This is a genomic window from Nocardioides sp. JCM 18999 (assembly GCF_055391175.1).
In genome coordinates this window covers 57,672-171,578 of the sequence record NZ_AP043887.1, presented here as the reverse complement: position 1 = coordinate 171,578, position 113,907 = coordinate 57,672, and the positions used below count along the sequence as shown (strand labels likewise).

The 113,907-nt window shown below is 70.4% G+C and carries 104 protein-coding genes and 1 tRNA gene (2 of these 105 running past the window's edge); 49 read left to right on the top strand and 56 right to left on the bottom strand.

What is annotated here, in order from left to right; all coding sequences use genetic code 11:
* Together ACZ5J1_RS00805 and ACZ5J1_RS00800 are read left to right on the top strand one after the other, a co-directional pair.
* A protein-coding gene (locus ACZ5J1_RS00805) for a M15 family metallopeptidase (protein ID WP_464561685.1) crosses the window boundary here: on the top strand, positions 1–607 show its 3' portion. Its footprint begins 194 nt before the window's first position; 607 of the gene's 801 nt are visible here — the last part of the coding sequence; the start codon falls outside the window, past its left edge; its stop codon occupies positions 605–607.
* A gap of 51 nt (positions 608–658) precedes the next feature.
* On the top strand, positions 659–2,143 hold the full coding sequence (locus ACZ5J1_RS00800; protein ID WP_464561683.1) for a glycoside hydrolase domain-containing protein: 1,485 nt from the start codon (positions 659–661) through the stop codon (positions 2,141–2,143).
* A 25-nt stretch (positions 2,144–2,168) separates the two neighbouring features.
* On the opposite strand, the gene purQ is transcribed toward ACZ5J1_RS00800, so the two are convergent.
* Positions 2,169–2,837 (bottom strand): phosphoribosylformylglycinamidine synthase subunit PurQ, encoded by a 669-nt coding sequence (gene purQ / locus ACZ5J1_RS00795; protein WP_464561681.1) that lies wholly within the window; start codon positions 2,835–2,837, stop codon positions 2,169–2,171.
* 10 nt (positions 2,838–2,847) lie between these two features.
* Positions 2,848–3,090, bottom strand: a complete 243-nt coding sequence (gene purS / locus ACZ5J1_RS00790) for a phosphoribosylformylglycinamidine synthase subunit PurS (protein WP_464561679.1) — start codon at positions 3,088–3,090, stop codon at positions 2,848–2,850.
* A gap of 76 nt (positions 3,091–3,166) precedes the next feature.
* Between purS and ACZ5J1_RS00785 the strand changes: the two genes are divergently transcribed.
* The gene (locus ACZ5J1_RS00785) at positions 3,167–3,682 is read left to right on the top strand and encodes a YflT domain-containing protein (protein WP_464561677.1); all 516 of its coding nucleotides are present in this window, start codon (positions 3,167–3,169) and stop codon (positions 3,680–3,682) included.
* A 131-nt stretch (positions 3,683–3,813) separates the two neighbouring features.
* Here the strand turns inward: ACZ5J1_RS00785 and ACZ5J1_RS00780 are convergent, their stop codons facing one another.
* From ACZ5J1_RS00780 to ACZ5J1_RS00765, 4 genes are all read right to left on the bottom strand, one after another.
* Positions 3,814–5,376 carry a long-chain-fatty-acid--CoA ligase gene (locus ACZ5J1_RS00780; RefSeq protein WP_464561675.1) on the bottom strand — a complete coding sequence of 521 codons (1,563 nt, stop codon included), beginning with the start codon at positions 5,374–5,376 and terminating at the stop codon, positions 3,814–3,816.
* A 102-nt stretch (positions 5,377–5,478) separates the two neighbouring features.
* Positions 5,479–6,396 (bottom strand): phosphoribosylaminoimidazolesuccinocarboxamide synthase, encoded by a 918-nt coding sequence (locus tag ACZ5J1_RS00775; RefSeq protein WP_464561673.1) that lies wholly within the window; start codon positions 6,394–6,396, stop codon positions 5,479–5,481.
* Positions 6,397–6,406: 10 nt separating this feature from the next.
* Positions 6,407–7,444: a Gfo/Idh/MocA family protein gene (locus tag ACZ5J1_RS00770; RefSeq protein WP_464561671.1), complete on the bottom strand. Its 1,038-nt coding sequence runs from the start codon at positions 7,442–7,444 to the stop codon at positions 6,407–6,409.
* The gene (locus ACZ5J1_RS00765) at positions 7,437–8,807 is read right to left on the bottom strand and encodes a glycoside hydrolase family 1 protein (RefSeq protein ID WP_464561669.1); all 1,371 of its coding nucleotides are present in this window, start codon (positions 8,805–8,807) and stop codon (positions 7,437–7,439) included. Before ACZ5J1_RS00765 ends, ACZ5J1_RS00770 begins: the two co-directional genes overlap by 8 nt.
* A 41-nt stretch (positions 8,808–8,848) precedes the next feature.
* Here ACZ5J1_RS00765 and ACZ5J1_RS00760 point away from each other — a divergent pair, with 41 nt between their 5' ends.
* Positions 8,849–10,093 carry an MFS transporter gene (locus ACZ5J1_RS00760; protein WP_464561667.1) on the top strand — a complete coding sequence of 415 codons (1,245 nt, stop codon included), beginning with the start codon at positions 8,849–8,851 and terminating at the stop codon, positions 10,091–10,093.
* Between the two features lie 83 nt (positions 10,094–10,176).
* Positions 10,177–10,494 (top strand): antibiotic biosynthesis monooxygenase family protein, encoded by a 318-nt coding sequence (locus tag ACZ5J1_RS00755; protein ID WP_464561666.1) that lies wholly within the window; start codon positions 10,177–10,179, stop codon positions 10,492–10,494.
* Positions 10,495–10,511: 17 nt separating this feature from the next.
* On the opposite strand, the gene ACZ5J1_RS00750 is transcribed toward ACZ5J1_RS00755, so the two are convergent.
* The 4 genes from ACZ5J1_RS00750 to purD all read right to left on the bottom strand — a co-directional run bounded on the left by ACZ5J1_RS00750 (position 10,512) and on the right by purD (position 14,126).
* Positions 10,512–10,934 carry an NUDIX hydrolase gene (locus ACZ5J1_RS00750; RefSeq protein ID WP_464561664.1) on the bottom strand — a complete coding sequence of 141 codons (423 nt, stop codon included), beginning with the start codon at positions 10,932–10,934 and terminating at the stop codon, positions 10,512–10,514.
* A gap of 13 nt (positions 10,935–10,947) precedes the next feature.
* Entirely contained in the window at positions 10,948–12,369 is a 1,422-nt protein-coding gene (gene purB / locus ACZ5J1_RS00745) for an adenylosuccinate lyase (RefSeq protein ID WP_464561662.1), read from the bottom strand.
* A gap of 87 nt (positions 12,370–12,456) precedes the next feature.
* Entirely contained in the window at positions 12,457–12,765 is a 309-nt protein-coding gene (locus ACZ5J1_RS00740; protein WP_464561660.1) for a hypothetical protein, read from the bottom strand.
* A gap of 68 nt (positions 12,766–12,833) precedes the next feature.
* Positions 12,834–14,126 (bottom strand): phosphoribosylamine--glycine ligase, encoded by a 1,293-nt coding sequence (gene purD / locus ACZ5J1_RS00735; protein ID WP_464561658.1) that lies wholly within the window; start codon positions 14,124–14,126, stop codon positions 12,834–12,836.
* Between the two features lie 90 nt (positions 14,127–14,216).
* Between purD and ACZ5J1_RS00730 the strand changes: the two genes are divergently transcribed.
* From ACZ5J1_RS00730 to ACZ5J1_RS00720, 3 genes are read left to right on the top strand one after another with little or no spacing between them, the layout of a single operon-like run.
* Positions 14,217–15,086 (top strand): ABC transporter substrate-binding protein, encoded by an 870-nt coding sequence (locus ACZ5J1_RS00730; RefSeq protein WP_464561656.1) that lies wholly within the window; start codon positions 14,217–14,219, stop codon positions 15,084–15,086.
* A gap of 20 nt (positions 15,087–15,106) precedes the next feature.
* The gene (locus tag ACZ5J1_RS00725; protein WP_464561654.1) at positions 15,107–15,958 is read left to right on the top strand and encodes an amino acid ABC transporter permease; all 852 of its coding nucleotides are present in this window, start codon (positions 15,107–15,109) and stop codon (positions 15,956–15,958) included.
* Positions 15,943–16,686: an amino acid ABC transporter ATP-binding protein gene (locus ACZ5J1_RS00720; protein ID WP_464561652.1), complete on the top strand. Its 744-nt coding sequence runs from the start codon at positions 15,943–15,945 to the stop codon at positions 16,684–16,686. Before ACZ5J1_RS00725 ends, ACZ5J1_RS00720 begins: the two co-directional genes overlap by 16 nt.
* Positions 16,687–16,717: 31 nt before the next feature.
* Here the strand turns inward: ACZ5J1_RS00720 and ACZ5J1_RS00715 are convergent, their stop codons facing one another.
* Positions 16,718–17,572, bottom strand: coding sequence for an alpha/beta fold hydrolase (locus ACZ5J1_RS00715; RefSeq protein ID WP_464561650.1), 855 nt, complete (start codon positions 17,570–17,572; stop codon positions 16,718–16,720).
* A 72-nt stretch (positions 17,573–17,644) separates the two neighbouring features.
* Between ACZ5J1_RS00715 and ACZ5J1_RS00710 the strand changes: the two genes are divergently transcribed.
* Positions 17,645–18,220 (top strand): TetR/AcrR family transcriptional regulator, encoded by a 576-nt coding sequence (locus tag ACZ5J1_RS00710; RefSeq protein ID WP_464561649.1) that lies wholly within the window; start codon positions 17,645–17,647, stop codon positions 18,218–18,220.
* Positions 18,221–18,285: 65 nt separating this feature from the next.
* On the opposite strand, the gene ACZ5J1_RS00705 is transcribed toward ACZ5J1_RS00710, so the two are convergent.
* Both ACZ5J1_RS00705 and ACZ5J1_RS00700 read right to left on the bottom strand, forming a co-directional pair.
* Positions 18,286–19,593, bottom strand: a complete 1,308-nt coding sequence (locus ACZ5J1_RS00705) for an adenylosuccinate synthase (protein WP_464561647.1) — start codon at positions 19,591–19,593, stop codon at positions 18,286–18,288.
* 13 nt (positions 19,594–19,606) lie between these two features.
* Entirely contained in the window at positions 19,607–20,611 is a 1,005-nt protein-coding gene (locus tag ACZ5J1_RS00700; RefSeq protein WP_464561645.1) for a helix-turn-helix transcriptional regulator, read from the bottom strand.
* A gap of 102 nt (positions 20,612–20,713) precedes the next feature.
* Between ACZ5J1_RS00700 and lysS the strand changes: the two genes are divergently transcribed.
* Positions 20,714–22,420 carry a lysine--tRNA ligase gene (lysS, locus tag ACZ5J1_RS00695; protein ID WP_464561644.1) on the top strand — a complete coding sequence of 569 codons (1,707 nt, stop codon included), beginning with the start codon at positions 20,714–20,716 and terminating at the stop codon, positions 22,418–22,420.
* A gap of 54 nt (positions 22,421–22,474) precedes the next feature.
* On the opposite strand, the gene ACZ5J1_RS00690 is transcribed toward lysS, so the two are convergent.
* Together ACZ5J1_RS00690 and ACZ5J1_RS00685 are read right to left on the bottom strand one after the other, a co-directional pair.
* Entirely contained in the window at positions 22,475–23,563 is a 1,089-nt protein-coding gene (locus ACZ5J1_RS00690; protein ID WP_464561642.1) for a hypothetical protein, read from the bottom strand.
* Positions 23,564–23,567: 4 nt separating this feature from the next.
* On the bottom strand, positions 23,568–24,734 hold the full coding sequence (locus ACZ5J1_RS00685) for a pyridoxal phosphate-dependent aminotransferase (protein ID WP_464561640.1): 1,167 nt from the start codon (positions 24,732–24,734) through the stop codon (positions 23,568–23,570).
* Between the two features lie 18 nt (positions 24,735–24,752).
* Between ACZ5J1_RS00685 and pyrE the strand changes: the two genes are divergently transcribed.
* Positions 24,753–25,280, top strand: a complete 528-nt coding sequence (gene pyrE, locus ACZ5J1_RS00680) for an orotate phosphoribosyltransferase (protein ID WP_464561638.1) — start codon at positions 24,753–24,755, stop codon at positions 25,278–25,280.
* A gap of 79 nt (positions 25,281–25,359) precedes the next feature.
* On the opposite strand, the gene fbaA is transcribed toward pyrE, so the two are convergent.
* Entirely contained in the window at positions 25,360–26,382 is a 1,023-nt protein-coding gene (gene fbaA, locus ACZ5J1_RS00675; protein WP_464561636.1) for a class II fructose-bisphosphate aldolase, read from the bottom strand.
* A 254-nt stretch (positions 26,383–26,636) separates the two neighbouring features.
* On the opposite strand from fbaA, the gene ACZ5J1_RS00670 reads away from it, so the two are divergent.
* The gene (locus ACZ5J1_RS00670) at positions 26,637–27,377 is read left to right on the top strand and encodes a septum formation family protein (protein WP_464561634.1); all 741 of its coding nucleotides are present in this window, start codon (positions 26,637–26,639) and stop codon (positions 27,375–27,377) included.
* 29 nt (positions 27,378–27,406) lie between these two features.
* On the opposite strand, the gene ACZ5J1_RS00665 is transcribed toward ACZ5J1_RS00670, so the two are convergent.
* A complete protein-coding gene (locus tag ACZ5J1_RS00665; RefSeq protein ID WP_464561632.1) occupies positions 27,407–28,090 on the bottom strand; it encodes a TrmH family RNA methyltransferase in 684 nt (227 codons plus the stop codon).
* 53 nt (positions 28,091–28,143) lie between these two features.
* Between ACZ5J1_RS00665 and ACZ5J1_RS00660 the strand changes: the two genes are divergently transcribed.
* Positions 28,144–28,881, top strand: coding sequence for a DedA family protein (locus tag ACZ5J1_RS00660; RefSeq protein WP_464561630.1), 738 nt, complete (start codon positions 28,144–28,146; stop codon positions 28,879–28,881).
* Between the two features lie 10 nt (positions 28,882–28,891).
* Here the strand turns inward: ACZ5J1_RS00660 and ACZ5J1_RS00655 are convergent, their stop codons facing one another.
* On the bottom strand, positions 28,892–29,521 hold the full coding sequence (locus tag ACZ5J1_RS00655; RefSeq protein WP_464561628.1) for a DedA family protein: 630 nt from the start codon (positions 29,519–29,521) through the stop codon (positions 28,892–28,894).
* 22 nt (positions 29,522–29,543) lie between these two features.
* Positions 29,544–31,022, bottom strand: coding sequence for a DHA2 family efflux MFS transporter permease subunit (locus ACZ5J1_RS00650; protein WP_464561626.1), 1,479 nt, complete (start codon positions 31,020–31,022; stop codon positions 29,544–29,546).
* 36 nt (positions 31,023–31,058) lie between these two features.
* On the opposite strand from ACZ5J1_RS00650, the gene ACZ5J1_RS00645 reads away from it, so the two are divergent.
* Complete coding sequence (locus tag ACZ5J1_RS00645) at positions 31,059–31,484, top strand: DUF3151 domain-containing protein (protein ID WP_464561624.1); 426 nt, start codon at positions 31,059–31,061, stop codon at positions 31,482–31,484.
* 18 nt (positions 31,485–31,502) lie between these two features.
* Here ACZ5J1_RS00645 and ACZ5J1_RS00640 read toward each other — a convergent pair whose 3' ends face one another.
* Both ACZ5J1_RS00640 and clpB read right to left on the bottom strand, forming a co-directional pair.
* Positions 31,503–32,216, bottom strand: a complete 714-nt coding sequence (locus ACZ5J1_RS00640; protein ID WP_464561622.1) for a hypothetical protein — start codon at positions 32,214–32,216, stop codon at positions 31,503–31,505.
* Positions 32,217–32,303: 87 nt separating this feature from the next.
* Entirely contained in the window at positions 32,304–34,895 is a 2,592-nt protein-coding gene (gene clpB, locus ACZ5J1_RS00635) for an ATP-dependent chaperone ClpB (RefSeq protein WP_464561620.1), read from the bottom strand.
* 121 nt (positions 34,896–35,016) lie between these two features.
* Between clpB and ACZ5J1_RS00630 the strand changes: the two genes are divergently transcribed.
* Both ACZ5J1_RS00630 and ACZ5J1_RS00625 read left to right on the top strand, forming a co-directional pair.
* Positions 35,017–35,883 carry a hypothetical protein gene (locus tag ACZ5J1_RS00630; protein ID WP_464561618.1) on the top strand — a complete coding sequence of 289 codons (867 nt, stop codon included), beginning with the start codon at positions 35,017–35,019 and terminating at the stop codon, positions 35,881–35,883.
* Positions 35,880–36,149 carry a hypothetical protein gene (locus ACZ5J1_RS00625; protein ID WP_464561616.1) on the top strand — a complete coding sequence of 90 codons (270 nt, stop codon included), beginning with the start codon at positions 35,880–35,882 and terminating at the stop codon, positions 36,147–36,149. Before ACZ5J1_RS00630 ends, ACZ5J1_RS00625 begins: the two co-directional genes overlap by 4 nt.
* A gap of 6 nt (positions 36,150–36,155) precedes the next feature.
* Here the strand turns inward: ACZ5J1_RS00625 and ACZ5J1_RS00620 are convergent, their stop codons facing one another.
* The 8 genes from ACZ5J1_RS00620 to ACZ5J1_RS00585 form a co-directional block, all read right to left on the bottom strand.
* On the bottom strand, positions 36,156–37,043 hold the full coding sequence (locus tag ACZ5J1_RS00620; protein WP_464561614.1) for an Abi-alpha family protein: 888 nt from the start codon (positions 37,041–37,043) through the stop codon (positions 36,156–36,158).
* A gap of 31 nt (positions 37,044–37,074) precedes the next feature.
* The gene (locus tag ACZ5J1_RS00615) at positions 37,075–38,397 is read right to left on the bottom strand and encodes a DUF445 domain-containing protein (protein WP_464561612.1); all 1,323 of its coding nucleotides are present in this window, start codon (positions 38,395–38,397) and stop codon (positions 37,075–37,077) included.
* 60 nt (positions 38,398–38,457) lie between these two features.
* Positions 38,458–38,916: a heat shock protein transcriptional repressor HspR gene (locus tag ACZ5J1_RS00610; RefSeq protein ID WP_464561610.1), complete on the bottom strand. Its 459-nt coding sequence runs from the start codon at positions 38,914–38,916 to the stop codon at positions 38,458–38,460.
* Positions 38,913–40,109: a DnaJ C-terminal domain-containing protein gene (locus ACZ5J1_RS00605; protein ID WP_464561608.1), complete on the bottom strand. Its 1,197-nt coding sequence runs from the start codon at positions 40,107–40,109 to the stop codon at positions 38,913–38,915. The genes ACZ5J1_RS00610 and ACZ5J1_RS00605 overlap by 4 nt, the downstream gene beginning before the upstream one ends.
* 71 nt (positions 40,110–40,180) lie before the next feature.
* Positions 40,181–40,738 (bottom strand): nucleotide exchange factor GrpE, encoded by a 558-nt coding sequence (gene grpE / locus ACZ5J1_RS00600; protein WP_464561607.1) that lies wholly within the window; start codon positions 40,736–40,738, stop codon positions 40,181–40,183.
* Entirely contained in the window at positions 40,735–42,597 is a 1,863-nt protein-coding gene (dnaK, locus tag ACZ5J1_RS00595) for a molecular chaperone DnaK (RefSeq protein ID WP_464561605.1), read from the bottom strand. The genes grpE and dnaK overlap by 4 nt, the downstream gene beginning before the upstream one ends.
* A gap of 99 nt (positions 42,598–42,696) precedes the next feature.
* Positions 42,697–43,197: an NUDIX hydrolase gene (locus ACZ5J1_RS00590; protein ID WP_464561603.1), complete on the bottom strand. Its 501-nt coding sequence runs from the start codon at positions 43,195–43,197 to the stop codon at positions 42,697–42,699.
* An 18-nt stretch (positions 43,198–43,215) separates the two neighbouring features.
* Complete coding sequence (locus ACZ5J1_RS00585; protein ID WP_464561601.1) at positions 43,216–43,788, bottom strand: hypothetical protein; 573 nt, start codon at positions 43,786–43,788, stop codon at positions 43,216–43,218.
* Positions 43,789–43,889: 101 nt separating this feature from the next.
* On the opposite strand from ACZ5J1_RS00585, the gene ACZ5J1_RS00580 reads away from it, so the two are divergent.
* Together ACZ5J1_RS00580 and ACZ5J1_RS00575 are read left to right on the top strand one after the other, a co-directional pair.
* Positions 43,890–44,498, top strand: coding sequence for a nitroreductase family protein (locus ACZ5J1_RS00580; RefSeq protein ID WP_464561599.1), 609 nt, complete (start codon positions 43,890–43,892; stop codon positions 44,496–44,498).
* Between the two features lie 24 nt (positions 44,499–44,522).
* Positions 44,523–45,047 (top strand): DnaJ family domain-containing protein, encoded by a 525-nt coding sequence (locus ACZ5J1_RS00575; protein ID WP_464561597.1) that lies wholly within the window; start codon positions 44,523–44,525, stop codon positions 45,045–45,047.
* On the opposite strand, the gene ACZ5J1_RS00570 is transcribed toward ACZ5J1_RS00575, so the two are convergent.
* Complete coding sequence (locus tag ACZ5J1_RS00570; protein ID WP_464561595.1) at positions 45,048–47,939, bottom strand: helix-turn-helix transcriptional regulator; 2,892 nt, start codon at positions 47,937–47,939, stop codon at positions 45,048–45,050.
* Between the two features lie 61 nt (positions 47,940–48,000).
* Positions 48,001–48,147, bottom strand: coding sequence for a hypothetical protein (locus ACZ5J1_RS00565; protein WP_464561593.1), 147 nt, complete (start codon positions 48,145–48,147; stop codon positions 48,001–48,003).
* 212 nt (positions 48,148–48,359) lie between these two features.
* Between ACZ5J1_RS00565 and ACZ5J1_RS00560 the strand changes: the two genes are divergently transcribed.
* The 5 genes from ACZ5J1_RS00560 (at position 48,360) to ACZ5J1_RS00540 (ending at position 57,403) form a co-directional block, all read left to right on the top strand.
* Positions 48,360–49,442, top strand: coding sequence for an HpcH/HpaI aldolase/citrate lyase family protein (locus ACZ5J1_RS00560; protein WP_464561592.1), 1,083 nt, complete (start codon positions 48,360–48,362; stop codon positions 49,440–49,442).
* A 14-nt stretch (positions 49,443–49,456) separates the two neighbouring features.
* Positions 49,457–50,326 (top strand): HpcH/HpaI aldolase/citrate lyase family protein, encoded by an 870-nt coding sequence (locus ACZ5J1_RS00555; protein ID WP_464561590.1) that lies wholly within the window; start codon positions 49,457–49,459, stop codon positions 50,324–50,326.
* An 87-nt stretch (positions 50,327–50,413) separates the two neighbouring features.
* Positions 50,414–52,735, top strand: coding sequence for a hypothetical protein (locus ACZ5J1_RS00550; RefSeq protein ID WP_464561588.1), 2,322 nt, complete (start codon positions 50,414–50,416; stop codon positions 52,733–52,735).
* Between the two features lie 80 nt (positions 52,736–52,815).
* On the top strand, positions 52,816–54,012 hold the full coding sequence (locus ACZ5J1_RS00545) for an MFS transporter (RefSeq protein ID WP_464561587.1): 1,197 nt from the start codon (positions 52,816–52,818) through the stop codon (positions 54,010–54,012).
* Between the two features lie 34 nt (positions 54,013–54,046).
* Positions 54,047–57,403: a (Fe-S)-binding protein gene (locus ACZ5J1_RS00540; protein ID WP_464561585.1), complete on the top strand. Its 3,357-nt coding sequence runs from the start codon at positions 54,047–54,049 to the stop codon at positions 57,401–57,403.
* A 97-nt stretch (positions 57,404–57,500) separates the two neighbouring features.
* Here ACZ5J1_RS00540 and ACZ5J1_RS00535 read toward each other — a convergent pair whose 3' ends face one another.
* From ACZ5J1_RS00535 to ACZ5J1_RS00510, 6 genes are all read right to left on the bottom strand, one after another.
* Entirely contained in the window at positions 57,501–58,907 is a 1,407-nt protein-coding gene (locus ACZ5J1_RS00535; RefSeq protein WP_464561583.1) for a sugar porter family MFS transporter, read from the bottom strand.
* A gap of 69 nt (positions 58,908–58,976) precedes the next feature.
* Positions 58,977–59,867: a siderophore-interacting protein gene (locus ACZ5J1_RS00530; RefSeq protein WP_464564825.1), complete on the bottom strand. Its 891-nt coding sequence runs from the start codon at positions 59,865–59,867 to the stop codon at positions 58,977–58,979.
* Entirely contained in the window at positions 59,867–60,703 is an 837-nt protein-coding gene (locus ACZ5J1_RS00525) for an ABC transporter ATP-binding protein (RefSeq protein WP_464561581.1), read from the bottom strand. Before ACZ5J1_RS00525 ends, ACZ5J1_RS00530 begins: the two co-directional genes overlap by 1 nt.
* Positions 60,700–61,767 carry a FecCD family ABC transporter permease gene (locus tag ACZ5J1_RS00520; protein WP_464561579.1) on the bottom strand — a complete coding sequence of 356 codons (1,068 nt, stop codon included), beginning with the start codon at positions 61,765–61,767 and terminating at the stop codon, positions 60,700–60,702. The genes ACZ5J1_RS00525 and ACZ5J1_RS00520 overlap by 4 nt, the downstream gene beginning before the upstream one ends.
* Complete coding sequence (locus ACZ5J1_RS00515) at positions 61,764–62,822, bottom strand: FecCD family ABC transporter permease (protein WP_464561578.1); 1,059 nt, start codon at positions 62,820–62,822, stop codon at positions 61,764–61,766. The genes ACZ5J1_RS00520 and ACZ5J1_RS00515 overlap by 4 nt, the downstream gene beginning before the upstream one ends.
* Entirely contained in the window at positions 62,819–63,862 is a 1,044-nt protein-coding gene (locus ACZ5J1_RS00510) for an ABC transporter substrate-binding protein (protein WP_464561577.1), read from the bottom strand. Before ACZ5J1_RS00510 ends, ACZ5J1_RS00515 begins: the two co-directional genes overlap by 4 nt.
* Before the next feature lie 123 nt (positions 63,863–63,985).
* Between ACZ5J1_RS00510 and ACZ5J1_RS00505 the strand changes: the two genes are divergently transcribed.
* The 4 genes from ACZ5J1_RS00505 to ACZ5J1_RS00490 are packed head-to-tail and all read left to right on the top strand — an operon-like array spanning position 63,986 to position 66,429.
* A complete protein-coding gene (locus ACZ5J1_RS00505; protein WP_464561576.1) occupies positions 63,986–64,522 on the top strand; it encodes a toxin-antitoxin system HicB family antitoxin in 537 nt (178 codons plus the stop codon).
* 38 nt (positions 64,523–64,560) lie between these two features.
* Positions 64,561–65,385, top strand: coding sequence for a DUF4097 family beta strand repeat-containing protein (locus ACZ5J1_RS00500; RefSeq protein WP_464561574.1), 825 nt, complete (start codon positions 64,561–64,563; stop codon positions 65,383–65,385).
* Positions 65,382–65,516 carry a hypothetical protein gene (locus tag ACZ5J1_RS00495; protein ID WP_464561572.1) on the top strand — a complete coding sequence of 45 codons (135 nt, stop codon included), beginning with the start codon at positions 65,382–65,384 and terminating at the stop codon, positions 65,514–65,516. Before ACZ5J1_RS00500 ends, ACZ5J1_RS00495 begins: the two co-directional genes overlap by 4 nt.
* A gap of 4 nt (positions 65,517–65,520) precedes the next feature.
* A complete protein-coding gene (locus tag ACZ5J1_RS00490; protein ID WP_464561570.1) occupies positions 65,521–66,429 on the top strand; it encodes a phosphatase PAP2 family protein in 909 nt (302 codons plus the stop codon).
* Here the strand turns inward: ACZ5J1_RS00490 and dcd are convergent.
* Positions 66,391–66,966: a dCTP deaminase gene (gene dcd / locus ACZ5J1_RS00485; RefSeq protein ID WP_464561569.1), complete on the bottom strand. Its 576-nt coding sequence runs from the start codon at positions 66,964–66,966 to the stop codon at positions 66,391–66,393. The genes ACZ5J1_RS00490 and dcd overlap by 39 nt on opposite strands.
* Positions 66,967–67,042: 76 nt before the next feature.
* Here dcd and ACZ5J1_RS00480 point away from each other — a divergent pair, with 76 nt between their 5' ends.
* Positions 67,043–67,834 (top strand): SGNH/GDSL hydrolase family protein, encoded by a 792-nt coding sequence (locus ACZ5J1_RS00480; RefSeq protein ID WP_464561567.1) that lies wholly within the window; start codon positions 67,043–67,045, stop codon positions 67,832–67,834.
* A gap of 45 nt (positions 67,835–67,879) precedes the next feature.
* Positions 67,880–67,955, top strand: a tRNA-Gly gene (locus ACZ5J1_RS00475).
* A 13-nt stretch (positions 67,956–67,968) separates the two neighbouring features.
* Here the strand turns inward: ACZ5J1_RS00475 and ACZ5J1_RS00470 are convergent.
* From ACZ5J1_RS00470 to ACZ5J1_RS00450, 5 genes are read right to left on the bottom strand one after another with little or no spacing between them, the layout of a single operon-like run.
* A complete protein-coding gene (locus ACZ5J1_RS00470; RefSeq protein WP_464561565.1) occupies positions 67,969–68,160 on the bottom strand; it encodes a ferredoxin in 192 nt (63 codons plus the stop codon).
* Positions 68,157–69,443, bottom strand: coding sequence for an NADH-ubiquinone oxidoreductase-F iron-sulfur binding region domain-containing protein (locus ACZ5J1_RS00465; protein ID WP_464561564.1), 1,287 nt, complete (start codon positions 69,441–69,443; stop codon positions 68,157–68,159). The genes ACZ5J1_RS00470 and ACZ5J1_RS00465 overlap by 4 nt, the downstream gene beginning before the upstream one ends.
* A complete protein-coding gene (locus ACZ5J1_RS00460) occupies positions 69,440–70,024 on the bottom strand; it encodes a ferric reductase-like transmembrane domain-containing protein (protein ID WP_464561562.1) in 585 nt (194 codons plus the stop codon). The genes ACZ5J1_RS00465 and ACZ5J1_RS00460 overlap by 4 nt, the downstream gene beginning before the upstream one ends.
* Positions 70,024–70,950: an FAD:protein FMN transferase gene (locus ACZ5J1_RS00455; protein WP_464561561.1), complete on the bottom strand. Its 927-nt coding sequence runs from the start codon at positions 70,948–70,950 to the stop codon at positions 70,024–70,026. Before ACZ5J1_RS00455 ends, ACZ5J1_RS00460 begins: the two co-directional genes overlap by 1 nt.
* Entirely contained in the window at positions 70,947–71,426 is a 480-nt protein-coding gene (locus ACZ5J1_RS00450; RefSeq protein ID WP_464561559.1) for a hypothetical protein, read from the bottom strand. Before ACZ5J1_RS00450 ends, ACZ5J1_RS00455 begins: the two co-directional genes overlap by 4 nt.
* A 110-nt stretch (positions 71,427–71,536) precedes the next feature.
* On the opposite strand from ACZ5J1_RS00450, the gene ACZ5J1_RS00445 reads away from it, so the two are divergent.
* The 3 genes from ACZ5J1_RS00445 to ACZ5J1_RS00435 all read left to right on the top strand — a co-directional run bounded on the left by ACZ5J1_RS00445 (position 71,537) and on the right by ACZ5J1_RS00435 (position 74,208).
* On the top strand, positions 71,537–72,721 hold the full coding sequence (locus tag ACZ5J1_RS00445; protein WP_464561557.1) for a sensor histidine kinase: 1,185 nt from the start codon (positions 71,537–71,539) through the stop codon (positions 72,719–72,721).
* A complete protein-coding gene (locus ACZ5J1_RS00440; RefSeq protein WP_464561555.1) occupies positions 72,718–73,374 on the top strand; it encodes a transcriptional regulator in 657 nt (218 codons plus the stop codon). The genes ACZ5J1_RS00445 and ACZ5J1_RS00440 overlap by 4 nt, the downstream gene beginning before the upstream one ends.
* Before the next feature lie 114 nt (positions 73,375–73,488).
* Complete coding sequence (locus ACZ5J1_RS00435) at positions 73,489–74,208, top strand: cutinase family protein (RefSeq protein ID WP_464561553.1); 720 nt, start codon at positions 73,489–73,491, stop codon at positions 74,206–74,208.
* A 3-nt stretch (positions 74,209–74,211) separates the two neighbouring features.
* Here the strand turns inward: ACZ5J1_RS00435 and ACZ5J1_RS00430 are convergent, their stop codons facing one another.
* Complete coding sequence (locus tag ACZ5J1_RS00430) at positions 74,212–75,669, bottom strand: MFS transporter (RefSeq protein WP_464561551.1); 1,458 nt, start codon at positions 75,667–75,669, stop codon at positions 74,212–74,214.
* Positions 75,670–75,770: 101 nt separating this feature from the next.
* Between ACZ5J1_RS00430 and ACZ5J1_RS00425 the strand changes: the two genes are divergently transcribed.
* The 5 genes from ACZ5J1_RS00425 (at position 75,771) to ACZ5J1_RS00405 (ending at position 85,819) form a co-directional block, all read left to right on the top strand.
* Positions 75,771–76,466: a TetR/AcrR family transcriptional regulator gene (locus tag ACZ5J1_RS00425; protein WP_464561549.1), complete on the top strand. Its 696-nt coding sequence runs from the start codon at positions 75,771–75,773 to the stop codon at positions 76,464–76,466.
* 10 nt (positions 76,467–76,476) lie between these two features.
* Complete coding sequence (locus ACZ5J1_RS00420; protein WP_464561547.1) at positions 76,477–76,908, top strand: hypothetical protein; 432 nt, start codon at positions 76,477–76,479, stop codon at positions 76,906–76,908.
* 26 nt (positions 76,909–76,934) lie between these two features.
* Entirely contained in the window at positions 76,935–77,567 is a 633-nt protein-coding gene (locus ACZ5J1_RS00415) for a DUF2461 domain-containing protein (RefSeq protein ID WP_464561545.1), read from the top strand.
* Between the two features lie 102 nt (positions 77,568–77,669).
* Positions 77,670–85,136, top strand: coding sequence for a DUF5979 domain-containing protein (locus tag ACZ5J1_RS00410; RefSeq protein ID WP_464564832.1), 7,467 nt, complete (start codon positions 77,670–77,672; stop codon positions 85,134–85,136).
* Positions 85,133–85,819: a class E sortase gene (locus ACZ5J1_RS00405; RefSeq protein WP_464561543.1), complete on the top strand. Its 687-nt coding sequence runs from the start codon at positions 85,133–85,135 to the stop codon at positions 85,817–85,819. Before ACZ5J1_RS00410 ends, ACZ5J1_RS00405 begins: the two co-directional genes overlap by 4 nt.
* Here ACZ5J1_RS00405 and ACZ5J1_RS00400 read toward each other — a convergent pair.
* Both ACZ5J1_RS00400 and ACZ5J1_RS00395 read right to left on the bottom strand, forming a co-directional pair.
* Complete coding sequence (locus tag ACZ5J1_RS00400) at positions 85,806–89,204, bottom strand: Ig-like domain repeat protein (RefSeq protein WP_464561541.1); 3,399 nt, start codon at positions 89,202–89,204, stop codon at positions 85,806–85,808. The two genes, ACZ5J1_RS00405 and ACZ5J1_RS00400, sit on opposite strands and share 14 nt — an antisense overlap.
* Before the next feature lie 42 nt (positions 89,205–89,246).
* A complete protein-coding gene (locus ACZ5J1_RS00395; RefSeq protein WP_464561539.1) occupies positions 89,247–89,708 on the bottom strand; it encodes a nuclear transport factor 2 family protein in 462 nt (153 codons plus the stop codon).
* 58 nt (positions 89,709–89,766) lie between these two features.
* On the opposite strand from ACZ5J1_RS00395, the gene ACZ5J1_RS00390 reads away from it, so the two are divergent.
* The 3 genes from ACZ5J1_RS00390 to ACZ5J1_RS00380 all read left to right on the top strand — a co-directional run bounded on the left by ACZ5J1_RS00390 (position 89,767) and on the right by ACZ5J1_RS00380 (position 93,828).
* Positions 89,767–90,696 carry an oxidoreductase gene (locus ACZ5J1_RS00390; RefSeq protein ID WP_464561537.1) on the top strand — a complete coding sequence of 310 codons (930 nt, stop codon included), beginning with the start codon at positions 89,767–89,769 and terminating at the stop codon, positions 90,694–90,696.
* Positions 90,697–90,808: 112 nt separating this feature from the next.
* Entirely contained in the window at positions 90,809–92,677 is a 1,869-nt protein-coding gene (locus ACZ5J1_RS00385; protein WP_464561535.1) for an acyl-CoA dehydrogenase, read from the top strand.
* Positions 92,678–92,754: 77 nt separating this feature from the next.
* The gene (locus tag ACZ5J1_RS00380) at positions 92,755–93,828 is read left to right on the top strand and encodes a family 43 glycosylhydrolase (RefSeq protein ID WP_464561533.1); all 1,074 of its coding nucleotides are present in this window, start codon (positions 92,755–92,757) and stop codon (positions 93,826–93,828) included.
* On the opposite strand, the gene ACZ5J1_RS00375 is transcribed toward ACZ5J1_RS00380, so the two are convergent.
* Positions 93,815–94,456 (bottom strand): hypothetical protein, encoded by a 642-nt coding sequence (locus ACZ5J1_RS00375; protein ID WP_464561531.1) that lies wholly within the window; start codon positions 94,454–94,456, stop codon positions 93,815–93,817. The genes ACZ5J1_RS00380 and ACZ5J1_RS00375 overlap by 14 nt on opposite strands.
* Positions 94,457–94,529: 73 nt before the next feature.
* Positions 94,530–95,342 (bottom strand): hypothetical protein, encoded by an 813-nt coding sequence (locus ACZ5J1_RS00370; RefSeq protein WP_464561530.1) that lies wholly within the window; start codon positions 95,340–95,342, stop codon positions 94,530–94,532.
* A 95-nt stretch (positions 95,343–95,437) separates the two neighbouring features.
* Between ACZ5J1_RS00370 and ACZ5J1_RS00365 the strand changes: the two genes are divergently transcribed.
* Entirely contained in the window at positions 95,438–95,902 is a 465-nt protein-coding gene (locus tag ACZ5J1_RS00365; RefSeq protein ID WP_464561528.1) for a GNAT family N-acetyltransferase, read from the top strand.
* Between the two features lie 47 nt (positions 95,903–95,949).
* On the opposite strand, the gene ACZ5J1_RS00360 is transcribed toward ACZ5J1_RS00365, so the two are convergent.
* From ACZ5J1_RS00360 to ACZ5J1_RS00335, 6 genes are all read right to left on the bottom strand, one after another.
* Complete coding sequence (locus ACZ5J1_RS00360) at positions 95,950–96,417, bottom strand: GNAT family N-acetyltransferase (RefSeq protein ID WP_464561526.1); 468 nt, start codon at positions 96,415–96,417, stop codon at positions 95,950–95,952.
* A 110-nt stretch (positions 96,418–96,527) separates the two neighbouring features.
* Complete coding sequence (locus ACZ5J1_RS00355) at positions 96,528–97,847, bottom strand: HNH endonuclease (protein ID WP_464561524.1); 1,320 nt, start codon at positions 97,845–97,847, stop codon at positions 96,528–96,530.
* Positions 97,848–97,897: 50 nt separating this feature from the next.
* Entirely contained in the window at positions 97,898–98,710 is an 813-nt protein-coding gene (locus ACZ5J1_RS00350; protein WP_464561522.1) for a crotonase/enoyl-CoA hydratase family protein, read from the bottom strand.
* 22 nt (positions 98,711–98,732) lie between these two features.
* Positions 98,733–101,351, bottom strand: a complete 2,619-nt coding sequence (locus ACZ5J1_RS00345) for a M12 family metallo-peptidase (RefSeq protein WP_464561520.1) — start codon at positions 101,349–101,351, stop codon at positions 98,733–98,735.
* 52 nt (positions 101,352–101,403) lie between these two features.
* Positions 101,404–102,651, bottom strand: a complete 1,248-nt coding sequence (locus ACZ5J1_RS00340) for a fatty acid desaturase family protein (protein WP_464561518.1) — start codon at positions 102,649–102,651, stop codon at positions 101,404–101,406.
* A gap of 23 nt (positions 102,652–102,674) precedes the next feature.
* Entirely contained in the window at positions 102,675–103,775 is a 1,101-nt protein-coding gene (locus tag ACZ5J1_RS00335) for a ferredoxin reductase (protein ID WP_464561517.1), read from the bottom strand.
* 84 nt (positions 103,776–103,859) lie between these two features.
* Between ACZ5J1_RS00335 and ACZ5J1_RS00330 the strand changes: the two genes are divergently transcribed.
* Genes ACZ5J1_RS00330 through ACZ5J1_RS00320 form a run of 3 tightly spaced genes read left to right on the top strand, consistent with a single transcriptional unit; the run spans position 103,860 to position 107,955 of the window.
* Positions 103,860–105,038, top strand: coding sequence for a PucR family transcriptional regulator (locus ACZ5J1_RS00330; RefSeq protein WP_464561515.1), 1,179 nt, complete (start codon positions 103,860–103,862; stop codon positions 105,036–105,038).
* A gap of 7 nt (positions 105,039–105,045) precedes the next feature.
* Entirely contained in the window at positions 105,046–106,488 is a 1,443-nt protein-coding gene (locus ACZ5J1_RS00325; protein WP_464561513.1) for a M1 family metallopeptidase, read from the top strand.
* Positions 106,489–106,497: 9 nt separating this feature from the next.
* Positions 106,498–107,955: a carboxyl transferase domain-containing protein gene (locus ACZ5J1_RS00320; RefSeq protein WP_464561511.1), complete on the top strand. Its 1,458-nt coding sequence runs from the start codon at positions 106,498–106,500 to the stop codon at positions 107,953–107,955.
* A 6-nt stretch (positions 107,956–107,961) separates the two neighbouring features.
* Here the strand turns inward: ACZ5J1_RS00320 and ACZ5J1_RS00315 are convergent, their stop codons facing one another.
* Positions 107,962–108,951 (bottom strand): hypothetical protein, encoded by a 990-nt coding sequence (locus ACZ5J1_RS00315; protein WP_464561509.1) that lies wholly within the window; start codon positions 108,949–108,951, stop codon positions 107,962–107,964.
* A gap of 70 nt (positions 108,952–109,021) precedes the next feature.
* Between ACZ5J1_RS00315 and ACZ5J1_RS00310 the strand changes: the two genes are divergently transcribed.
* Positions 109,022–109,408: a phage holin family protein gene (locus ACZ5J1_RS00310; RefSeq protein WP_464561507.1), complete on the top strand. Its 387-nt coding sequence runs from the start codon at positions 109,022–109,024 to the stop codon at positions 109,406–109,408.
* 38 nt (positions 109,409–109,446) lie between these two features.
* Entirely contained in the window at positions 109,447–109,692 is a 246-nt protein-coding gene (locus tag ACZ5J1_RS00305; protein ID WP_464561506.1) for a hypothetical protein, read from the top strand.
* Positions 109,693–109,710: 18 nt separating this feature from the next.
* On the opposite strand, the gene ACZ5J1_RS00300 is transcribed toward ACZ5J1_RS00305, so the two are convergent.
* On the bottom strand, positions 109,711–110,532 hold the full coding sequence (locus ACZ5J1_RS00300) for an SGNH/GDSL hydrolase family protein (protein ID WP_464561504.1): 822 nt from the start codon (positions 110,530–110,532) through the stop codon (positions 109,711–109,713).
* A gap of 93 nt (positions 110,533–110,625) precedes the next feature.
* Between ACZ5J1_RS00300 and ACZ5J1_RS00295 the strand changes: the two genes are divergently transcribed.
* The 3 genes in view from ACZ5J1_RS00295 to ACZ5J1_RS00285 are tightly spaced (each overlapping or abutting the next) and all read left to right on the top strand, a layout consistent with a single transcriptional unit that may run on beyond the window.
* Positions 110,626–112,179 (top strand): glycosyltransferase family 2 protein, encoded by a 1,554-nt coding sequence (locus tag ACZ5J1_RS00295; RefSeq protein ID WP_464561502.1) that lies wholly within the window; start codon positions 110,626–110,628, stop codon positions 112,177–112,179.
* Positions 112,176–113,630, top strand: a complete 1,455-nt coding sequence (locus ACZ5J1_RS00290; RefSeq protein WP_464561500.1) for an acyltransferase family protein — start codon at positions 112,176–112,178, stop codon at positions 113,628–113,630. The genes ACZ5J1_RS00295 and ACZ5J1_RS00290 overlap by 4 nt, the downstream gene beginning before the upstream one ends.
* Positions 113,627–113,907, top strand: the beginning of a protein-coding gene (locus ACZ5J1_RS00285; protein WP_464561498.1) for a hypothetical protein. Its footprint extends 556 nt past the window's final position; the window shows 281 of its 837 coding nt (coding positions 1–281); the start codon lies at positions 113,627–113,629; its stop codon lies beyond the right edge, outside the window. The genes ACZ5J1_RS00290 and ACZ5J1_RS00285 overlap by 4 nt, the downstream gene beginning before the upstream one ends.

The following is a 113,907-nucleotide window of genomic DNA, read 5'->3' as shown; positions in this document are numbered from 1 at the left end:
GGTGGCCGCGTTCGACCGCACCGCCCACTCGACCACCGATCCGAGCTCGCTGTCGGTGGTGATCAACAAGTCGCACCCGATCAGCCCGACGTCGTTCGTCCCGCCGCTGACCGTCGTCGCCGCCAAGGAGGTCGGGCGGACGATCGCCGGGCCGCTGCAGGCGATGCTCCGCGCCGCCGAGGAGGCCGGCGCACCGCTCGAGGTGGTCAGCGGCTTCCGCACCTACCACCGGCAGCACAGCATCTACCAGGCGCAGCTGGCCGGGACCGGCTCCGTCGAGGCCGCCGACGCGGTCTCGGCCCGCCCCGGCCACAGCGAGCACCAGAGCGGGCTCGCGATCGACGTCGACGACGCCCGCGACGGCTCCTGCCAGCTCAACCCCTGCTTCGCCGGTACGACGGCAGGGCGCTGGGTCACCGAGCACGCCGGTGAGTTCGGGTTCCTGGTCCGCTACGCCGAGGCCACCACCGAGATCACCGGCTACGCCGCCGAGCCGTGGCACCTGCGCTACGTCGGCCGCCGGCTGGTGCGGGCGATGGAGGAGGCCGGCGTGACCACGCTGGAGGAGTTCTTCGAGATCCCCGGCGGGGACTACCCGAACGGTTAGCCCTGGTGTTGCAGAGCCCCAGAGTGACGGAAGTGACTTAGGCTCGGCTGCATGCATGGGGTCGTCGGCGCACTGCGCCATCCGCGCGTGATCATCATCGCGGCGACGCTCATCGCGCTCGCCGCCGTACTGCTGGTGCTGCCGCGGCCCGCGAACGACCTCGCCCGGAAGACCGCGGCCAACCCGGTGACGCCCGGGGGTTTCACGGGGCTCGGGTTCGACCAGTGCCAGGCGCCGAAGCAGTCCGCGATGGACGTCTGGATCAAGAAGAGCCCGTTCCGCTCGGTCGGGATCTACATCTCCGGCGACTCGCGGGCGTGCCGCAAGCAGACCTACCTCAACGCGACCTGGGTCTCGAAGCAGCTCGCGGCCGGATGGCACCTGCTGCCGATCACGCTCGGTCCGCAGGCCTCGTGCCAGCCGCGGTTCCCGCGCTACGCCGACGACTTCAAGATCAGCCCGACCGCGACGAACGACTACGCCAAGGCGCGCAGCCAGGGCACCGCGGAGGGCACCAAGACGGTCAACGACGCCCAGGAGCTCGGCCTGACGAAGGGGTCGATGATCTTCTACGACCTCGAGGGCTACGACTACGGCAACAAGGCGTGCCGCGAGTCAGCGCTCCGCTTCGTCTCGGCGTGGACCGTCCGGGTCAAGGCGCTCGGCTACCGCGCCGCGCTCTATTCCAGCGCGGGCTCCGGGATGAAGATGGTCGAGGCCGCCCGGCTCAAGCGGCCCGCCAACATCACCCTGCCCGACGCGATCTGGCTCGCTCGGTACGACGGCAAGGCGAACACCTCGGCCACGGACTACATCTCCGACGACGGCTGGAAGGGTGCCCGGATCAAGCAGTTCCAGGGCGGGCACAACGAGACCTGGGGCGGCGTGACGATCAACATCGACCGCAACTACCTCGCCCTCGCCGCGCCGGCGACGGCCAAGCCCACGCCGAAGCCGACTCCCAAGCCGACGGTGATGCCGACCACCACTCCCCCGCAGCCCAGCAGCGCGCCCGTCCCGGCGGTCAAGGCCGAGGTGCACTGCGCGAACCTCGGCGGTTCGGGGGCGCGCGGGATCAAGGTCAACCTCGCCAGGTACCACGCCTTGAGGCCGGCGACCTCGACGTACACCCCCGACGCCGCGTCGGTGCGGGCACTGACCTGCCTGCTGCGGGAGCGGACGACGTACCGCGGGCCCGTCGGCGGGCGCTACAACGCGACCGTGCAGCAGTTCGTCACGACGTGGCGGCGCAACCACGGGTTCACCGCCACCCCGCGCTGGAACGCGACGCAGTGGATGTGGCTGCTGGCCAAGGGGCCACGGGTGACGCTCAGCGCCAAGTCGACCGGTCCGCGGGTGCGTGACGTGCAGCGGGCGCTCAACGCCGCCAACCCGTCGCTGCGGCTACCGGTGAAGGGGTACTTCACCTCGACGTCGCTGAAGGCGCTGCGCAGCTGGCGGATCAAGGTCGGCGCCTCCACGGGCAGCCCGTTCGGTGCCGCGGAGTGGCGGAAGCTGCAGGCCGGGAAGCGCTGACCCGCTGCCCTGACTGCTGCTGCGCTCAGGAGAGCGCGGCGGTGAGGATGCTGGTGAAGAAGCCGGAGCCCTCGGTGCCGGAGCCGGTGAGCTCCTCGACGGCGTGCTCGGGGTGCGGCATCAGACCGACCACGTTGCCACGCTCGTTGGTGATGCCGGCGATGTCGTTGACCGAGCCGTTGGGATTGAACCCGACGTAGCGGGCCACGATCCGGCCCTCGCCCTCGAGCCGCGCGATGGTCTCGGCGTCAGCCTGGAACTGGCCCTCACCGTTCTTCAGCGGGACGACGATCTCCTGGTTGAGCTCGTAGGAGTTCGTCCAGGCGGTCTGGTTGTTCTCGATCCGCAGCGTCTGGTCGCGGCAGATGAACTTGAGGTGGTCGTTCATCAGCAGCCCACCGGGGAGCAGGTGCGACTCGACCAGGATCTGGAAGCCGTTGCAGATGCCGAGCACGGGCAGACCCTTGTTGGCGCCCTCGATGACCTCGGTCATGATCGGCGCGAACCGGCTGATCGCGCCGCAGCGCAGGTAGTCGCCGTAGGAGAAGCCGCCGGGCAGGATGACCGCGTCGACGCCCTGCAGGTCGTGGTCGCCGTGCCAGAGGCTGACCGGCTCGTTGCCGGTCAGGCGGACGGCGCGGGACGCGTCGACGTCGTCGAGCGTGCCGGGGAACGTGATGACACCAACGCGCATCGGTCAGTCCTCAGGCTTCGACGCGGACGACGAAGTTCTCGATGACCGTGTTGGCCAGGAACGTCTCGGCCAGCTTCTCGATCTCGGCGAGCGTGGCCGGCGAGGTGTCGGCGACCTCGAGCTCGAACCGCTTGCCCTGGCGGACCTCGGTCACGCCGCTGAAGCCCAGACGGGGCAGCGCACCGAGGACGGCCTTGCCCTGGGGGTCGAGGATCTCCGGCTTGGGCATGACATCAACAACGATGCGAGGCATGGCCGTGAGTCTAAGCGGTGGGCGCCGGTGAGGTTGCATCGCGTCCAGCCTTCACCGCAGGAGGCACACTGGAGGCATGAGCACTCCGTCCTCCTTCGGTCCGGGACCCGCGCGCAACCCCCTCAAGCTGGAGTTCCCGCAGTCCCTGGCCGTGTACGACGACTACGCGGCCGCCCAACGAACGGTCGACTTCCTCAGCGACCAGGAGTTCCCCGTCGAGAACTGCATGATCGTCGGCACCGAGCTGAAGCGGGTCGAGCGGATCACCGGGCGCCTCACCAACGGACGGGTCGCCGTCGGCGGCCTGCTCTCCGGCCTCTGGCTGGGCCTCTTCATCGGGATCGTGTTCGCCCTGTTCACCGACGAGAACACCTTGGGTGTGATCGTGTCGACGATGCTGTTCGGGGCGGCGTTCGGGCTGATCTGGGCACTCGTCGGCTACGCGATGACGCGGGGCCAGCGGGACTTCTCCTCGATCACCCAGGTCGTCGCGACCCGGTACGAGGTGCTGGTGGAGCACAAGGTCGCCGCCCGTGCGCGCGAGCTGCTCGCCGGGCTCCCCGGCGCGCTGCCGAACCCGTTCACCAGCTGAACAGCCACCCGGTGAGCAGGCAGAAGTTTTCACTGCCACGAACGTGAACAGGCACTTGTTTGCAGCGCCGCTGCAAACAAGTGCCTGTTCACCGTGAGTGAGGCGAAAACTTCTGCCTGCTCACCCCACGGTCAGCTGAGCTCGCGCTTGAGGATCTTCCCGGTCGCCGTCATCGGCAGGGCCGAGACGATGTCGACGATGCGCGGGTACTTGTAGCTCGCCATCGTCTCCTTGGACCAGGCGACGATCTCCTCGGGCGTGGCCGAGGCGCTCGGCTTGAGCACGATCACGGCCTTGACCTCCTCGCCGTGGGAGTCGTGCGGGACGCCGATGACCGCGGCCAGCGAGATCGCGGGGTGGGTCAGCAGGACCTCTTCGATCTCGCGCGGGTAGACGTTGAAGCCGCCGCGGATGATGAGCTCCTTGGCGCGGTCGACGATGTAGTACCAGCCGTCCTCGTCGCGCTTGCCCAGGTCACCCGAACGGAACCAGCCGTCCTCGGAGAGCACCTCGGCGGTCGCCTCGGGCCGGGCGTAGTAGCCCTTGAACACGTTGGTGCCCTTGATCGCGATCTCGCCGATCGCGTCGCGCTCCCAGTCCTGCTCGTCCCAGGTGCCGGGGGTGAGCAGCTTCATCTCGCACCCCGGGATCGGGGTGCCGATCGAGCCGACCCGGGCGGGCTGGCCGAAGACCGAGAACGAGGCGACCGGGGAGGTCTCGGACAGGCCGTAGCCCTCCATGATCGTGACGCCGAAGCGCTTCTCGAACTCCTTGTGGATCTCCACCGGCAGCGCCGAGCCACCGGAGGCGGCGACCCGCAGGTTCTTGGCGATCTCGTCGACGTGGTCGTTCTCGCCGAGCGCGCCGAGCAGGCCCCAGTACATCGTCGGGACACCGGCGAAGAAGGTGACCTTCTCCTTGACCAGCAGCTCGATCGCGGCGTTGGGCTCGAAGCGCGGGAGCAGCACGACGGTGCCACCGAACGCGAACGCGCCCAGCAGGATCACGGTCTGGCCGAAGGCGTGGAAGAGCGGCAGCACGCAGAGGTAGGTGTCGGGACGCTCGGCGTCGGCGCCGAAGAGCTCCCGGCCGGCGAGCGCGTTGTCGCGCATGTTGCGGTGGCGCAGCTCGGCGCCCTTGGGCTGACCGGTGGTGCCCGAGGTGTAGAGGATGACGGCGGTGTCGTCCTCGTCGGTGGCGACGGTCTCGAAGGTGTCGTCCATCGGGAGCGCGGCCTGGACCAGCGTCGGGACGCCCTCGATCGGGGAGTCAGCCATCATGTCGGCGGTGATGACGAAGAAGTCCTCGACGCCGGCGTCGACGGCGCCCTTGTGCGCCTCGGCGCCGATCGGCAGCTCCGGGGTGCCCTCGAAGGCGAAGAGCGCCTTCGCGTCGGAGTCCTTCAGGTGGTACGTCACCTCGCGCGCCTTGAGCAGCACGTTGAGCGGGACCACGGTCGCACCGGCCTTGAGGATCCCGAAGTAGACCATCGGGAAGTAGGGCACGTTGGGGGCCATCAGGGCGACCTTGTCGCCGTGTCCGATGCCCTTGCTCGTCAGGAGGTTCGCGACCCGGTTCGCGAAGCCGTCCAGCGTGGCGTAGCTCAGCCGGGTCTCCCCGATCACGACGGCGTCGCGGTCGGGATAGGCCGAAGCGCTGTCTTCGAGCAGGGATGCGAGGTTGTACGTCGTCACCGGAGTCCTCCGTTGGATGGGGGTGGTCTGCGTCACATGTTACTGACGAGTCACCCAACGATCCACGAGGGGGCCGGGTTCCCCAGCGACACCCTTACTCGACTAGAATCGAGTTTGAGTGAGCTTCTCGTACGCCTCGACGTAGCGGCTGCGGGTGCGTTCGACGACCTCGGCCGGCAGCGCCGGCGGCTGCTCCCCGCTGTTCTTGTCCCAGCCCGAGTCGGGCGAGAGCAGCCAGTTGCGCACGATCTGCTTGTCGTACGACGGCTGGGTACCGCCCGGCGCCCACTCGTCCAGGCTCCAGAACCGCGAGGAGTCCGGGGTCAGCACCTCGTCGCCCAGCACGATCGCGCGGGTGCCACCGCCGAAGTCGTGCTCGTGGCCGGCCCGGACACCGAACTCGAACTTGGTGTCGGCCAGGATCAGCCCGGCTCCGCGGGCGATCTCGTCGGCGCGCTCGTAGATCGCGAGGGTCAGGTGGCGCAGCTCGGCGGCGTCGTCGTGGCCGATCTGGTGGGCGACGGTCTCGTAGGAGACGTTCTCGTCGTGGTCGCCGAGCTCGGCCTTGGTGGCCGGGGTGAAGATCGCGCGCGGCAGCCGGGACCCGTCGACCAGTCCCGGCGGGAGCGCGACCCCGCAGACCTCACCGGTCTGCTGGTAGTCGGTCAGGCCCGAGCCGGTGAGGTAGCCGCGCGCCACGCACTCGACCGGGAACATCGCGAGCTTGTCCACGACCAGCGCGCGCCCGGCGACGGACGCGGGGACGTCGGTGGAGATCACGTGGTTGGGCACCAGCGTGGAGAGCTGGTCGAACCACCACAGGCTCATCCGGGTGAGGATCTCGCCCTTGTCGGGGATGGTCGACTCGAGCACGTAGTCGAACGCGCTGATCCGGTCGCTGGCCACCATCAGCAGCTTGCCGACGTACGGGCCCTCGGTGAGCTCGTAGAGGTCACGCACCTTGCCCGAGTGCAGGTGGCGGGCGCCGGCGATGGCGGGAGCGTCGGGGATGTTCAGCACGACGCTCAGCCTAGTTGTCGTCGTGGCTCGGGGAGCTGCGCGGGTAGACGACCCCGACGGCAGCGCGGACCTGGTCCATCTGCCACATGATCGCCAGGGTCTGGGCGTGCGGCACCCACGGGCTCTCGGTCAGCCCCGCACGCAGGCAGCGGCCGACCTCGGCGATCTCGTTGCCGTAGCCGCGCCCGATCACCGGCTCCTCCGGCTCGATCTCGACCGGCGTGCCGGGCCGCCCGTCGGCGTACGGCGTGAACGTGATCCGGGTCGGGTGGTGGAAGTCGTCGAGCACGAGCCGGCCGGTGGTGGTGCCGATCGTGGCCTCGCGCGAGGTCCACGAGGCGATGCTGCCGACCATCGTGGCGAGCACCCCGTTCGGGTAGGTGCCGGCGATCACGACCGTGTCGTCGTAGCTCCCCGTCTCGGTGGTGATCACGTCGGCGTGCGCGGTCAGGGTGAGCGCCTCGCCGAGCAGCAGGTGCGCCACGGTGAGGGGGTAGATGCCCACGTCGAGCAGGGCGCCGGCGCCCAGGCTCGGATCGCGGAAGCGGCTGGCCGGGTCGGGCGGGACGACGAACCCGAGCTCGGCGTGGAAGTGGCGAGGGATGCCGAACTCGCCGGCCTCGAGCCTGCGGGCGACGGCGTGGATCGCTGGGTGGCACGCGCTCCACATCGCCTCCATCAGGAACAGGCCGCGCTCGACGGCGAGATCGACGAGGGTCTGCGCGTCGGGGGCGTCGAGCGTGAACGCCTTCTCGCACAGCACCGGCTTGCCGGCCTCGAGGGCGAGCCGGGCGTCGACGAGGTGGCGGCTGTGCGGGGTGGCGACGTAGACCACGTCGACGTCGTCCGCGGCGACGAGGGCCTCGTAGGAGCCGTACGCCGTCGTGGCGGCGGTGCCGTGCGTCGCGGCGAACTGCTGCGCGGTGGTGAGGTCGCGCGAGGCGACCGCGACCAGCTCGGCGTCGTCGACCAGAGCGAGGTCGGTGGCGAACTGGCGGGCGATCTTGCCGGTGGCGAGGATGCCCCAGCGGACGGGGTTCTCAGGCACGGGTCTTCTCCTGCGCGCGTTGGGCGGTGCGGATGTGGTCGGCGTACCAGTCGAAGCTGGCCCGCGGCGTGCGCACGCCGGTGGCGTGGTCGACGTGGACCAGCCCGAAGCGTTGGCCGAAGCCCTCGGCCCACTCCCAGTTGTCCATCAACGACCAGTGGCAGTAGCCACGGACGTCGGCGCCGTCGGCGATCGCCGCACGCAGTGCGGCGAGGTGGGAGTCGACGTAGGCGATCCGGCGCTGGTCGTCGAACGTGCCGGACGGTTCGGTGAAGCTGGCGCCGTTCTCGGTGATGATGACGGGCGGGAGCCCCGTGCCGTAGCGGGTCCTGAGGATCTGGAGCTGCCCGGTCAGGCCGCCCGGGATGATCGGCCAGCCGAAGTCGGTGTGCTCGAGTCCCTCGTGCTCGGGCCCGTCGAACGGCACGAACGAGAACGGCATCTCCACCCCGTCGACCGCGACGTCGACGCCGTCGACACTGCTGGAGCCGTTGCCGGGGGCGGCCACGCGCATCGGGTTGTAGTAGTTGAGGCCGTAGAAGTCGAGCGGGGCGCCGATCAGGTCCAGGTCGGTCTCGGGCATGAGGCCGGCCAGGTCGGCCGGGTAGGCGCCGGTGAGGATCGGGTCGGCGAAGAGCCAGTTGTTGATCAGGTCGAAGAAGCCGGCCGCCTCCTGGTCCTCCGGGGAGTCACTGGCGGCGTGGACCGGGGCGTGGCTGAGGGTGACCCCGACCTGGCCGGTGGTCTCGGCGCGCAACGCCCGCAGCGCGAGACCGTGGGCGCGGAGCAGCTCGTGCGCGATCGGCAGGGCGTCGAAGCCGAGCTGGTGCCCGGGGGCGTGGATGCCGAGCGCATGGCCGAGCATCGTCACCTCGCGCGGCTCGTTGAGCGTGATCCAGCGCGGCACGCGGTCGCCGAGGTGGACCGCCGCCTGGGCGGCGTACTCGGCGAAGCGGTGCGCGGTGTCCGGGTTCGCCCACCCGCCGGCGTCCTCGAGGTGCTGCGGGGTGTCCCAGTGGAAGAGCGTCGCCATCGGGGCGATGCCGCGCTCGAGCAGGCCGTCGACGAGGCGGTCGTAGTAGTCGAACCCGGTGTTCTCCACCCGGGGCCAGGAGATCGAGAAGCGGTACGTCGTCGCGCCGAGGCGCTCGAGCAGGTCGAGGTCGCCCGTGGCTCGGTCGTTGGTCAGCTGGTGCAGCGAGTCGCAGGCCGTGGCCGGCGTACTGCCGTCGGCGATGCTGCCGCGGCGTGCGGCGAAGGTGTCCCACACGCTCGGGGCACGGCCCTGCGCACCCTCGATCTGGACGGCCGAGGTGGCCACGCCCCACAAGAACCCGTCCGGGTATCCCGACATCTCCCTCATATGGCGACCCTAGTGGCCCGACACGTGTCAGGGTGTGCCGCATGAGTGCGATGGCGACCGGCGGGGAGGCCGGGGCGCGGGAGCCGCTGGTGTCGATGACACGAGCCTGGGTCTCGCTGTTCACGCTGGCCTGGTTCGGGATCTGGCTGGCGTGGCTGGTGCCGATCCAGCTGGTCCTGCCCGAGCAGCTGCAGAACGTCGACCCGGCGCACGACATCCGTGACTTCGGGATCATCAACGGTGCGGTCGGCGTGATGGCCATCCTGTCCCTCCCGGTCGTCGGCGCGCTCTGCGACCGGACCCGCTCCCCCTTCGGGCGGCGCCGGATCTGGGCCGTGATCGGGCTCGCGATCTTCTCGGTCGGGCTCGTGACTTCGGGGCTGATGACCCACTGGGTGCTGATCGGGTGCGCCTGGGTGTTCGCCTCGATCGGCTACAACATCCTGTCCGCGTCCCTGGCCGCCGTCGTGGCCGACCAGGTGCCTGAGCAGCAGCGCGGCGTCGTGTCGGCGGCGATCTACGGACCGCAGGCGGTCGGCATCCTGATCGGCCTGATCGCCGTGCAGGGCCTGGGGGACCTGGGGCGGTACGTGGCGATCACGTTCATCCTGCTGGTCTGCGTGATCCCCTGGGTGCTGCGTCAGCGGGACGTGGTGCCGTCCGGGTCCGCTCCGCTCGTCCGGATCCGCGAGATCTTCGCGACGATGGCGGTCGACCCGCGGGCGGACCCCGACTTCGCGTGGGGCTTCGCGGGCCGGCTGATGGTCAACCTCGGCAACGCCCTGGGCACGACGCAGCTGCTCTTCTTCCTGCGCGACGGGCTCAAGGTCGCCGATCCCGAGAAGACCATCGTCCCGGTGACGCTGGCCTATCTCGTCGCCACGTTGGCGGCGACGTACCTCGCCGGTGTCTTCTCCGACCGCAGCGGGAAGCGACGGATCTTCGTCGCCTGGGGTGCCGCCGGGTCGGCCGCCTCCGCGCTGGTGCTGGTGTTCGCCCCGTCCCTGCCGATGATGTTCGTCGCCGGCGCGCTGGCCGGTGCCGGCTACGGGGCGTACATGGCGGTCGACCAGGCCCTGATCACCGCCGTCCTGCCGGCGGCCGAGGACCGTGCCAAGGACCTCGGCATCATGAACATCGGCTCCGCCGGACCCCAGGCGTTCGGCGCGCTGATCGCCGCCGGGCTGATCAACTGGACCGGCGGCTTCTCCGTGCTGTTCGCCGTCTCCGGCATCGTGGCGATCATCGGCACGTGGATGGTCTACCGGATCAAGTCCGTCGCCTGACGCCGACTTGAGGGTTGATGCAGCCGACTTGAGGGTTGCTGCAGCCGAGTTGAGGGTTGGCGCGCGCCGAGTAGGGTCGCGGCATGGCTGTTGTGAAGATCAACGCGATCAGCGTCCCCGAAGCTGCCGGTGCCGAGCTCGAGAAGCGGTTCGCCGCGCGCGCCGGGACGGTGGAGGGGCAGCCGGGGTTCCTCGGTTTCCAGCTGCTGCGCCCGACCGCTGGCGAGTCGCGCTACTTCGTCGTGACCCAGTGGGAGTCCGAGGAGGCCTTCGCGGCCTGGCGTGACGGCGACGCTCGGGCCGCCCACGCCACCCCCGAGGGCGAGGCACCCCGCAAGCCCGTCTCGACCGGCGCGGAGCTGCTGGAGTTCGACGTCGTGCTGGACGTCCGCCCCTCCTGATTCAGGGGTTCCCGATCTCAGGAATTCCTGAGCCGCGGCACCACGTGCACCGCCGTCATCGGCGCGGTGCGCGGGTCGGCCTCGAGCTCGTCCAACGTCGCCCACCGGGCCTCGGCGATCTCGGCCGCGATCTGCGGTGCAGCCGGGTCGATCGGGTGCGGCCACACGAAGACGGTGGAGCGGAGCAGGTGGTCCGGCTCGTTGGCCGTCTCGGACTCGAACCCGCCGAGCAGCACCAGCCCGTCGACGTACAGGCTGAGGCCGAGCTCCTCCGCGATCTCGCGTACGGCGGCCTCGACTGCGGCCTCCCCCGGCTCAAGCTTTCCGCCGGGCAGCATGAACCGGTCCGTGCCGCGTTTGCGCACGCTGAGCACGCGGCCGGCCTCATCGCGGAGGACGACGGCAGCGACCGTGATCACCTTCGACACGTCGTCGGACATCTCGGCGGACGACCTACAGGATGTCGCCGGGGGTGTAGGCAGCGGCGTCGGGGAACCGCTCGGTGATCGCGGCCACCTGGGCGACGACCGACTGCACCTGCGCGACGGCGGCACCGGTGAACTCGATCGGCTCGTTGACCAGCGCGTGCAGCTCGTCGAGCGACATCCCGAGGCGACCGTCGGCTGCGAGGCGCTCGAAGACGTCGTTCGCGGCCTGGCCCTTGCGCATGTCGAGGGCGGTGCCGACGGCTGCCTCCTTGATCGCCTCGTGCCCGACCTCGCGGCCGACGCCCTGCTTCACCGCGGCCATCAGGACCTTGGTGGTGGCCAGGAACGGCAGGTAGCGGTCGAGCTCGCGCTGGATGACCGCGGGGAACGCACCGAACTCGTCGAGGATCGTCAGGAACGTCTCGAACAGACCGTCGGTGGCGAAGAACGCGTCGGGCAGCGCGACCCGGCGGACGACGGAGTCGGAGACGTCGCCCTCGTTCCACTGGTCGCCCGCCAGCTCCGAGATCATCGACAGGTGGCCGCGCAGCACGACGGCGAAGCCGTTGACCCGCTCCGACGAGCGGGAGTTCATCTTGTGCGGCATCGCGGACGAGCCGACCTGGCCCTCCTTGAATCCCTCGGTGACGATCTCGTTGCCGGCCATCAGGCGGATCGTGGTGGTCAGGTTCGACGGAGCGCTGACCAGCTGGACGAGCGCGGAGACGACATCGAAGTCGAGCGAGCGCGGATACACCTGGCCGACGGAGGTGAAGACGCGTTCGAAGCCCAGGTGGTTGGCCACGGCGAGCTCGAGCGCCTCGAGCTTGGTGGCGTCCCCGTCGAGCAGGTCGAGCATGTCCTGCGAGGTGCCCATCGGGCCCTTGATGCCGCGCAGCGGGTAGCGCGCGATCAGCTCCTCGATCCGCTGGAAGGAGACCAGCATCTCGTCGGCCACGGTCGCGAAGCGCTTGCCGAGCGTGGTGGCCTGCGCCGCCACGTTGTGCGAGCGACCGGCCATGACGGTGGTCTCGTGCTCGGCGGCCAGCCGGGCGAGCCGGGCCAGCGCCGCGACGGCACGGCCGCGGACGAGGACGAGGGAGGAGAGGATCTGGAGCTGCTCGACGTTCTCGGTGAGGTCGCGCGAGGTCATCCCCTTGTGGATGTGCTCGTGCCCGGCGAGGTCGGAGAACTCCTCGATCCGCGCCTTCACGTCGTGGCGGGTGATCTTCTCCCGCGCCGCGATCGACGCCAGGTCGACCTGCTCGACGACGGCCTCGTAGGCCTCGACGACACCGTCGGGGACCTCGATCCCCAGGTCGCGCTGGGCCTTGAGCACCGCGATCCAGAGCTGACGCTCCAGCACGATCTTGTGCTCCGGGCTCCAGATCTGAGCGAGCTCAGCGGAGGCGTAACGACCAGCGAGGACATTGGGGACAGCAGCCACGGGCCACATCATCCCACGCGTCGCGACCGCGGCCCGACGTCGGCCGGACCGGCGAGACGTCGTACGACGGCGGGCGGATGCCCCGCGTCAGCGCTCGTCCGTCTCCGGGGCCGGGCGACGGATGACCGCGGTGCCCCGGGTGAGGTCGACGGAGATCGGCGGGTCATCGCCGTCGGGCGAGGGAAGCACCGCACCCGTCGCCTCCCACTCCTTGAGGAACTGGTCGGAACGGGCGCGGGCGGGGTCGAAGACGTCGATGAAGTTGCCCAGGGCGCCGGTCGAGCTGGCGGCTCCCGAGGATGCTCCATCCCCGCGACGGAGTGAGGTGTTGCCCGACCAGACGACGAGGCCGAACAGCAGCAGGCCCGCCGCGAGGAAGATCAGGCCGGTCAGCATGCGTCGAGCCTACGCCGGGCATTCGGGCCATCTGGGCGGACCAGACGGGCCATCTCGGCGAAATGCCCTCAGCCCTCCAGCGCGGCTGCGCCCTCGACCACGCCCAGCGGCTCGGCGGCGATGTCGCTGCGGCGCTGCATGCCGGGGAAGGAGATCAGGTCGGCGGCACCGTAGGCACGGGCCCGGGCGTCGTCGATGTCGTACCCGGTCGCCCGCACGGCCAGCACCCGACCGCCGGCGGTGATCAGGTGGAGGTGCTCGGGCTCGCCCTCGTGGGCGTGGTCCACGATCGCGGTGCCCGCGTGGATCACGTCGACGGCACGGATCGCGTCGGCCCGGTCGACGCCGTCGATCACGTCGCCCGAGGAGGACGACTCGGGGTAGCCGGCGCTCGCCAGCACCACGGTGACCGCCGCCTCGTCGGAGAAGACCGGCGCCGGCACCGCAGCCAGCGTCCCGGTCGCGGCGGCGTGCAGCAGCTCCCCGAGGTCGGACTCGAGCAGCGCCAGCACCGGCTGGATGTCCGGGTCACCGAACCGGACGTTGAACTCGATCACGCGCGGTCCGGCAGCGGTCAGCGCGAGGCCGACGTAGAGGCACCCGACGAACGGGGCGCCACGCTTTCCCATCTCGGCGAGGGTCGGCTCGACCACCTCGGCGATCACGGTGTCGGCGAGGTCGGCGGGCGCCCAGGGCAGCGGGGAGTAGGAGCCCATCCCACCGGTGTTCGGGCCGCGGCCGCCGTCGTAGATCCGCTTGAAGTCCTGGGCCGGCTGCAGCGGCCGACCGACGGTCCCGTCGCACAGCACGAACAGGGACACCTCCGGTCCGGCGAGGAACTCCTCGATCACGACCCGGCCGCAGGCGGCGGCGTGAGCGAGCGCCTCGTCGCGGGAGTTGGTGACCACGACCCCCTTGCCGGCGGCCAGCGCGTCGTCCTTCACCACGTACGGCGCCCCGAACTCGTCCAGCGCAGCGGCCGCCTCCTCGGGCGTCGTGGCGACGAACGACCGGGCGGTCGGCACCCCTGCGGCTGCCATCACGTCCTTGGAGAACGCCTTGGAGCCCTCGAGCTGGGCCGCGGCGGACGACGGCCCGAAGACGGCGATCCCGGCGGCGCGGATGTCATCGGCGATCCCGGCGACCAGCGGAGCCTCCGGCCCGACCACCACCAGGTCGGCCCCGATCACGCCGGCGAGCGCGGCGACGCCCGGCCCGTCGAGGGGGTCGACCGGGTGCAGCGTGGCGACCGCGGCGATCCCCGGGTTGCCGGGAGCGGCGTGCACCTCGTGCCCGTCACGGTTGAGCTTGAGGGCGAGCGCGTGCTCGCGACCACCGGTACCGACGACGAGGATCTTCACGGCGCACCACCCTAAGCCACCACCCGCCGGCGACCGATCAGCAGAGAGCGATGGATGGAGGCGCAGCGGCCCCGTCTAGCATTCTTTGTCATGCGCCTGCGTCGACTCGCCCTGCTGAGCCCCGTCCTGCTGCTCTCCGTGACCGCCTGCGGCACCTCCGACAGCGACACCGCCGCCGACACCTCGTCGCCGAGTGCGTCCACCTGCGAGGCCGGCAGCCTGCCGACCAAGACCGACGGCAAGCTGACCGTCGCCACCGACTCCCCGGCGTACGAGCCCTGGTTCTCCGACGACGACCCGAGCAACGGCAAGGGCTTCGAGTCCGCCGTCGCCTACGCGGTCGCCGACCAGCTGGGCTTCACGAAGGACCAGGTCAGCTGGGTCAAGGTGCCGTTCAACAACTCCTACGCGCCCGGCGCGAAGGCGTTCGACTTCGACATCAACCAGATCTCGATCACCCCGGACCGCGAGAAGGTCGTCGACTTCTCCACGCCGTACTACACCGCCACCCAGGCCGTCGTGACGCTGGAGAAGAACGCCGACAAGGCCACCTCGCTCGCCGCGCTCAAGAAGCTGAAGCTCGGCGCCCAGACGGGGACGACGTCCCTGACCGCGATCCGCGAGATCGTGAAGCCCGAGCAGGAGCCGCTGGTCTTCAGCGACAGCAACGCCCCCAAGCAGGCGCTGCTCAACGGCCAGGTCGACGCCGTGGTCTTCGACCTGCCGACCGCGCTCTACATCACCGCCGCCGAGATCGAGGGCTCGACCATCACCGGCCAGTTCGCCGGCGACGAGGCCACCGGCACGGCCGGCGACCACCTCGGGATGCTGTTCGAGAAGGGCAACCCGCTGGTCACCTGCGTCAACGAGGCCGTAGCAGCGCTCGAGGCCGACGGCACGCTGGCCGACCTGGAGCAGCAGTGGCTCTCCGACGCGGCCAACGTCCCCGTCCTGAAGTGAGTCTCTGAAGCGCCCCTGACGTGACCGACGCCTGGATGCCGAGCGCTCGACAGCTGGAACGCCAGTCTGTCGAGCGTCGTCGGCGTCGCCAGCGCGGCTTGATCGCGGTGGCGGTCACGATCGGGGCGTTCGCGCTGGCGGCCCTGGCGATCACCTCGTCGAGCGGGTGGCCGATCGTCAAGGAGACGTTCTTCTCCTGGGACGACATGAAGGCCGTCTTCCCGGACATGCTGCACGCGTTCCTGAAGTACAACGTGCTGATGTTCCTGCTCGCCGAGCCGCTGATCCTGCTCGTCGGGATCTCGGTGGCGGTCACCCGGCACACCATCACGCCGTGGCTGGCCCCGCTGCGCCTGGTCGCGATCGCCTACACCGACCTGTTCCGCGGGTTGCCGACGATCCTCGTCGTCATCCTCTTCGGCTTCGGCATCCCGGCGTTGGCGCTGCCCGGGCTCACCACCTCGCTGTTCTGGTGGACCCTGACCGCGCTGGTGCTCTGCTACGGCGCGTACGTCGCCGAGGTGATCCGGGCGGGCATCGACTCGGTCCACCCGACCCAGCTCGCCTCGGCCGAGGCGCTCGCGCTGTCGCGCGGGCAGGCGATGCGGCACGTGATCCTGCCACAGGCGCTGCGCCGCGTCGTACCGCCTCTGGTCAACGACTTCGTGTCGCTGCAGAAGGACACAGCGCTGATCTCGGTGGTCGGCGTCTACGAGGCGCTCCGGGTCGCGACGGACTACGGGAACTACCACTTCAACTTCTCGCCCGTGGTGCTCGCGGGCGTCTTCTTCGTCGTCGTGACGGTGCCGATCGCGCGCTTCACCGACTGGCTCTCGGCTCGTGCCCGGCGTCGTGAATGGGGGCGGGTGTGAGCGCGCTGCTGGAGGTCTCCGGACTGCGCAAGGCGTACGGCGACCGCGTGGTGCTGGCCGACATCGACCTGTCCGTCGGGACCCACGACGTGATCTGTCTGATCGGTGCGTCGGGGTCGGGGAAGTCGACCCTGCTGCGCTGCCTCAACCTGCTCGAGCCGATCGACGACGGCGTGATCACGTTCGACGGGCGTGAGATCTCCGACCCGCTGATCGACCCGCGGGCGGTGCGGCGCGACATCGGGATGGTCTTCCAGGCCTACAACCTGTTCCCGCACCTGACCGTGTTGGAGAACTGCGTGCTGGCGCCGGTGCGGGTGCACGGCGTGCCGAAGGCCGAGGCCCGCACCCTCGCCCTGGAGCTGTTGGAGCGGTTCGGGTTGGCCGCGCACGCCTCGTCGCGCCCCGACTCGCTGTCGGGCGGTCAGCAGCAGCGCGTCGCGCTGGTCCGGGCGCTGTGCACCCGGCCGCGGTTGCTGCTGCTCGACGAGATCACCGCCGCCCTGGACCCGATCCTGGTCGGCGAGGTGCTCGAGATCGTCCGCGCCGAGGCGGCCGCGGGGATGACGATGATCCTCGCCACCCACGAGATGGCGTTCGCTCGCGAGGTCGCGACGTCGGTCTGCTTCCTCGACAACGGTCGGATCCTCGAGCAGGCGCCACCGGACGTGCTGTTCACCGCCCCACGCGAGCAGCGGACCAGGGAGTTCCTGGCCCGCGTGCTCTGATCCCTCGTTCTGGCCCCCTCCGGGCCGGGGTTCACTCGACGGAACGGAAGAAGCTGAGCGCCGCGTCGGCGACCTCGCTCCACTTGCTGTCGATCACCAACGAGTGCCCCGCCCCCGGGATCTCGACGAACTCGGTCACGCCCGCGTTCTTGGACTGCAGCTTGTAGGCCGCGTTGGCCAGCGCGAACGGGACGATGTTGTCGTTCTCGCCGCTGACCACGAGCATCGGGCCGCGAGCCGGGTTCTTCTTGTCCGCCTTGGTCGCACTCGAGGTGTTGAGGTTGGCGAAGGCGGCCTGGAACAGCGGGCGACCGGGCGCCGGGGTATGCAGGGTGTCGTAGAGCTCACGGGCCTCGGCCTCGGGGACCGCGTTGGCGAAGCCGTAGCGGAACTGGTCGAAGGTGAGCAGCACGGTCTTGTTCTTGTTGCCCGGGTTGCCGAGCACCGGGAACGACGCCTTGAGCGCGCTGAACGGCAACGGCAGCACGCCCTTGCTCGGCGCGGGGTCGATGCTCACGGTCGCAGCGGCCAGGCCGCGGCCGGCGAGGATCTGGACCAGCAGGCCACCGAAGGAGTGCCCGACCAGGACCGGCTTCTTGTCGAGGGTCTTGATGACCTCCTCGATGTGGTCGGCCACGTCCGGGACGGAGGTGCCGGCCAGCTGGTCCTGGTTGGCGCGGGCGGCGGCGAAGTCGGTGGCGTCGCCGGGCCAGTCGACGGCGATCGGCGCGTAGCCCTCGGCCTCGAACCGCGTCTTCCAGTCGTCCCAGCTCGAGGCGAGCAGCCACAGGCCGTGGACGAAGACGACAGGGGTCTTGCCGGACGCGTTCGCTGCAGCGACCTGGGCCGCCTCGCGGGCGGTGATCGTCGTGGTGTTCGTGCTCATGGTGCCTCTCCTTTGGTAGAATCTAGAAAGAACGTTCGTTCTTGTTGACTGTTCCAACTATGGGGTGCGGAGATGAATTCCCACAAGACCGAAAAAGTTTCGGAAGCGAAAACTCGACTGCTCGAGAGTGCGACCGAGCTCTTCTACACCGAGGGCATCCACAGCGTCGGCGTCGACCGCGTGCTCGCCGAGGCCGGGGTCACCCGGGCGACGATGTACCGCCACTTCAAGGGCAAGGAAGAGCTCGTCGTCGCGTGGCTCGAGGCCGAGGACGCCTTCATCCGCTCGTTGTTCGACGCCGCCGTCGCCGAAGGCGGGACGCCGACCGAGCTGCTCGAGGCGGTGATCGACGGGGTCGCCGCCGACGCGACCCGGCTGCACACCCGCGGGTGCCCGTTCATCAACGCTGCGGCGGAGTACCCCGATCCGGCGAGCACGGTCCGAGACGTCGTAGGACGGCACCGGGAGTGGTTCCGGGCGACCCTGACCGAGCTCGCGACCGCGGCGGGACTCGAGCACCCCGACCAGGTCGCGGCGCAGCTGGTGCTGCTGCGCGACGCGATGCTGGTCGGCCACGCCCTCGACGGAGACGGCGTGGAGTCGGCGTTCCGGTCAGCCGCGCGCCAGATCTGTCGACTCGACGGCTAGAACCCTCAAGTCGGCCGTTAGAACCCTCAACTCGGCGGCAGGAAGCCTCAAGTCGGCGGGCTGGGTCAGATCAGGGGGTGGACGATGACCGTCTCGTGACGGCCGGGGCCGACGCCGATGACGGAGATCCGGGAGCCGGAGAGCTCCTCGCACCGCTTGACGTACGCCTGGGCGTTGGCTGGGAGCTCCTCGAAGGTGCGGCATCCCGAGATGTCCTCGAACCAGCCGGGCATGGTCTCGTAGATCGGGACGGCGTGGTGGAAGTCGCTCTGGTTGACCGGCATCTCGTCGTGGCGGACGCCGTCGACGTCGTACGCGACGCAGATCGGGACCTCCTCCAGGCCGGTGAGGCAGTCGAGCTTGGTCAGCACGAAGTCCGTGACCCCGTTGAGCCGTGCGGCGTAGCGGGCGATCACGGAGTCGTACCAACCACAGCGGCGCGGGCGGCCGGTGGTGGTGCCGTACTCCCAGCCGGCCTTGCGCAGGAACTCGCCGTGACCGGCCGGGTCGTTGTCCAGCTCGGTCGGGAACGGACCCTCGCCCACCCGCGTCGTGTAGGCCTTGACGATCCCGATCACCTGGGTGAGCTGGGCCGGCGCGATGCCGGAGCCGGTGCAGGCGCCGCCGGCGGTGGCCGACGACGACGTCACGAACGGGTAGGTGCCGTGGTCGACGTCGAGCAGGGTGGCCTGGCCCGCCTCGAGCAGGACGTTCTTGCCGTCGGCGAGCGCCTCGTGGATCAGCAGCGCGGTGTCGCAGACGTAGGGCCGGACGCGCTCGGCGTAGGCGAGCAGCTCCTCGACCACCGCGTCGACGGTGTAGCCGCGACGGTTGTAGACCTTGGTCAGGATCTGGTTCTTCAGCTCGAGGGCGCCCTCGACCTTGCCGCGCAGGATCGACTCGTCGAAGAGGTCCTGGACGCGGATCCCGATCCGGTTCATCTTGTCGGCGTACGTCGGCCCGATGCCGCGACCCGTGGTGCCGATCCGGCGCGACCCGAGGAAGCGCTCGGTGACCTTGTCCAGGGTGCGGTTGTAGTCGGCGATGACGTGCGCGTTGGCGCTGAGCTTGAGGTCGGAGGTGTCGATCCCCCGCGCCTCGAGTCCCTCGATCTCCTCGAAGAGCACCGCGAGGTCGACCACGACACCGTTGCCGATGATCGGGGTGCACCCGGGGGTGAGGATGCCGGAGGGCAGCAGGTGGAGGGCGTACTTCTCCTCCGACCCGTCGGGCTGCGGGATGACGACCGTGTGGCCGGCGTTGTTGCCGCCGTTGAACTTCACCACGTAGTCGACACTGCTTCCGAGCAGGTCGGTCGCCTTGCCCTTACCTTCGTCGCCCCACTGGGCGCCGATGATCGCTATAGCTGGCACTGGCCGAACCTTACTAGAGCCAGCCGCGGCGTGCGGCCTCCACGCCCGCCTGGAACCGGGACTGGGCGCCGAGCTCCTCCATCACCGCCGCCACCCGGCGACGCACGGTGCGCAGCGAGATGCCCAGGCGGCGGGCGATCTGCTCGTCCTGGGATCCCCGGGCGAGCTCGATGAGCAGGAACCGACGCAGCTCGTCGACCTCGTTCCCCGCCGTGGTGGCGCTCTCCCCGTCCAGGCTCGACAAGGGGGTCGCCTGCGCCCAGAGCTGCTCGAACGCGAGGATCGCCAGCTCGACCAGCCCCCGCTGCCGGACCACGGTGCGCGGGGAGTTGGAGAACCCGAGCGGCTCCGGCAGCAGAAGGTGGGAGGTGCCGAACACCACCATCCGGGTCGGGACCTCCGGCAGCAGCCGCACCTCCTCCCCCACCTCGGCCCGCGCCCGGACGATCCCCGGGGCGTCGGTCAGGACGTGCACCGGGTAGATCGCCCGGATCGACCGGCCCTCGGCGAGCTGGTCGGCCACCAACCGGTGCATCTCCGACTCCCAGGGCTGACGCCACTGGTCCGGGCGCAGCCACAACACGTCGCCGAGCGTGGAGCGCAGGGTCGCGCGGGCCAGCTCGGTCCAGTCCGACCCCGTCTTGACCTCGCCGTCGATGGGGTCGTCCAGCTCCGGCGCGCCGACCACGCTGGGGATCCCTCCGAGGTAGGGCAGCGCGGACGCGATCTCCTGCAGCCGGATCGCCGCGTCGCTGGCCCGCGCCGACGTCGCGCTGATCAGGGCGGCCACGACCGTCGCCGGGGTGTGCACGAGGAGGCGGCCGTCGTTGACCACGACCACCTCGGCAGCGACCAACGGGGCCATCCGATCGGTCAGCTCCGGCACCGTCAGGTCCATCGCCAGGGCGACCGTGGCGACCTCCTGGCCGTCCTGCAGCAGCAACCGCTCGTAGAGCCGGGCCGCCGCCCGCGGGAAGCCGAGCGCCGTCATCAGGGTCTCGTTGCTCCGGGCCGGCATGGGGGCAGGGTAGACCGGACCAGAACCGACCAAGCCTGAATCGCTGCTTCCGCAGCAGGAACCGAATCGTGTCCGATGCCGTCGCCCCACTAGATTTGCCCCATGCCCGCTGCTGAACCGACCGACTGGGTCACCCGTGCCGCCGACGACGCCGTTCGACACTGGGAGCGCGCGGGCGACACGTCGGCGCCGGTGACGGTGGCCAGCGGGATCAGCCCCTCGGGTCCGATCCACCTGGGCAACCTGCGCGAGTTCCTCACCTCCCACTTCGTCGCCGAGGAGCTGCGTCGCCGCGGCCTGAACGTGCGGCACCTGCAGTCGTGGGACGACTACGACCGCTACCGCAAGGTCCCCGCGGGCGCTCCCGCGGAGTGGGCCGAGCACATCGGCAAGCCGCTCACCGCGGTCCCCGACGCCTGGGGCTGCCACACCTCCTGGGCCGAGCACTTCAAGGCCCCGCTGCGCGAGGCGCTGGCCGAGATGGGCTGCGTGATGGAGGAGATCAACCAGACCGAGCGCTACACCGCCGGCGCGTACGTCGACCAGGTGCTGCACGCGATCAAGCACCGCGACACCATCGAGACCGTCCTGGCCCGCTACCGCACACTGCGCCCACTAGATGCCGCGGTCGAGGCGGAGTCGGAGCAGGAGGCCGCGGCCCTGGCCGACTCCGTCACCGCCGACGACTCCTCCGCCGAGAGCGGCGACGAGTACGCCCGCTTCCCCTACAAGCCCTACTGCCGCGGCTGCGGCAAGGACACCACCACGATCACGTCGTACGACGACGAGACCACCGACCTCGCCTACACCTGCGACTCGTGCGGTGAGTCGTTCGTGACCAACGTGGCCACCCAGTTCGAGGGCAAGCTGGTCTGGAAGGTCGACTGGCCGATGCGCTGGGCGCTCGAGGGCGTCAACTTCGAGCCCGGCGGCCTGGACCACTCCACCCCCGGGTCGTCCTACACGGTCGGCAAGGAGCTCGTCGCCGAGGTCTTCGACGCTGCGGCGCCGTCGTACGTCGCCTATGCGTTCGTCGGGTTCGCGGGTCGGCAGAAGATGTCCTCCTCCGCCGGTGGCGTGCCGATCCCGGCCGACGCCCTGAAGATCCTCGAGGCCCCGATGCTGCGCTGGCTCTACGCCCGGCGTGCGCCCAAGCAGGCGTTCAACATCGACTTCGGTGCCGAGGTCGTCCGGCTCTACGACGAGTGGGACACCCTGACCAAGAAGGCCAAGCTGGGCGAGAAGCGCGACGCCGCGGTGCTGGCCTGGGAGCGCGCCACGTCGACCGTGGCCGCCGGCGTGCTGCCGACCTCCCCGGTCGTCGCCCCGTTCCGGCTGCTCTCCGGGGTCGCCGACGTGACCGCCGGGAACGTCGACGTGATCACCTCCGTGGTCGCCGGCTCCGGGTTCGACGTCACCTCGGCCGACGACCTCCAGCCGCGGCTGGCCCGCGCGATGACCTGGATGAGCGAGTACGTCGACGAGTCGGAGCGCACCACCGTGCGTGAGACCCCGGCCGCACGCCTGGGTTCCCTCGAGGCGAACGAGGCCGAGTGGATCAGCCTGCTCCTCGAGCACCTGCCCTCACCCTTCACGCTCGACGACCTCACCACCGTGATCTACGGCGTGCCGAAGCTGGCCCGCGGGTTCGCGGTCACCGACGCCCCGAGCGACGAGGTCAAGGCCGACCAGAAGGCGTTCTTCGCCCTGCTCTACGACCTCCTGGTCGACGCTGAGCGCGGCCCCCGGCTGCCCACGCTGTTCCTCGCCCTCGGCGAGGAGCAGGTGCGAGGGCTCCTCACCGCCTGACCCCGTTTCGCCGAGATGGCCCGTCTGGTCCGCCGAGGTGGCCGGTCTGGGCCGTCAGCGGAGCCAGGCGGCGACGTCGCGGCGGACCAGGAGGCCGACGGTCATGGTCGCCGCGAACAGCGGGATGACCATGAACGGTCCGGCCAGGCTCGCCACGACCAGCACCAGGGCGGCGCTGCCCGCGCAGACGATCAGCGCGATCCGGGCCCACGCGGCGCGTCGCATCACCAGGAACGCGAGCACGCACGCGCTCAGCGACCACAGCAGCACGGTCCCCGTCATGAAGATGAAGACCCCGCGCACCATCTCCTCGGTGACGCCCTGGGTCTCCATCAGCTCCGGGTTGGTCTCCCGCATCCGGTCCATGATCGTGCCCGGGTCGGCGATCAGGGCGGCCGCGGCGATCACGAAGATCCCCGCCGCCAGCAACGAGAAGACCCAGGTCAGCAGCGCCGCCGCCAGCACGGCGCGAGGGCGCGGCAGGGGTGACCGCTCGGGCGCGAGGGTCGGGGCCGGCGCAGTGGTCACATCGACCTGGCCGACGTACGGCGGGGGCCAGGCCGCCATCGGGGGCGGCGGGGTGCTCGGGCCAGCGATCGGCCCGGAGGCCGGCGGACCTGCGAGCGGCGCGGGCGGTGCGGGCGGTGCAGGCGGCGGAGGGACCTGACCGATCCGGCGGGTCGAGGGGGCCTCGGCCGGCGGGGTCGCGGGGCGGGGCGGCTCGGGCTTCCAGGTGCCGGCGAACCAGGACCGGGCCTCGGAGGTCCACAGGAACGAGGTCGCGACCACGACGGCGGTCGAGTACACGCCACCGGTGCTGACCCCGGTCACGAAGAGGGGCACCGCCAGGATGCTCAGGGCGAGCCGAGCCTGCGTCGAGCGCTGCGCCATCACCTGCCATGCCAGGATCACCGACGCCGTCGCGCAGGCGGCCGAGATCATGCCGAGGACCCGAGCCAAGCTCTCGACCTGGTCGACGGAAACCGAGCCCAGGTTGAGCCGGTCCAAGGCCTCCTGGATCGTGTCCGCCGTCGCCACCGAGCCGAGCAGCTGGAACTGCTGGGCCACGCCGACGACGATCAGGATCGAGCCGACGATGACGACCCAGGCCGCGATGGTGACCTGGCGAGGACGAGCGAGCATGGGCTCATTCTTCCTGATAGGGCCCCACCAGATCCGCGGCGGCCAGCCGATGCAGCGCCTCGTCGAGCACTTCGGCCTGTTTGCAGAAGGCCCAGCGCACCAGCTGATCACCGCCGCTGCCGTCGTAGAAGACCGACATCGGGATCGCGACCACGCCGGCCCGCTTGGGCAACGAGCGGCAGAAGGCGGCGCCGCTGCGCCAGCCCAGGTGGCCGATGTCGCTGACCGCGAAGTAGGTCCCCTGCGGCGACGTCGTCGGCAGCCCTGCCTCGTTGAGTCCGGTCACCCACCGGTCCCGCTTCGCGGCGAGCTCCGCCGCGAGCTCGATCGGCCAGGAGCCGAGCTCGTCGAGGGCGTACGCCGCCGCCGGCTGCAGCGGCCCGGCCGAGACGTAGGTCAGCCACTGCTTGGCGCCGTAGACGGCATCGACCAGGTGCGCGGGCCCGCTGGCCCAGCCGACCTTCCAACCGGTGAACGAGAACGACTTGCCGATGCTGGAGATGGTCAGCGTCCGTTCGGCCATGCCGGGGTAGGTGGAGATCGGCGTGTGCTGGCCGTCGTACACGAGGTGCTCGTAGACCTCGTCGGAGATGACGATCAGGTCGTTCGCGATCGCGAGGGCAGCGATCTGGCCGAGCTCGTGCTTGCTGAGCACGGTGCCGGTGGGGTTGTGCGGGGTGTTGAGCAGCAGGAACCGGGTCCGCGGCGTGATCGCGGCGGCGAGGTCGCCCGGGTGCAGCCGGAAGTCCGGCGCGGTCAACGTGACGCCGCGGTGCTGACCGCCGGCGATCTGCACCATCGACCGGTAGGAGTCGTAGTACGGCTCGAGCATCAGCACTTCGTCGCCCGGCTCGACCAGGCCGAGGACGGCCGCGGCGATCGCCTCGGTGGCGCCGGTGGTGACGACGATCTGGGTGTCCGGGTCCAGGTCGATCCCGTAGTGCCGCTGCTGATGGGCCGCGATCGCCGCGCGCAGCTCGGGCAGGCCGCGGGCGGGCGGGTACTGGTTGGGGCCCTCCACGACGGCGCGGGCCGCGACGGCACGGACCTTGGCGGGCCCGTCGGTGTCGGGGAACCCCTGACCGAGGTTGATCGCGCCGGTCTGCGCCGCCAGCGCGGTCATCTCCCCGAAGATCGTCGGGCCGAGGCCGTGCAGTCGCGAGGCGGTCACGGCCCTAACCTAGTGCTCGTGACCGACCCGAATCTCGCCGTTGACATTGATGCTGCCTGCCGTTTGCACGGCTCCTTCACCCTGCGTTCGGGCCAGGTCTCGGACACGTACTTCGACAAGTACCTGTTCGAGGCGCAGCCGTCGCTGCTCGACCGCGTCGCCAGCGCGATGGTGCCGCTTCTGCCCGAGGGCACGGAGCTGCTCGGCGCGCTTGAGCTCGGCGGCGTCCCGATCGCGACGATGGTCTCGGCCAAGACCGGCATCCCGGTGGTCTTCATCCGCAAGAAGGCCAAGGAGTACGGCACCGCGAAGCTGGCCGAGGGTCCCTCCTTCGACGGGAAGCGGGTGACCCTGATCGAGGACGTGATCACCTCGGGTGGCGCCGTCCGCGACGCGGTCAACGAGCTGCGCCCCGCCGGCGCGATCATCGACACCGTCGTCTGCGCGATCGACCGCTCCCCCGTCACCGGCGAGGCGCTGCGCGACGTGGACCTCGAGATCCGCCCGGTCCTCACCCGCGACCAGCTGGACGCCGTTACCCGCTGACCCCGCACGAACTCCGTACGAACCACGAAGCCCGCCTCCCGGATCTCCGGAGGCGGGCTTCGTGGTTGACGACCGTGGGTCAGCCGATGGTCTTGCCGGCCGAGCCGAGGTGCTGGGCGCCCTCGACCACGCGGGCGGCCATCGAGGCCTCGGCGACCTTGCCCCAGGCACGCGGGTCGTAGGCCTTCTTGTCGCCGACCTCGCCGTCCACCTTGAGCACGCCGTCGTACTTGCTGAACATGTAGCCGGCGATCGGGCGGGTGAAGGCGTACTGGGTGTCGGTGTCGATGTTCATCTTGACCACGCCGAAGGAGACGGCGGCGGCGATCTCCTCGGCGCTCGAGCCCGAGCCGCCGTGGAAGACCAGGTTGAACGGCTTGCTGCCCTCGGCCAGACCGAGCTTCTCGACGACCGCCTGCTGGGCGTCGCGCAGGATCTCCGGACGCAGCTGGACGCCGCCGGGCTTGTAGACGCCGTGCACGTTGCCGAAGGTCAGCGCGGTCAGGTAGCCCTCGACACCGAGCGCCTCGGCGGTCGCGATCGCGTCCTCGGGGGTGGAGTACAGCTTCTCGTCGATCGCGCCGACGATGCCGTCCTCCTCGCCACCGACGACGCCGACCTCGATCTCGAGGACGGTGCGTGCGGCCTTGGACTTGGCCAGGAGCTCCTCGGCGATCTGGAGGTTCTCGTCGAGCGGGACCGCGGAGCCGTCCCACATGTGGGACTGGAAGAGCGGCTCCTCGCCGCGGGCGACGCGCTCGGCCGAGAGGGCGAGCAGCGGACGGACGAACCCGTCGAGCTTGTCCTTGGGGCAGTGGTCGGTGTGCAGCGCGATGTTGACGTCGTACTTCTTGGCGACCTCACGGGCGTACGCCGCGAAGGCGACCGACCCCGTGACCATGTCCTTGACGGTCGGACCCGAGAGGTACTCGGCGCCACCGGTCGAGATCTGGATGATGCCGTCGGAGCCGGCCTCAGCGAATCCCGCGAGCGCCGCGTTCAGCGTCTGGCTGGACGAGACGTTGATGGCGGGGAAGGCGAATCCCTGCGCCTTGGCGGTCGCCAGCATCTCGGCGTACTTCTCGGGGGTGGCGATGGGCATGCAGCGAACTCCCAGTTCATTGAGTCGACGTCGGCGAGCGACGTTCGAAGATCCAGATCGCCGGTCAGCCTAGACCCGGATTCACGCCTGAATCGGGGTCGAGGAAGTTAGACCGATCCAACGGACGTGACCTGCGCCACGCCTCCTTCAGAACGGCTCGGGAGCGTCACAAGAAGGGTCTTTCGCGAGCAATATCGAGCCTTGCTTTCCCGGTAATGGCACAGGGTGCTCACAGGTTGCCTAACCTGTCGCCCATGAATCGACTCTCGGGTGCCGTCGCAACCCTTGCCGCTCTCCTCTGCGCTCTCCTGGGCGCCGCCCTCCTCGTCCCGGCCACCGCCAGCGCCGCCACCCCGGCGAAGCCCAAGGCCGGCCAGTGCCACGACCTGCGCGGTCACGCCGTGGGGAAGGTGTCGGACACGAAGAAGGCCGTGCCCTGCTCCAAGAAGCACACCACCCAGACCTTTGCCGTCGTCGCGCCGACCGCACCGCTCGCAGGGGCGAGCGAACTTGAGATCGGAGCGATCGGGAGCGCCAGCTGCGCCCCCGCTTGGAAGCGCTTCGTCCAAGGCAAGGAGATGACCGCCGCCCGGACCGTCCTCGGGATGTACTTCTTCACCCCGACCCCGGCCCAGCAGGCCGCCGGGCAGAGCTGGGTCCGATGCGATGCCGGCCTGATGGGCAAGGGCGGCTCCATGGCCCGCACCCAGGGCAAGCTCAAGGTCAAGACCATTCTGCGCCAGAGCCGCAGCGCCAAGTACGCGCTCTGTGGCACGAAGAACCTCGACTGGACGACCTGCACCAGCCGGCACGCTTACCGCAACACCACCGTCGTCAAGCTCACGGCGGCCGCGGGCGCGACCTACCCGACCGATGACGCCTTCATGGAGGAGGCATACCGACACTGCCCCACCACCACCGACTACGTCACCTGGGTCAGTGAGGATGCCTGGGCGATGGGCGCGCGTCAGTTGCGCTGCTGGAAGAAGGACTGACCTTCAGCTTCCCGAGGCCTGGCGCGGTATCAGCCGCGCCAGGCCTCGTCCGATTTCAGGTCCGCGTGGGTGGTGATCCAGGAGTGCATCGCGATCGCGCCGGCGGCGGAGGCGTTGATCGAGCGGGTGGAGCCGAACTGGGCGATCGAGAACGTGGCGTCGACGACCTCACGGGCGGAGTCGGAGAGGCCGGGGCCCTCCTGGCCGAAGAGGAAGCAGACCTTCTCGGGGATGGGCGTGGTCTCGAGGTGCAGCGAGTCCGGGAGGTTGTCCACGCCCCAGAGCGCGACCCCGCGTTCGGCGAGGTAGGCGTGCAAGGTCGGGACATCGGGGTGGTGCACCAGGTGCTGGTAGCGGTCGGTGACCATCGCGCCGCGCTTGTTCCAGCGCCGGTTGCCGACGATGTGCACCTCGGCGGCCAGGAAAGCGTTCGCGGTCCGCACGATGGTGCCGATGTTGAAGTCGTGCTGCCAGTTCTCGATGGCGACGTGGAAGCCGTGCCGACGGGTGTCCAGATCGGCGACGATCGCCTCCATCCGCCAGTAGCGGTAACGGTCGACGACGTTGCGCCGGTCCCCCTCGGCCAGCAGCTCCGGATCCCACTGGGGACCTGTCGGCCAGGCCGCCTCACCACCGGGCCACGGCCCGAGTCCGACCTCGACAGGACCGTACGGCATCGGGTCGTAGGGGGCCCGCTCCTCTTCGTTGCTCATCGCGGACCACGGTAGTCACCTGCTCGTCAGGGTCCGACGGATAGGGTAAGGGCGTGCTCGACCTTCTGGTGCAGCTGACACCGCTCATCTCGCTGCATGACTTCACCCAATGGTTGAGCCCCGAATACCTCCTGGAACGGTTCGGGGAGGCCCTGTTCTGGGTCGGACTCATCGTCCTGTTCATCGAGTGCGGTCTCCTGTTCCCGTTCCTGCCGGGCGACACCCTGCTGTTCGCGATGGGTCTGTTCATCGCCAACGGCTCCATCGACATCCTGCCGGGCAGCAACTTCATCGAGCTGCTCTTCGTGCTCGTGACCTACACGCTCGCCGCGTTCGCGGGGAACGTCGTCGGCTACGGCATCGGGGCCAGGATCGGCCCATCGATCTACCACCGCGACGGCCGGATCGTGAAGCGGAAGTACCTCGACCAGACCGCCGACTTCTTCGAGCGGCACGGCTCCTCGGCCCTGGTCGCCGGCCGGTTCGTCCCCTTCGTGCGGACCTACATCACGCTGGTTGCCGGCGTCACCAGGATGGACCGTGCCAAGTTCGTCTTCTGGAGCGGCCTCGGCGCGATCGGCTGGGTCTGCTCGATCACGATCGTGGGCTACGCACTGGGCAAGACGTTCCCGTCGCTGGGCAAGTACATCGACCTGGTCACCTACGGCCTGCTCGCCCTGACGGTGCTGGTGCTGGCCTTCGAGTGGTGGCGCAAGCGCCGCGAGCCCGACCCGGGTCTCCCCGAGGCCTACCGGGCCGAAGCGGCCGCCGAGGCCGAGTCCACGGAATGAGCCCGGCGACTCAGGCCAGCCGCGGCCGGAGTCGACCCACGACGTAGACCGTCAGCCCCACCACGACGGCGGCGATGACGGCCCACTGCAGCCAGCCGACGATCGGCTCGGCACGCTCCCAGTGCACCCCGAGCTGGTAGCCGGCGAGGATGAAGACGCTGTTCCAGATCGCGGAGCCGATCGCGGTGAGCGCGACGAACCGACCCAGCCGCATCCGGGTCAGGCCGGCCGGGATCGAGATCAGGCTGCGGAAGATCGGCAGGAAGCGTCCCAGGAGAACCGCCTTGCCGCCGTGCCGCTCGAACCAGGCCTCGGTCCGCTCGAGGTCGCTGACCTGGGTCAGCGGGACCTTCGCCCAGATCGCGTAGGCCCGTTCCCGACCCAGCCACGCGCCGAGGGCGTAGAGCATCAGCGCTCCGACCACGGAGCCCGCGGTGGTCCAACCGATCGCCGAAGCGAGGGAGAACCGGCCCTGGCTCGCGGTGAAGCCCGCCAGCGGGAGGATCACCTCGCTCGGCAGCGGCGGGAAGAGGTTCTCGGCGGCGATCGCCAGCCCGGCACCGATCGCACCGAGTCGATCCATCAGGTCGACGGCCCATCCAGCCACACCGCCCGGCTCCGCCGTCCCCGCCTCGCTCATGCCGAGACCTTACGGACCCCGATCAACGGCTCTGGAAGCTCGGCCTCTGGAAGAACAGCGAGGTCACCATGCCGAGCACGAGGACGGCGAAGGGCAGCAGCAGCGAGTCCGACATCGCCGCAGCGAACCCGTCGGCGACCTGGGGCGGCAGGGCGGCGCCACCGCCGGCGGTCTCGGGGTTGGAGGCAGCTCCGAGACCGTAGTACGCCAGACGACTGTCCATCAGGACGGCGATCGTGGCCGCTCCGAGGACACCGCCGACCTGGCGGGTGGCGTTGTAGACCCCTGAGCCGGCGCCGGCCAGGGAGATCGGCAGGTTGCGCATGGTGGTCGCGGCGTTGGGTGCCCAGATGAAGACGTTGCCCAGGCCGAGCAGCGCCATCGGCAGGCAGAGCTGCCAGTAGGCCCGGTCAGGGGTCATCAGGACCGAGAGCCACCAGAACGACACCGCCGCGGTCGCGAAGCCGAACGTGAGCAGGTAGCGCGGGTGCACGGTGTCGGTGAAGCGGCCGGCGATCGGGGAACCGACCAGCGTGACCAGCGCCATCGGGGTGAGCAGCATCGCCGCCTCGGTCGGACCGAGCCCGCGCACCACCTGGGCGTAGAGCATGATCGGGAAGCCCATCGCGCTGACGGTCAGACCCATCATCGAGATCGTCGTCGTCCCGAGGGAGAAGTTGCGGTCCTTGAACAGGTTGAGCGGGACCAGCGGCTCGGCGGTGTTGACCCGCTGCCAGACGACGAACGCGGCCAGGAACACGAGACCGCCGATGATCATCGCCCAGATCTCGGCCGACCAGTCGCGCTGGTGTCCCTCCTGGATCCCGAAGACCAGCAGGAACATGCCGACACCCGACAGGGCGACGCCGATCCAGTCGAACCGGTGCGGCTGGGTGGGCAGCACGGGCACCAGCCGGGAGGCCAGCACGAAGCCGACGATCCCGATCGGGACGTTGATGAAGAAGATCCACTCCCAGCCGAGCCCGTCGACCAGGATGCCGCCGAGGATCGGGCCGACCAGCATCGCGACGCCCGAGGTCGCACCCCACAGCGCCATCGCCTGTCCGCGGCTCTCGGCCGGGAAGATGCGGGTGATGATCGCCATCGTCTGCGGCATCATCAGCGCCGCGCCGAGGCCCTGCACCACGCGGGCGAGGATCAGCAGCACGATCGCGCCGGCGAATCCGCACGCCAAGGAGGCGGCGGTGAAGACGACGAGGCCGATCAGGTAGAGCCGGCGCGGACCGAACCGGTCACCCAGCCGGCCGGTGATCAGGACCGGCACCGCATAGGCGAGCAGGTACGCCGAGGTGACCCAGACGACCTCGTTCACCCCCGCGTCGAGGTCCTCGATGATCGCCGGCGTCGCGACCGTCACGATCGTCATGTCGACGAGGATCATGAAGAACCCGATCACCAGCGCGATCAGGGCCGGCCAGGGCTTCAGGTCGGTCGGGATCGCCGGAGCGGGAGCGTGCGCCGGGGTTTCTGACTGGGTCACCGTGCCAGTCAACACCAGAGCACCGACAATAGGTCCATGAGTATTGGTACCGACCTGATGGCTGGCCCGCCGCCGACCCTGCTGCCCGAGGACCCGGCGGCCGCGCTGCTGGCCGACGGCGCCGACCCGTACGAGGTCGTCCGCGCCCATCCGGCCTCACCCGCCGCGTGGGCCGTGCTGGCCACCGTCGCGAAGGAGCAGTCCCAGGGCCCCGACGCCGACGTGACGGCGTACGCCTATGCCCGGGTGGGGTACCACCGCAGCCTGGACATGCTGCGCCGCAACGGTTGGAAGGGCCACGGCCCGGTGCCGTGGTCGCACGAGCCCAACCGTGGGTTCCTGTCCTGCCTGGCGCTGCTCAGCCTCGCGGCCACCGCGATCGGCGAGACCGAGGAGGCCGAGCGCTGCGCGACGTTCCTGCGTGACTCGAGCTCCGAGGCGTACGACGTCCTGCTGGCCTGAGCCGCCTCGACTACCTGCTCAGTGGAACAGGTAGTTGAACGGGGTCGTCCCCGGCAGCGTCATCATCAGCGTCCCCGGCTCGCACGAGAACAGCATCTTCATCCGTGCGTACGCCGACGAGGGACCGCCGACGCTGATCGGGGACGTCCCGCTCCGACCGCCGATGGTCGTCGTCGTGACGACCTTGATGTGACCGCTCCACCCCGGCTCCGGGTTGAGCGTGGAGCCGTCGACCAGCTTGTAGCTGCCGCTCGAGCTGCCGCGGTGCTTCTGCTCGATCACCATCGGCACCTCGGTCTCCCCCATCGCGATGTGCGCCTTCATCTGGATCATCATCGTGTCGGTGTAGGTGGCGCGCAGGTCGGGCGTGAACGCGACGGTGAGACCACCCGACGGGATCCGCACCGAGTCCAGGCCGGCGTTGGGCAGCCGGTCGAACTGAGCGCTGAGCGTGTGCTCCATCTGGCTGGCCAGGTCGGCGGTCACCAGGCGCCAGGTCTTGCCCGTCAAGCAGGCGATCGACTTCGCCCGCTCCTCCGCCGCCGTCGCGACCGCTGAGGCGTCGTCCATCGGCGACATCGAGCCCGACGCGGACTCGGACGGTGTCGACGGTGCCGTCGCGGTCGCTGTGGGTGAGTCGGCTGCGTCGTCCGTGCCGCTGCCGTCCCCGCTCCCGCACGCGGCGAGGAGCAGGACGAGCACCAGCGCTGCGGAACCGAGAACAGGTCTCATGTCCGCACCGTAGGACACCGGACGGGCCATCTGGGAGGACCAGACGGGCCATCTCGGCGGCCCAGACGGGCCATCTCGGCGACGGGATCAGACCGTGAGGGTCAAGCCGTCGTCCGCGTGGTCGACCGTCACGCTCTGGCCGTCGTGCACCTCGCCGCCGATCAGCATCCGGGCGAGCCGGTCCCCGATCGAGGACTGGATCAGCCGGCGCAGGGGGCGGGCGCCGTAGGCCGGGTCGTAGCCGGTCTCGGCCAACCAGGTCCGGGCCTCGTCGGTCACCTCGAGCCCGATCCGGCGCTGCGCGAGCCGGGCCTTGAGACCGCCGAGCTGGATGTCGACGATCCGGGCCAGCTCGGCCGGGGAGAGGGCCTCGAAGAGCACGATCTCGTCGAGCCGGTTGAGGAACTCGGGCTTGAAGTTCGCCCGCACCGCCGCCATCACGGAGTCGTGCCGCACGCCCGGGTCCAACGTCGGGTCGACCAAGAACTGCGAGCCCAGGTTGGAGGTCAGGATCAGCAACGTGTTGCGGAAGTCGACCGTGCGGCCCTGGCCGTCGGTGAGACGCCCGTCGTCGAGCACCTGCAGCAGGATGTCGAAGACCTCGGGGTGGGCCTTCTCGACCTCGTCGAGCAGGACGACCGCATAGGGGCGGCGGCGTACGGCCTCGGTGAGCTGACCGCCCTCGTCGTAGCCGACGTAGCCCGGAGGGGCACCGACGAGGCGGGCGACCGAGTGCTTCTCGGAGTACTCGCTCATGTCGATCCGCACGATCGCGCGCTCGTCGTCGAAGAGGAAGTCGGCCAGCGACTTGGCCAGCTCGGTCTTGCCCGTGCCGGTCGGCCCGAGGAAGAGGAACGAGCCGGTCGGCCGGTTCGGGTCGGAGATGCCCGCGCGGGTGCGGCGGACGGCGTCGGAGACGGCACGGACGGCCTCGGCCTGACCGATCAGCCGCTCCCCGATGACCTCCTCCATCTTCAGCAGCTTCGCGGTCTCACCCTCGAGCATCCGACCGGTCGGGATGCCGGTCCAGGCCTCGACGACCTGGGCGATCTGCTCCGGGCCGACCTGCTCCCCGACCAGCTTGTCGCCCTGCTCGATCTGGCCGACCGACGCCTCGGCGGCCCGGATCTGGAGCTCGAGCTCGGGGATCTGGCCGTAGAGGATCTCCGAGGCGCGCCCGAGGTCGCCCTCGCGCTGCAGCCGGTCGGCCTCCGTGCGGAGGGCGTCGACCTGGCGACGCAGGTCGCCCTCGCCCTCAAGGGTGGCCTTCTCGGCGTCCCAGCGGGCCTCGAGTCCGCGCAGCTCCTCGGTCTTGTTCGCCAGGTCCTCGCGCAGCACGGCGAGGCGTTCGACGGACGCGTCGTCGGACTCGCGCTCGAGGGCGAACTCCTCCATCTTGAGCCGGTCGACGGCACGACGGAGCTGGTCGATCACCTCCGGCGAGGACTCGATCTCCATCCGCAGCCGCGAGGCCGCCTCGTCGATCAGGTCGATCGCCTTGTCGGGCAGCTGACGCCCGGTGATGTAGCGGTCCGAGAGGCTCGCGGCGGCGATCAGGGCGGCGTCGGTGATCCGGACGCCGTGGTGGGCCTCGTACTTCTCCTGGATGCCGCGCAGGATCTGGATGGTGTCCTCGACCGACGGCTCGCCGACGAAGACCTGCTGGAAGCGGCGCTCCAGCGCCGGGTCCTTCTCGATCGACTCGCGGTACTCGTCGAGCGTGGTGGCGCCGATCATGTGCAGCTCGCCGCGGGCCAGCATCGGCTTGAGCATGTTGCCCGCGTCCATCTGCGAGTCCCCGCCGGCACCGGCGCCGACGACGGTGTGCAGCTCGTCGATGAAGGTGATCACCTGGCCCTCGGCGGCCTTGATCTCGTCGAGGACGGCCTTGAGCCGCTCCTCGAACTCGCCGCGGTACTTCGCCCCGGCGACCATCGACATCAGGTCGAGGGCGAGCACCCGGCGGCCCTTGAGCGAGTCGGGGACGTCGCCGGCCACGACCCGCTGGGCCAGGCCCTCGACGACGGCGGTCTTGCCGACGCCGGGCTCCCCGATCAGGACCGGGTTGTTCTTCGTACGTCGGCTCAGCACCTGGATCACGCGGCGGATCTCGGCGTCACGACCGATGACCGGGTCGAGCTTGCCCTCCTCGGCGCGCTCGGTGAGGTCGACGGCGTACTTCTCCAGGGCGTCGAAGTTGGCCTCGGCGTCGGGGCTGGTCACCCGGCGGTCACCGCGGGTCGCGGTGAGCGCGCCGGTGATCGCGTCGGGGGTGAGCCCGTGCGTGACCAGCACGGTGCGGGCGCTGGACTCAATCGTGGCCAGGCTGATCAGCAGGTGCTCGGTGGTGACGAAGTCGTCCTTCATCGAGGTGGCCAGCTCGATCGAGCTCGCCAGCACCCGGGTGAGCGACCCCGACCCCTGCGCGGGGCCGACGGTGGACCCGCTGACCGTGGGCAGCTTGTCCCGCTCGGCGGCGGCCGCGGTGACCACGGTGCGCAGGTCGACGCCGGCCTTCATCACGAGCGCGGCGGCGGTGCCGTCCTCGGAGAGCAGCAGCGCGGTGAGCAGGTGGATCGGCTCGATGGTCGAGTTGCCCGCCGTCGTCGCGGCGAGCTGGGCAGCCTCGATCGCTTCGCGGCTGCGGGTGGTGAACTTCTCCAGACCGAACTGACTCATGGGGGTGATCGTCTCCTATCGCTGCTGAACCTTCTATCGGCTCAACGTTGCGAAAGTTGAGTCCATTCCACTCAACTTTGATCGACCTCAAGATTCAGCACGGTGAGCCGATGGTTCCAGAGTGAGCCTGGCACCACCACTGATCCACATCGCCTTCATGCTGATGCGGCCGCAGTTGTGGGGAGCGCTCGAGATGCTCGTGCGCGCGGCCATCGGGGACCCGGACGTGGTGCCATACCTGATCCTGGCTGAGGACACCTCCACCTACGAGCAGCATGACCTGTCGGCGATCCTGCGCTTGGTCGCCGACCTGCCGATCGCCGTGCACGACGACACCTGGCTGCGGCACCACCTCGGCTGGTTCGATCTCGCCGTCTTCCACGACCCCTACATCACTCAGTGGGGCGAGCGCACGGGCCTCGATCTCGACACCTTCAGAGCCGCCGGCGTCCAGGTCGCGCTCTCGCCGTACGCCCTCGCCCTGCACGGCCACCCCGGCATCACCCGCTCGATGTTCGACCTCCCTCTGCACCACCAGGCGTGGCGGATCTACGCCCCGAGCCTCGGCCAGGTCGAACGCTTCCGGCAGTTCTCGCCGCGCGACACCGACAACGCGGTCTTCCTCGGCAACGTGAAGCAGGAACGGCTGCTCGCCAGCGCCAGCGTGGCCTCCGCCGCCAGGGACCTGCAGGCACGCCTGGGCGAGGGCCGGATCGTGCTGTGGAACCCGCACTTCGCCGGGGAGGAGGGCGGTTTCACATTCCCGACCTTCGCCCCGGTCCTCCTGGAGCGTGCGGCTCGATCGACGGACGAGATCCTCATCATCCGCCCCATCCCCGACTGCTGCCCGACCTCGTCGCCTCCGGCTGCGGGGCGACGGTCGACCAGTTCCGCTCGCTGTGCGCCACCCGACCGAACGTCCACCTCGACGAATCACCCGATGCCGCGCCGGCGATGCTTGCCGCCGATGTCCTGGTCTCGGACGTGAGCTCGATCCTCACCGAGTACGCCGCCCTCGGCCGCCCGATCGGGCTGACGATTCCCGCCGACGATGAGCTGATCATCAACGACCCGGACGGCTTCACGCGCGACCTGCCGCGGCTGCGGACGGGCGCCGACCTCCACCGTTTCCTGGACTCCGAACCCGGCGCGATACCGGAGATCGCGCCGACGCGCACCTCACTCGGAAGCGGTCGACGGATCGTGGAATCGATCGTCCGCGACCTACGGGCCGCCAACGCCTGCCGGGCGTGAGCCGACTCAGTCGTCCGTCGGCGTCCTCAGTGGCGCCTCGTGCGCCGGGAATTCCCCGCCAGCGGCCGCCTCGTCGACCAGGCACGCCCGGCAGAACTCCTCCCCGAACGGGGTCAGGTGGATCGACCGGCGCACCACCCGCGGGAACCGGACCGAGTGCAGCGCGGCCAGGACGTCGGGCTGGGCCTCGACCACCTGGTACTCGTCGGGGTCGGCGACCGGCTCCTTGGAGAACCAGATGATCCCCAGCCGGAACAGGTTGTTCAGGTACGACGGCACGTGGTCGTCCGAGCGCACGCCGGCGCGCATCCCGATCATCGACAGGCCGGGCGCGATCAGCTGGCTCGACATCCGACCCATCGGCCCGCCGGTGCGGACGTCGACGGTCGGCTGCGGCCCGTCGCGCAGCAGCAGCACCAGGATCCGGGCCTCGTCGGGAGCGAGCTCCTCCAGCATCCGGGCGAACGCCGGGTGGCCGCCCTCGGGGGCGGTGACGTCGCGGGAGCGTTCCAGCAGGGCCGCGCCGCGGTCACGGAGCGAGCCGGCGGTGATCTCGGGGACGCGCTCGGCCTTCGGGTCGGGGCGCGTCGGCGCCGAGCGGTGGTCGGCGGCGTTCGCGACCGCGGTCGAGGCCGCCGTACCGACGGGGACGCCCTGGACGACGGCCAGGGTCGTCTCGCGGACCACCTCGGCGGTGCGGAGCACGTCGCGCACGATGTCGGCGGCCTCGGCCGGGTCGACCACGGCCTTGGCCACGCGAGCACTGCCACGGAAGGCGGTGCGGGCACCCCAGCCGACGGCGTTGACCGAGAAGCCGGCCGCGACGCGGGTCAGGCCGGGCAGGGTCGCGAGCGCGCCACCCATCCGGGCCGGGCGGGGCGTCAGGTCAGCCATGGAGTCAGGTTCTCCTTCAGGTTGCGGGGGATCAGCCGAAGAGGGTGAAGAGGACGTAGTGCAGGAGCCCGCCCGCGAACCCCATGATCGCGCCATGGGCGTAGAGCATCCACTCGTCCTCCTTGATCGCGGCGCGCATCATCTCGACGAACTCGTCGGGCGGCAGCTCGGCGGTGCGCACCGCGATCAGACTCCGGATCCGCTCGGCCTGCTGGCGGGAGAAGTCCGGGTCCTGGAAGGGCTCCAGCGTGCGGTCGACGGCCTGCTGGGTGACCGACTCCCGGATCGAGTCGAACCGGTTCGTGCCGACCGCGACCCGGACCGCGCCCCGGATGGGGCCGGCCGCCTGGTCGATCGCCGGGCGCAGCGCGTCGCCGAGGAGCTTGTGGGTGGCGTCACCGCGCGGCCCGTGCATCAGGTGGTCGCCGATCCGCTCCAGCGTGATCACGTCGTCGGCGATGATCTGGGCGTAGACCTCGGCCGCCTCGCTCTGCCGGCGCGGGAAGAGTCCCTGCACCTTGATCCCGAGGATCCGGCGCGGGGTGGGCGGTTCGAAGATCAGCCACATGCCGAGCGCGTTGGTGGTCCACCCGACGATCACGCCCATCAGCGGCAGCGTGTACCAGTGGTGCCAGAAGGTGTCGATGATCGCGACCGGGATGCCGAGCAGGAAGCCGAAGACGAACCCGAAGAAGATCATCAGGTTGAGCTCGCGCTGACCGAAGTCGCGGAAGATCCGGACCACCAGCGCCGGGTGGGCGCGGAAGTGCTCGATCACCATGTACTTCGGGTCGAGCAGCTGATCGATGTGCTCACCGATCTGGTCGGTGACGTTGCCGACGATGCCGGGCAGCTGGGCCTGGACGCGCTCGATGACGGCGGCGCGCACGGCCGGCGGCAGGTCGGCCCACAGCCGCGGGTGCTGCTCGCGCATCACCTGGTCGACCAGCTCGGGGACCTCGGGGCCGAAGGTGGCGCAGATGTGCTCGGCGATCTTGTCCGGCTCGAGCTGCTGGTAGAAGTCGGCGGGGGTGCCCAGCTTGGCGATCGCCTTGTCCACCGCGATCGACCCCATCTTGGCGGCGCGGGCGGGGATGATCCCCTGCCAGCCGATGCCGCCCTGAAGGAAGCCGGGGACCTCCTGGATCTTGCGGGGCAGGACGCTGGCGAACTCCCGCATCCCGGGGACGGTCCAGCCCTTGAAGTAGACGGGGTTGAAGAGCATCCAGACGCCGGACCAGTTGATCAGCCAGCCGACGATCCCGGTGAAGAGCGGGATCGTCCAGAACTCGAGCCAATGGACGCCGTCGGCCCAGTCAACGAGCCCGTCCACGATGGCGTTCAGCCAGTCCACGCAATGCGCCCTTCCGGTCGCCCTCCCGGACCCGGACCCTAACAGCAGCAGCGGCAGGGGTCAGCGTGAACGTCGCCACACGACGACGGACTGGCCGACGTCGGGCGGGCGTACGGCGGGGAGCCGACTGCCCGGTGCCTCGTCGCGCCGGGCGGCCAACGCGGACCGCAGTGCGTGCTGGGTCGCCTCGAGCTCGGCAAGCAGCTCCGCGTTGCGGGCCGCCAGCGCCGCGGCGTGGTGCTCGAGCTCGAGGATGCGACGCACGCCCTCGATGCCGATCCCGTCCGAGGTGAGGGAGGCGATCAGCCGGAGCAGGTCGATGTCGTTGGCCGAGTAGCGCCGTCCGCCACCACCGGTGCGCCCGGGCGTGATCAGGCCGAGGCGCTCGTAGGTGCGCAGGGTCTGCGGGTGCAGCCCGGTCAGCTCGGCAGCGACCGAGATCACGTAGACGGCGGCGTCGGCACGAGGGCCGACGTACTCCCCGCCGAGCGGGGTGGACTCCGAGCCCGGCGCGCTCACGCGCTGGCCTCCTCGCCCTCGAAGAGGCCGGCCCGCAGGGGCTTGTGCGCCGTTGCCGCACGGTAGGCCTCCAGCGCCTCACGGGCGGCCGGTTCCAGCACGGCCGGGACCTGCACCTCGACGGTGGCCAGCAGGTCACCGCTGGTGCCGTCGGCCTTGTGCACGCCCTTGCCGCGCACCCGGAAGGTGCGCCCGTGCGGGGTGCCGGCGGGAACCTTGAGGGTGACCGGGGCGCCACCGAGGGTGGGGATCCGGACCTCGGCGCCCAGCGCGGCCTCGTCGAAGGAGATCGGCACGTCGAGCGTGAGGTGGTCGCCCTTGCGACCGAAGACACGGTGCGGGGTGACCTTGACGGTGACGAAGAGGTCGCCGGCCGGACCGCCGGCCTCGCCGACGGCTCCCTTGCCGCGCACCCGGATCTTCTGCTCGTCCTTGACCCCGGCGGGGATCTTGGCGCTGATCGTCCGACCGGACAGGCCGCGGCCCGATCCCTTGCAGGTGGGGCAGGACTCGTCGTAGACGACCTGGCGGCCGCCGCAGGCGGGGCAGGTCTCGCTGACCTGGAAACCGCCGAGGTCGGAGATCACCGAGCCCTGGCCGCTGCACACGTTGCACACGTGCGGCTTGGTGCCGGGCTTGCCGCCGGTGCCGTTGCAGTCGGGGCAGGGCGCGTCGGAGGTGAGCCGGAGCTGGATGGTGACGCCCTCGAGCGCCTCGACGAACCCGACGGTCGCGGTGGTCTCGATGTCGGCGCCCTTGGTGGGGCGGGGTGCGCGTCGACCGCGGCCACCGCCGCCGAAGAGGTCGCCGAACATGTCGGCGAAGCCGCCGCCCTGCTGGCCCTGGGCCTGAGCCGCGAAGAGGTCCTCGAAGTTGTAGCCGCGCGAGTTGCCGCCCGCTCCCGCACCGGGGCCGAAGCCACCGGGGAAGCCGCGCCCGCCGCCGTACAGCGATCGGACCTCGTCGTACTTCTTGCGCTTGTCCGGATCGCCGAGGACGTCGTAGGCCTCTGCGACCAGCTTGAACTTGTCGTGCTTGGCGGTGTCACCCGGGTTGGAGTCGGGGTGATTGGCGCGCGCCAGTCCGCGGTAGGCCTTCTTGATCTCGTCCTGGGTGGCGGTCTTGCTCACCCCCAGCACGGCGTAGAAGTCCTTGTTGACCCAATCAGCCCGGACGCCGTCGTTCTCTGCCACGTTCCCCTCCTCTCTCTGATCTCATTCGCCGAGATGGCCCCCGGAGGGGCCACCTCGGCGATGTTGTGCGTTTATTCGGGGTCGACGACCAGGACCTGAGCCGCGCGCACGACGCGGTCACCGATCCGGTACCCCGCCTTGGCGATGATCTTGACCGTGGTGGTCTCGATCCCCGCCTCGGTGCCGAGGTGCGAGAGCGCCTCGTGCAGGGTCGGGTCGAACGCGTCGCCCGGCTCACCGAACCGGGTCAGGCCGAGGCCCGACACGATCGTGGTGAGCTGCTCGGCCACGGCGGCGAACCCGCCGGTGAGCTCCTCGTGCTCCTTGGCCCGGTCGACGGTGTCGAGCACCTCGACGATCGGGGCGAGGACCTTGTACGTCGAGTTCTGCGCCACCAGCTCGCGGTCGCGGTCCACGCGGCGCTTGTAGTTGACGTACTCGGCCTGGAGCCGCTGCAGGTCGGTGGTCAGCTCGGCGATCCGAGCATCGACGAGCTCGGTCTCGAGCGGGGCCTCGACCTCGGTCTCGTCCGCCTCGCCGACGTACGCCGCCTCCGCGGCGTCCCCGAAGGAACCCGCCGTGGCGGCGGGCTCCTCCGGGGTCTCGACGGAGTCGTTCGACTCGGTCACTTGGACTCGTCCTCGTCGACCTCGTCGACGATCTCGGCCTCGACCACGTCGTCGTCGCCCTCACCCGTGGCACCGGTGGAACCACCGGCGGCAGCGGACTCGGCCTCGGCGGCGGCGTACATCGCGGCGCCCATCTTCTGCGAGGACTCACCGAGCTTGGTGACCGCGGCCTGCAGGGTGTCGGCGGAGGCCTCCTCGTCGGCGAGGGCGACCTTGAGCGCCTCGACGTCGGCGGTGACCTCGTCCTTGACCTCGGCCGGGATCTTCTCGTCGTTGTCGGCGAGGAACTTCTCGGTGGAGTAGACCAGCGAGTCGGCCTGGTTGCGGACCTCGACGGCCTCGCGACGCTTGGCGTCCTCCTCGGCGTACTGCTCAGCCTCCTTGACCATCCGGTCGATCTCGTCCTTGGACAGGGCCGAGCCGCCGGAGATGGTCATGGACTGCTCCTTGCCGGAGGCCTGGTCCTTGGCCGAGACGTGCACGATGCCGTTGGCGTCGATGTCGAAGGTGACCTCGATCTTCGGGATGCCGCGCGGCGCCGGCGGGAGGCCGGTCAGCTCGAAGTTGCCGAGCGCCTGGTTCTGCGCCCAGATCGCACGCTCACCCTGGGCGACCTTGATCTCGACCGACGGCTGGTTGTCGTCAGCGGTCGTGAAGATCTCGGAGCGCTTGGTCGGGATCGTGGTGTTGCGCTCGATCAGCGGGGTGAAGACGCCACCCTTGGTCTCGATGCCGAGGGACAGCGGGGTCACGTCGAGGAGCAGGACGTCCTTGACCTCACCCTTGAGCACACCGGCCTGCAGGGCGGCGCCGACGGCGACGACCTCGTCCGGGTTGACGCCCTTGTTGGGCTCCTTGCCGCCGAGCAGCTCCTTGACGACGTCGGTCACGGCGGGCATCCGGGTGGAGCCACCGACGAGGACGACGTGGTCGATCTGGGAGACGGCCAGGCCGCCGTCGCGCAGCACGTTCTGGAACGGGATCTTGGTGCGGTCCAGCAGGTCGGAGGTGATCTTCTGGAACTCGGCGCGGGTGAGGGTCTCCTCGAAGTGGAGGGGGCCGGACTCACCGTGGGTGATGTAGGGCAGGTGCACCTGGGTCGACTGCGAGGAGGAGAGCTCGATCTTCGCCTTCTCCGCGGCCTCCTGGAGGCGCTGGGCGGCGATCTTGTCGGCGGCCAGGTCGACGCCGTTGGCGTTCTTGAACTTGGTCACCATCCACTCGACGACGCGGTTGTCCCAGTCGTCACCACCGAGGTGGTTGTCACCGGAGGTCGCCTTGACCTCGACGACGCCCTCGCCGATCTCGAGGAGGGACACGTCGAACGTGCCGCCACCGAGGTCGAAGACGAGGATGGTCTGGTCCTCACCCTTGTCCAGGCCGTAGGCCAGGGCAGCGGCGGTGGGCTCGTTGACGATCCGGGCGACGTTGAGGCCCGCGATCTCGCCGGCCTCCTTGGTCGCCTGGCGCTGCGCGTCGGAGAAGTACGCCGGCACGGTGATGACCGCGTCGGTGACCGGCTCACCGAGGTAGGCCTCGGCGTCGCGCTTGAGCTTCTGCAGGATGAAGGCGGAGAGCTGCTGCGGCGTGAAGTCCTTCGCGCCGCCCTCCTCGTCGACCTTGAACTTCCAGTCCGTGCCCATGTGACGCTTCACGGACTTGATCGTCCGGTCGACGTTGGTGACGGCCTGGCGCTTGGCGACCTCGCCGACCAGGACCTCACCGGACTTGGCGAACGCCACCACGGACGGCGTCGTACGCGCACCCTCAGCGTTCGCGATGACGGTGGGCTCGCCACCTTCGAGAACGGCGACCACGCTGTTGGTGGTGCCCAGGTCGATACCGACCGCACGTGCCATGAGGAATACCTCCGTTGAAGACTGATGTGACTGTGATTCCGAAGTTTAGTCCGGTCGACTCAACTTCGTTCACTGGCTACAACGAAGGTAACTCATGGATCATTCCCGGGCATCCTCCGGGGTCCGGAGAAGCCGCAGGCCGGTGTCGACCATGCTCACCCGGTGCAGGTGCTCGATGTCGTCGAGCGCGAACCAGCGCGCCTCGTCGGTGGTGCCACCGACCTCGGGCGCGAGCTCGCCACCGACGATCCTCGCGGCGTAGAAGACCCGGACAGCCTTGAGCGACCGGCCGTCATAGGCGCCGGCACCCCGCTGCCGCTCAGCCTCGGCGAAGACGTCGGTCTCGATCCCGAGCAGACGGGTCAGCTCGACGTCGTACCCGGTCTCCTCCTTGACCTCACGGACCGCGCCGTCGGCCGGGGACTCGTGCAGCTCCACACCCCCACCGGGCAGGGTCCAGCGACGCCGCTCCGCGTCCTCGTTCCACAGCGCCAGCAGCACCTGGTCGTCCTGGACGATCACGGCGTAGGCCGCCAACCGGGTGTCGTAGTCGGTGTAGTGCGGCAGCGCGGGTTCGGGGGCGGGGTCGGGACGTGTCACGCCCGCCATTCAACCAAGTCAGCGCACCGTGACCGTGACAACGTTGGAGAACCGGTCGCCCTCGGTGTCCCGCATCCGCCACTGCTGCTTGCCGGGACGCCCGGTCTGGACGTAGGTGGAGAACTGCTCCCCCGAGACGCCGGTGGTGACCGGGAAGTCGACCCACTTCCCACCCTCGTTGCGCTGCACCTGGAGGACCGCGCCCTCACCGCCGGTGTAGACGCCGGTCAGGTCGATCCGCTGCATCGGATCGACCGTGCCCTCGCCCACGGCCAGCACGATCTCCTGGCGCTGCTGGGCCGGCGACTCGGTCGACGGGTCGGCCGGAGCGCTCGACTCGTCGGTGATCGCCTGCGGGCTCAGCGTGATCAGCGGTCCCGTCTCGGTCGCGGTCGGGCTCGGGGTCGGCAGGTAGAGCGAGGCACCCGCATCGGCGGCGGTGCCGTCGTCGGCGGAACCCCCGCCCAGGACACCGCCTGCGACGAGCGCGACCACCCCCGCGAGCAGTCCCAAGGACACTCCGACCGCGGCCAGGGCGATCAGTCCGGCCACCACGGGGTGCCTCTCCTGGTTGGAGAGCTTCGACGCCATCACGAGTCCTTCCGAGTTTGTGGACCTGTCGGTCCATCCTCACCGACCGTTCAACCCCCGTCGAGTCGCGGAGTCACGGCCTCGGCAGCGAGACTTGTCGAATGGAGTTCCAAGACGTCGTACGTCGCCGCAAGATGGTTCGTCGCTACACCGATGAGCCGGTGGCCGCCTCGCAGATGGAGCGGATCCTCAGCAACGCCGTCCGCGCGCCCAGCGCCGGCTTCTCCCAGGGCTGGTCCTTCCTCGTGCTGGACACCCCCGAGGACGTGAAGGCGTACTGGGACATCTTCGTCGGCGACGCCGAGTGGGAGGCCGACGGTTGGCTGCAGGGCATGCGGACGGCGCCGGTGCTGGTCCTGCCGTGCTCCTCGAAGGCCGCCTACCTGTCGCGCTACGCCGAGGGCGACAAGGGCTGGACCGACGAGGACGAGGCCCGCTGGCCGATGCCGTACTGGCACATGGACACCGCGATGGCCGTGATGCTGATGCTGCAGACCGTCGTCGACGAGAACCTCGGCGCCTGCTACTTCGGCGTCCCGCCGCGTCACCTCGACGAGGTCCGGGAGCGGTTCGGGATCCCGGCCGACTGGGACCCGATCGGCGTGGTCTCGATCGGCCACCCCGACACCTCCGGCGTGAGCGCCAAGGGCAGCCCCACCCGCCGCGCCCGCAAGCCGCAGGAAGCCGTGGTGCACCGCGGCCACTGGTGACCGGTCCCGCGGCATGATGGGTCCGTGCCGGAGGACGACGACTGGCAGGACACGAAGCCGCAGCCACGCGAACGTGGCCGCGATGCGGCCGCCGCCGCGCGGATCGAGCAGCAGCACACCTGGGTGGACCAGCAGATCCGCCAGGCGATCGCACGCGGAGAGTTCGACGACCTGCCCGGCGCCGGGAAACCGATCGAGGACCTCGGCGCCGAGCACGACCCCGACTGGTGGCTCAAGCGGCTGATCGAGCGCGAGCACATCGTCGCGCTCCCGCCCTCGGTCGAGATGCGGCGCGAGGACGCCGCCCTCGACGGCCTGCTCGACCAGCAGTCCGGCGAGGAGCAGGTCCGCACGCTCGTCCTGGAGTTCAACGCGCGCGTCCGCTCCGCCCGACTGCACACCGAGGGGCCGCCGTTCATCACCCAGCAGCGCGACGTCGACACCGAGGTCGAGCGGTGGCAGGAGCGCCGCCGGCTCCGGTACGACGCCGAGCAGCACGAGACCGAGCAGAACCCGCCCGAGGCCCGACGCCGGTGGTGGCGACGGTAGTCAGTCGAGCAGGCCGCGCCGGCGCGCGATGGCAGCGGCCTCGGTCCGACCGGCCGCACCGAGCTTGGCCAGCACGTTCGAGACGTGCACCGACACCGTCTTGGTGCTGATGAAGAGCCGCTTCCCGATCTCCCCGTTGCTGCGGCCCTCGGCGACCAGGGCGAGGATCTCGCGCTCGCGGGGCGTCAGCGCCTCACCCGCGCGGTCAGCCCGGTCCGGGCCGGCGGGGGCGATCCCGTCCAGCGCCTCGAGCAACGGCCGTGCGCCCAGACCGGCGGCGCCGATCCGCGCCCGCTGCGCCGTCGTACGGGCTGCGGGGACGTCCCCGGCAGCGCGCTGGATGCCGGCCAGCACCACCCCGACGGCCGCGGTCTCGAGCACGTGGCCCATCGTCACGAACGCGGCCTCGGTCTCCTCCCAGGCCGACAGCAGGACGTCCGACGCGACCGCTTCGCCGGCGACCCAGTGCGCGCGCAGGTGCTCGGCGCGCAGCCGGGCCATCCAGGCCTGACCCTCCGGACCCCAGCTGCGGCCGCGGTCGAAGTGCCGCACCGTCGCCTGGGCCTCGTCCATCAGCCGGTCGACCTCCGCCAGCGACGCCACCCGCTCGGCCTGGGAGCGACTCGGCATCGCCTCGGCCAGCACACCGATCACGATCGAGGCGAGTCGGATCCGGGCGTGGAACCACGGACCCCAGGCCGCGGTCAGCACCTCGGCCACGTCGTCGTAGACGCGCAGCGCGTCCTCGGGGTCCCCGGAACGCCCGGCGGCGACCATCTCCAGCCCCGCGGCGAAGGCCGGGATGATGCCGTCGACCGACCACAGATCGCGGTGCAGCCGCCGCGGGATCGCCTCACCGCGACCCTGCCGGATCATCTGGCGGATCGAGTCGAGGGCGGCGAACCCGACCGGCGGCGCACCGGGTCGGGCGACCGAGACCAGCTCGAGCGCCTCCTCCCAACGGCCGGTCACGACCAGCACCCAGGCCAGCTGGTGCCGCGACTCGAAGCCGTACGGCGCCCAGGGCTGCCCCGCCGCGACGGCTCGTGCGATCGTCGCCCGGAACGCGACCTCGGCCTCGGCCCACTCGCCCGCGTCCTCGTGCGAGCGCGCCAGCAGGAACCAGCCGTGCAGCTCGGCGCGCAGCTCGCCGGCCGACTCGGCCCGAGCGATCGCGGCGCGGAGCGCGTCGCGCAGCACCTGCTGGTCCCCGAGCCGGCCCAGCGCGGTCACGGTGGTGGTCGCGGCCGAAGCGATCGCATAGAGGTTGTGCCGCTCGGCGATCGCCAACGCCTGCACGCCGACCTCCTGCGCCTCCTCCTCGCACCCGGACCAGGAGAGGACCTGGGCGTGGTTGGCGAGCACCCGTGCGTGCAGCGCCGGGTCGTCCTCGGGCACCAGCCGGACCGCCTCGCGGGAGAAGCGCAACGGGTCCAACCGGGAGTCGAGGACGCCTGCCGCGATCGCAGCGACGCTGAGCACACTGGCCCGCTCGGCGTCGGTCACCTCGGGACCGAACTGGTCGAGCTGCTCCTCGGCCAACGCAGCGGCCCGCTCGGGCCGGCCGGCCGCGGTCAGCGCGACCACACAGGCCTCGACCACCGCCGCGCGACGCATCGACTCCGGCGGACGCCGGTCGTGGAAGATCGCCAGCGCCCGTTCGTAGTGAGCCGCGGCCTCGTCGGGGCCACCCACCGACGCCGCCTCGTCGCCGGCCCGCACGCTCGCCACCAGGGCGGTGTCGAGGTCCATCGCGAGCCGGGCGTGCCGGGCCAGCTCGGCCGCGCTGCCGCCGTCGCGATCCTGCAACGCCTCCGCGTAGCGGGCGTGGTGCCGCACCCGCTCGCCGGGCAGCAGGTCGTCGTAGACCGCCTCCCCCAGCAGCGCGTGCCGGAACCAGTACTCACCCTCACCGGCCACCAGGACGTTGGACTCGACCGCGTGCCGCAGCGCCTCGTCCAGCTCGCCGCCGGAGCGGCCCACGACCGCGGCGAGCAGGTCGTGCCGCACCCGCCGTCCGGCCACGCTGGCGATCCGCACCACCTCGCGGCTGGTCTCGTCGAGCCGGTCGAGCCGGACCAGCAGCACGTCGGCCAGCTGCTCCGGCAGCCAGTGCTCGGGGCCGGTGGCGGCACCGACGAGCTCCTCGACGAAGAAGGCATTGCCCTCGGCCCGGGCGACGATGTCGTCGCGCTCGAGGTCGGGGACCGCCGGATCGAGGGAGGCGACCAGGTCACGGACCGCGGCGTCGCCGAGCGGTTCCAGAGCCATCCGCTCGACCTCGGGCAGCCGGGTCCACTCCCCCACCTGGCGGCGCAGCGGGTGCCGCCGGTGGAGGTCGTCGGAGCGGTAGGTGGCCACGATCGCGACCCGGCTCGCGAACGGACGGGTCAGGAGCAGGGTGATCAGGTCGCGGGTGGACTGGTCGGCCCAGTGCGCGTCCTCGATCACGATCAGCGTCGGTACGAGCTCACCGACGGTGGCCAGGAGCGCGTGCACGCCGGCGAAGAGCTGGGCCCGGTCCACCGGGCCGCCGTCGTGCCGGCCGGTCGGGCGCAGCCGCGCCAGCGACGGGTGCGCGTCCTCCACCTCGGTGACGAGGTCGGGGTGGGCGAGGGTGATCCGGTCGAGGATCTCGGTGAACGGGAGGTAGGGCAGGGCACTGTCGCCGAAGTCGAGGCAGTGCCCGGCGTGCACCTCCCAGCCGGACGCCTTGGCGCCCGCGGCGAGCTCGTGCATCAGCCGGGTCTTGCCGACCCCGGCGTCCCCGGCGAGGAGCACGTGCCGGCCCCGCTCGAGGGGGTCTCCGAGGACAGCAGTGACGCCGAGCAGGGAGCTCAGCTCCTCCAGCTCGGCGTCACGCCCGATCAGGATCCGCGTGGGTTGCGCCACGTCGGCCATGATCCCGCACACAGGCTCCGCGATGCTCACCAGTTTTCTGCCCGGCCGCTTCTCACTGGCCCCCGAGCAGGTCGTCCCGGCGGCGACCCGGACGCGGGCGACGTACGAAACGGCGGTGACGACCCAGGATCCCGGCCGAGACCTGCTCGACCTGGAGGCGGTTCAGCTCACGGACGTAGGTCGGATCGAAGTTGCTCATGATGTCTCCTCGTTCAGTGCTGGCCCCCGCTGGGCCGGCACCGACAACGTTCGTCGTCTGAGGTAGGCACTCACATCGGGCAACTGCCTTATCTCGGATCCCACCCGGGACCCCGAGGGGTCGGACCTGGGACCCCAGGAGCGAATTGGAACGTTCCGCTGTTGGATCCGTCATACTCCCGGCCGCCGGAGCCGGGGTAGGTTCCTGAGTTTGTGAGTTTCAAGAGCCCGAAGGCCTACTTCGCACCCCTCGCGGTCGGCGCACCGCTGCCGCTGCGCGAGGTGCCGGCCCGCCCCAGCCGCGCGATCCACTTCTTCGACCCGAGCAATCCCAAGATGGTCGACAAGATCCCGCAGATGGTCGGCACCGTCGACGTGCTGCTCGGCAACCTCGAGGACGCGGTCAAGGCCGACAACAAGATCGCCGCGCGCGAGGGCCTGGTCACGATCGCGAAGGGCACCGACTTCGGGCCGACCCAGCTGTGGACCCGGATCAACTCCCTCGACTCGCCCTGGGTGCTCGACGACCTGATCACCCTGGTCACCGAGATCGGCGACAAGCTCGACGTGATCATGGTGCCGAAGGTGCAGGGCGCCGAGGACATCCACTACATCGACCGGCTGCTCGCGCAGCTCGAGGCGAAGGCCGGCGTGCGCAAGCCGATCCTCGTGCACGCGATCCTGGAGACCGCCCGCGGCGTGGCCGAGGTGGAGAACATCGCGCTGGCCAGCCCCCGGATGCAGGGCATCTCGCTCGGCCCGGCCGACCTGGCCGCGGACCGCAAGATGAAGACCACCCGGGTCGGTGGCGGCCACCCCGGCTACCTGGTCCGCCAGGACCCGCAGGTCGTCGACGGCGTGCCGGACATCCAGGGCGAGCGCACGATCTTCCAGCAGGACCTGTGGCACTACACGATCGCGAAGATGGTCGACGCCTGCGCCGCGGCGGGGATCTACCCCTACTACGGCCCGTTCGGTGACATCACCGACGTCGTCGCGACCGAGGACCAGTTCCGCAACGCGTTCCTGCTCGGCTGCGTCGGCACCTGGAGCCTGCACCCCAAGCAGATCGAGATCGCCAACCGGGTCTTCTCCCCCAGCGTCGAGGACATCAAGCACGCCCGTCGCGTGGTCGCCGCCATGGGCGACGGCACCGGCGCGGTCATGCTCGACGGGAAGATGGAGGACGACGCCTCCCTCAAGCAGTGCCTCGTCCTCGTCGACCTGGCCGCCGAGCTGGCCGCGATCGACCCGAACCTCAAGGCGCTCTACGACGCCATCGAACTCGAGAACTGAGAGAAGGCGCAACGATGAGCCTCACCCCTGACTTCCGCCCGCTGCGTTCGGTCCTCTACATGCCCAGCTCCAACGAGCGGGCCCTGGAGAAGGCGAAGACCATCGCCGCCGACGCCCTCATCCTCGACCTCGAGGATGCCGTCGCCCCCGACGCGAAGCAGCAGGCTCGCGAGAACGCCGTCGCTGCCGTCGCCTCCGGCGAGTACGGCGGCAAGGCCCTGACGATCCGGATCAACGGCGCCGACACCGAGTGGCACGCCGAGGACCTCCGGATGGCCGCCGCCGTCGGCCCCGACGCGATCGTCGTGCCGAAGGTGAACTCCCCCGAGGCGGTCCGCTCGCTGGTCGCCTCGATCGAGGCGGCTGGAGCGCCGCCGAAGACGAAGCTGTGGGCGATGATCGAGTCGCCGTACGCGATCCTGCACGCCGAGGAGATCGCCGCCGCCTCCGACCGCCTGACCGTGCTGGTGCTCGGCACCAACGACCTGGTCAAGGAGCTCTTCATCGAGCACGTCCCCGGTCGCGAGCCGCTGCGCACCTCGCTCCAGCTGGCCGTCCTGGCCGCCCGCGCCACCGGCAAGACGATCCTCGACGGCGTCTACAACGACGTGAAGAACATCGAGGGGTACGACGCCGAGGTGCTGCAGGGCGTGCAGTACGGCTTCGACGGCAAGACCCTGATCCACCCCGCCCAGGTCGAGGGCGCCAACGCCGGCTTCGCGCCGTCCGAGGACGCCATCGCCAACGCGCAGGGTCTGATCGAGGCGTTCAACGCCGGCAACGGCGGCGTGGTGACCTTCAACGGCAAGATGGTCGAGAGCCTGCACGTCGAGTCCGCTCGACGCACGCTGTCGATCGCTGCCGCGATCGCCCGCCTGGACTGACCCTCCCGTCGACTGGGGTGCGCCGTGACCGCGGCGCACCTCATTCGTTGACCCCCAGGTAGGAGTGCCGGACCAGGGGGATCAGCAGTGTCGGACGCATCGAAGGTGGTCGAGCCCGAGGGGGCCGAGGCGACCCCGATCGCCGATCCGATGCAGCAGTTCACCGACATCATCGGGATCTTCCACGACATGGCCCAGGCGGGATCCCCCGAGCCCGTTCGTGCCGCCGCCGGGACCGACCCGGGACCTGAGTCCTCCACCGTCGAGGAAGCCCCCGCCACGCCGGCCGATCCGGCAGACTCCCCGGCCATGAGCATCCGGCGGAGCACGCAGCCGTCGCTTGCCCCGGCTGCCCCTCCGGCACCTGCCTCGGCCGAGCACCTCGCCGACCTGCAGGCCGTCATCGACGCCGCCACCGCCGCGCTCGCCGAGATCGAAGGGGTGCCGGTCGCCGCGCCGGTCCCCGACCGACTGGACCCGTCGGCCCTGGCGAACCTGCTGGCCAGTCTCGACCTCTCGACCGCTCCCGCGGCCACACTTCTCGCACCGCCTCCTGCTGCTCCCGCCGTTGCTCCCGCTGCGCCGGCTGCTCCTCCGGCTCCTCCGGCTCCGCCGGTCGAGGTGGCTCCCGTGGTGGTCGAGCCGGAACCCGAGCCCGAACCGGAGCCGGAACCCGAACCGGAGCCGGAACCCGAGCCCGAACCGGAGCCGGAACCCGAACCAGAGCCCGAACCAGAGCCAGAGCCGGAGCCCGAACCCGAACCGGTGGCCCCGCCGGCCCCGGTTCGACGGATGCCCGACCCGGCCAACGACGCGGGCGCAGCAGTGCTGGCGGCGTTCGCGAGCCAGCAGGCCGATGCGGCGAAGGCGGCTGAGGAGACCGCCGCGGTCGCGGCCCCGGTCGCCACCCCGACCCCGCCCCCGGCCCGCTCGACCGCTGCCCCCGCACCAGCTCCGGACACCGAGCAGCAGGTCGTCGACGCGACCGAGCCGGACGAGCAGCGAACGAACGGCGTGATCGCCTTCCTGCGCCCCGACCGGATGCCGGGCAAGCTCATCGCCGGCACCGCGGCAGTCGCCCTGATGGTGGGCGTCGCCTGGTTCGTCACCCGCGGCCCGCTCGCCGCCTCGCCGGGCGACGTGGCCGACGACCCGGCCCCCACGGCGACGAGCACCGCCCAGCCGAGCGTCGCGATCGCGCCGCAGCAGGAGGAGTACGCCGCCGTGCTGCGCTCCATCCGCGCCGCGACCGACATCCCCTCCCTGGCCACGGCCGCCGACCAGGCCACGGAGCTGGGCTCGACCTTCGCCAGCCTCGAGGCACCCACCGACGCCGGGCAGCGGTTGATCAACGCCGAGGCCTCCGCCCTGCAGGCGTTCAGCGGCCTCGACGCCCTCACCACCGAGAACGCGTCGTCCCAGTTCCCCGCCCTGATGCCGCTGGTCCGCTCGGCCGCCGCCGCGGTGGCCGAGGCTCGCAAGGGTGTGCCGGGCAACGACCCGACGACGAACACGACCCCGGCCGCGAGCCACGTGGTCACCCTGGTCGCCCCGCTGGCACTGGCCGGGCTGACCGACGAGCTCACCGGACTCGTCACGACCGCGGGCAAGGCGACCAAGACGGCCGACCTGCGCCAGGTCGCCAGCGACGCGTTCGGCCTCGGGATCTCGTCCGAGGACACCGCCACGATCCTGGGCAACCGGGGCAAGTACTCGGTGCGCGCCGCCCAGCTCCACGCCGCGGCCGCGACGGTCGCCTCGATGAAGACGATCGACGCCGACCACCTCGACCAGTGGACCACCACGACCGGCCCGCGCCTGCGCCAGCAGCTGACCGCCCTGAACATCTCGACCCAGCCGGTCACCCAGGTCGACACGATGATCGATGCCGCCACGCTGGTGATGAAGACCTGGACGGAGCTGCACGCCGTTCCGGGCAAGGACGAGCTGGCGACGTACCGGACGAAGGTCATCTCCGCGATGCGTTCCTGGACGACGGCGTGGAAGGCGCTGCCCGCGGTGACCGCAGACCAGAAGGCGTCGTTCAACCTGACCACGAAGTTCTACAAGTCGGCGCAGTCGTTGGAGCGGGCCGCGGCCGCGATGCGCGCGGTGAAGCTGCCTGAGAACGCCCCCGACTCGTTGGTGAGCGCGAACGCCGGGCTGGTCTCCCTGACCGCCCGCGCTCGCAGCGCCGCCATGGCCGGGCACAACGTCGCCCTCGCCGCCGAGGACTGCGGCGAGACCTGCACGTTCGGCACCCAGAAGGGCTGGAAGGCGTTCCAGTCGGCAGCCTCCGCGATCGGAGCCGGCACGAGCTCGAAGACCGCGTGGCAGAAGGCGTACGACGCGGCGCTGGCCGACGCCGCCGACACCTCGGAGCTCGAGAAGGACAAGCCCGACGTCTGACGCTGTGGCATCCGTCACATCCGGGCCGCAAGTGGTGAGACCATTGGGTCTCGATGCATCCGACGGGGTTGAATCGCCAGGTGAGTACGACGCTGGCGGTCCATCCCGAAGTCGGCGCCGCTCGGCGCTGGGCGATGTTGGGAGCCAGCACGCTCGCCCAGGCGTCCGCCGCGATCATGTATCACGGCCCGGCCTTCCTCATCCCCGCCCTGCACAGCCAGGAGGACCTCAGCCTGGCCACGGCCGGACTGATCGTGGCGACGCCGCTGATCGGCGTGATGGCCAGCCTCGTGATCTGGGGCGCGATCAGTGACGCGGTCGGCGAGCTGCGCGTGCTGCTGATCGGCCTCGCGCTCGCGACGTTCTTCTCCGGTGTCGCGATCTGGGTCGACCAGCTCTGGGTCTTCGCGGTGGCGATCGGGCTGGCGGGAGGCGCCGCGGCGAGCTGCAACGTCGCCAGCGGCCGGGTCGTGGTGGGCTGGTTCCCGCCGCACCGACGTGGACTGGCGATGGGCATCCGCCAGATGGCGCAGCCGACCGGCGTCGGCATCGCTGCGATCACGATGGCGGTCGTGGCCGACGCGCACGGCGTCCACGCCGCGATCGCGATCCCTGCCGTGGCCTGCGCGATCAGCTTCGTCGCGGTCGCTCTCGTGGTGAAGGACCCGCCGCGCCCGACCCGCACGGTCACCCGGGCCGACAACCCCTACCGGGGCAACTCGTTCCTGGCACGGATCCACGGCGTCTCGGTCCTGCTGGTGATGCCGCAGTTCGTGGTGTGGACCTTCGCGCTGGTCTGGCTCGTCCAGGAGCGCCACTGGACTCCCGCCAGCGCCGGCGCGCTGATCGCAGGCGCCCAGCTGGCCGGTGCCTTCGGTCGGATCGGCGTCGGCCAGCTCTCCGACATGGTCGGCTCGCGGATGAAGCCCTTGCAATGGGTCGCCGTCGGTGCGGCCGTGGTGATGCTGCTGCTCGCCATCACGATGGGGGCCGACTGGTGGGTCGCCGTACCGCTGATGGTGTTCGCCACGGTCCTGACCGTGGCCGACAACGGGCTCGCGTTCACCGCCGTGGCCGAGCGTGCCGGTCCGTTCTGGAGCGGGCGTGCCCTGGGAATCCAGAACACGGCTCAATTCCTGACCGGTTCAATTGTGCCTCCGCTCGGAGGCGCGGCGATCGGGGCACTAGGGTTTGGCTGGACGTTCGCCCTGGCTGCGATTTTCCCCTTTGTCGCGGCACCACTTGTGCCGGTGAAGGACGAGAGGGAAGTCTCGTAGCAGGCATAAGTTACTGATCGGTAGGATTCGCATCATGCTCCAGATCATCCTCATCGTCGTGTGCTTCGGCCTCGCTGCCGTGACAGCAGTCGTCACGGCGCGCGCCGTGCGGTCGATGCTCGGCGTCATCCGCCTCGGTCAGCCCGCCGTCGGCCGGACCGACAACCCGGGCAAGCGCCTGGTGACGATGCTCAAGGAGACGCTGCTCCACACCCGGATGCTGCAGTGGACCTGGGTCGGGATCCTGCACTGGTTCGCGTTCGCGGCGTTCCTGTTCCTCTCCACCGCGGTCGGTGCTGCCTTCTTCCAGCTCTTCGACCCGACCTGGACGATCCCGATCATCGGCAAGTGGTGGGTCTACGAGTGGACCGCTGAGTTCCTCGGCGTGCTCGGCACGCTGGGCATCATCCCGCTGATCGTCTACCGCCTCACCCACATGCCCAAGGACAAGGGCCGCGCGACCCGGTTCTTCGGCTCGACGATGTGGCAGGCCTTCTTCGTCGAGATGATGGTGCTGGTCGAGTCCAGCGCGATCCTCTTCATCCGCGGGGCGGAGTACAACCTCGCCCACGCCCACGGCGGGGAGCACGCCGAGCACGCGACCACGTTCCACTTCCCGGTCTCGCACTTCTTCGGGAACCTCTACCCGAGCGGGCACGACTCGATCCCGACGCTCGAGAACATCATCTACTCGATCGCGGCGTTCAAGATCGTCACCGCCCTGGTCTGGCTGCTGGTGATCTCCAACAACCTCACGATGGGTGTCGCGTGGCACCGCTTCACCGCGTGGTTCAACATCTTCTACAAGCGTGAGTCGATCGGTCGCGACACCGACGGCGCCACCACCGCGCTGGGCGCGCTGAAGCCGCTCACCTCGGCCGGCAAGGTGATCACGCTCGACGACGTCGACGACCTCGACGAGGACGCGGTCCTCGGTGTCGGCAAGATCCAGGACTTCTCCTGGAAGGGCATCCTCGACTTCACCACGTGCACCGAGTGCGGTCGCTGCCAGTCGCAGTGCCCGGCCTGGAACACCGAGAAGCCGCTCTCCCCCAAGCTGCTGATGATGGGGCTGCGCGAGCACGCCTACGCCTCGGCGCCGTACCTCCTCGCCGGTGACGACGAAGCCGACGTGGTGACCAAGCCGCTGATCGGCAAGACCGACCAGCCCGCTGAGTCCGGTGCCGGCACCGAGGTGCTCGACTGGTTCTACAACCCCGAGGACAACGGCTTCGTCATCGATGAGGACGTGCTCTGGAGCTGTACGTCGTGCGGCGCCTGCGTCCAGCAGTGCCCGGTCGACATCGAGCACGTCGACCACATCGTCGACATGCGCCGGTACCAGGTGCTCGTCGAGTCGAACTTCCCCTCCGAGCTCAGCGGCCTGTTCCGGGGCCTGGAGAACAACGGCAACCCGTGGAACATGTCGTCCAAGCAGCGGCTGTCCTGGACCGACGGGCTGGACTTCGACGTCCAGGTCGTCGGCGAGACGATCGAGTCCCTCGACGAGGTCGACTGGCTGTTCTGGGTCGGTTGCGCCGGCGCCTACGAGGACCGCGCCAAGAAGACCACCCGCGCCGTGGCCGAGCTGCTCAACATCGCCGGCGTCTCGTTCGGCGTGCTGGGCAACGGCGAGACCTGCACCGGTGACTCCGCCCGTCGTGCCGGCAACGAGTTCGTCTTCCAGGGCCTGGCCCAGCAGAACGTCGAGACGTTCAAGGAGTTCAAGGTCAAGAAGGTCGTCTCGACCTGTGCTCACTGCTTCAACACGTTGAAGAACGAGTACAAGGAGTTCGGCATCGAGCTCGAGGTCGTGCACCACACCCAGCTGCTCAACCGCCTCGTGCGCGAGGGCAAGCTGACCCCGGTCACGTCCGGCGCTGGGGCTCACCAGCGCTCCATCACGTACCACGACCCCTGCTACATCGGTCGCCACAACGGCGTCTACACCCCGCCGCGGGAGCTGCTCCAGATCCTGCCCGGCGCCGAGGTCGTGGAGATGCCGCGCAACTCCGAGAAGTCCTTCTGCTGTGGCGCCGGTGGCGCCCGGATGTGGATGGAGGAGAAGCTCGGCTCGCGGATCAACGAGAACCGCACCGACGAGGCGATCGCCACCGGGGCCGACCAGATCGCCGTCGGCTGCCCGTTCTGCCGCGTGATGCTCTCGGACGGTCTGACCAAGGCGCAGGCCAACGGCGCCGCTCGCGAAGAGGTCGAGGTCCTCGACATCGCGCAGATGCTGCTGGCCTCGGTCAAGGGCGAGCAGGCCACCAAGCTGCTCCCCGGTCAGGGTGCAGCCGTCGGTACGGCGGCCCCGGCTGCTGCTCCCGTCGCTGCTGCAGGCGACACGGCTCTCGCCGCCGATCCTGCCGTCCCCGCCGAGACGGCGACCGCACCGAACGACGCCTCCTCGCTCTTCGACACCCCCGCCGCACCCGAGGCCCCGGCCGCTCCGGCCGCTGCTGCTGGTGGGTCGCTGTTCGACGACGCGACGTCATTGTTCGACACTCCGGCTCCGGCAGCTCCCGCTGCTCCCGCCGAGCCCGCCGCTCCTGCGGCTGGTGGGTCGTTGTTCGACGTGACGCCCGATGCCCCGGAGGCTCCCGCAGCTCCGGCCGCAGGTGGGTCGTTGTTCGACATCCCGGCTGAGGCCCCGACGGAGACCCCCGCTGCTCCGGCAGCCCCGGCCACCGATCTCGGTGCCGGGGGGTCGCTGTTCGACATCCCCGCCGAGGCTGCTGCTCCTGCGGCTCCGGCTGCTCCTGCGGCTCCGGCTGCTCCGGCTGCTCCGGCTGCCGAGCCGGCGGTCGACCTGAACGCTGGGGGTTCGCTGTTCGACATCCCGGCCACCGAGGCGCCGGCAGAACCGGCTGCTGCCGCTCCGGCCGCACCCGCTGCTGCCGCTCCCGCTGCCCCGGCTGTGGACATCAGCGCTGCTGGTTCCCTCTTCGACATCCCGGCCGAGGCGCACGCCACACCTGCTGCTCCGGCTCCCGAGGCACCGGTCGTCGCCGAGGCTCCTGCAGCTCCGGTGGCGGGTTCGGGCACCAGCTCGGTCCCCCACACGGACGTGAAGATCGACGAGGTCGGCAGCCTGTTCGACATCGCCGCTCCCGAGGGTGCTGTCGCCGCCGCGGCCGCACCCGCCCCGGTCACTGCTGGCGAACCCGCGCCCGCCGAGCCCGAGGTACCGGCTGTCGAGGCACCGGTCGCCGAGGCGCCGGCTGTCGAGGCACCGGTCGAGGTCGACGTACCGGAGGAGGCTCCCGCCCCCGCCGCGGTCGAGAAGCCTGCCACCCCGACGGTGGTCATCGGCGAGTCCTCGGGCGCGACCCACGAGCCGCGCACCGACGTGGACATCAACGCGACCGAGTCACTCTTCGACATCTGAGCACGACGAAACCGCACACCGTGTGTGGTTCCGACGCCGAGGGCCTCGCCCGGAGCGACGAAACCTCACACCGTGTGCGGTTTCGGCGTTTCCGGGGTCACATGTCCTCGAGCTCGCGCCCCTTCGTCTCCTTCACGTAGCGGGCGACGAAGACCAGCGAGACCAGGGCGAAGCCGGCGTAGATCCAGTACGGCAGCTGGAGGGCCGTGTTCGAGAGCCCCGGGAACGTGACCGTCACGATCCAGTTCGCGACCCACTGGCCGCCGGCGGCCAGCGAGAGTGCGACGGCGCGGATCTTGTTCGGGAACAGCTCGCCGAGGAGCACCCACACCACCGGGCCCCAGGACATGCCGAAGGCGACGACGAAGAGGTTCGCCGCGACCAGCGCGACCACGCCGCTCACGTCACCCAACGTCGGATCCCCGGAGGAATCGACGGTCGCGGTGGCGAACATCGCCGCCAGCACCGCGAGGGAGACGACCATGCCGGAGGAGCCGACGAGCAGCAGCAGTCGTCGTCCCACCCGGTCGACCAGGGCGATCGCGATGAACGTGGTCAGGATGTTCACGACCGAGGTGATCATCGAGATCAGGAACGAGTTCGACTCCGAGAAGCCGACCGCCTGCCAGAGCGTGTTCGAGTAGTAGAAGATCACGTTGATCCCCACGAACTGCTGCAGCACCGCGAGGATCAGACCGATCCAGACGATCGGGTAGAGCCCACCCGTCGGCGCCTTCAGGTCGTGCCACCGCGCGGGCGGTTCGTCCGCCAGGGAGTCGTGGATCCGCCCGTACGTCGCCTCGGCGTGCGCCTCGCCCTGGAGCTCGACCAGGATCGACCGTGCCTCGTCCCCGCGCCCGTGCGAGATCAGGAAGCGCGGCGACTCCGGGATGGTGAAGGCCATCACGCCGTAGACCACCGCGGGCACCGCCATCACGAGGAACATCCAGCGCCAGGCCTCGGCGCCCAACCAGAGCACCTCGCTCGAGCCGCCGGCCGCTTGCTGGAGCAGGTAGTTGACCAGCTGCGAGGCGAAGATGCCGGTGACGATCGCGAGCTGCTGCATCGACGCGAGGCGGCCACGGATGGCGGCGGGGGCGACCTCGGCGATGTAGGCGGGTGCGATCACCGATGCCATCCCGACGCCGACGCCGCCGATCAGTCGGAAGGCGATCAGGAGCCAGAGCGTGGGCGCGAAGGCCGACCCGACGGCACTGATCAGGAAGGCGAGCGCGGCCACCTTCATCACGGGCAGCCGTCCGAAGCGGTCGGCCGCCCGGCCGGCGTACACCGCGCCGACGGCGGACCCGATCAGCGCCGAGGCGACGGTGAAACCCGACATGTAGCCGTGCACGTCGAACTTCTGCTCGATCGCATCGACGGCACCGTTGATCACGGCGCTGTCGTAGCCGAACAGCAGGCCACCGAGCGCGGCGACGCCCGCGACCCAGATCACCTGTCGGTGCGAATGCGTGGATTCAGGGGCCGGCGCAGGCGTGCTCACGCAGCCAACCTACCCGCCCCAGACCGGCCATCTCGGCGGGCCAGACCGGCCATCTCGGCGAGGGAGAAGTCAGCCGCGCATGGCGACGCCTTCGCGCCAGTAGCCCATGAAGGCGACCTGGGCGCGGGGCATGCCGAGCTCGCCGACGAGGTGGCGGCGCAGGCGGGTGACCATCGAGGACTCGCCGGCGATCCAGGCGTAGCGGTCGTCGACGGGCTCGGAGTCCAGGGACTCCCCCGAGGAGGAGTGGACCGGGGTCTCCCACAGGTCGGGGTCGACCTCGACCTCGGCCAGCTCGACGGCGGCCTGCTCGGCCCGGAAGCCGAGGTCGGCGCCGACGGCGGCGACCGCGCGGTCACCGATCGGGGCGCCGTTGCGGGGCAGCCAGGTGACCTCGATCTTGTCGTTCGCGGGGAGCGCGACGATGTCGCCCTCGAGCGGGACCTCCAGGAACACCGAGCCGATCAGCCCGTCGGGCAGCTCGCGCAGGATCTGGACGACGGCGGGCAGGGCGGTCTCGTCACCGACCAGCAGCAGGCGCGAGGCAGCACCGGGTGCGAACTCGATGCCCCCGTAGAACGCCCCCTTCTTCGGCAACGCGGCCAGCACCTCGTCGCCGAGCTCGGCCCCGATCGCCCAGGCCGAGCCCGGTCCGTGCGCACCGGGGTGCAGCACCACGTCGACGACGATCCGGGTGGCGGCACCGGTCCCGACCACGTCGGCGATCGTGTAGGTCCGGATCGAGCCGCGGGTCTCCTCCGGCAGCGCGGTGAAGTCGGTCCACCACGTCTCGGCGTTCAGCTCCGGCAGGCCGGCGGGCCCGGGCAGCACCAGCTTGAAGCGCTGGTCGAACAGCGGACCGTCCACGCCGAAGTCGGCGAGCTCGGGGCCGGCCAGCTCGAGGCGGATGAACGAGGGCGAGGGCCGCGAGATCGCGGCCACCTTCAAGCGGGCGAGCATCACGAGAGCTCTCCTCCAACGGTCAGTGCAGCATGGTGGCGGCCGCGGGGCACCACGAGGGGTGTTCCCGAGACCGGGTCAGGGATGACGACCGACTCCAGGTCGAAGACGGTCCGAACGAGCTCGGGGGTGACGACGTCGGTCGGGGCTCCCTGCGCGACCACGGCACCGGAACGCATCGCGATCAGGTGGTCGGCGTACCGGGCCGCGAGGTTGAGGTCGTGCAGCACCATCGCGACGGTGGTGCCGCGCGTGCGGTTGAGGTCGGTGAGCAGGTCGAGCACCTCGACCTGGTGGGTGACGTCGAGGAACGTGGTGGGTTCGTCCAGGAAGAGCAGGTCGGTCTGCTGGGCGAGCGCCATCGCGATCCAGACCCGCTGGCGCTGACCGCCGGAGAGCTCGTCGACCGACCGGTCGGCCAGGTCGGCCACGCCGGTGGCGGCGAGTGCCTCGAGCACCGCCGCCTCGTCGGCCGTGGTCCACCGGGTGAAGGCGCGCTGGTGCGGGTGCCGGCCGCGGGCGACCAGGTCGGCGACCACGATGCCCTCGGGGGCGATCGGCGACTGCGGCAGCAGGCCGAGCACCTGCGCGACCTTGCGGGTCGGCATCCGGTGCAGGTCGGCGCCGTCGAGCACGATCCGTCCCTCGCTGGGGCGCAGCAACCGCGACATCGCCCGCAGCAGCGTGGACTTGCCGCACGCGTTCGGCCCGACGATGACCGTGATCTTCCCGTCGGGCAGGGCGAGGGTGAGGTCCTCGACGACGTGCCGGTCGCCGTACCGCAGGGAGACTCCCTCGATGGACAGGCGGTGCGACGGGGCGTGAGGGCTGGTCATAGCGACACTCCGGATCGGTTGGTGCGGATCAGCAGGTAGACGAGGAACGGCGCTCCGAGGGCGCCGGTGACGACGCCGACGGGGTAACGGGTGCCGAAGGCCCACTGCCCGACGAAGTCGCCGATCAGCACGATCAGCGCACCCGTCAGGGCCGAGGGAACGAGCAGCGAGACGCCGGGGCCGAGCAGGCGGGCGGCGATCGGTCCGGCGAGGAAGGCGACGAACGCGATCGGTCCGGCGGCCGCGGTGGCGCAGGCGATCAGGAGGACGGCTGCCACGATCGAGAGCAGCCGGATCCGTTCCACCGAGACCCCGAGAGCGGCCGCGGTGTCGTCACCGTGGTGCAGCAGGTCGAGGTCACGGCCGAGCCAGACCAGGACCGGTGCCACCACCACGACGACCGCGAAGAGCGGCACCACCTGGTTCCAGGAGGCGTTGTTGAGCGACCCGGTCAGCCAGCGCATCGCGGTCTGCAGGTCCCAGGAGGCGGCCCGCATCAGCACCCACGACACGATGCTGTCGAGCATCGCGGCGACGCCGATGCCGACCAGGATCAGCCGGGTCCCGACGACGCCGTCCTTCCACGCCAGCAGGTAGATCGCGAACGCGGTGGCCAGCGCGGCGACGATCGCGATCAGCGACACCACGTTGCCCGAGAGGCCGAGGATGACGATCGCGAAGACGCCGGCCGCCGAGGCGCCGGAGCTGATTCCGATCACGTCGGGCGAGGCCAGCGGGTTGCGGAGCATGGTCTGGAAGGTGACGCCGCCCATGCCGAAGCAGAGACCGGTCAGGATCGCGAGGCACGCCCGCGGCAGGCGCAGCTCGCCGACCGTGAACGAGGCGCCGGGCACGGTCTGGCCGAGCAGCACCTGGAGCACCTCGGAGGGCGAGTAGACGGTGTGCCCGAACATCAGGCTGGCGGCGAAGACCGCGACGGTGAGCAGCACCAGCGTCGCGAGCACGAACGCCCGGCGCCGCACCCGCGCACGGCGTCCGGCGCTCAACGTGCGACCGAGGTCGGTCTCGAGCAGGTCGAGGGAGCGGTCCTGGAAGGTGGTCACAGCGCACGCACCTGGGTGCGGCGGACCAACCAGATGAAGAACGGGGCGCCCAGCAGGGCGGTGACGATGCCGACGTCGACCTCGGCCGGGCGGGCGATCAGGCGCCCGATCACGTCGGCCCAGGTGAGCAGCAGGGCGCCCACGACGACGGAGGCCGGGAGCATCCAGCGGTGGTCGACGCCGACGACGAGGCGGCACACGTGCGGCACGACGAGGCCGATGAAGCCGATCGGGCCGGCGACCGCGGTGGCGGCACCGCAGAGCACGATCGCGCCGGCACCGGCCAGGACCCGGGTGCGGCCGACGTGCTGACCCAGGCCGGCGGCGACGTCGTCACCGAGGGCGAGCGAGTTGAGCCCGCGGGCCGAGAGCAGCGACAGCACGGCACCGACGGCGAGGAAGGGCAGCACCTGGACGATCCGGTCCCAGTCGGCGCCACCGACGCCGCCGATCTGCCAGAACCGGAACTTGTCCATCACGTCGACCCGCGGCAGCAGGACGGCGCTGACCAGGGACATGAAGGCGGCCGAGGTGGCCGCGCCGGCCAGAGCGAGCTTGAGCGGGGTCGCACCGCCGCGGCCCAGCGACCCGATCGTGTAGACGACGACGGCCGAGAACGCGGCACCGGCGATCGCCACCCAGACGTACGACGACGGGGTGCTGAGGCCGAGGAACGCGATGCCCACCACGACCCAGAGCGAGGCTCCGGTGGTGACGCCGAGCATCGCGGGGTCGGCCAACGGGTTGCGGGTGATGCCCTGCATCACGGCGCCGGCCAGGCCGAGGGAGGCCCCGACCAGGAGGGCCAGGACGGTGCGCGGGACTCGCTTCACCACCGCCGCCGATCCGATCGTGCTGTCGTCCCCGGTGAGCCCGCGGACGATGTCGTCCCACCCGGTCGCCCGCACCCCGAGGGCCACCGAGGCGATGACACCGAGCAGGAGCAGCCCGAGGGCGACCGCGATCCAGAGCGCTCGTGCGGTAGGGCGAAGCGCCCCCCGCTGCCGTGTGGCGTCGGCTGCGGGGGGCGCTTCGAGCGTGTTGTGCTGGATCACGCCTTGTCGGCTGCTGCGGCCAGCAGGTCGAAGTACGCGTCGATGCCCCACGGGATGGAGAGCGGCGACGGGTTCGCGGAGGCGGCGAGCGGCGTGTTGTTGAGCAGGATCGCGACCGCGCCCTTCTCGATCGCCGGGATCTTGCCGACCAGCGGGTCCTTCTGCAGCTCGGCCGTGGCAACGGCGGCGTCGTCGCCGTACTGGACGATCACCTGGACGTCGTCGAACTTCTGCGCCTCCTCGGCGCTGACCGTCTCGAAGAAGGTCTCGGACTTCTCCGAGACCGCGACGACCTCGGCCGGCTGCGGCATGCCGTACCCGGCCAGGAAGCCCGGGCGGGTGTCGTGCGTGGTGTAGAAGCCGATCTTGCTCATGTCGGTCGGGTCGATGTAGCTGAACATGACCTTCTTGCCCTCGAGCGAGGGGTGCGCGGCGAGCGAGTCCTTGACCTGCTTGTCGAGGGAGCTGATCAGCTCCTCACCCTCCGCCTTGAGGCCGAGCGCCTCGGAGTTCATCTCGATCATGTCGTTCATCGAGGTGCCCCAGGCCAGGCCGGGCTCGGCGACGACCGGAGCGATCTTCGACAGGGTCTCGTACTCCTCCTTGGTCAGGCCGGAGTAGGACGCCAGGATGACGTCGGGCTTGGTGTCGGCGACGGCCTCGAAGTCGATGCCCTCGGTCTCGTCGAAGAGCACCGGGGTCTTGGCGTCGAGCTCGGTGAGCTTGTCCTCGACCCACGGCAGCACGCCGTCGTTATCGTCGTCGCCCCAGGTGACCTTGCTCATCCCGACCGGGACGACGCCGAGGGCCAGCGGGACCTCGTGGTTCGCCCACGCGACGGTGGCGACGCGGACCGGCTTCTTCTCGATGGTGGTCTCACCGAAGGCGTGCTTGATCGTCACCGGGAAGGCGTCGGCGGAGGCGTTGTCGTCACCGGCAGCAGCACCGTCGGAGTCAGAACCGCAGGCGGTCAGCGCGAAGGCGGCCAGGACACCGGCGACGCCGGCGGCCATCGAACGGCGGAGGGGGCGAGAGAGCACGACACCGACTTTCTATGTAAGGGAAACCTAAGTAAGCGAAGCCTAACCAGAGAACCGGCGATTGATACAACTTGGCATCACCGAGACTTGATTTGACACCATTGTGATGTCACAGTGGTGCGCATGGACATCACGCCGTACGTCGAACGTCTCCGGGGCTCGCTCTCCGGCGCTGCCGCCAGCGGTGGACCCGAGGTCCGCGACGCCGCCGACCGGTTGGCGGCCGCCCTGGACCCCGCCACCCGCCTCGCACTGATGGAGGCGCTCTCCGACGCCGCCAGCGAGCTCTCCACCCAGCTGAACGACACCACCGTCCGGGTCGTCCTCGACGGCCGCGACCTCGACTTCGTCGTCGATTACGACGAGCCGCTGGCCGACCCGGCCCCCGCTCCCGTGGAGCGCTCGAGCACCGACGAGGACGACGACTCGGTCGCCCGGCTCACCCTGCGCCTGCCCGAGTCGGTCAAGACCCGCGCCGAGGAGCTGGCCGCCGACGCCGGCATCTCGCTCAACAGCTGGGTGGTGACCGCCCTGCGCGAGGCCACCAGCCCCGCCGGCTTCAGCATCACGCCGCCCAGCTTCGGCCGCGGCGGTCGCCCCGGCGGCCACCGCCCCACCGGCACCCGTCCCGACACCCGCCGTGAGACCGGCTGGGTCTGACCCTCCTGCGACCGACCCGACGACTGACTGGACTCCCCATGCGCTACGACTTCTCCATCTCCCAGCCCACCCTGACCCTCGCCCTCGCCGGCGGTGAGGTCGAGCTGATCACCACCGCCACCGGCAGCGGCGTCACCGTCGAGATCGACGACGCCGGCCACGCCCCCTCCGTCGTGGTGGAGCAGAAGCGGAAGACCGTCGTCGTCCGCAGCGACCGGGGCCGGTTCTTCGAGGCCGTCCGGATCCGGATCACCGCCCCGAGCGGCACCAGCGTCGACGCCCGGATGGCGACCGCCTCCCTGACCCACACCGGCACGCTGTCCAGCATCCGGGTGCACCAGGCCGCCGGCGCGATCACCCTCGGCACCATCGCGCAGAGCCTGGTCGCCAAGACCGGGGCCGGCGACATCACCGTCGAGACCGTGCACGGCAGTGCGGTGCTCAACAGCGGCGCCGGCAAGATCCGGGTCGGTCGGATCGACGGCACCGCCCGGATCGCCACCGGGCTGGGCGACATCGAGGTCGGCAGCTCCCACCAGGTGCTCGACATCAAGTCCGGCGCCGGCCGGCTGCACATCGACCAGGCGCACGGCGACGTCTCGGTGAAGGCCGGTGCGGGCCCGGTCGAGATCGACCACTTCGACGGCGCCCACCTGCACGTCCGCAACCACAGCGGCGACGTCACGATCGGCGTCCCGACCGGGCTCCCGGTCTGGCGCGACATCGTCACCGTCACCGGTCGCCTCACCACCACGCTGCCCGCCACGGGTGAGCCGGCGCGAGGCACGAAGCACACCGAGATCCGCGCGTTCACCAAGCACGGCGACGTGCTCCTGCAGCCCGCAGATCGGCCAGCGGCATGACCGGGCTGCCGCTGCGCAGCCTGATCTGGCCGCGGGCGATCGCGATGCCGGCGCAGGCACTTCGGCCCGCTCCCCCGCCCGAGACGCCGGTGACCCGCCACCCCGACCCGACCCGGCAGCAGGCACACTGAGCGAATGCAGCTCTCGACCTGGGACACCCTCCCCTGGCCGAGCTGGGACCAGGCCTCGATCGCGGCCGGGGTCGCCCTGGTCGGCTGGGGCGCCCTGTCGATGCTGCCCGAGCGCCGGGCCACCCGGATCGCCCGCCCCGCGCTGATCGAGTTCGCCCTGATCAGCAGCCTCTACGCGGTCTGGCGGCTCGCCCGGCAGCTGCCGTTCACGCACGAGTCCGGCGCGATCGAGCGGGCCCGCGACATCGACCGGTTCCAGCACTGGCTGCACCTGCCCGCCGAGATCGACCTGCAGCACTACGCCCTGGCGCACGACGGGCTCGCCCGGTTCGCGAACACGTACTACGCCACCGCGCACGTGCCGGCCCTGCTGACCTTCCTGATCGGGATGTGGATCTTCCAGCGCCAGCACTACCCGCACTGGCGCAACGGCCTGGTCTACGTGACCCTCGGCTGCCTGATCCTGCGCTTCGTCCGGGTCGCGCCGCCGCGGTTCCTGCCCGAGCTCGGCTTCGTCGACCTCGCCAACCGGATGGGATTCCGGGTCTACGGCAGCGATCCGAGCGCCGGCGTGAGCGACCAGTACGCCGCGATGCCCTCAATCCACGTCGCCTGGGCGGCCGTCGTCGCGTGCGGCGCCGTCGCCGTGGTGTGGGCCCGTCGCGACACCGCCGCGTGGTGGATGTGGCTGCTCGCCGGGCTGATCTTCCTGCACCTGCCCCTGACGCTGTACGTCGTCGCAGCGACCGGCAACCACTGGTGGCTCGACGGTGTGGTCGCCCTGATCCTGTTGGGGATCGGGCTCACCTTCGACAGCTGGTGGCGGCGTCGGCAGGCGTCGCGGGCCGCAGCCCGGGCCGCCGTACCGAGTGCGTCAGATGGACGTGCGGTGGAAGTTCTGGAAGCTCCGTGACGGCGTCGGGCCGCGCTGCCCCTGGTAGCGGCTGCCGTACTTCGCGCTGCCGTAGGGGTTCTCGGCCGGCGAGGTGAGCTTGAAGAAGCAGAACTGCCCGATCTTCATCCCCGGGTAGAGCTTGATCGGCAGCGTCGCGACGTTGGCCAGCTCGAGGGTGACGTGACCGCTGAAGCCCGGGTCCACGAACCCGGCGGTGGCGTGGGTCAGCAGACCCAGGCGCCCCAGCGACGACTTGCCCTCCACCCGCGCGGCGATGTCGTCGGGCAGGGTCACCACCTCGTACGTCGACCCGAGCACGAACTCGCCGGGGTGCAGGATGAACGGCTCGTCGCCCTCGGTCTCCACCTCGTGGGTGAGGTCGGACTGGTCGGCCGACGGGTCGATGGCGGCGTACTTGTGGTTGTCGAAGACCCGGAAGAAGCGGTCCAGCCGGACGTCGATCGAGGACGGCTGGAGCATCGCGGGATCCCACGGCTCCATCGCGATCCGGTTCGAGTCGATCTCAGCCAGGATGTCCCGGTCGCTCAACAGCATGGTCGGCATCCTAGAGCGCCCGCCTCGAGGCGGCGCGGAGTCGCCACGAGTTGGGACATAGGCTCACAATGTACCTATGGCAGAACCGACCTACCTGCGCTTCGTCGCCCTCGGCGACTCGTTCACCGAAGGGGTCGGTGACCCCGACCCGGCCCGCCCCAACGGGGTGCGCGGCTGGGCCGACCGGGTCGCCGAGGTGCTGGCCACCAAGTCCCCCGACTTCCGCTACGCCAACCTCGCGATCCGGGGCAAGAAGCTCACCCCGATCCTGACCGACCAGATCGACGCGGCCCTGGCGCTCTCCCCCGACCTGGTCTCCCTCTCGGGCGGCGGCAACGACCTGATCCGGCCCAGCGTCGACATCGACGCGATCGTCGACTCGCTCACCGCGGCCGCCGACCGGCTCCGCGCCGGCGGTGCCACGGTCGTGCTGTTCACCCACGGCGACGGCGGCTCGTCGGGCGTCTTCGGCGCGATCCGTGGCCGGGTGGCGATCTTCAACGAGCTGCTCCGCGACTACGTGGACGCCAACCCCGAGCACCTGGTGCTGGTCGACAACTGGCGCTCCAAGCAGGGCCGCGACCTGCGTGCCTGGGACGAGGACCGGCTCCACCTCAACCAGATCGGCCACCAGGTGGTGGCGATCAACCTGCTCAACGCGCTCGGCATCGAGCACGACCTGCAGCCCATCCCGCTGCCCGAGGGCCCGACGAAGTCGCGCAGCGAGCAGCGCCGGGAGGACCTCGCCTGGGCGCGCCACCACCTGGCGCCCTGGGTCGGTCGGCGGCTGCGCGGGACGTCGTCCGGCGACGGCCTCGGGCCGAAGTACGGCACCTGGTCGGCGATCGAGACGCCAGGGACGGCGTGACGGCACGGGTGAGGTAGCATCCTCACCGCGGTCAGCCGACCGCATGCGGACGTAGCTCAGTTGGTAGAGCGTCAGCTTCCCAAGCTGAATGTCGCGAGTTCGAATCTCGTCGTCCGCTCCATCTCGCCGGTCGTTCAGACCACGCGCAGCGCCAGTCGCGGGCACGCCCGGGCGGCCGCCCGCGCAGCACGCACCAGCCCCTCGCCGATCTCCTGGGTGACGACCGGGTAGCCCCACTCGTCGAGCCGGACCACCTCGGGCAGCAGCTCGTGGCACAGCCCCTCGGCCGTGCACGACGGCCAGTCCACCCGCAGGCGCTGGCTCACCGGGCCCCCGCCCAGCTCTGCTCGGCCATCCGCGGGACCGGCACGGAGATCTCACCGGCCCCGTGGCAGACACCGCTCAGGTGCGCTGCCACCTCGTCGGGTACGGCGACGAGGACCGACTCGGTCAACCGGGCCGTCCCGTCCGGGTGCGCACAGGCTCCCCGACCGGCGACCACGGCGCAGATCCGCTGCACCTCGTCGAGGGCCGCTCCGTCACCGCCGACCAGGCCGCCGAGCGCGCGGGCCAGGGCGGGCAGCCCGTTGATGCACGGGCCGCAGCGGCCGGCGGACTCGAGGGCGAGGTAGGCGACGATGTCGGCGGTCAGCTCGAGCGGGCACCGCTCGGGCACGACGACGAGCCCGGCGCCGAGGGTGAGCCCCTGCGCGGCCAGCGCCGTCGGGGAGAGCCGGACCTCACTGAGGTCGGGTGCCCAGGTGCCGTGGAAACCGCCGAGCAGCACCGGGGTGCGAGCACCGGCGGGATGCTCCAGCTCGAGGACGTCGCTCAGCCGGTCGCCGTAGGCGGCTTCGACCACGCTGGCCGGGCGGCCCGGGCGGTGCACCGTCAGGAGGACGGTGCCGGGCTCCTGCTCGGTGCCGCGCTCCACGGTCGGGGCGGAGCCCTGCAACGCCAGCAGGCCGACGTACGCCCAGGTCTCGAGGTTGGACAGCAGGGTCGGTCGGCCCTGGTGACCCGACACGGCCTCGGGCTCCCAGCCGGTGACGGGCAGCCCGGGTCGGCCGGCGATCAGCTCGAGCACGGCGCGGGACTGGCCGGAGACGAACCGGGGTGCGGCGACGTGGATGTGCCACCGCAGGCCGCGTCCGCGGCGCTGGGCGACCGCGACCTCGAGTGCGGTGCGGGCGGTCGGACGGTCACCGGGCACGACGACGTGGATCTCCCGCGCACCCAGGGCTCGGGCGACGACGGTGGCGCCGTCGAGGGCGAGGTGGGGGTTCGTCCGGGCGAGCGCGGCGTCCTTGGCGCTGGCCGGTTCACCCTCGGCGGCGTTGACCACGAGGATCGGGCGTCGACCGCGGGTCGGGCGGGAGTGCTCGGCGACGGTGCGCAGCTTGGTGGCGAACGGGAACCCGGCCCCGCCACGACCGCGCAGCCCGATCGCCTCGGTCAGCTCGACCAACGTCGCCAGGTCGAGCACGGTCGGCGCGCCGTACCGGCGCCGGTGGTCGACCAGGTCCCGCACCGGGTCCCCGGCGTCGCGCAGCAGCGCGGGTCCGGGGCGGATCTCGACGTCGTCCGCAGCGTGGACCGGCGGTGTCATCGCAGCAGTCCCACGAGGCTGCGATCCTGCGGGATGACCGGCCCGAACCGCCAGACGGCGGCGGCCAGGACGGCGAGGACGCACAGCCCGGTCGGTGCCACCGCCCACGGCTGCCAGCCCCCGGAGCGCAGGTCGGTCCCGACCATCAGGCCGTGCCCGACACCCGCGGCCCACGCCGCCCACGACAGCACGTGCACCGTGCGCCAGGCCCGCAGGCCCAGCCGCCGGCGCAGTCCCGAGGTGACGGCGACCAGGAGGATCATGTCGAGGGCGAGCGTACCGAGGCCGACCGCGACGGGGTGGTAGTCGGCGCCCCACGGCACGACGAGGTGCCACCAGCGCAGGTCGACGTACTCGTCGGCGATCGCGGTGAGCGCGTGCGCGACGACGAGCACGATCGAGCCGAGCGCCAGGTTGCGGTGCAGGTCGCGGGTGAGGAAGCGCGGCACGCGACCCCCGCCGTCGCCGGCCGGACGGCCGCGCAGGGCCAGCACGCCCAGCACCACCGAGCCGGTGAGCAGGACCAGCACGGAGATGCCGCTGGCCCGGTTGAGGAACCACAGGATCGGCTCGTTCGTCATCACAGGCTGCCTTCCTCGGGCCAACCGCCCATCACCGTGACCTCGCCGTCGGACGCGACCAACCGCGCCGGTAGCCCCCACTCGCGGAGCCGTCCGACGGCTCCGTCGCCGCGCACGATCGCCTCGCTGGCCACGGTGTTCGCCTCGACGCAGGTGGTGGCGGCGACCGAGACGGTGCGCCACACCTCCCGGGCCGGCGCCCCGGTGCGCGGATCGATCAGGTGGTGCAGGTCCGAGCCGGCCGCGCCCCAGCGGCGGGCCCGGGTCGACGAGGTCGCCACCGCGCCGCAGACCTCCACCCAGGTGTCGTACGGGGCGTCCGGGGTCTCGGCGATCGCGATCTCCCAGGCCTCCTCGCCCACGGTGCGCAGGTCACCCCCGAGCGAGACGATCGCGGGACCGACGCTCGCGTCCGCGAGGCCGCGCACGGCGAGATCGGTGCCCCACGCCTTGGCGGTCGCACCGAGGTCGAGCGCCGTGCCGTCGGGGATCCGGATCGCCGTCTCGCGCAGGGCGATCTGGCGCCAGGCCTCACGGTCGGGCTGTGGTGTGGTGCTGGCCAGCACCGGCTGCAGCGCACGGAGCTCACCGAAGGTGCGGTCGTAGCCGAGCTCGACCAGGCGACGACCCAGCAGCGGGTGCACCAGACCCCCGCTGCGCTCGGCCGCCGTGATCGCGACCCGGACCGCGGCCACGAGGAGCGGGTCGACCTCGACCCACTGCGCGGGGTGGCGATTGACCGCACTGAGGTCGGAGTCGGCCCGGAAGCGACTGGCGACCGCGTCGAGGTCGTCGAGGATCTGCGTCAGCACCCGCCGCGCTCGCGGCAGGTCGACCGCGCGCCGGGTCTCGAGATGGATGCCGCAGCCGAGCGCGCGCCACTGCTCGACGTGGCGACGGGACCGCGCGTGGGGCAGGGCGCTCATGAGGCGCTCGAGGTCGGCGGCGGCTGCACGTTCTCGTGCTCGGGCGGGATCGGGTAGTGCACCGTCTTCGCCGGCTTCGGCTTGGGTTTCGCGGCGGGCTTCGTCGCCGGCTTGCTCGGCTTCTTGGCTGCGGGCTTCTTCGCCGCCGGCTTGGCCGCGCGCCGCTCCACCGGCCGTACGACGACGGGCGACCGCTCCTCCGTCGGAGAGGTGGACGTCTGCTGGGCCAGCCGTGCGGTCGGTCGGGGCTGGGGACGCGGACGGATCACCGGCCCGGCCGCGATCACCGTCGCCGGCACCGTCGCCGGCACCGCGGACGGAGTCGGCTGGGCGGCTGGCGGTTCGGCGGCGACGTACGCCTGGGAGGCCGCCTGCGCCATCGCACCGGTGCCGGTGAGCACCCCGACGGCGACGACGCCGGAGACGCCCGCCACCACACCGCGGTACCGGTCACGGGTCCGGGCGTCATAGGTCATGCTTCTTCAGTCGGCAGCGAGCCCCGGAACCTGCGCTCCCGCACTGAGGTTCCGACCACAGGGTCCGGCCTGTATCTTCGTTCGTCCGTCGGATCTGTGAGGACTGGGACGTGCCACTGCTGGGAAGCGACACAGCCGCCAAGCGGGGGAGCTCCCTCGCCGATGCGGAACGTGGTGCCGCCCTCGTCGCCGCGGCGCTCAGGTCGGTCTTCCTCCTCCAGCTCATCATCGGAGCCGTCGGAGCCCTGGATGCGACGCCGCGCCCGATGGCGTACGCCGCGCTCACCACGGTGGTGCTCCTGATCTCGCTCGCGCTGATCACCCAGTGCGTCCGGACCGGCGACGTCCGTCACGGACGCTGGCAGATCCCCGACATGGTGGCGGGATTCGTCTCGGTGCCGATCCTGTTCGCGCTCGTGCCACAGGATCGATTCGTCGGCACCTGGGAGTCCTGGGCACTCGCCTACGCGATCAACGCCGCCGTCGTCGCGGCGACCTGGCTGCGCTTGCCGACCGCCGTTCTGTATGCGATCACTCTGACCGTGTGGACCGCACTCTTCAGCCTCCTGGCGGCTCCCGAGCAATGGCGCACCAGCCTGGTCGACTGCCTGACCATCCCCGGGTACGCCGTCGTGGTGGCCGTCTTCGCGCACTACCTGCGCGCGCTGGCCACCGCTGCCGACCTCTCTCGCGAGGAGGCGGTCAGGGCAACCCGGGAGCTCGAGCTGCACCGCTACCAGCGCACCGTGCACGACGCCACCAGCATCCTGCGGATGCTCTCCGACGACGGCACCCCGGCAACGGTCCTGCCCGGCCTGCGCCTGCAGGCCGAACGCGAAGCGGTGCGACTGCGCAACTACCTCGACCCTGCGTCGTCGCCTCCCTCCGGTCTCGCCGCGCTCACCGTCGGCTCGATGCTCGCCGATGCGTTGCAGGGCTTCGACGACCTGCCGCTCGAGCTGGCCACCGACCTCGGCGCCGAGGCGCCGATGAGCGAGATGGTCTGGCAGGCGGCGCGCGGAGCGGTGGCGACCGTCCTGCACAACACCCGGATCCACGCCCACGCCACCCAGGTCGTGGTCCACGCCGATGCCATCGGCAGCGAGTGGGAGGTGGTGATCTCTGACGACGGTGTCGGCTTCGACCAGAGCACCCAGCGGCTCGGGTTCGGGTTGGCCAGCCAGGTGCACCAAGCACTGGCCGACTGCGGCGCGCACGCCGACGTCACCTCCGCACCCGGACACGGAACGTCAGTCACCCTGACCGGTCCGATCGCCCAGGAGGTACCGCGATGACGAGCCCTCGCCCGCGGGTGGTGGTCATCGACGACAGCACCGTGATCCGAGGCGGCTTCGCAACGGTCCACCCTGCGCTCGACGTGGTCGCGACCTTCCCCGACGTGGAGTCCTTCGAGGAGAGCCCGGTCGACTGCGACGTGGTGATGCTGGACCTTCTCCTGCGTGGACCTCAGGGGGTGGAGAGCGGGACCAAGCAAGGTCGCACGGCCATTCACGCCCTGACCGGCCTCGGCGCTCGGGTCTGCCTCTACACCGACGAGCGCCGCGCTCTGGTGATGGCACTGTGCCTCCGCGCCGGGGCGAGCGGGGTGGTGCACAAATCGGACTCACCGGAGGCCACCGTCGCCGCCGTCCAGGACGTCGCGCGCGGACAGGTGGTGATCACCCAGTCCTTGGTCGGACTGACCGAGCTGCTCGATCGACGCGCCGGCCTGGAACTGAGCGCCCGCCAACGCGATGTCATCTCGGGTCGAGCTCGGGGGAGGTCGTGGAGCGCGATCGCAGCTGCCCTGTTCATCACCGAGGACACGGCGCGCGACCACTATCGCGCGGCCTGCACCAAGCTGCGCGGGTATCTCCAGGACGCGAGCCCGGGCGATCTCGAGCGTGCCGCCGGGATCGCACCCGGCGACATCCTCGAACGGGACTGATCACCGAACCGACACCCCGGTTCTGGGGGTATCCGGACCTGGACCGTGCCCTGAAGGCTGTGACCCATCGGAAACCGTGGCTCTCGCTGGGTCGCCCACAGACAAGGAACCTCCATGTACCTCACGTCCTCGCTACGCCGGACCATCGCCACCGTCGGCGCCACCGTCGCGATCGGCTCGTCGCTCGCCGTCCTCACGCCGGCACCCGCCGCGCAGGCAGCGACCTGCAAGGCCTACACCGTGCTCGCTGTCCGCGGCACCGCGGAGACGGGGACCCTCGGAACCCGCCTCCCCACCACGATCAACGCGATCACGGCACGCAAGGGCAGCTCGAGGGTCCACTCCCAGGGCATCAGCTATCCCGCGAACTTCAACTACCTCGCCTCCATGTCCAGCGGCCGTGCCGCGTTGAAGAGTGCGATCACGACGTACCTGAACAGCTGCAAGTCCACCCGGCTGTTCCTGATCGGGTACTCCCAGGGCGCCCACATCGTCGGCGACGTCGCGGTCGGACTGAGCACGACACAGCGGAAGCGGGTGGCCGGGATCGGCCTCATCGGCGACCCGATGTTCAACCACTCGCTGTCCGGCTCGGTCTCCAGGAACGGCACCAAGGCCGGCATGTGGGGCAAGCGGGCGTCGTGGCCGTCCGGCCTCTACGTGACCAACGTGTGCAACACCGGTGATCCGGTCTGCGCGTCTACCGGCCTGGTCTGGTCGGCCGCGACGATCGGGAAGGCACAGCACCAGAAGTACACGACCCTCACCTACTCCCCCGTCGCTGGAAAATCCGGTGCCACCGCGATCGGCTACAACCTCGGGGGTCGTTCCTGAGGGTCAGTGCTCGTCGGTCGCGCGCGAGTCGGTCAGGGTGAGAGCACCCCAGCCGGCGACCAGGCCGACCACGGCGGCGAGGATCGCGAAGGTGACGCGCTCGCCGTGGAAGAACGACCCGACCAGGTCACCGGTCCAGGCGCCGTCCGGGAGGACTGCGGTGACCAGCACGGCGATCATCGTGCCGACGATCGCGGTCCCGACGCTGGTGCCGACCTCCTGGGCGGTGTCGTTGAGGGCCGCAGCGAGCGAGGTCCGGTTCTCGGGCATCGCGCCGATCAGGGCGACGGCACAGATCGTCATCACGGTCCGCAGCCCGATGGTGAAGGTGACCATGAAGAGGGCGATCACCAGGTAGCCGTGCTCGACGCCCCAGGCGAGACCGCCGAGGGAACCGGCCAGCAGGAGGGCGCCGATCAGGCACGCGACCCGGTGGCCGAAGCGGCGGACCAGGCCCTCGCACAGCGGCGTGGCGAGGATCATGGTGACGATCAGCGGCAGGTTCGCCAGTCCGGCCCGCACCGGGCTCCAGCCGTAGGCGAACTGGAAGTGCAGGATCAGCGCGAACATGACGCCGGCCATCGCGATCGCGGTGCCGACCTGGGCGATCGCGGCACCCCGGACGGTGGCGTTGCTGAAGATCGCGAGGTCGAGCATCGGCGAGGCGGTCCGGCGCTCGTGCCCGATGAATGCGGCCACCGCGAGCACCGCGCCGAGGCCGGCGGCGAGGGTGGCAGCGGAGAACCAGCCGTGCTCGACGCCGCTGGTGAGGGTGTAGCAGGCCAGGCCGATGCCGGCCAGGCTGAGCAGGGCACCGGGCACGTCGAGGCGACCGCGGGTGAGGTCCTCGGGCCGGTCGGCCGGAACGCCGAGCCGGACACCGAGCCAGGCGATCAGCGCGATCGGCGCGTTGACGAGGAGCAGCCACTCCCAGCCGACGTGCGCCAGCGCCGTGCCGCCGAGCAGCGGCCCGAGGATGAAGCCGCTCATGCCGACGATGATCATCAGCGTCATCGCCCGCATCCTGAGGGCCTCCTCGTCGAAGAGGCGGAAGACCAGCGAGTTGGTGATCGGGGCCATCATCGCGGCAGCGATGCCGAGCAGGGCACGCAGCCCGATCAGCTCACCGGGGGTGCTGACGAGGAGGACGCCGAGGCTGACGATGCCGAAGGCCGCCAGTCCGACCTGGAGCACGCGGCGGCGACCGAACCGGTCGGCGATCGACCCGGCGGTCAGCAGCAGACCGCCGAAGGTGAGCGAGTAGGCGCCGGTGACCCACTGCAGTCCGGTGATGCCGGAGCCGAGGTCGCGACCGATGGTCGGCAGCGCGATCGAGAGCAGGGTGTTGTCGACCATCTCGACGAAGAAGGCGAGACAGAGGGCGAACAAGGGGATCCACGCCGCCCGCAGCGAGGTGTAGGTGCGGGTCGGAGTGGCGGTCTGAGTCGTGGTTGAACTCATCGTGCACCTCCAAAGAATGGGACGTTGTTCGGTTATCGAACGTTGTTCCATCAGCATAGAACGATGTTCGATAATTCGCCAACTTGTGGTGGGATGGGGCCATGGCAGGGCGACGAGCAGGCGAGAGACAGCGGGCCTCGCACTCGATGGAGGCGGTGCTGACCGAGGCGGTCGCCCTCCTCGACGAGGCGGGCGAACCGGCGCTCACCTTCCGCGCACTCGCCGCACGGCTCGGCGGCGGCGTGGCGAGCATCTACTGGTACGTCGCCAACAAGGACGAGCTCCTCGACCGCGCCAGCGACCACGTGCTCGCCGACGTGATCGTCGCGACCGAGTCGTTCACCGGGGCCGAGGACCCGATCGACGACATCCGATCGATCGCACTCACCTTCTTCGACGCGATCGCGGCCCGGCCGTGGCTCGGCGCGTACTTCATGCGCGACACCGGGGTGCAGCCCAACGGACTGCGGCTCTACGACCGGATCGGCCAACAGGTGCTGCGCCTCGGGCTCACCACCCGACAGAGCTTCCACGCCGTCTCGGCCGTGACGGGCTACGTCCTCGGGATCGCGGCCGACCTCGGCCAGGAGCCGCCGCGGGAGGTGCTGGAGGGCGAGGTCAGCCGGGACGCCTACATCGAGGCGTGGGCCGACCAGTGGCGCCAGCTCGACCCGGTGACGTACCCGTTCCTGCACGTGATCGTGGACGAGTTCGCCCACCACGACGACAACGACCAGTTCCGCGCCGGACTCGACCTTCTTCTCGAAGGCCTGCGGCTCCAGGCTGCCGGCCGCTAACCTCCGCCGCATGAACCTCTCCCGCACCGTCGGTCTCGTTGCTGTCGCCGCGACGGCTGCCATCGCCCTCACCGGCTGCGGAACCGACACCGACGCCCGGACGGAGGCGTGCCGCTCCTACCTGGTCGGTGGTGGCGCTGGCGACCAGGAGCTCGCGGAGTCGTTGCAGTCGCTCGCCTCGAAGTTCACCCAGGACGGCGGCGGCTCCTACGAACCCGAACCCATCACGCTCGCGCTGGCCGAGGTCAGGAAGGGTGCTCAGGCAGCCGGCACCACCGAGGGCCTCGACGACGCCGACTTCGCGCCGTTCGAGGCGGTGGCTCGGACGGCGACCGCGATCAGCCGCGGCTTGACCTCCATCGACGACACCGGACCGTTCTCCTACGCGAACGCGAACGCCTTCAAGGAAGCCGTCGGCGACGTCCACACACTGTGTGAGTGAATCGCGGCGGGTGCCAAGATGAGCGCATGACGTTCGAGGGCTTCCCCAGCGCTGCGCTGGACTTCTACGACGACCTCGAGATCGACAACACCAAGTCGTTCTGGGAAGCGCACAAGCACATCTACACCGAGTCGGTGCTCGCCCCGATGAAGGCACTGACCGCCGCGTTGGAGCCCGAGTTCGGCAAGGCCAAGATCTTCCGGCCCTACAAGGACGTCCGCTTCAGCAAGGACAAGACGCCGTACAAGACCCACCAGGGCGTCTTCGTCGCTGTCGCTGCGCAGACTGGGTTCTACCTGGAGCTCTCCCCCCGCGGGATCCGGACCGGCGGCGGCTGCTACTGGTTCGAGCCGGACCGGCTGGCGGCGTTCCGCGCCGCGATCGACCACGACCGGTTCGGCCCCGAGCTGGAGAAGTTGCTCGCGAAGGCCACGAAGGCCGGGTACGAGGTCGGCGGGGACCGGCTGAAGACGTCGCCGCGCGGCTACGACAAGGAACACCCGCGGATCGAGCTGCTCCGGCACAAGTCGCTCACCCTCGGCCGGATGATCGGATTCGAGCCGGTGATCCACACCCCCGAGCTCGTCGACCTGGTCCGCGCCGACTGGCGGGCGCTGCGCCCGACGATCGACTGGATCACCGAGCACGCGGCGGTCTGACCAGGACCGAGGCCCTGGGACTGCTCACCCCTGAATCGCTAGAGTGCCAATATCGGGCGGCCCGCGCCCGAGATGGGGGTTGTCATGGGTCGCCTGCTCCGCGTGGTTCTCGCACTGGCTCTGGGGCTGCTCGCCTTCACCGGGTACGGGCTACCGGCCGCGTTCGCTGCTGATGCCGACCTCCAGATCTCCAAGACGGTGAGCTCCCCGGGGCCGTACGAACCGGGCGACACGTTCACCTACTTCATCCAGGTCGGCTGCTCATCGACCGGGACCGCGGGCTGCACGAACGCCGTCGTCGACGACACGCTTCCCGCTCCCCTGATCCTCGATCCGGGTGCCACCAACCCGATCACCGTCGTGATGTCGCCGAGCGCCACGGCGACCGTCACCCCGGACGGTGACAACAGCTTCACGGTCGCCGGCGGCCAGAACGTCAACGGCACCCCCGGCATCGTGGCCGGCGGATCGATGATCATCACGGTCCAGGTGAAGGTGCCAGACGACGCGAGCGCCGACTTCGACGGAACCTCGATCCGGAACACGGCCGCCGTGACCGCCGGCAACGCCGATCGGCAGACGTCGTCGGTCGACGTCGATCTCCAGGTACCCACCACTCTGGTGGCGGGGATCGACAAGACCGGCGCTCCGGGCACGCTCCCGGCGACCCCCGACAAGAACGTCAACTGGACGCTGACTCCGAGCAACGAGTCCAACCAGACCGTCGACACGATCGTGGTCGAGGACACCTTCGACGGCACCAACCAGGACTACCTGGACTTCGACTCGATCACGACGACGCCCGCGCCGCCGACCACCACGTCGACGACCGTGGAGTACCTCGTCGGCGGCAGCTACACCACGACACCCCCCGCTGACCCGGCCGACGTCGAGGGCGTGCGCGTCACCTACGAGGGCACCTATGCGCCCGGCGCGTCCGGCACGGTCGGGATCACCGAGGTCACCAACGACTCCGTCGACACGATCCCGACCGGCGACACCGTCGCCGTCACCAACACGGCCGAGTCCACGGTGGCCAAGGGCGGCGCCATCTCCACGCCCGACAGCGACGACGCCAGTGTCAACCTCTCCCGCAACGACCCGGACGTGGCGATCACGAAGACCCTCAGCAACACGAACCTGACAGTCGGCCAGGACGTCACCGCCGGGATCAGGGCCACCGTCGGCAGCCAGAACGTGCACGAGCTGACGATCAACGAGCCGTCGGCCGGCTCCGACTCCTTCACCGACCAGGGACTGGTCTTCGACGGCTTCGGTGCCGGTGTGGCGTGGCCGCTCAACGCCCAGTCCGCGTCGATCACCTACACGGGCACGGGCTGCCCGGGCACGCCCCAGACGACGACCACCCCGAACACCCTGCCCGACCCGCCGGCGGGCTGCACCGTCGACGGATTCTCGGTCACCTACACGGCTGCGGACGGCACCGACGGCATCCAGGCCGGCTCCTACGCCGACATCCCCGTCGAGTTCACCGCCACCACGGACACCGACGTCACGCTCAGCTCCACCAACGACGTCGACACCACGGTGACGAACTTGGACGGCGCCGACGGCACCGACAACGACTCGGCGTCCTTCCAGATCCGCCCGCTCGAGGTGCACACCGAGACCGACAAGACGATCACCCCGGACAGCATCTACGCCGTGCCCGGCGCCACGTCGCAGGTCGCGCTGCCGTCCAAGGTGACCGACTCGCCGGACTCGACCATCGGATCCGACCACCTCATCGTCAGCGACCCGGCGCGTCCGCCGCTCGGCACGGCGTTCTTCACCCAGTACTTCAACGTCACCCGGATCGCCAGCACCGACATCCCCGCCTGCACCACGCTGACGGTCAACTACTGGTCCACGACGACGAACTCCTGGACCCTGCTCACCGGGCCTATCGCGGGGGCCGTCTCCGGCTTCACCTACGCGATCCCGGCCTCGGTCCAGTCCCAGATGGGCGGCATCCAGTTCGACTTCGAGCCGAGCACCGCCGCCGGCTGCCCCAGCACCCTCCCGCCGGGATTCAACGTGATCCCCCGGTTCGACATCCAGCTCAAGCCGGGCGTCGACAACGTGGACACGACGCTGACCAACACGGACCAGTCCGAGGTGCACAACGACAGCATCGACCAGGGTGACACCGACGACGCCAGCGACACCATCGACCTCAACCACGTCGACGACGGCACGGGCGTGGACCTGGTCGACAAGACCTGGCTTCAGAACGACGTGCCCGCCCTGTCCGGCGGCACCCGCACCGCCCGCGTCACCTGGACCACCGGGGGCCTGAACTTCGCCCAGATGGTGATCACCGACCCGGCGTCGCCCGCCGAGCTCGGCCCGGGCAACCCCGGGATCGCGACGTCCGTGTACGACGCCTTCAACCTCGCCCGGATCGCCCCGATCACGCCGGCGACCGACCCGCAGATCGCCGGCGACCGGGTCAGCAAGGTCGAGCTCTACCTCAGCGGCGCCTGGACCGACGTGACCAGCCAGGCCTGCTCGAGCGCAGCGGCGTGCACCGGCACCTTCCCTGGCCTCGTGCTGAATCCGACGCAGCAGCAGACCACCACCGGGATGCGGATCACCTTCGCCGAGGACCCGGCGGGGGCCGGCATCGGCACCAGTGCCGCGGGCCGACCGCTCGATCTCGACTTCACCCTGCGCGACACCCTGCGCAGCAACCCCAGCCAGTACGTGCTCGGCGAGTTCCACCCCTACACCTACAACACCGGAACCCCGGGCGTGGTCGACAACACCGTCAACGCCGTCGGCTCCGGCGGACTGTCGGGGACCTTCACCGCGACCGACGACGACACGATCACGATCACCGACGCGCCGGTCGACGTCGACACGACGAAGACCTTCGACCAGGACGTGCTGGGTCTCCCCGACTCCAGTGTCGACCCCACCGACTACCCGCTGATCGACGCCGACCTCAGCGCCGCCAACGCCTCGGCGGCGAAGGTCTCCTCGCTCTCGATCGCCGACCCCTCCCCCGACCAGGCCGACCCCACGGCCTTCGACGTGCTGGACCTGGTCGGCATCGCCAGCATCACCCCGCCGGTCGGGCTCTCCACCGACGACCTCACGGTGACCCTGACCCGCGGCCTCGCGACGCAGGACTACACGTACACGCAGGCGCTGGGACTGGCGCCCTCCGCGCTCGCCGACGTCACGGGCGTGACGATCACGGCCGAGAGCGCGAGCGGCGCTCCGGTCATCGTGTCCGGTGGCGTGCTCAGCGCCGACCTCGTCTTCCGACTCCGCCAGACCAAGCGCAGCGGCGGGCCGGTCACGGTCACCAACGGGACGCAGATCGTGAACGACTCCCAGGCCACGGCGGACAGCCCCGGTCGGATCCCGTGCCCGGGCACCGCCTGCTCCTCCGGGATCGACAACGCCACCGACGGCTTCAACATCGTCGACGCGTCGTACTCGATCTCGACGTCGAAGACGATCAACCCGACGGAGATGTACGAGGACGTCGACCCGCCGAACTACACCACCACGCTGCACGGGCAGCCCGACGGCAACGCCCGCACCACCCTCTTCACGCTGACCGATGACGCGACGACGTTCTGGAACGTCATGGACTACGCGAGCGCATCGTTGACGGTCCCCGCCCCGATCAACAGCGTGCGGATGGACGTCAACGTCGGCGGCTCGTGGATCGACGGCGCCTGGACCGACGCCACCCCCGGCTCCAACAACACGTTCGCCCTACCGAGCGGAGTCAGCGCCACCGACGTCGTCGGCGTCCGCTTCCAGTTCCGGTCCCTCGACGCGACCGACACCCCCGTGCAGTGGGAACGCCCGTTCAACCCCTCGATCGACGTCGCACTCCGGACCACGCGGCGAGACACCCAGCGCAGCACCGGGAACCCCGTCACCACCGACGAGCCCGGCATGCCCGACAACACGGGTGAGTCAGCCCCCGGGGTGATCAGCAACAGCGTCCAGGCCCATGGCGACGGCCAGTTCGGCGACCAGACGTTCACCGACGACGAGAGCGACACCGCCTCGACCCTGGTGAAGCACCTGGTCAACGCGATCTCGGTGAGCAAGTCGCCCGGCAACCCGACCACTCCGCCGACGTACAACCCCGTCGGCACGGTCCCCTACGTCCTCACCTTCACCAACGACGGCCAGTGGCCGATGACCGGCTTCACCGTGACCGACCAGTTCGACCTGGTCGACGGCGAGGTCCCAGTGGTCGAGCCCGACCCGACCGCCTACACGTTCTCGCTGACCAGCACGAACCCCGACCACCCCGCACCCGACCCCACACCGGCGTTCACCGCCAGCCTGGACGAGACCACCGGGCTGCTCACCGTCACGATGCCGCCCGGGTTCGTCTTCTACCCGGGCTGGACCCTCACGGTGAACGCGCCCCTGAAGTTCGCCCCCGGCCTGTCCCCGGACGCCGTGGTCCACAACACGGTAACCACCACCTCCGACCGCGACTTCGAGAACTGCGACTTCACCTCCGACACCGCGTCGCAGCCGACCACGCACAACGTCGAGGAGTGCTCGGCCGACACCGACGTCGCGCCCCTGGCCGCCGCTCCGCTGTCGATGGCGAAGAGCGTCAAGGGCGTCGCCGCCGGCGCCCCGGGCAGCGGTGACGACGACCTCGGCGTGATGGCGGTCGCCGGCTTCACCGCCGCTAACTGCACGGCTGCCGCCGCCGACATCCGTGGCTTCTACAAGGCCCCGTGCCTGCCGGTCACGCGCCCCGGCGGCATCGAGCGCTGGCAGCTGGAGATGCGCAACACCGGCAATGCGAACGCCAAGGTGATCGCCCTGGTCGACACGCTGCCCAAGCCTGGCGACACCGGTGTGATCACCTCCGCGGCCCGCGGCTCCGAGTTCGCCACGACGCTGCGCAACGTCTTCGACTCCAACCTCGCCACGCTGACCTACCCCGGCGCGACGCTGACCGCCTACTACTCGACGGCACGCCTGAGCACCTCGTGCAACAACAACGCCATGCGCGTGCACACCGCCAACGAGAGCCCCGACCCGTCCTGCGCCTTCGGCTGGACGGCCTATACCTCCGCCACCTCGGACGCGACCCTCGCGGCCGCCCAGTCGATCAAGTTCGTCATCGACTGGGGTGCGGTCACCGATCCCGACCCCACCGTCCACCCGGGCCTCCGGCCCGGAGAGACGCTGCGGGTCACCTTCGACAGCCGCACGGCGACCGCCGTGCCGAAGACGACCGGGTTCGCCAACCCGCTGCCGGTGGCCTTCAACTCGTTCGCCGGGTCGTCCCGCGTGGTCGCGACCGCTCACCAGAACGAGCGCGCCGAGCTGAGCCTCGAGCCGACCAAGGCGGGCATCGCCACGGCATTCGGCGCGGTGAGCATCACCAAGGACGTGAGCGCGCCGGCCTTCTCGGTGCCGGTCACCCTGCCGGGGACCTACGCCTTCGACCTCGAGTGCCTGTCCGACGGTGATCCCGTCGCTCTCGTCGACGCGAGCGGCGCCCCCGTCACCTCGGTGAGCGTCACGGTGTCCGGCACCTCGGGCACGACGGTGGTCAACACCTCGGCCGAGCCGGTCAACATGCCCCTGTTCGCCACCTGCACCTTCACCGAGAACCCGGTGCCGACCGGAGCCACGGTGGACTACGACCCGGGTCAGGACGCCACCGCCGACGGATCCCTCGCCTCGATCGCCACCGTCCATCACCCCTACGCGGGCGATGACGACGCGCAGACGGCCGTGACCGCGACGAACACCTACACCGCCGGCGGGTTCACGGTCACCAAGACCGTCACCAACGGCGGCGCGGTGGACCAGGACGGCGACCCGATCGCCTATGACCAGGTGTTCACGTTCACCGCCTCCTGCACCTACCTCGGCACGACCATCCTCACCCAGTCGTTCACCCTCACCGACGGCCAGTCGAAGGCCTACACGGGCCTCCCGACCGGAGCGAGCTGCACCGTGACGGAGACGCTGCCGGGCCTGGCCACGCCGACCATCACCGTCGACGGAGCCGCCTCGACCAACCCGGCCACGTTCACGATCGGCAACGCCACGACCGTGGCGGTCGCGGTGACCAACGCCTTCACCGTCGGCTCCGTGACGGTCACCAAGGACGTCACCGGTGACGGCGCCCTCCCGTGGGGCCTCAACCCGTTCACGGTCCACATGAGGTGCACCCTGGCGACCGCCGATCCCGACGTGGTCTACGAGGCCGACCACCAGTTCCAGGCACCGCTCCCCGCCAACCTGACCTGGACGGTGGACAACCTCCCGACCGGAGCCCAGTGCACCGTCACCGAGCCCCAGCAGGGTGGCGCCAACAGCACCACGATCGCACCGAACCCGGTGACCGTCGGGGTCGCCCCGGCCGTCACCACGGTCGCGATCACGAACACGTTCACCACCGGTTCCGTCGAGGTCCGCAAGTTCCTCCTCGGCGCCGGCACCGATGCACCGCCGATCAGCAACGGCAGCTACGTCATGACGATCAGCTGCACGCGCGTGGTCGACGGGGCGACGGTCCCGGTCGTGCCGATTCCCGGAGGCGCGGACCGCACCATCACCGGGGCCGGCACGGCCACCTGGGACGGACTTCCGGGCGGGGCGCGCTGCCGGGTCAGCGAGACCAGCAGCACGCCCGAGGCCCAGGCGACCTTCGTCCTCCCCGCAGGAGGGCTGGTCACGGTCCCGAACGGCGGCACCGCACCGACCGTGGTGCGGGTGGCCAACTACTTCGGCACCGGTTACCTGCAGATCACCAAGCTGCTGACCGGGCCGGGCGCGGCCCTGCCCCCGTTCCAACCGATGACGTTCCAGGTGACCTGCACCCTCGAGGGCGAGACCTTGCTGGACGAGTCGGTGACCCTGACCCCGGAGGCCGGCGACACCTCGATCTCCTCCGACGTGCTGGGGCCCCTGACCGTCGGCACCACCTGCCTGGTGGAGGAGACCGACGCCGGTGACGCCGACGCGACCAATGCGCCCGTCACCGTGGTGATCACCAGCGGCACCAGGACGACGCCCGTGGTCGCGACGATCACCAACACCTACGGCGCCGGGACGGTCGAGATCACCAAGGTGCTCGGCGGCAAGTTCGCCGACGAGGACCTGCTCACCACCTTCAAGTTCCCGATCACCGTCACCTGTCAGCTCGAGTACGTCGACGCCACCGGTGCCACCGTGCGCGGGACCGTGCTCGCGCAGGACATCACCATCAAGGCCGGCAAGACCAAGGTGATCACCGGAGCCGACGGGAAGCCGGCCCTGGTGCCGACGGGCAGCCACTGCTGGGCCGAGGAGACCGATCCGATGGGCGCCAGCGAGGTCGTGATCACGAACAGTGACTACGAGTCCGGCGCCGTGGTCCCGAGCACCGCTGGTCGGGCGAGTCTCGACATCACGGTGAAGAACATCTACAACGACGGCAGCGACCTGTTCCCGCTCACCGACGACGACCTCGGCGGGACCGGTTCGTCGATCCCGCGGCCGTTCCTGTGGGTCGGGGTCGGGGCGATCGTGGCAGGCCTCGTGCTGGCACTCGCCTCCCGCCGCCGGAAGGGATGACGCGCAGGGCCGGCCGGCGGCGGTGGTTGCTCGCGCTCGGGATCGCACTGATCCTGAGCGGGCTCGCCGTCGTCGGCCTGGTCGCCTGGCAGTACGTCGGCACCACGGTGATCTCCCACCACCGCCAGGAGTCGGCGGTCGGCCAGCTCCATGACGGGTGGAAGGACGGCACCGCCGAGGTCAGGACGGACTGGGGCACGGTCGAGGCGATCGTCCGGATTCCGCGCTTCGGCGAGGACTATGCGATGCCGGTGCTGGCGGGCACCTCGGACAGCGCACTCGCCGCCGGACTCGGGCACTTCGGCGGGACCGCGGACCCCGGCGAGATCGGCAACTACGCGCTCGCCGGGCACCGGATCACCCACGGCCAGCCGCTCCGGGACATGCCGGACCTGCGGGTCGGCGACGCGGTCATCGTCGAGACCCAGCGCGAGCGCTTCACCTACCGGCTCACGAGCGCCGGCGACGCCCTCGAGGTCAGGAACGACGCGACCTGGGTCCTGGACGACGTACCGGAGAACCCGAAGCCGGGCGGGACCGAGCCGGCGCAGGTGCCGGGCCAGCGGCTGCTGACCCTGACCACCTGCGCCGAGCTGTTCCACACCGACGAGCGACTGGTCGCCTTCGGCGTGCTGGAGTCGAGCGAGCCTCGGAGCTCCTCGGTCCCGCTCACTTCACCTTGAGGGACAGCACCTTGCTGGTGCTCCGGTTGACGGACGCGTTCCCGGCGAAGGCCACCGACAGTGCGTGCTTGCCCTTCTTGAGCTTGGGCAGGGTCACCGTCACCCGGCCCTTGGCGGCGGCGGTCACCGAGACGGTCCTCAGCACCTTCTTGCCGTCCATCACCGTCAGGGTGCCGGTGGGGGTCGCTCCGTTGCTCGCGCGCACCGTGACGGACAGCTTCACCGTGGACTTGCGGGTGACCTTGCCCGTGCCGATCCGGGCGAGCGCCACGGTCGACGACGCCTTCGCCGGCACGGCGACCGCACGAGCCACCGAGGTGACCGCCGGCGCCGCCGAGAAGGACAGGGTGAACCGACCGTAGGTGTCGACCCAGGTCTGTCGGGTCGCCGTCTGGCGGACGGCGATCTTCTTGCCGGCCAGGGCCTTCGTCACGACCAGGGTCGCGGACGTCGCCCCGGCGATCGGGGTGCCGTTGGCCAGCCACTGGACACCGACCGTGCGGCTGACGCCCCAGGCTCCGGTGGTGGTCCTCAGGGTGGCCCCGACGGCCGGCGTCCCGGTGAACTCCACCGACGCCGTCGGCGGGACGGCACCCACGCAGGTGATCTTGAGGGCGAGGTCGACCTGGATCGGGGGGACCTGCATCGGCTCGGTGACCGCCGTGCTGCACCCGTCCTTGGTGGCGGTGACCTTGTACCAGCCCGCGATCACGTCCCACTGGAACGCTCCGCCGGCCTCGGTGACCATCGGGTTGGCCCGGTTGTCGGCGTCCATGATCTCCGAGCCGTCGGGGACGTCGATGAACGGGCCTTCGGGGTTGTCGGCCCGCGACAGGGTCACCGTCGCACCGGTGACGGGTGATCCGTACTGGTCGAGGACGACCCCGGCCGGATCGATGTACAGCGAGCTCGTGACCGTGGGACTCCCCGCCGCGCACGACGTCGGGACGGTGGTCGTCATCGCCTGGACGCCGTGGTTCGGGATGTCGTAGGTGTGCACCTTCGCCGTGGTGAACGTGCCGATCCCCGACCCGTTGGTGCTGTTCGGCTTCAACGTGAGCGTCCCGCTCGCACCCCCGAGCGACCAGGTCGGGGCGACCGCGGTCGCGCACCCGACCACAGTGAAGGTGACACCCTCGAAGTCCATGATGGTGAGCGACGGCATGCCCTGGAACGAACCGCCCGAGGAGCCGACCCGGTTGTCGACGGCCGGGACGGCGCTCATCGTGATGGTCTTCGTGACCGTCGTCGCCCCCGTGAACGTCAGGGAGCTCGCCAGATGGTCCGAGCCACCGTCGACCACGACGGTGTAGGCGACGCCCGGTTCGACCGCGACGCGGTAGGTGCCGTCGGCTCCGGTCACCGTGCTCGCACCGGCTCGGCACGAGCCCGCGGCCGAGCAGACCGAGACGGCGGCGCCGGCCAGCGGGGTGCTGTCGGGCTTGGTGACGGTGAGGGTGAGCAGGCCGGGAGCGACGCCCACGGGACCGGCCGTCGCCGTGGCCGTCCCGGAGTATCCGGCCTTGGCGCCAGCGACCGTCGCCGTGACCCAGGCTCCGGCGTCACCCGCGAGGAGGGTCACGCTGCGACCGTCGGAGGCGGCGTCGGCCGCCCGGGAGACACCACGCACCGTCCACGACACGGACGTCGTGGTGCCCTCGGGCCAGGTGCCGGGATCCACGGTGAGGGTGCTGCCCTCGGCCGGGATCCCGGTCAAGGTCGGCGCACTGGTCGGAGCCAGCGCGCCCGGGGCGATCGGCGCGCTCTGCACGGTCGCCGCGGCGACCCGGTCCGCGTAGCCGGCACGGCTCCCGTCGACCAGCACCCGGACTCGCTTCCCGAGCACGTCCACGGTCGGGACGTACGTCGCCCCGGTGCCGACGCCGACGTAGCCCTCGCCCAGGTCGGCCTGCCAGCGGTAGCTGGTGGTGGTGTCGGCGGGGGTCCAGCTCACCGCGGAGGCGGTCAGGGTCGCACCCACCTGGGCGGTGCCGGAGATCGTCACACCGCCGGTGAGGGTCAGCTGGCCGACCTTCACGTTCGCGGTCGCAGCGCTGGGCGTGGTCTCCCCGGAGTGCGTCACCGCGACCTGGAGAGCGTGCCCGACGTCATCGGGGCCTGGCGTGTACGTGGCGCTCGTCGCGCCAGGAATGGGAGCGAACGCCTCGCTGTCCGAGCGTCGCCACTGATAGGTGAAGGCTCCGGTCGGATCCACCCAGGTACCGGTGGACGCCGTCAGCGCGACACCGACCGTGGGCGTGCCGGTGATCGTCGGAACGGCGAGGTTCTGGCTGCCCTCCCCGATCCGGTTGAGCCCGCTGAAGTCGATGACGTACAGCTCGCCGGCGCTGACGGCGAGAGCGTTCGCGTAGAACACGACCCGGAGGGCAGGCCGCGAGTCACCGATCTCCAGGTTGCTGGAGTACTCCGACTCCTCAGCCTCGTCGGCGCTGTTCAGTCCGGCGACGACCGTCAGGGCGCCGTCCTCAAGGCGCACGACCAGCGCACTGGTGCCGAGGTAGATGCTGTCGCCGGTGACCAGGATCGAGGACACGAATCCCAGATCGGCCTCGGTCGCCGGGACACCGGTGCTGGGGTGGTCCCCACCAACGAGCGGAGTCGCCCCGCCGCCGGCGATCACCGTGGCCTGACCGCCCTCGACCGCGATGACCTGGTGGAGCTGATAGTCAAAGACGTAGAGCACGTGGTCGGCCACCGCCAACGTGGTGGGGAGCTCCAGGTCGAGGTCGTCGGCCTCGACCAGCTGAATCGCTCCCTCATCGAACCGGAGGAGGGAGGCGCGGTTCACCTCGACGAAGTAGAGGCCGGTGTCGTCGATGGCCAGCCCGGCAGGGTTGTCCAGGTCGATCCCGAGCGCGGCCACGGCGCTGGTCGAGCTCACGGCACCGCCGTCGCCACCTCCGGCGACGACCGAGAGGTCCCCGGTCTCGGCGCTGATCTCGGCGAGCAGCGCCGGCGTCGCCTCGTCGGTCGGCTGGTGCAGCAGGATGAAGGTGTTGCCGTCGGCGTCCTGGGCCGCTGCGACGGGGTTGCCGAGGTTCACCTCGGTGGGGTCCACCGAGGTGGTGGGATCGTCACCGCCGACCAGTGGGGTCTCACCACCGCCGGCGACGACGGTGGTCTCGCCGGTCGGGCTGATCTGCTTGACGACGTGGTTCATGGTGTCGGCCACCAGCAGGTCGCCGTCGGGCAGCGCCGACAGGTCGCGCGGAAGCATCAGGCCCTGAGCGACCACCTCGAAGGTGGCGGGCGGCGACGCGACCTCCGCGGCTCCAGCGGGGGCGAACAGCGCGAGACTCGACGTCACGACCACGGCCGAGACGGTCGTAGCGACGCGGCGACGTCGCTCTACCAGAGAAGACATGGAGCGCGGATCGGCTCCGGGGTGGGGGTTCTGAGTCGTTTGTCAGGGCGCCGGTGTGAAGTTCGCCATGGAGCGCTCGGGCTCCCAGAAGGCCTTCATCGACGCGACCCGGCCGTCGTCGTGGATGACGTAGACCATGATCAGGTCGGTCGTGGAGTAGGAGCCGTCCGGGAACGTGGTCCTGATCCGACCGATGTTGGCGCAGGTGTTGGAGCCCGGGTTGGCGAAGGAGTCGTTGATCGTGAACTCGAACGACGCGATCGGCGCGATCGCCGCCTCCCAGAACGCGGAGATGCCGGCGTGGCCGTGGTGTCCCTTCCCCTCGGGGTCGAACATCGACGGGCCGACCGGGTCCTCGAGCACCGCGTCCTCGGCGTAGACGGTCAACCACTCGGCCAGGTCACCGCGCGAGACCGCGGAGTAGGAGCGCTGCGAGGCCAGCCGCGCCGGGTGCGGGTCGTTCGGCGCGTTCCAGATGATCGTGTCGGGGAGGGCGAGCGTCATGCCCATATGAGAACACGTTCTAGTTTCCCTGCCAAGGGCCTCCCACTACGGTGAGCCCATGGCTGCCCACCCCCCGTCCTGGACCCTTGCGCAGATCCCCGACCTGAGCGGCCGGACCGCCGTCGTCACCGGCCCGAGCGTCGGCGGGATCGGCTTCAACACCGCCCTCGAGCTGGCCCGCGCGGGCGCTCACGTGATCCTGGCCGGGCGCAGCGGCGGGAAGCTGGACGAGGCGGCCCGCGAGATCAGCCTCGCCGCCCCCGGCTCCTCCACCTCGAGCACCCTCCTCGACCTCACCGACTTCGCCTCGGTCCGCCGCGCCGCCGACGAGATCGGCCAGCGCGGGCCGCTCGACCTGCTGGTCAACAACGCCGGCGTGATGGCGACGCCGTTCAGCCGCACCACCGACGGGCTCGAGCTGCAGATCGGCACCAACCACTTCGCCCCGTTCCTGCTCACCGCCCTGCTCCACCCGGCACTCGAAGCGGCTCCCGCGGCCCGTGTGGTCACGGTGTCGAGCATCGTGCACAGCTATGCGAAGCAGGCGCCGCTGGACGACCCGCGCGCCGACTTCCCGCACTACAAGCGCTGGCCGACGTACTCCCGCTCGAAGCTGGCGAACCTGCTCTTCACCTACGAGCTGGAGCGTCGCCTCCGGGCAGGGTCGAGCCAGGTCCGCGCGCTGGCGGCCCATCCCGGCTACGCGCAGACCCACCTGATCACCGGATCGAACACCTTCGGACCCCTCTCCGGGATCCTGACCAAGGCCTACCGTCCGATCTCGCAGGGTCCCGACGGCGGGGCCCTGCCGAGCCTGATGGCCGCGACCGCCGACCTCCCCGGAGGCACCTACACCGGTCCCAGCGGCCTGGGGCAGACCCGCGGGGCACCCCAGGTCGTCACCTCCAGCCGGCGCTCGCACGACCTCGCCTCGGCGTCCCGGCTCTGGGATCTGTCCCTCGATGTCACAGGTGTCACCTGGCTGTAGCACGCCCCGGTCTTGCACAGGTTTGTGGCACGACCTACCCTTATGTTACTGGCCGGTAAGTTATCGGCTGTCCTCCTGCGATCCAGGCACCGAGACAGACAAGGGTGGGGCTGTGAGCCACTACAAGAGCAACCTGCGCGACATCGAGTTCAACCTCTTCGAGGTCAACGGCACCGACCGGCTGTTGGGCAACGGTCCGTGGGCCGACCTGGACGTCGACACCGCGAAGGAAATCCTGGCTGAGGTCGAGCGCATCTCGCGCGAGGACCTCGCCGCGTCCTTCGAGGACAGCGACCGCAACCCGCCGGTCTTCGACCCCGCGACCCACACCGCTCCGGTGCCGGCCTCGTTCAAGAAGTCGTACGACACCTGGATGGAGTCGGGCTTCTGGAGCCTGTCCGCCCCCGAGGAGATCGGCGGTACGGCGGCGCCGGCCAGCCTGGTCTGGGCGACCGCGGAGATGATCCTCGGCGCCAACACCCCGGTGTGGATGTACGGCTGCGGCCCGTTCTTCTCCAAGGTCGTCTACGAGAACGGCAACGCCCGCGACAAGCGGATCGCCGAGATCATGGTCGAGCGTCTCTGGGGCGCCACGATGGTGCTGACCGAGCCCGACGCGGGCTCCGACGTCGGCTCCGGCAAGTCCTTCGCCACCGCGAACGAGGACGGCTCCTGGAACATCACCGGCGTGAAGCGCTTCATCACCAGCGCCGAGTCGGACCTGCAGGAGAACATCATGCACCTGGTCCTCGCTCGCCCCCGTGGCGTCGAGGGCGTCGGTGGCCCGGGCACCAAGGGCCTCTCGCTCTTCCTGGTGCCGAAGTACCACTTCGACCACGAGACCGGCGAGCTGACCGGCGAGCGCAACGGCGCCTACGTCACCAACGTCGAGCACAAGATGGGGATCAAGGTCTCCAACACCTGCGAGGTCACCTTCGGCGACCCGCAGATCGGCGGCGGCGAGCCGGCCAAGGGCTGGCTGCTCGGCGAGGTCCACGACGGCATCCGCCAGATGTTCGACGTCATCGAGAACGCCCGGATGATGGTCGGCACCAAGGCCATCTCCACGCTCTCCACCGGCTACCTGAACGCGCTCGAGTTCGCCAAGACCCGCGTCCAGGGTGCCGACCTGACCGACCCGGCCAAGGACGCGCCCCGCGTCACGATCACCCACCACCCCGACGTCCGCCGCTCGCTGATGCTGCAGAAGGCGTACGCCGAGGGCATGCGCGCGCTGGTCTTCTACACGACCACGTGGCAGGACAAGATCCTGCTGGCCAAGGCCGACGGCACGATCGACAGCGACGCGGGCAAGCTCGCCATCGCGATGAACGACCTGCTGCTCCCGATCGTCAAGGGCTACGGCTCGGAGCGGGCCTGGACCCTGCTCGGCACCGAGTCGCTGCAGACCTTCGGTGGCTCCGGCTTCCTGCAGGAGTACCCGATCGAGCAGTACGTCCGCGACGCCAAGATCGACTCGATCTACGAGGGCACCACCGCGATCCAGGGCCAGGACTTCTTCTTCCGCAAGATCGTCAAGGACCAGGGCCACGCGATCGGCGCGCTCGCCGGTGAGGTCAAGGAGTTCCTCGCGACCGAGGGCAACCCGGAGCTCAAGGGTGCGCGCGACCTGCTCGCCAAGTCCCTCGAGGACGCCGAGGGCATCGTCGGCCACATGTTCACCGACCTGATGTCGGCGCAGGAGGAGATCTCCAACATCTACAAGGTCGCGCAGAACACCTCGCGCCTGCTGCTCGCGCTCGGCGACGTCGTCGTCGGCTGGCTGCTGCTGCGCCAGGCCGAGGTCGCCGCGGCCAAGCTGGCCGAGGGTGCTGCGGACAAGGACGTCGCGTTCTACGAGGGCAAGGTCGCTGCGGCGAAGTTCTTCGCTGCTTACACTCTCCCCAAGATTGCCGCTGAGCGTGCGATCGCCGAGGCGGTCGACAACTCGCTCATGGAGATCAGCGAGGACGCCTTCTGATTCTGGATCACTCCAGCTCGTCCCGCCCGGGTTCCCCTCAGGGGACCCGGGCGGGTCGTTTCTGCGCCCTGCTCGCGATGGCCGTGACTCTGGTCCTGCTGGCCGGGCTGAGCCAGCCGGCGTCGGCGGCGAAGAAGCCCCGGCCGAAGCCGCGATCGTTGACCGCATCGACCAACCTCGCCGATCCCGGGGTGGTGCGGGCCGGCGGACGGTTCATCGCCGTCGCCACCGGCGCCGGGGTGCCGCGGGCGACGTCGCGCAACGGCACCACCTGGACCACGGGCTCCACGGCCCTGCTCCGGAAGCCCGCCTGGGCCAAGGTCGGCGAGACCTGGGCCTCGGACCTGATCAAGATCGGGAACCGGTGGGTGCTCTACTTCGCCGCGCCGGTCCGCGGGCTGAAGCCGTCGAGCCACTGCATCGGCGTCGCCACCGCGTCGCGTCCGACCAGGTCCTTCACCCCGGTCGGCGACCGACCGCTGGTGTGCCCGCCCAACGCCCAGGTCCCGGCCGCCGAGGACCAGTTCGTCGACCCGGTCGCGCCGAGCCCCACGCCCACCCCCACGCCCGAGCCGAACCCGCCGGGCTCACACGGTGCGATCGACCCCTCGGTGAGCATCATCAACGGCCGCCCGTACCTCTACTACAAGACCGACGGCCGGCCGTCGTCGATCCGCCTGCTCGCCCTGACCGCCGACGGGCTGCACGCCTCCGGCCGCAGTCGGCAGGTACTCACCTCGAGCGGGGTGATCGAGAACCCGGTGCTGGTCCGGCACGGTCGCTTCTGGATCCTCTTCACCTCCGAGGGCGACTACTCCCGCTGCAGCTATCGCACCGTCTACCGGCGGGCGCTCACGCCGTTCGGCAGCTGGCAGGCGGCCACACCGCACGTCTTCCTCAGCTCCGACAGGCAGAGGCTGTGTGGACCCGGTGGCGCCGACGTGGTCCGCACCAGCTCCCGGACATTGCTCTACTTCCACGGTTGGACGTGCCGGAACACCCGCAAGCCCTGCGCCAACGGCCTGCACGCCTACCAGGGTCGTCACGCCTCACGGTTGCCGGTCCGCTCCCTCTACGGCCTGGAGCTCGGGTTCACGAAGGGCGGGTTCCCCAAGGTCAAGGGTTGGCTCAAGCCGGTCACGAAGCGTTGAGCGGGATCCGAACGGTGTACGCGGCCTGACCGTCGCGCAGGCGGATGATCTGGTCCGGGTCCGATGTCGAGTTCAGCCAGGTCGCATCAGTCAGCTTGCCTTCTGAGAAGGTCCACGCTCCGGCGTCCATCTCCCAAGCGCTCGTGATGTCGACGGTGACCGGCGGACGTTCCACCTCATCGCCGACTCCTGTCGTCAACACGTAGGGGCCTGAACCCCTGTTGGTGTCGAAGCTCGGCGACGTGCCGTACTTGTCTCCCCAGGAATCGACTGCCGACCGGATCTCGTCCACGTCGGCGAGGAACTTCTGATCCAGATCGGCGCGCGAGACGGTGCGGGCCACCGAGATCGTGTCGGTCGCCGAGTCGTAGTACAGGGACGCCCCGCCAGCGGTGAGGTACAGCTTGTAGGTGACATCGTCCTCGGTCGCGTCGTAGTAGACCTCGCCCTTCGATGCCAAGCCGTAGGACGCGAGGTCCCCGCCGCCGCCCGCCTGGCCACCGGGTTCGACAGCAGTCTCGGCGAGCCATGCATGGGACATCGTCACCTTCTCCTCCACGCCAGGCAAGGAATCGACCAGGTTGGCCTCGGCCCGCGTGAGGTCGCTGACGGCAAGGGCCGTCCGCATCGCCGATGTCGGCGCCGGTGTCTCAGCGCGCTGGCGTGCTTCTGTCTCAACCAACGGTGGCGAGGGACGCAGGTCACGCAGGACGCGAAACCGCTGTCGCGCTCTCGTCCGCCTGGGTGGACGACCGACGGCGGGAGCGCACGGCGAAGATGGCCGCTTGCGCGATGACGGCCGCCGCCGTGGCGAGGCCGAACGCGGCGGCAGTGCTCAGCACGGGCAAGGCAACGGCGAGCGTGAAGCTGAACGCGGCGAAGCCACAGAAGCCAAGGAGGAAGCTGCGTAGCAGGACGCCGACCTGGCCGCTGCCGCCGAGCGAATGTGTGAAGACGGCAAGGACGCTGGTGATGACCGGGAAGGGCGCCAGCAGCCCGCTGAGATGGGGGCCGACGGCGCCGGAGACGGCGGTCAGCGTGAGCACGAGACTCGTCGCACAGAGCGCCCGAGCCGGCAGATCCCACCAGGGCAAGACAGCGGGGGCCTGCACGGAAGGTGCCGACGGCAGGACTCGCAGTCCCAGCGCGAAACAGGCGATGGACAGGATCAGCGACAGCATGAGAGGCGGGTGGACCAGGCTCAGTGCGGCGACTCCGACGAGAAAGGACGTCCACCCGCAGAGCAAGCTCGGAAGTGGGCCGACGCTCACCGCGAGACGGCCGTAGGCAACCACGAAGGCGGTCAGCGCTGTGAGGCCGAGCAGAGTGCCGGCGGCGGCATCGGCACCGAAGTCGTCACCGTGATGGAGCGTCTCCACGAGCAGGATCGGACCCGCGACGACGGGTAACCCGCCCAACAGGCCGGCGACGGCGACTCCCCAGCGGCGACCGGCGAGTGAGACCGCGACGACGCAGAGCGGCGCGAGAAAGATCTTCGCAGCCAGCAGGGTCACTCTCGGCAGACTCCCAGATCGGCGCCAACCCGGCCAACTTGTCACCTCTGAGAGGCTGGCCCTTCCTTGCGCCGAGATTGTCTACGCTGCGTGCCGTGGGTGACGTGGTGGTGCGAGGTGCGACAGCCAGTGATGTGGCTGCCCTGGTCGACCTGCGAGCGCAGATGTTCGAGGCCATGGGCACGGTGGAGACGACTGGCGAGTGGCGCGAGAACGCGTTCCGCTGGTTTGCCGAACGAGTGGACGACCCCGACTACTGCATGTCGGTCGTCGAGCTTGATTCCGAGGTCGTCGCTTGTGCGATGGGCGCGATTCGCGACGCTGCTCCGTCCCCTTCCGTCCCTGAGGGCCGCGACATCTTGGTGAGCAACGTCTGCACGGCTTCGGAACACCGGGGCCGTGGCTACGGCCAAGCCGCAGTCGAGGGCGTCATGTCGTGGGCCCGGCAGACGGGCGTCGGCCGGGCGGAACTCCTGGCAACGTCATCCGGGCAGGGCATCTACGAGCGTGCCGGCTTCCAGGAAACGGCGTTCCCCGCGATGAGGGCTCGCTTGGGGTGAGTGTCGGGCGTCCGGATGGGGTCTTCCAGGTGGGCGCCCTCAGCTACTCAGATGTTGTCGAGGTCAACGACCAGAACGTCTTCGTCGCCGTCGGTGATCTCTCCGGTCGGCGAGAAGCCGAGCGCCTCGTAGAAGGCGCGTGGGGACCCGGTGCCCCGTCGCGCACTCACTTTGAGACGCACGGCACCCGGGCGACCGCGCACGTACTCCGCGACCGAGCGGACGGCGGCACCCCCGTAGCCGCGCCCCTGGAAGCGCCGGTCGACCAGCAGGCGCCACAGCATGTAGCCGGGCTCCTCGGTCGTGTCGTGCAGCATCACGAAGCCCACGAGTCCTACGCCCGGCACCTCGATGGCGCGGCACCACGCCTGCGGGTACACCCCCGCTTCTGCCAGGGAGACCGCAGTCGAGGCGACGAAGCGCTCCTGCTCCGCGCTCACCGACAGGTCGCAGACCGCACGCACGTTCTCCGCTGTGATGGAAACGAGTCGCACGAAGGGCGTCGTCGTCGGCACCTGGCACACGATATGCGCATCGTTGGCTGGTGTTGACGGCGGGTGCAACCGCCGCCCGACCATCGGTATGAGCGTGCGAGGGAGTGGCCCGGCACCGGGTCGAGGCAGAGTCAGTGGGCGAAGCTGATGGGTGTGGTGCCGTCCCGGGTGCGGAGCAGCAAGTCACCAGTGGGTGTGCGCCACAGATACATCCCCGCCGCGAGGCGGGCGTAGGTCCAGTCGGTGAAGGTCTTCAACCGATGGTGATATCTGCACAAGGGTGCGAGATTCGATGACCGGGTTTGGCCGGGCGGGCCGTCCTTGTCGAAGGCGTTGATGTGATCCAGATCCGCCTTCCGTGCGCGTTTGTTGCAGTACGGATGCGCACACGTCCTCTGAACCAAGAACAACTGCTCACGCTGCGTCTGTGACGGGGCGTACGGGTTGCGGACCAGGTCCTCGTTCAGGTCGATCACGGGCCGCACGATCACCTTCCCCGCACCCGAAAGCCATTCCTTCACCCGAGCCACCGGCACCAGGGTGTCCGGTGCCTCGAGACGTGCCCACGCAGCCATGGCCGGATCAGCATCAAGATGGACGTAGAGGCTCGCATCCCGCGCCGTCGAAGGCGCCACCGTCAGATCACCGGCCAGGATCCGGCGAGCGATGATCCCCACCGCCCGCGCCCGACGCACATCCAACGACTCCTCCGACCCGGCAGCGCGTTGTTCCTCGGCCACCATCGCGACCGCAGCATCGAAGTCGATCGCATCCGGCAGATCCAGACAGGCGTAGGTGTCGACCACACCGTTCTGGTTCAACGCAGCCGACTCGAGGTGGACCTCCACCTTCCGCGAATCAGCTGCTGCTTCAGCACGCCGGGCCGCCTCATCCGGGTCGAACCGCGTCAACGCCTCCGTGATCAACCGGGTCAGGGTGGTGTGGCCGACCTTCTCGAACCGGTACGCCAGCTGGGCATCCATCCACGCCGCCCCCTCAGCAGACAGGGGTCGGGTGGCGGCAGCGACCAGGCGGGCCTTCCAGACCGGGAGGTGTTCCTCCCACAACCGGTCGAAGAGCTTCGGCAGCCGGTAGGCGAGTTCGAGAGCGTCCCCGATCCACAGGCGCGCCTGGGAATCCGACATCCCCAAGGCGACAGCGAACTCGGCGATCGCGTCCTCCCGCACCAACGGGGCGCCCTCGCCGGCGAGCGGGATGTCATGGAGCAGATCCAGGAGTGCCGGCCCGCGTCCGAAGGAGACGCCAGGGCCGGACTCGGGGCCGTTCTCGGCGGCCCACTCCACGGTGTAGTGCAGTTTCGAGACCTCAGCGATGGCTGCCATCTGCGCACTGTGGGCAGCCATCGCGAGCATGTCGTTGACAGGGAACCCGGCGGTCGGACCCAGGCCACGACCAGCCTCCGACCCCTCGTCGAACACCGGCTCCTCCATACCCCGAACCTAGACGGCACCACCGACAAAACCGTGGGCCATCAAGGAGGTCAGCGCTGGCGGGGCTTGTACTCCGGAGCGACCTTCTTGAACGCGGCGGTGCGGGCGATCTTGGCGTTCGCGCTGAAGAGCAGGGGAAGCTGCTCGAGGCGCTCGCGGGCGAAGGTGCGGCGCGGCGAGGAGTGCCAGGTGCGGTTGAAGATCCGCTTGGTCGCGGCGAGGGTGTCGGGCGAGCGGCCCTTCAGCTTCTCGGCGAGGGCGGTGGCCGCGGCGATCGGGTCGGCGTCGAGCTCGGTGACCAGGCCGAGCTCGTGGGCCTCGTTGCCGGAGAACATGTCGGCGGTCATCGTCAGCAGCTTGGCGCGGTCGATCCCGATCAGCTCCGACAGGGACTGGATGCCGGACATGTCGGGGATGATCCCCCACTTGCCCTCGAGCACGGACCAGGTCGAGTCGGGCGAGGCGATCCGGAAGTCGGCACCCAGGGCGATCTGGACGCCGCCACCGAGGCAGTGCCCGTCGATCGCGGCGATCACCGGGACCGGCACCTGACGCCACGCCCAGGAGGCTTCCTGGAAGGTGTTCGTGCCACCCCGGCGCCACGGCCGCGGGGTGAAGGCTCGGACCACGGCCGCCGGCTGGGAGAGCACGGTGGCGAAGTCGAGACCCGCGGTGAACGCGTCACCCTCGCCGGCGATCACGACCGCGCGCAGGGCCTTGTCCTTGCGCAGGCGGTGCGCGGTGGCGGCCAGCTGCTCCAGCAGCGGCAGGGTCAAGGCGTTGAGCTTCTCCGGGCGGTTGAGCCGCACCTGGGCGATGCCGTCGGTGATCGTGCAGGTGACCAGGTCCGTGGAAGCGTCCATGGACCGATCCTAGCCCGATAAGTTACCGGGGAGTAACCGCCCTGGTGCGGGCGCTCGCGGCGCTGAGCCCGAGGGCGTTCCGAGCCTGGACGACGACGGCGTACGTGGTCTTCTTCTTCACCTTCATCACCAGCTCCACGCGCCGTACGGCGGCCTTGGCGGTCACCCTCTTGGAGCCCGTGATCCGCCCCTTGGTGAGGGTGTAGACCGTCACCAGGTACGACGTCGTGGGGAACGTCCCCGTGGCGCCGGGCCGCCAGGTCGCCACGATGGTCTTCTTGCCGCCCTTCTTGCCGGGGCTGAGCGCCGCGACGGGTCGGCCCGGGGCCGTGTAGGCGAGGGTGAAGTGACTCGGCGTCTCGCCCTTGGCGTTGACCGCGGAGACGGTGAAGGTCCAGGTGCCGGCGGGAACTCCCGACAGCGTGAGACCGCGATAGAGCGGCGACAGGCCGGACTCGTCGTAGGCGATGCGGCCGGTGGGCCCGCCCTGCCTGACCGTCAGGCGGAAGGAGTCGACCGCTCCACCGGTGGCCGGAAGCTTCCAGGTGATCAGCACCGCACCCACCGTGGAGGTGGCAGCCACCTTGAGGCCGACCACCTTGCCCGGCGGCAGCAGCAGGAACGAGCTCTCGCTCGCCGCGACGCCGGCACCCAGGGCGTTGAGCGCACTCACCGTGACCGTGACCGGCGCGGTCGTCGCGGAGGGAACCAGATAGCTCAGCGTGGCGGCGTCGACGTCGACCGGGGCGTCGTTGCCGACGGTGACCCGGTAGCCGGTGATCGGCGACCCACCGTCGCTGGCCGGAGCGGCCCAGGTCGCTTCGGTGCCGGCCTCGGTGGTGGTCACCGTCAGTGAGCGCGGGCTCCCGGGGACGAAGGCCACCGGGGAGACGCAACCGGTGGTGGCCACGGTGTATCCGCCGAGCGAGCCGTAGTCGTCGTACCCGAGGCTTGCCCAGTCCCCCTGACCGACGCCGTCGACCCGCACGAAGTACGGACCACCGTCGGCGGGGACGGTCAGGGCCGCATCCAGGCCCGACGCGGTGGGGACCCACGGGTTGTTCTGCCAGGGGTAGCCGCCGGCCGTGCGGGCCTGCGTGGTGGCGGGGGTGACCGGACTCGCAGGGCTGGTCCCCGCGACCGCCGCGCCCGTGGCGTCGAGCAGGCTGAGTGAGAGGTCGAGGTCGGGGCCGTCGGACACCGGCATGGCGGCGATGGTCGCGCCCGCGGCACAGGTCCCGATCGCGTAGACGTCGACGTCGCCGGCCGAGGTGATGTAGGCCGTCCCGGCCGAGATCCCCGCGGCGGTGCCGACCGCGGCGCCGGCCTCGTCGTCCCGGGATCCGGCGATCCCCCGGATGATGGCGATGTCGTCCTGCAGCGGGATGCTGCTCGCGGGGAAGCCGTCCCAGTTGCGGGCGCCCGGGTAGGAGCCGCGCGACCACTGGCTGAGGGCGTTGTAGTAGCTGCCCCCCATGATCGTCGCCCACGGCTGGGTCGGGCTCCAGGCGGTCTGCCCCGCCAGGCCCGAGCCGGGCTGGTAGTAGTTGTCGCCCGCACTGCTGTTGCCGTCGTGGACGAGCCCGAACGTGTGCCCGGCCTCGTGCGAGACCGCTTCGGCGACCGCGCTCGGTTCGTTCTGGAGAGCGTCCGGGAAGACCCAGGCGATGTCGTTGCAGGCCAGCTGCGTCGCGGGGTTGCAGCCGTAGTCGGCGACCTTGTGGTCGATCACACCGGCCCACGCCAGACCGCCACAGACCCCACCGCAGAGCTGGTTGTGCACCGAGGTCGATCCGGTGATCACGACGTGGGTGCCGATCAGCTGGTCACCAGCGGAGGACTTGGTCAGAGCCTCCTCGCCCGGGTCCTCGGTGGTGACGTCGATGTCGAAGGGCGCGAAGTCCTCGGCCACGCGGGCCCAGATGTCGTGCACCGCAGCGAGCTCGGCGGCGGGGAAGGTGGAGCCGGACGCCGTGTCCGTGCCACCACCGGGGTGCCATCCCGGGTAAGTACCCGGGTCGAGCCCGTAGGGGTCATTGGTCCAGTTCATCGCGCTGGTGACCTTCACCCCGGTGAAGTCGAGGTAGATGGTCGTCGTGGAGCCCGGCAGGCTGTGCAGCGCGAAGGTCTCGGCCGGGGTGAGGACGGGCTGCGTGCCCATCGCGGCTTCAGCCCGCGGCGCGCTCGTGCCGGAGCCGGCGGTCGCCGACGCCGGCACGGACAGCGCCTCGTCGCTGAACGTCAGCATCCCCGAGGGCGTGATCGTCGCCTCGTCGTCGCCGCGCAGCAGGGCGGTCAGCTGGGTCGGGGTGAACCCGTTGAGTCCGGCCACCTCGGGCAGGCGCGCGCCGAGGGCGTCGACTGCTTCCTCCCCGCTCACGGCCTCGGGAACGACCGGGTCCGTCGGACGCGCGGGGGTGGCGTGGCCAGCCTCCGCCGAGGAGGCAGCGGGTGGTGCCGCGGAGGAGGTATCGGACGGCACCGCCGACGGGTCGGCCGACGGCGACGGCGTCACGGTGAGGCTCGGCGGTGCGGGGTCCGCGGACGTGTCCGTCCCGGGCGCGGGGTGGAGTGAGGCAACGCCGACCGCGGCAGCCACGCCGGCTGCCACCCCGAGAAGCGCCAGACGGCGCGGAGACATCACAGGACGACAGGCTAGACGCAGAACCTGTGAATGGGGATCAGACGATCGGTCAGGCCTGCTGGGCCCCGCGCGCCTCGATCTCCTTGAGCATCCGGGCCCGGTCCTTGCCCTTCGCCTTGAGCACCTTGCCGAGCACGCCGACCTGGCGGGGCAGGTTGCGGATCGAGGTGGTCTCCCACCAGCCGTTGGGGAAGGAGAGCCGCATCGTCTTGTGCCAGGCGCTGGCGGTCTGCTTCGGCAGCGACCCGGTGATGTAGGGCAGGTCGTAGCGCTCCATCAGCGCCCGCACCCGGGGTGCGACCTCGGCGTAGCGGTTCGAGGGGAAGTCCGGCCAGATGTGGTGCTCGATCTGGTGCGACAGGTTCCCGGTCATGATGTGCATCAGCGGGCCGCCGGAGATGTTGGACGAGCCGAGCATCTGCCGGACGTACCAGTCACCGCGGGTCTCGTTCTCGGGGATGTCGTCGAGCTCGAACGTCGCCACACCCTCGGGGAAGTGGCCGCACATGATCACCGAGTGCGTCCACACGTTGCGGCCGAAGTTGGCGACCAGGTTGGCCAGCAGGGTGAACGGCAGCGACGGCCCCGAGAGCAGCGGGTGCACGACGTAGTCGCGCAGCATCTGCTTCCGTGCCTTGCGCAGGGTTCCCTTGACCAGCGCGGTCTGCTCGGCCGGACGCTCGTCCTTGGGGGCCCGGAGGTAGTCACCGAGCTTGAGGTCGTAGGCGGCGATGCCGTACTGGAAGAAGCACATGTTCAGGGCGTTGTACGCCGTCTGGTACAGGCACTTCGGGCTCCACGGCTGGCTCTCGTCGACCCGGACCAGACCCCAGCCGAGGTCGTTGTCCATGCCCACGATGTTCGTGTAGGTGTGGTGCTCGTCGTTGTGGGTCTTCTTCCACCCCTCGGCGGTCGCGACGCTGTCCCACTCCCACGTCGTGGAGTGGATCTTGGGGTCGCGCATCCAGTCCCACTGGCCGTGCAGGATGTTGTGCCCGATCTCGGTGTTCTCAATGATCTTGGAGACCGTCAGGCCGGCGGTGCCGAGCACGAACGCGGGCGGGAAGATGCTGGCCAGCAGGACCACCCGGGAGCCGAGCTCGAGGTAGCGCTGGGTCTTGATCAGCCGACGGATGTAGGCAGCATCGGCCGCGCCCCGCGACTCCAGCACCTCGGCACGGATCGCGTCGAGCTCACGCCCGATCTGCTCGATGTCCGCAGCCGTCAGGTGCGCGATCGGGTTCTTCGGGTCGTACGGCGCGCGCTCGGTGAGGGGCGTGCGGTCGGCGATGGTCATGCGATTCCCTACTACGTGCTTGCTCAGTGGTCGATGACGCACGCGCCGGCGGCGGCGCTGATGCACGTCTGGATGGTGAGGCCGTCGGTCTCCCCGGCCACGGCGACGGTGAGGTCGCCGTTGCGCAGGTCGCGGACCGCGCCCTCCTTGAGCGGGAGCACGCAACCGAAGCAGACGCCCATTCGGCAGCCGCTCGGCATCAGCACCCCGGCCGCCTCGGCGGCGTCGAGGATCGACGTGCCGGCATCGACGTCGAACTCGGTGCCGTTGCGGTCGAAGCGCACCGAGCCGCCGTCACCGACGACGACCGTGGTGGTCCGGAACTGCTCGGTGTGCAGCGCCAGGCCGCGCTCCTCGTGGTGCGCCCCGAGGGCGTCGAGGAGACCCGCCGGGCCACACGCGTACGTCGCCCGCTCGGCCAGGTCGGGGACCAGCTCGCTCAACGTCGCGACGTCGAAGATGCCGTGCTCGTCGTCGTACCGGTGGATCAGGTTGATAGCCCCGGCAGCATCGAGCTCGTCGAGGTTGGAGGCGAAGATCGAGGAGGGCCGGCTCGGCGCGAGGTGCACGCAGACGATGTCCACCCCGGCGCTGTGCGCCGGGTGGGCCACGCCCGAGTCGGTCACCGGGAAGAGGTTGCGCAGCATCCCGATCACGGGGGTGATGCCCGAGCCGGCGGTGACGAAGAGGAACTTCTCCCGGTCCAGCGGCTGCGGCAGCACGAAGTCGCCCTGCGCCTGGTCGAGGTGGACCAGGGTTCCGGGGGCCGTCTGGTGCACCAGGTACGGGCTGACCAGGCCGTCCTCGACGGCCTTGACCGTGATCGAGAGGTAGCCGTCGGGGCGCGGACCGTGGGTCAGCGAGTAGGCACGCCACTGCCGCACGCCGTCGACGTCGACCCCGATCCGGATGTACTGGCCCGGCACGTGACCGGCCCAGTCCTTGCCCGGCTTGAGGACGAGGGTCGCGGCGTCGGCGGTCTCGGGGTGCACCGACACGACGCGGGCACGCAGCTCGGCGCCCTTGCGCAGCGGGTTGAACAGGTCGAGGTAGTCGTCGGGCACCAGTGGGGTCGCCAGCAGCGCCGCTACTTGGCCGGCACGCTCGGCAATCCAGGTCGTCACGTCCATCATGATCACCCGCCGGAATGGTTAAACTCATGTCCGTCAGACGTGAATATCGACCGCCTTTTTGTCCGGAGGGTACAAATGACCCGATCAGTCCCGCGGCGGAACGACTCCCCCGAGCTGGGTCTCACCCCTGAGGTGGTGGCCAGCCTGGAGGCGATCCTGCCGCGCGTCGGCGAGGACGTCGTCGCGGCCGTGATCGCCAACGTGCAGGCCTATCAGGACGCCTGGTCGCACGGGAACATGGCGCAGGTGATCAAGACCGCGGTCGAGGTCGCGCTCGCCGGCTTCATCACCGTCGCGGCCGGCGGGATCCAGGACCTCTCCAACGCCACCCCCGAAGCGGTCCGCGGGGCGTTCCAGCTCGGCCGCGGGGAGGCGCGCAGCGGACGTGCCCCCGAGGCACTGCTGGCCGCCTACCGGGTCGGGGCGCGCACGGCCTGGCGCGAGCTGTCGGCGACCGCGATCGACGCGGGCCTGCCGCCCGAGGCGCTGGTCGAGTTCGCCGCGCTCGTCTTCGCCTGGATCGACGAGATCTCCGGTGCCTCCGTCGCCGGCCACGCCTCCGAGCTGGCGTCGGCCGGCCGCGTCCGGCAGCGCCTGCTGGCGCGACTGGGTCAGCACCTGATCGAAGGCTCGACCGCCGAGGTCGTCGACGAGGCCGTCGAGCAGGCCGAGTGGACGCCCCCGACGACCCTGACAGCGACGCTCGTGCCGACCCCACAGGTCGGATCGGTGGTCGCCGCCCTCAGTCCGGCGACGCTCGTCATCGAGGGCCGCTCGGACCCGGACGGGATGACCGTGCTGCTGGTCCCCGACGTCGACGGCCACCGTCGCGGCGCCCTGATCAAGGTCGTCGAGGCCCGCGGCGCGGTGATCGGTCCGGCCAAGCCGTGGCGCGAGGTCGAGGCCTCCTTCGTCCGGGCACGCCGGCTGCACGAGAGCGGCCGGCTCGGCGATACCGAGCAGTTCCTGGTGCCGCTGGTCCTCGAGTCGGACCCGACCGCCCTGGCCGACCTGCGAGCGGCGGTGCTGGCTCCGCTCGACGAGATGCGAGCCGGCACCCGGGAGAAGCTGATCGAGACCCTGCGGTCGTGGCTGCGGCACCAGGGTCGCCGCGACGACGTCGCCGGCGAGCTCTTCGTCCACCCGCAGACCGTCCGCTACCGGATGGGCCAGCTGCGCGAGGCCTACGGGGACGGACTCGAGGACCCCGATCTGCTCGTGGCGCTCACCGTCGCCCTCGCCGGGACGGCATGATCGGAGGATGCACCGTCGGTCCAGCTCCACGGCGGCCTTGATCAGCCTGGCCGCAGCGCTGCTCGCGAGCGGGTGCAGCGGCACCGGGTCGAGCGACGGACCCACCGCCGAGCCGACCCCCGACCCCTACCGAGCGGCGGTGTCGATCCCGCAGACCGACACCGTCTACCCGACCCTCGGCGACCCCGGCATCGACGCCCTGCACTACGACCTGGACCTGACCTGGGACGGGACCACGCTCACCGGCACCGAGAAGCTCCGCTTCCGGGCCGCAGCCACCGCCTCGTCGGTGACCGTCGACCTGAGCGACGCCCTCACCGTCGAGGCCGTCAGCCTCGACGGGAAGCCGGCGGACCAGACCCACGCCTCCGGCGACCTCACCGTCACCGGCGACGTACGGAAGGGGGCGGAGCACACCCTGGAGGTGAGCTATCGCGGACCCGCCTCCCCCGTGGCCGACCCGTCCCACCGCGAGGACAGCGCCCCGCTCGGGATCACCCGGACCGAGGACGGCGGTCTGTGGACGATGCAGGAGCCGTACGGCGCCTCGACCTGGTACGCGGTCAACGACCAGCCCGCCGACAAGGCGTACTACGACGTCACCGTGCACGCCCCGGCCGGGATGGTCGGGATCAGCAACGGCGAGCTCCTCTCCCGCACCGACGACCCCGACGGGACGACCACCTCCTTCCGGGCGAGCGACCCGATGGCGTCGTACCTCTCGACGTTGGCGATCGGCGCCTACAGCGCGACCGACGACGTCGGCCACGACGGCACCCCGATCACTTACTGGGTGCCGAGCAGCGGCCTGCTCGGAACCCAGGCGGTGCCGATGCTCACCGACCTGAAGCAGACCCCCGATCTGCTGGCCTGGCTGGAGAAGCGACTCGGGCCGTACCCGTTCGAGACCCTGTCGATGGTGATCGTGCCGTCCGAGAGCGCGATGGAGACCCAGTCGACGCTGACGTTGGGCTACCTGCCGGAGGACCACGCCGCCGAGGTGCTGCTGCACGAGCTCGCCCACCAGTGGTACGGCGACCTGGTCACTCCCGCGGACTGGGCCGACGTCTGGATGAACGAGGGGATGGCGACGTACCTGCAGTCCAGCTGGCAGGACGAGACCTGGGGTCTGCCGGCCGGGGAGTCGCTCAGCGACGTCGCCCTCGGCGAGCGGCGCTCGCGCAAGGTGGCCGGGCCGCCGGGCGACTACAAGCCCGACCACTTCGCCGAGGACAACGTCTACTCCGGCCCGGCCCTGATGTGGGACGAGGTGCGCCAGGAGGTGGGCGACGAGACCTTCTGGCGGCTGGTGCGGGAGTGGCCCGACGCCCGAGCAGGGAGGAGCGTGACCCGGGCCGACTACGTGGACTGGCTCTCCACCGAGTCGGGGCACGACCTGGAGCCGTTGATCACCGCCTGGCTGATGAGTCCGACCACGCCGCGCCACTAGGGTTCCGCCATGGCCCGCCTCACCGCCCGCGACCTGATCGCGCTGGTCCTCGACCCGGGCTCCTGGGAGTCCTGGGACACGCCGCCGGCCCGCGACGGCATCGACCCGGCCTACGCCGCCGAGCTCGAGGCGGCCGAGGCGAAGGCCGGCACCGACGAAGCGGTGCTCACCGGATCGGGCCGGATCTGCGGCCACCGGGTGGCGATCCTGGTCAGCGAGTTCGGCTTCCTCGCCGGATCGATCGGCCGGGACGCCGCCGACCGGTTGGTCGGCGCGATCACCCGCGCCACCGCCGAGGGGCTGCCGCTGGTCGGCGCCCCCGCCTCGGGCGGCACCCGGATGCAGGAGGGCACGCCCGCGTTCGTGCAGATGGTGCGGATCGGGGAGGCGCTGCTGGCCCACAAGGCGGCCGGACTGCCCTACCTGGTCTACCTGCGCCACCCCACCACCGGCGGCGTGATGGCGACCTGGGGGTCGCTGGGGCACATCACGATCGCCGAACCCCGCGCCCTCGTGGGCTTCCTCGGCCCCAAGGTGGTCGAGCTGGTCACCGGTGCGGCCATGCCCCCGGAGACGCAGCAGGCCGAGAACCTCTCCTCCCACGGCATCATCGACGGCGTCGTCCTGCCGAGCGACCTGCGCGCGATCGCCGGCCAGGCGCTCGACCTGATCCTCGCCCCGCAGCACGGCCTGACTGCCCCCGCGGTGGAGGCCGGAGCCGTGGTCGAACGGGATGCCTGGGAGATCGTCCAGCGCACCCGCAACCCCGAGCGCCCCGGCATCCGGGAGATCCTGGACGGCACCGGCTACGTGCCGCTGCAGGGCACCACCCGCGGGGAACGGGACTCCGGCATCCTGCTGGGCCTGGCCCGGTTCGGGGCCGCCTCCTGCGTCGTCATCGCCCAGGACCGAGCGGCCCAGCGCAAGCGGCCCTTCGGCCCGGCCGGGCTGCGGATCGCGCAACGTGGAATCGCCCTGGCCGAGGGCCTCGGCCTGCCGCTGATCACCGTGATCGACACCCGTGGCGCGGCCCTCACCGCGGAGGCGGAGAACGGGGCGATGGCGGGAGAGATCGCGCGCACGTTGGCGGCCCTGGTCGCCGTACGCACGCCGACGATCTCGCTGATGCTCGGCGAGGGGAACGGCGGTGGGGCACTCGCGTTCCTGCCGGCCGACCGGATCCTGGCCGCCCAGCACGCCTGGCTCACCCCGCTGCCGCCCGAGGGTGCCTCGGCGATCGTGTACGGCGACACCGCGCACGCCCCCGACCTGGCCCGGTCCCAGCAGGTCCGCGCGATCGACCTCGCCGCCCGCGGTGTGGTCGACCGGCTGATCTCCGAGGAGCCCGACGCCGCCGAGGAGCCCGAGGCGTTCTGCACCCGCGTCCGGCTCACCCTCGAGTCGGAGCTGGTCGGGCTGCTCCACGCCGGCCCCGGCACGCCGGCCGATCGGGCCGCTCGATACTGAGCCTCGCTAGGAGCAGGCGAGGTAGGAGCGGGCGACCGTGACCCGCTTGCCCCTCTTGGGCGTGATCGTCGCGACCACCGCGGCCGCGTCGGCCGAGGGCACCGCGAACGTGAGGGTGCGTGGCCGGATCCTGCCGGTCAGCTTCGCGCGGCGCACGCCGTTGACCCGGATCTCGACCTTCTTGGCCTTGGCGACCGCCTTGGTCAGGGCGACCTTCACCGTGTTCGCCGCGCAGGAGCGGGCACCGGGGCTGGCGAACCGCTGACCGGTGCCGGTGATCGCGCTCGCCGCACCGACCGGGCGCAGCGTGATCCCGATCGACGCGGATCCGTTCACCCCACCCGAGCCCGGGAAGGCCTCGACGGTGGCGCTGGTCTCGAAGGCGACCGTGCCCTGGGGGACGAGGTACGTCGCCGTCACGGTGCCTCGCCCGGTGCCGCTGGCGAAGAACTGCCGCCCGGGCGGCCCGACGGCGACCTGGGCCGCCACGGCACCGGCCCCGGCCACGCTCACCGAGACCCACATCGGACCGGTGGTCACGAAGGAGCCGGAGGCGGTGCTGCCGACCGCGGCGTGCGCGCTGCACTGGGTCTCGGTGCGGCGGGCCACCGCCGAGGCGGCCAGCGAGGTGGTGAAGCGGACGCTTCCACCGGCCGCCGTGATCGGCGTGACGGTGGTCCGGGCCGACGCGGCCCCGGCCAGGGAGACCGTGTCCTCGGGGTCGGATCCGGTGGCGGTGGCGGTGCGCTGGTCGACTACGGAGACGGTCCGACCGTTGTCTGCCAGCGTCTTGCTCTCCCCCGCGGACGGGGCCGGGTCGACGGTGCAGCCGGTCGCGGGATCGTCGTCGTCGACGCTGTCGTCGTGCAGGTCCACCAGCGCGGTCAGCTCGGCGTCCGTGACGCTCGCGTGCGCGGGCGCCGGTGAGGCGAGCCCGGCCAGAGCGACCGAGACGACCGCGACGACGACCAGCGGGAGGCGGCGGACTAGCAGCATCGAGGATCTCTCTTCATCGGTGGACGTCGCCGAACGTACGTGGTCACCCATCGGCTGACAAACTGTGCAGGTGCGCTTTCTGGCCTGGCTCCTCACCAACGCCGTCGCGGTCGCCGTGGCCGCCTGGATCTTCGACGGGATCTGGTTCGACGGCCCGACCTCCGGCACCGAGGAGATCAAGCACAAGTTCATCCCGCTGCTGCTGGTCGCGCTGATCATGGGTTCGGTCAACGCGGTGGTCCGGCCGGTGATCACGCTGCTGTCGATCCCGTTCGTGATCGTGACGCTCGGCCTGTTCCTCTTCCTGATCAACGCCGCGATGCTGCAGTTCACCGACTGGCTGGCCGGGCTCTTCGGGATCGGGTTCCACGTCGACGGGTTCTGGACCGCGATCGGCGGCGCGATCGTGATCACCATCGTCACCTGGGCGATGGACCGGGTGCTCGCCGACAACTGAGTCGTAACCGTCGGTGCGCGTGCGTCGTTGAGGGGGATGTGAACGCACTCTCCCTCCTCATCCCGAGGCCGCATTCGTTCGCGGGGTCCAGCGAGAGAGCCGAGGAGGAGGACTTCAACATCCTCGTCGAGTCGATCGAGACGCTGCTGTTCACCTCCGCCGACCGCCCCGAAGCCCTCGACCGCGCCGTCCTCACGGCCTCGCTGGAGGAGCTGAAGGCGCGCTGGCCCGAGGCGTACGCCGAGTTCGCACCGCGGATCGCGGCACGACGCTCGGCGGAGTAAGCCTCAGTCGAGCAGGGCTCAGCCGAGCAGCTTCTCCAGCTGGTCGGCGACGTACTGCTGCTCGTCCTTGGTCGGGTGCAGCGGCTGAGCACCCTTGCCGTCGATGCCGCCGATCCACGGCTCCTTGGCGCACAGACCGTGCTTGGCGGTGGCCTTGAACAGGTCGATCGCGTCGACCTTCGCCGTGGCGGCCGCGTTCACGACGGCGTCGTTGAGCTGCCGGTTGATCTCGCGCGCGGCGGTGACGATCTCCTTCGGGACCGGGAGCGCGTCGCAGGGCGCGGAGGCCGAGATCATGGTCGGGTAACCGACCAGGACGACCCGCGCCTCGGGGGCCTTCTGCTGGATCCGGGCGACCAGGCCGGCGATGCGGGCGGGCAGCACCGCGAGCACCTCCTGGACGTGGGCGATCTTGGCGGTGCAGGTCGCGGCGCCCTTGTTGCACTCCCCGGCCAGGCCGATCAGGTCGAGGTCGTTGCCCCCGATGCCGACCGTGACCAGGTCCGCGTCGGCGGTGACGGCGTCGAGCTGCGGCGGAAGCACCTCGCCGGTCGTCTGCTGGCCCTCGATCAGGTCGTCGATGGTGGCGCCGGAGCAGCTCACGTCGGTCACGTCGGAGTCGGTCTGACGGGCGAAGAGCTTCGGGTAGTTCGCCTTCGAGCGGCCGCAGTCGCCGCTGCCGAAGGACGGTTCCACGCCCGGAGCGGCGGTGTAGGAGTCACCCAGGGCGACGTAGTCGGTGAACAGCGGAGCCGCCGAGGAGTCGTCATTTCCGCACCCCGTCAGCGTGGCCGACGCGATCACGATGAGCGTTGCCGCGGTCCAGCCCCTGATGCGCATGGGGCGATTATGGGTGATAACCGAATCTGCCGTGGCGCGTTGTAGTGGTGAATCGGGATCAGGTCCCGATGTGCCTCACCAGAAGGACACACCATGACGCCCCGCCACTCAGCACGATTCGACACCCTGCACTTCGAGACCCCGACCGACGCCGCGCGCCCGCGGACCGACCGGTGGCACCGTCGCCGTCATCCGTGGCTGCTCGCGCTGCGCGCCCGCTACATGGCGACCTCACGGCGCACCCAGATGGTGATCGACCTGTGCCTGCACATCGCGCTGCCGTTCGTGGCCGGTCTGGTGCTCTACATCCCCCTGGTCTTCATCGCACCGAACCTGCTCTCGGCCTGGTACGTCGTCCTCGTCCTCGCCCTGCTCGCGACCGCGCTGATCATCGCGATGGAGTGTGCTCAGGCGATGGTGATGGCCCAACCCCCGATCGACGACCTGCCGAGCGAGCAGCTGCCGCGGATGGGGATCATCGTGGCCGCCCACCTGGCCAACGAGGCCGAGACGATCATGGAGTCGCTGCACCACCACCTGACCCTGGACTACCCGGCGAACAAGCTGATCGTGGTGCTGGCCTACAACAGTGCCGAGACCCTCCCGATCGAGGCGGACCTCAACCGGCTCGCCGCCGAGGACCCGCGCTTCGTCGCGCTGCGGGTGGCCGGCTCCACCTCGAAGGCCGAGAACATCAACGCCGCCCTGGACTACCTCGCCGAGGGAGTCGACGTGGTCGGCCTCTTCGACGCCGACCACCACCCCCACCCGACGGTCGCCCGCCGTGCCGCCCGGTGGCTCTCGGACGCGGCCGGCAAGAAGCGGGTCGACGTCGTCCAGGGCCAGTGCGTGATCCGGAACGTGGACGAGACGTTCGTGAGCCGGACCGTGGCCGCCGAGTTCGCCACCATCTACGCGGTCTCGCACCCGGGGCGGACCTCGCTGCACGGCTTCGGCATCTTCGGCGGCAGCAACGGGTTCTGGCGCAGCGAGGTGCTGGACGCCCTCGGCATGGACACCTACATGCTGACCGAGGACATCGACGTCACCTCCCGCGCGCTGCTGGAGGGCCGCCGGATCGCGACCGACCCGGGCATCGTCTCCACCGAGCTGGCGCCGGAGACCTGGACCGCGCTGTGGCGTCAGCGGATGCGCTGGTCGCAGGGCTGGTGGGAGGTCACCCAGCGTCACACCCGGGCCCTGCTGACCTCCGACGTCCTGACCACCCAGCAGAAGCGTGGCGTCGGCGTGCTCTACGTCTGGCGCGTGCTGCACCCGTGGATCGCCACCCAGATGTGGCCGTTGATGGCGACCCTGCTGGTCTTCGGGACGCGCCGCCACATGGCGTGGGGCGTGCCGATCTTCGTGCTCACCACGGTCATCACGCTCGGCATCCCGGTGATGCAGGCGGCCCTGGCGCGGCGCCTCTCCCCTCCCGGCGTCCGGGAGAACCGCAAGCTCTTCGTCCGCTACGGGTTCGTCAGCATCCTGTTCTACTCCGAGTTCCGCGCGATCGTGAACCGGGCCGCCGTGGTGCGTGACTTCGTCGGGGTGCACATCTGGAACGTGACCCCGCGCGGTCGGCACCACGCCGCCCCGGCCGCCCCCGCCGCGACGCCCGCCGAGTCCCTGGCGGCCGCGTCATGAGCACCGCCACCGCACCGGCCCCGGTGGCCGCCGCCCCGGCCGCCCAGCCCACCACGACGAAGCGGCGCCCCGGCGGTCCGACCCTGACCGGCCTCAACGGGTGGCGAGCCTTCGCCGCCCTGAGCGTGATCGCGGCCCACGTGTGGGCCTCGATGGACCTCGACGGCGACGGCTTCGGCCCGGGCACGCACTACGAGCCGCTGATGTGGGTGATGCAGAACCTGGACATCGTCCTGGACCTGTTCTTCGTCCTGTCCGGCATGCTGATCTGGCTGCCGTTCGCCGCCGCGATCCTGAGCGACCGCGCCCCGGCGCCGCTCGGCGGAGTCTTCTTCGTCCGACGGATCAGCCGGTTCCTGCCGCTCTACATCATGGTCGTGCTCTTCTCCTGGGCGCTGCACAACTACAACGTCGCCAAGGCCGACTGGCTCGACCTCGCCGAGCACCTCACCCTCACGCAGTCCCTGGACACCAAGCGGATCTTCTACACCGTCGGGCCGGCTTGGACGATGTCGGTCGAGTGGTTCTTCTACCTCGGCTGCGCCTTCCTGGCGCCGGGGTTCGTCCGGCTGATCCGCCGCGTCGGGACGACCGCCGGCAGCCGCGCACTGCTCTTCTTCCTCGGCACCCTGCCGATCTTCCTCGGCTCGATCGCCTTCAAGGCGTACGTCGCCGGCGCCGACATCCCGGTGACCGAGTGGGCCTGGCGGTTCGGCCCGGCGTCCAAGGCCGACATCTTCATCCTCGGGATGTGGACCGGGACGCTGCTCGTCGCGCTCGGGGGACGCAAGCTGCCCTGGTACGTGCTGCCGGCGCTGGTGACGATCGCGGTCTGGGCGTACTCGTTCGTGATCGTGCCGGGCAACGTCGCGGTCGACCACAACCTGCACCACGAGGTCATCCGCCACACGATCGCCTCGGCCGGCTTCTGCCTGATCATGTTCGGGCTGACCACCAGCCGGTGGCAGACACCGGCACGGCTGATCGACAACCGGATCTTCCTGCCGATCAGCATCCTGGCCTACAGCATCTACATCCTGCACGAGGGCCTGATCAACTTCACCCTCCACGTCGGGATCTTCAGCCACGCCCAGAACGTCAACGCGTACCTGTTCAACCTCACCGTCGTGCTGCTGATCACCCTCCCGGTGGCCTGGTTCTTCTACAAGACGATCGAGGTCCCGTGGGGTCGCCTGGGTGCCCTGCTCGACGGCAGGGGTCACAAGAAGGAGCTCTACCCGCACCTGGTCTCCTCGGCCGCGACCGAGGACACCCTGCGGTTGGACTCGCACCTGACGAACCACCGCCGCCGGGCGGGCAAGCACTTCGGACCCAACCAGATCGCCACCGGCGTGGCGGAGCGGCTCGACGCCGGGGCCGCCTCGCCCGCCGTCGTACCCGCTGCCGAGAACACCGCAGAGAACGCTGCCGAGAACGGGGTCAGGGCATGAGCACGATCACCGAGCAGCCCCGCACCGAGGCGCCGGCGGCGCCGGAGCGCCCCCGTCAGAAGCGGGGCACGGTCCGCCTCGTCGCCTGGATCGTGGCAGCGGTCGTCCTGGCCGGAGGCCTGACCGCGTGGGGGGTTCGGGCCCACCGGAACTCCCCCGAGTTCTACCCGGCGCACCAGGTCGACAAGGTCGACGCGGTCGCCTTCCTCCAGCGCGGCTTCGCCGACCTCACCAGCGCGGCGCTGATCATCCAGGTCGGGAGCGGCGACGCGACCGT

Bases quoted from the DNA above. Each gene is read 5' to 3' on its own strand.
- ACZ5J1_RS00670 (WP_464561634.1), top strand. From the start codon at position 26,637: ATGAATCGACTCTCGGGTGCCGTCGCAACCCTTGCCGCTCTCCTCTGC.
- ACZ5J1_RS00665 (WP_464561632.1), bottom strand. From the start codon at position 28,090: ATGAGCAACGAAGAGGAGCGGGCCCCCTACGACCCGATGCCGTACGGT.
- ACZ5J1_RS00580 (WP_464561599.1), top strand. From the start codon at position 43,890: ATGGAGTTCCAAGACGTCGTACGTCGCCGCAAGATGGTTCGTCGCTAC.
- ACZ5J1_RS00655 (WP_464561628.1), bottom strand. From the start codon at position 29,521: ATGAGCGAGGCGGGGACGGCGGAGCCGGGCGGTGTGGCTGGATGGGCC.
- ACZ5J1_RS00380 (WP_464561533.1), top strand. From the start codon at position 92,755: ATGGCCGTGACTCTGGTCCTGCTGGCCGGGCTGAGCCAGCCGGCGTCG.
- dnaK (WP_464561605.1), bottom strand. From the start codon at position 42,597: ATGGCACGTGCGGTCGGTATCGACCTGGGCACCACCAACAGCGTGGTC.
- ACZ5J1_RS00540 (WP_464561585.1), top strand. From the start codon at position 54,047: ATGCTCCAGATCATCCTCATCGTCGTGTGCTTCGGCCTCGCTGCCGTG.
- ACZ5J1_RS00350 (WP_464561522.1), bottom strand. From the start codon at position 98,710: ATGGACGCTTCCACGGACCTGGTCACCTGCACGATCACCGACGGCATC.
- ACZ5J1_RS00440 (WP_464561555.1), top strand. From the start codon at position 72,718: ATGACGAGCCCTCGCCCGCGGGTGGTGGTCATCGACGACAGCACCGTG.
- ACZ5J1_RS00420 (WP_464561547.1), top strand. From the start codon at position 76,477: ATGAACCTCTCCCGCACCGTCGGTCTCGTTGCTGTCGCCGCGACGGCT.
- ACZ5J1_RS00355 (WP_464561524.1), bottom strand. From the start codon at position 97,847: ATGGAGGAGCCGGTGTTCGACGAGGGGTCGGAGGCTGGTCGTGGCCTG.
- ACZ5J1_RS00500 (WP_464561574.1), top strand. From the start codon at position 64,561: ATGCGCTACGACTTCTCCATCTCCCAGCCCACCCTGACCCTCGCCCTC.
- ACZ5J1_RS00800 (WP_464561683.1), top strand. From the start codon at position 659: ATGCATGGGGTCGTCGGCGCACTGCGCCATCCGCGCGTGATCATCATC.
- ACZ5J1_RS00330 (WP_464561515.1), top strand. From the start codon at position 103,860: ATGACCCGATCAGTCCCGCGGCGGAACGACTCCCCCGAGCTGGGTCTC.
- ACZ5J1_RS00555 (WP_464561590.1), top strand. From the start codon at position 49,457: ATGAGCCTCACCCCTGACTTCCGCCCGCTGCGTTCGGTCCTCTACATG.
- ACZ5J1_RS00290 (WP_464561500.1), top strand. From the start codon at position 112,176: ATGAGCACCGCCACCGCACCGGCCCCGGTGGCCGCCGCCCCGGCCGCC.
- ACZ5J1_RS00450 (WP_464561559.1), bottom strand. From the start codon at position 71,426: ATGACCTATGACGCCCGGACCCGTGACCGGTACCGCGGTGTGGTGGCG.
- ACZ5J1_RS00720 (WP_464561652.1), top strand. From the start codon at position 15,943: ATGGGGGCGGGTGTGAGCGCGCTGCTGGAGGTCTCCGGACTGCGCAAG.
- ACZ5J1_RS00415 (WP_464561545.1), top strand. From the start codon at position 76,935: ATGACGTTCGAGGGCTTCCCCAGCGCTGCGCTGGACTTCTACGACGAC.
- ACZ5J1_RS00490 (WP_464561570.1), top strand. From the start codon at position 65,521: ATGCAGCTCTCGACCTGGGACACCCTCCCCTGGCCGAGCTGGGACCAG.
- ACZ5J1_RS00755 (WP_464561666.1), top strand. From the start codon at position 10,177: ATGGCTGTTGTGAAGATCAACGCGATCAGCGTCCCCGAAGCTGCCGGT.
- ACZ5J1_RS00730 (WP_464561656.1), top strand. From the start codon at position 14,217: ATGCGCCTGCGTCGACTCGCCCTGCTGAGCCCCGTCCTGCTGCTCTCC.
- ACZ5J1_RS00405 (WP_464561543.1), top strand. From the start codon at position 85,133: ATGACGCGCAGGGCCGGCCGGCGGCGGTGGTTGCTCGCGCTCGGGATC.
- ACZ5J1_RS00785 (WP_464561677.1), top strand. From the start codon at position 3,167: ATGAGCACTCCGTCCTCCTTCGGTCCGGGACCCGCGCGCAACCCCCTC.
- ACZ5J1_RS00750 (WP_464561664.1), bottom strand. From the start codon at position 10,934: ATGTCCGACGACGTGTCGAAGGTGATCACGGTCGCTGCCGTCGTCCTC.
- ACZ5J1_RS00395 (WP_464561539.1), bottom strand. From the start codon at position 89,708: ATGACGCTCGCCCTCCCCGACACGATCATCTGGAACGCGCCGAACGAC.
- ACZ5J1_RS00325 (WP_464561513.1), top strand. From the start codon at position 105,046: ATGCACCGTCGGTCCAGCTCCACGGCGGCCTTGATCAGCCTGGCCGCA.
- lysS (WP_464561644.1), top strand. From the start codon at position 20,714: ATGCCCGCTGCTGAACCGACCGACTGGGTCACCCGTGCCGCCGACGAC.
- ACZ5J1_RS00340 (WP_464561518.1), bottom strand. From the start codon at position 102,651: ATGACCATCGCCGACCGCACGCCCCTCACCGAGCGCGCGCCGTACGAC.
- ACZ5J1_RS00455 (WP_464561561.1), bottom strand. From the start codon at position 70,950: ATGAGCGCCCTGCCCCACGCGCGGTCCCGTCGCCACGTCGAGCAGTGG.
- ACZ5J1_RS00645 (WP_464561624.1), top strand. From the start codon at position 31,059: ATGAGTATTGGTACCGACCTGATGGCTGGCCCGCCGCCGACCCTGCTG.
- dcd (WP_464561569.1), bottom strand. From the start codon at position 66,966: ATGCTGTTGAGCGACCGGGACATCCTGGCTGAGATCGACTCGAACCGG.
- ACZ5J1_RS00495 (WP_464561572.1), top strand. From the start codon at position 65,382: ATGACCGGGCTGCCGCTGCGCAGCCTGATCTGGCCGCGGGCGATCGCG.
- ACZ5J1_RS00300 (WP_464561504.1), bottom strand. From the start codon at position 110,532: ATGCGCATCAGGGGCTGGACCGCGGCAACGCTCATCGTGATCGCGTCG.
- ACZ5J1_RS00375 (WP_464561531.1), bottom strand. From the start codon at position 94,456: ATGCGGACGGCCCTTGCCGTCAGCGACCTCACGCGGGCCGAGGCCAAC.
- ACZ5J1_RS00530 (WP_464564825.1), bottom strand. From the start codon at position 59,867: ATGCTCGCCCGCTTGAAGGTGGCCGCGATCTCGCGGCCCTCGCCCTCG.
- ACZ5J1_RS00525 (WP_464561581.1), bottom strand. From the start codon at position 60,703: ATGACCAGCCCTCACGCCCCGTCGCACCGCCTGTCCATCGAGGGAGTC.
- purQ (WP_464561681.1), bottom strand. From the start codon at position 2,837: ATGCGCGTTGGTGTCATCACGTTCCCCGGCACGCTCGACGACGTCGAC.
- ACZ5J1_RS00430 (WP_464561551.1), bottom strand. From the start codon at position 75,669: ATGAGTTCAACCACGACTCAGACCGCCACTCCGACCCGCACCTACACC.
- ACZ5J1_RS00620 (WP_464561614.1), bottom strand. From the start codon at position 37,043: ATGGCTGACCTGACGCCCCGCCCGGCCCGGATGGGTGGCGCGCTCGCG.
- ACZ5J1_RS00295 (WP_464561502.1), top strand. From the start codon at position 110,626: ATGACGCCCCGCCACTCAGCACGATTCGACACCCTGCACTTCGAGACC.
- ACZ5J1_RS00345 (WP_464561520.1), bottom strand. From the start codon at position 101,351: ATGTCTCCGCGCCGTCTGGCGCTTCTCGGGGTGGCAGCCGGCGTGGCT.
- ACZ5J1_RS00765 (WP_464561669.1), bottom strand. From the start codon at position 8,807: ATGAGGGAGATGTCGGGATACCCGGACGGGTTCTTGTGGGGCGTGGCC.
- ACZ5J1_RS00690 (WP_464561642.1), bottom strand. From the start codon at position 23,563: ATGCTCGCTCGTCCTCGCCAGGTCACCATCGCGGCCTGGGTCGTCATC.
- ACZ5J1_RS00390 (WP_464561537.1), top strand. From the start codon at position 89,767: ATGGCTGCCCACCCCCCGTCCTGGACCCTTGCGCAGATCCCCGACCTG.
- ACZ5J1_RS00565 (WP_464561593.1), bottom strand. From the start codon at position 48,147: ATGAGCAACTTCGATCCGACCTACGTCCGTGAGCTGAACCGCCTCCAG.
- ACZ5J1_RS00505 (WP_464561576.1), top strand. From the start codon at position 63,986: ATGGACATCACGCCGTACGTCGAACGTCTCCGGGGCTCGCTCTCCGGC.
- ACZ5J1_RS00760 (WP_464561667.1), top strand. From the start codon at position 8,849: ATGAGTGCGATGGCGACCGGCGGGGAGGCCGGGGCGCGGGAGCCGCTG.
- clpB (WP_464561620.1), bottom strand. From the start codon at position 34,895: ATGAGTCAGTTCGGTCTGGAGAAGTTCACCACCCGCAGCCGCGAAGCG.
- fbaA (WP_464561636.1), bottom strand. From the start codon at position 26,382: ATGCCCATCGCCACCCCCGAGAAGTACGCCGAGATGCTGGCGACCGCC.
- ACZ5J1_RS00315 (WP_464561509.1), bottom strand. From the start codon at position 108,951: ATGCTGCTAGTCCGCCGCCTCCCGCTGGTCGTCGTCGCGGTCGTCTCG.
- purS (WP_464561679.1), bottom strand. From the start codon at position 3,090: ATGCCTCGCATCGTTGTTGATGTCATGCCCAAGCCGGAGATCCTCGAC.
- ACZ5J1_RS00460 (WP_464561562.1), bottom strand. From the start codon at position 70,024: ATGACGAACGAGCCGATCCTGTGGTTCCTCAACCGGGCCAGCGGCATC.
- ACZ5J1_RS00740 (WP_464561660.1), bottom strand. From the start codon at position 12,765: ATGCTGACCGGCCTGATCTTCCTCGCGGCGGGCCTGCTGCTGTTCGGC.
- ACZ5J1_RS00425 (WP_464561549.1), top strand. From the start codon at position 75,771: ATGGCAGGGCGACGAGCAGGCGAGAGACAGCGGGCCTCGCACTCGATG.
- ACZ5J1_RS00640 (WP_464561622.1), bottom strand. From the start codon at position 32,216: ATGAGACCTGTTCTCGGTTCCGCAGCGCTGGTGCTCGTCCTGCTCCTC.
- ACZ5J1_RS00700 (WP_464561645.1), bottom strand. From the start codon at position 20,611: ATGCCGGCCCGGAGCAACGAGACCCTGATGACGGCGCTCGGCTTCCCG.
- ACZ5J1_RS00585 (WP_464561601.1), bottom strand. From the start codon at position 43,788: ATGGCGTCGAAGCTCTCCAACCAGGAGAGGCACCCCGTGGTGGCCGGA.
- ACZ5J1_RS00320 (WP_464561511.1), top strand. From the start codon at position 106,498: ATGGCCCGCCTCACCGCCCGCGACCTGATCGCGCTGGTCCTCGACCCG.
- ACZ5J1_RS00400 (WP_464561541.1), bottom strand. From the start codon at position 89,204: ATGTCTTCTCTGGTAGAGCGACGTCGCCGCGTCGCTACGACCGTCTCG.
- ACZ5J1_RS00710 (WP_464561649.1), top strand. From the start codon at position 17,645: ATGAATTCCCACAAGACCGAAAAAGTTTCGGAAGCGAAAACTCGACTG.
- ACZ5J1_RS00465 (WP_464561564.1), bottom strand. From the start codon at position 69,443: ATGACACCGCCGGTCCACGCTGCGGACGACGTCGAGATCCGCCCCGGA.
- ACZ5J1_RS00715 (WP_464561650.1), bottom strand. From the start codon at position 17,572: ATGAGCACGAACACCACGACGATCACCGCCCGCGAGGCGGCCCAGGTC.
- ACZ5J1_RS00480 (WP_464561567.1), top strand. From the start codon at position 67,043: ATGGCAGAACCGACCTACCTGCGCTTCGTCGCCCTCGGCGACTCGTTC.
- ACZ5J1_RS00435 (WP_464561553.1), top strand. From the start codon at position 73,489: ATGTACCTCACGTCCTCGCTACGCCGGACCATCGCCACCGTCGGCGCC.